At 42.6% G+C, this 94,955-nt stretch carries 80 protein-coding genes and 1 tRNA gene; 37 read left to right on the forward strand and 44 right to left on the reverse strand.

Annotation, left to right across the window (positions count from 1 at the left end):
• Positions 1-100 precede the first annotated feature (100 nt).
• The 5 genes from JMX89_RS07740 to JMX89_RS07760 form a co-directional block, all read right to left on the reverse strand.
• Positions 101-1,918 (reverse strand): aminopeptidase P family protein, encoded by a 1,818-nt coding sequence (locus JMX89_RS07740; protein ID WP_201531919.1) that lies wholly within the window; start codon positions 1,916-1,918, stop codon positions 101-103.
• Between the two features lie 360 nt (positions 1,919-2,278).
• Positions 2,279-3,841: a peptide MFS transporter gene (locus JMX89_RS07745; protein ID WP_201551331.1), complete on the reverse strand. Its 1,563-nt coding sequence runs from the start codon at positions 3,839-3,841 to the stop codon at positions 2,279-2,281.
• 278 nt (positions 3,842-4,119) lie between these two features.
• The gene (locus tag JMX89_RS07750; protein WP_201531917.1) at positions 4,120-4,545 is read right to left on the reverse strand and encodes a hypothetical protein; all 426 of its coding nucleotides are present in this window, start codon (positions 4,543-4,545) and stop codon (positions 4,120-4,122) included.
• A 136-nt stretch (positions 4,546-4,681) separates the two neighbouring features.
• On the reverse strand, positions 4,682-6,256 hold the full coding sequence (lnt, locus tag JMX89_RS07755) for an apolipoprotein N-acyltransferase (protein WP_201531916.1): 1,575 nt from the start codon (positions 6,254-6,256) through the stop codon (positions 4,682-4,684).
• A gap of 319 nt (positions 6,257-6,575) precedes the next feature.
• A complete protein-coding gene (locus tag JMX89_RS07760; RefSeq protein WP_011514586.1) occupies positions 6,576-7,475 on the reverse strand; it encodes an HlyC/CorC family transporter in 900 nt (299 codons plus the stop codon).
• A 276-nt stretch (positions 7,476-7,751) separates the two neighbouring features.
• Between JMX89_RS07760 and JMX89_RS07765 the strand changes: the two genes are divergently transcribed.
• Complete coding sequence (locus JMX89_RS07765; RefSeq protein ID WP_201531915.1) at positions 7,752-9,095, forward strand: DUF4105 domain-containing protein; 1,344 nt, start codon at positions 7,752-7,754, stop codon at positions 9,093-9,095.
• A gap of 52 nt (positions 9,096-9,147) precedes the next feature.
• On the opposite strand, the gene JMX89_RS07770 is transcribed toward JMX89_RS07765, so the two are convergent.
• Positions 9,148-9,711, reverse strand: a complete 564-nt coding sequence (locus JMX89_RS07770) for a YcgN family cysteine cluster protein (protein WP_201531914.1) — start codon at positions 9,709-9,711, stop codon at positions 9,148-9,150.
• 160 nt (positions 9,712-9,871) lie between these two features.
• Here JMX89_RS07770 and JMX89_RS07775 point away from each other — a divergent pair, with 160 nt between their 5' ends.
• From JMX89_RS07775 to mutY, 4 genes are all read left to right on the forward strand, one after another.
• Positions 9,872-10,609, forward strand: a complete 738-nt coding sequence (locus JMX89_RS07775) for a dienelactone hydrolase family protein (RefSeq protein ID WP_201531913.1) — start codon at positions 9,872-9,874, stop codon at positions 10,607-10,609.
• Between the two features lie 152 nt (positions 10,610-10,761).
• Positions 10,762-13,860 carry a DUF2339 domain-containing protein gene (locus JMX89_RS07780; RefSeq protein WP_201531912.1) on the forward strand — a complete coding sequence of 1,033 codons (3,099 nt, stop codon included), beginning with the start codon at positions 10,762-10,764 and terminating at the stop codon, positions 13,858-13,860.
• A 156-nt stretch (positions 13,861-14,016) separates the two neighbouring features.
• Positions 14,017-14,973: a ribosome biogenesis GTPase YlqF gene (gene ylqF, locus JMX89_RS07785; RefSeq protein ID WP_133104898.1), complete on the forward strand. Its 957-nt coding sequence runs from the start codon at positions 14,017-14,019 to the stop codon at positions 14,971-14,973.
• Between the two features lie 243 nt (positions 14,974-15,216).
• Entirely contained in the window at positions 15,217-16,485 is a 1,269-nt protein-coding gene (gene mutY, locus JMX89_RS07790; protein WP_201531911.1) for an A/G-specific adenine glycosylase, read from the forward strand.
• A gap of 219 nt (positions 16,486-16,704) precedes the next feature.
• On the opposite strand, the gene JMX89_RS07795 is transcribed toward mutY, so the two are convergent.
• Positions 16,705-17,607 (reverse strand): acyl-CoA thioesterase, encoded by a 903-nt coding sequence (locus tag JMX89_RS07795; RefSeq protein ID WP_020444398.1) that lies wholly within the window; start codon positions 17,605-17,607, stop codon positions 16,705-16,707.
• A gap of 244 nt (positions 17,608-17,851) precedes the next feature.
• Positions 17,852-20,740 (reverse strand): RNA polymerase-associated protein RapA, encoded by a 2,889-nt coding sequence (gene rapA / locus JMX89_RS07800; protein ID WP_201531910.1) that lies wholly within the window; start codon positions 20,738-20,740, stop codon positions 17,852-17,854.
• Positions 20,741-21,448: 708 nt separating this feature from the next.
• Here rapA and JMX89_RS07805 point away from each other — a divergent pair.
• From JMX89_RS07805 to JMX89_RS07815, 3 genes are all read left to right on the forward strand, one after another.
• The gene (locus JMX89_RS07805) at positions 21,449-23,761 is read left to right on the forward strand and encodes a sensor histidine kinase (protein ID WP_201551332.1); all 2,313 of its coding nucleotides are present in this window, start codon (positions 21,449-21,451) and stop codon (positions 23,759-23,761) included.
• 72 nt (positions 23,762-23,833) lie between these two features.
• Entirely contained in the window at positions 23,834-24,814 is a 981-nt protein-coding gene (locus JMX89_RS07810; protein ID WP_149493075.1) for a response regulator, read from the forward strand.
• 202 nt (positions 24,815-25,016) lie between these two features.
• On the forward strand, positions 25,017-25,955 hold the full coding sequence (locus tag JMX89_RS07815; protein WP_201531907.1) for a D-2-hydroxyacid dehydrogenase: 939 nt from the start codon (positions 25,017-25,019) through the stop codon (positions 25,953-25,955).
• A gap of 19 nt (positions 25,956-25,974) precedes the next feature.
• Here JMX89_RS07815 and JMX89_RS07820 read toward each other — a convergent pair whose 3' ends face one another.
• A complete protein-coding gene (locus JMX89_RS07820; protein WP_201531906.1) occupies positions 25,975-27,597 on the reverse strand; it encodes a flavin-containing monooxygenase in 1,623 nt (540 codons plus the stop codon).
• 135 nt (positions 27,598-27,732) lie between these two features.
• Positions 27,733-28,446: an RluA family pseudouridine synthase gene (locus tag JMX89_RS07825; protein ID WP_020444405.1), complete on the reverse strand. Its 714-nt coding sequence runs from the start codon at positions 28,444-28,446 to the stop codon at positions 27,733-27,735.
• Positions 28,447-28,799: 353 nt separating this feature from the next.
• On the opposite strand from JMX89_RS07825, the gene trxA reads away from it, so the two are divergent.
• The 3 genes from trxA to JMX89_RS07840 all read left to right on the forward strand — a co-directional run bounded on the left by trxA (position 28,800) and on the right by JMX89_RS07840 (position 31,501).
• Positions 28,800-29,126, forward strand: a complete 327-nt coding sequence (trxA, locus tag JMX89_RS07830; protein ID WP_133104906.1) for a thioredoxin — start codon at positions 28,800-28,802, stop codon at positions 29,124-29,126.
• A 525-nt stretch (positions 29,127-29,651) separates the two neighbouring features.
• Positions 29,652-30,920, forward strand: coding sequence for a transcription termination factor Rho (rho, locus tag JMX89_RS07835; RefSeq protein ID WP_020444407.1), 1,269 nt, complete (start codon positions 29,652-29,654; stop codon positions 30,918-30,920).
• Positions 30,921-31,261: 341 nt separating this feature from the next.
• A complete protein-coding gene (locus tag JMX89_RS07840) occupies positions 31,262-31,501 on the forward strand; it encodes a hypothetical protein (RefSeq protein WP_011514602.1) in 240 nt (79 codons plus the stop codon).
• Between the two features lie 286 nt (positions 31,502-31,787).
• On the opposite strand, the gene JMX89_RS07845 is transcribed toward JMX89_RS07840, so the two are convergent.
• Positions 31,788-32,672 (reverse strand): neutral zinc metallopeptidase, encoded by an 885-nt coding sequence (locus JMX89_RS07845; protein ID WP_201551333.1) that lies wholly within the window; start codon positions 32,670-32,672, stop codon positions 31,788-31,790.
• A gap of 541 nt (positions 32,673-33,213) precedes the next feature.
• On the opposite strand from JMX89_RS07845, the gene JMX89_RS07850 reads away from it, so the two are divergent.
• A complete protein-coding gene (locus tag JMX89_RS07850) occupies positions 33,214-33,570 on the forward strand; it encodes a hypothetical protein (RefSeq protein ID WP_020444409.1) in 357 nt (118 codons plus the stop codon).
• Positions 33,571-33,747: 177 nt separating this feature from the next.
• On the opposite strand, the gene JMX89_RS07855 is transcribed toward JMX89_RS07850, so the two are convergent.
• The 5 genes from JMX89_RS07855 to rpmI form a co-directional block, all read right to left on the reverse strand.
• Complete coding sequence (locus tag JMX89_RS07855; RefSeq protein WP_011514605.1) at positions 33,748-34,047, reverse strand: integration host factor subunit alpha; 300 nt, start codon at positions 34,045-34,047, stop codon at positions 33,748-33,750.
• A 247-nt stretch (positions 34,048-34,294) separates the two neighbouring features.
• On the reverse strand, positions 34,295-36,700 hold the full coding sequence (gene pheT, locus JMX89_RS07860) for a phenylalanine--tRNA ligase subunit beta (RefSeq protein ID WP_201551334.1): 2,406 nt from the start codon (positions 36,698-36,700) through the stop codon (positions 34,295-34,297).
• An 82-nt stretch (positions 36,701-36,782) separates the two neighbouring features.
• A complete protein-coding gene (gene pheS / locus JMX89_RS07865) occupies positions 36,783-37,838 on the reverse strand; it encodes a phenylalanine--tRNA ligase subunit alpha (RefSeq protein ID WP_201531903.1) in 1,056 nt (351 codons plus the stop codon).
• Between the two features lie 339 nt (positions 37,839-38,177).
• Entirely contained in the window at positions 38,178-38,534 is a 357-nt protein-coding gene (rplT, locus tag JMX89_RS07870; RefSeq protein ID WP_011281252.1) for a 50S ribosomal protein L20, read from the reverse strand.
• A gap of 150 nt (positions 38,535-38,684) precedes the next feature.
• Positions 38,685-38,882, reverse strand: coding sequence for a 50S ribosomal protein L35 (gene rpmI, locus JMX89_RS07875; protein WP_011514608.1), 198 nt, complete (start codon positions 38,880-38,882; stop codon positions 38,685-38,687).
• Between the two features lie 533 nt (positions 38,883-39,415).
• On the opposite strand from rpmI, the gene hisIE reads away from it, so the two are divergent.
• From hisIE to JMX89_RS07905, 6 genes are all read left to right on the forward strand, one after another.
• Entirely contained in the window at positions 39,416-40,264 is an 849-nt protein-coding gene (gene hisIE, locus JMX89_RS07880; protein WP_201531902.1) for a bifunctional phosphoribosyl-AMP cyclohydrolase/phosphoribosyl-ATP diphosphatase HisIE, read from the forward strand.
• Positions 40,265-40,453: 189 nt separating this feature from the next.
• Complete coding sequence (gene tatA / locus JMX89_RS07885) at positions 40,454-40,696, forward strand: Sec-independent protein translocase subunit TatA (protein WP_011514610.1); 243 nt, start codon at positions 40,454-40,456, stop codon at positions 40,694-40,696.
• A gap of 26 nt (positions 40,697-40,722) precedes the next feature.
• Positions 40,723-41,418, forward strand: coding sequence for a Sec-independent protein translocase protein TatB (gene tatB, locus JMX89_RS07890; protein WP_201531901.1), 696 nt, complete (start codon positions 40,723-40,725; stop codon positions 41,416-41,418).
• Positions 41,418-42,302, forward strand: a complete 885-nt coding sequence (tatC, locus tag JMX89_RS07895; protein WP_201531900.1) for a twin-arginine translocase subunit TatC — start codon at positions 41,418-41,420, stop codon at positions 42,300-42,302. Before tatB ends, tatC begins: the two co-directional genes overlap by 1 nt.
• Positions 42,303-42,520: 218 nt before the next feature.
• Positions 42,521-44,020 (forward strand): UvrD-helicase domain-containing protein, encoded by a 1,500-nt coding sequence (locus JMX89_RS07900; protein ID WP_133104913.1) that lies wholly within the window; start codon positions 42,521-42,523, stop codon positions 44,018-44,020.
• Positions 44,021-44,124: 104 nt separating this feature from the next.
• Positions 44,125-45,147: a tRNA dihydrouridine synthase gene (locus JMX89_RS07905; RefSeq protein ID WP_201531899.1), complete on the forward strand. Its 1,023-nt coding sequence runs from the start codon at positions 44,125-44,127 to the stop codon at positions 45,145-45,147.
• Positions 45,148-45,196: 49 nt separating this feature from the next.
• Here JMX89_RS07905 and JMX89_RS07910 read toward each other — a convergent pair whose 3' ends face one another.
• Positions 45,197-45,622: an MAPEG family protein gene (locus tag JMX89_RS07910; RefSeq protein ID WP_133104915.1), complete on the reverse strand. Its 426-nt coding sequence runs from the start codon at positions 45,620-45,622 to the stop codon at positions 45,197-45,199.
• Between the two features lie 14 nt (positions 45,623-45,636).
• Complete coding sequence (locus JMX89_RS07915) at positions 45,637-46,050, reverse strand: OsmC family protein (RefSeq protein WP_133104916.1); 414 nt, start codon at positions 46,048-46,050, stop codon at positions 45,637-45,639.
• A 489-nt stretch (positions 46,051-46,539) separates the two neighbouring features.
• Between JMX89_RS07915 and JMX89_RS07920 the strand changes: the two genes are divergently transcribed.
• Positions 46,540-47,061, forward strand: coding sequence for an RNA pyrophosphohydrolase (locus JMX89_RS07920; RefSeq protein WP_133104917.1), 522 nt, complete (start codon positions 46,540-46,542; stop codon positions 47,059-47,061).
• Between the two features lie 97 nt (positions 47,062-47,158).
• On the opposite strand, the gene JMX89_RS07925 is transcribed toward JMX89_RS07920, so the two are convergent.
• On the reverse strand, positions 47,159-47,983 hold the full coding sequence (locus JMX89_RS07925; protein ID WP_201531898.1) for an NRDE family protein: 825 nt from the start codon (positions 47,981-47,983) through the stop codon (positions 47,159-47,161).
• Positions 47,984-48,180: 197 nt separating this feature from the next.
• A complete protein-coding gene (locus tag JMX89_RS07930; RefSeq protein WP_201531897.1) occupies positions 48,181-49,848 on the reverse strand; it encodes a DUF4139 domain-containing protein in 1,668 nt (555 codons plus the stop codon).
• Positions 49,849-50,005: 157 nt separating this feature from the next.
• On the opposite strand from JMX89_RS07930, the gene lgt reads away from it, so the two are divergent.
• From lgt to JMX89_RS07945, 3 genes are all read left to right on the forward strand, one after another.
• On the forward strand, positions 50,006-50,890 hold the full coding sequence (lgt, locus tag JMX89_RS07935; RefSeq protein ID WP_201531896.1) for a prolipoprotein diacylglyceryl transferase: 885 nt from the start codon (positions 50,006-50,008) through the stop codon (positions 50,888-50,890).
• A 73-nt stretch (positions 50,891-50,963) separates the two neighbouring features.
• On the forward strand, positions 50,964-51,836 hold the full coding sequence (locus JMX89_RS07940; protein ID WP_227673049.1) for a thymidylate synthase: 873 nt from the start codon (positions 50,964-50,966) through the stop codon (positions 51,834-51,836).
• Between the two features lie 55 nt (positions 51,837-51,891).
• Positions 51,892-52,464: a dihydrofolate reductase gene (locus JMX89_RS07945; RefSeq protein WP_201531895.1), complete on the forward strand. Its 573-nt coding sequence runs from the start codon at positions 51,892-51,894 to the stop codon at positions 52,462-52,464.
• Positions 52,465-52,581: 117 nt separating this feature from the next.
• On the opposite strand, the gene uvrC is transcribed toward JMX89_RS07945, so the two are convergent.
• Positions 52,582-54,426 (reverse strand): excinuclease ABC subunit UvrC, encoded by a 1,845-nt coding sequence (gene uvrC / locus JMX89_RS07950; protein ID WP_201531894.1) that lies wholly within the window; start codon positions 54,424-54,426, stop codon positions 52,582-52,584.
• Positions 54,427-54,574: 148 nt separating this feature from the next.
• Complete coding sequence (locus tag JMX89_RS07955; protein ID WP_133104942.1) at positions 54,575-56,095, reverse strand: DUF3360 family protein; 1,521 nt, start codon at positions 56,093-56,095, stop codon at positions 54,575-54,577.
• 452 nt (positions 56,096-56,547) lie between these two features.
• On the opposite strand from JMX89_RS07955, the gene JMX89_RS07960 reads away from it, so the two are divergent.
• Positions 56,548-57,105, forward strand: a complete 558-nt coding sequence (locus JMX89_RS07960; protein ID WP_201531892.1) for a DUF4442 domain-containing protein — start codon at positions 56,548-56,550, stop codon at positions 57,103-57,105.
• 211 nt (positions 57,106-57,316) lie between these two features.
• On the opposite strand, the gene rplS is transcribed toward JMX89_RS07960, so the two are convergent.
• The 4 genes from rplS to rpsP all read right to left on the reverse strand — a co-directional run bounded on the left by rplS (position 57,317) and on the right by rpsP (position 59,776).
• A complete protein-coding gene (gene rplS, locus JMX89_RS07965; RefSeq protein ID WP_011514626.1) occupies positions 57,317-57,745 on the reverse strand; it encodes a 50S ribosomal protein L19 in 429 nt (142 codons plus the stop codon).
• Between the two features lie 181 nt (positions 57,746-57,926).
• Positions 57,927-58,691, reverse strand: coding sequence for a tRNA (guanosine(37)-N1)-methyltransferase TrmD (trmD, locus tag JMX89_RS07970; protein WP_011514627.1), 765 nt, complete (start codon positions 58,689-58,691; stop codon positions 57,927-57,929).
• A 102-nt stretch (positions 58,692-58,793) separates the two neighbouring features.
• Entirely contained in the window at positions 58,794-59,327 is a 534-nt protein-coding gene (gene rimM / locus JMX89_RS07975; RefSeq protein ID WP_133104946.1) for a ribosome maturation factor RimM, read from the reverse strand.
• A 179-nt stretch (positions 59,328-59,506) separates the two neighbouring features.
• Complete coding sequence (rpsP, locus tag JMX89_RS07980) at positions 59,507-59,776, reverse strand: 30S ribosomal protein S16 (RefSeq protein WP_011281274.1); 270 nt, start codon at positions 59,774-59,776, stop codon at positions 59,507-59,509.
• Positions 59,777-60,072: 296 nt separating this feature from the next.
• Here rpsP and JMX89_RS07985 point away from each other — a divergent pair, with 296 nt between their 5' ends.
• Positions 60,073-61,542 carry an ATP-binding protein gene (locus JMX89_RS07985; protein WP_133104947.1) on the forward strand — a complete coding sequence of 490 codons (1,470 nt, stop codon included), beginning with the start codon at positions 60,073-60,075 and terminating at the stop codon, positions 61,540-61,542.
• A 179-nt stretch (positions 61,543-61,721) separates the two neighbouring features.
• Here JMX89_RS07985 and JMX89_RS07990 read toward each other — a convergent pair whose 3' ends face one another.
• The 13 genes from JMX89_RS07990 to JMX89_RS08050 form a co-directional block, all read right to left on the reverse strand.
• Positions 61,722-61,898, reverse strand: a complete 177-nt coding sequence (locus tag JMX89_RS07990) for a hypothetical protein (protein WP_201531891.1) — start codon at positions 61,896-61,898, stop codon at positions 61,722-61,724.
• Positions 61,899-62,075: 177 nt separating this feature from the next.
• Entirely contained in the window at positions 62,076-63,761 is a 1,686-nt protein-coding gene (locus JMX89_RS07995) for an ATP-binding protein (RefSeq protein ID WP_020444431.1), read from the reverse strand.
• Between the two features lie 252 nt (positions 63,762-64,013).
• Positions 64,014-64,730 carry a response regulator gene (locus JMX89_RS08000; RefSeq protein ID WP_020444432.1) on the reverse strand — a complete coding sequence of 239 codons (717 nt, stop codon included), beginning with the start codon at positions 64,728-64,730 and terminating at the stop codon, positions 64,014-64,016.
• A 530-nt stretch (positions 64,731-65,260) separates the two neighbouring features.
• Positions 65,261-65,677, reverse strand: a complete 417-nt coding sequence (locus JMX89_RS08005; RefSeq protein WP_149493092.1) for a F0F1 ATP synthase subunit epsilon — start codon at positions 65,675-65,677, stop codon at positions 65,261-65,263.
• 104 nt (positions 65,678-65,781) lie between these two features.
• On the reverse strand, positions 65,782-67,215 hold the full coding sequence (gene atpD / locus JMX89_RS08010) for a F0F1 ATP synthase subunit beta (protein ID WP_011514633.1): 1,434 nt from the start codon (positions 67,213-67,215) through the stop codon (positions 65,782-65,784).
• 50 nt (positions 67,216-67,265) lie between these two features.
• Positions 67,266-68,147, reverse strand: a complete 882-nt coding sequence (atpG, locus tag JMX89_RS08015; RefSeq protein WP_011514634.1) for a F0F1 ATP synthase subunit gamma — start codon at positions 68,145-68,147, stop codon at positions 67,266-67,268.
• A gap of 261 nt (positions 68,148-68,408) precedes the next feature.
• A complete protein-coding gene (gene atpA, locus JMX89_RS08020; protein ID WP_011514635.1) occupies positions 68,409-69,953 on the reverse strand; it encodes a F0F1 ATP synthase subunit alpha in 1,545 nt (514 codons plus the stop codon).
• Positions 69,954-70,044: 91 nt separating this feature from the next.
• The gene (locus JMX89_RS08025) at positions 70,045-70,668 is read right to left on the reverse strand and encodes a F0F1 ATP synthase subunit delta (RefSeq protein ID WP_020444434.1); all 624 of its coding nucleotides are present in this window, start codon (positions 70,666-70,668) and stop codon (positions 70,045-70,047) included.
• A 13-nt stretch (positions 70,669-70,681) separates the two neighbouring features.
• Positions 70,682-71,152, reverse strand: a complete 471-nt coding sequence (locus tag JMX89_RS08030; protein ID WP_011514637.1) for a F0F1 ATP synthase subunit B — start codon at positions 71,150-71,152, stop codon at positions 70,682-70,684.
• A gap of 117 nt (positions 71,153-71,269) precedes the next feature.
• Positions 71,270-71,518, reverse strand: coding sequence for a F0F1 ATP synthase subunit C (gene atpE, locus JMX89_RS08035; RefSeq protein ID WP_010197960.1), 249 nt, complete (start codon positions 71,516-71,518; stop codon positions 71,270-71,272).
• 33 nt (positions 71,519-71,551) lie between these two features.
• A complete protein-coding gene (gene atpB / locus JMX89_RS08040; protein ID WP_011514638.1) occupies positions 71,552-72,418 on the reverse strand; it encodes a F0F1 ATP synthase subunit A in 867 nt (288 codons plus the stop codon).
• 682 nt (positions 72,419-73,100) lie between these two features.
• Positions 73,101-73,499 carry an ATP synthase subunit I gene (locus JMX89_RS08045; protein ID WP_149493094.1) on the reverse strand — a complete coding sequence of 133 codons (399 nt, stop codon included), beginning with the start codon at positions 73,497-73,499 and terminating at the stop codon, positions 73,101-73,103.
• 295 nt (positions 73,500-73,794) lie between these two features.
• Positions 73,795-74,742 (reverse strand): metal ABC transporter solute-binding protein, Zn/Mn family, encoded by a 948-nt coding sequence (locus tag JMX89_RS08050; RefSeq protein WP_201531889.1) that lies wholly within the window; start codon positions 74,740-74,742, stop codon positions 73,795-73,797.
• Positions 74,743-75,029: 287 nt separating this feature from the next.
• Between JMX89_RS08050 and JMX89_RS08055 the strand changes: the two genes are divergently transcribed.
• From JMX89_RS08055 to gluQRS, 6 genes are all read left to right on the forward strand, one after another.
• Complete coding sequence (locus JMX89_RS08055) at positions 75,030-75,551, forward strand: Fur family transcriptional regulator (RefSeq protein ID WP_149493096.1); 522 nt, start codon at positions 75,030-75,032, stop codon at positions 75,549-75,551.
• Positions 75,552-75,608: 57 nt separating this feature from the next.
• Positions 75,609-76,340 (forward strand): metal ABC transporter ATP-binding protein, encoded by a 732-nt coding sequence (locus JMX89_RS08060; RefSeq protein WP_227673050.1) that lies wholly within the window; start codon positions 75,609-75,611, stop codon positions 76,338-76,340.
• Positions 76,341-76,413: 73 nt separating this feature from the next.
• On the forward strand, positions 76,414-77,247 hold the full coding sequence (locus JMX89_RS08065; RefSeq protein WP_149409721.1) for a metal ABC transporter permease: 834 nt from the start codon (positions 76,414-76,416) through the stop codon (positions 77,245-77,247).
• A gap of 309 nt (positions 77,248-77,556) precedes the next feature.
• Positions 77,557-78,396: a metallophosphoesterase gene (locus JMX89_RS08070; RefSeq protein WP_149409720.1), complete on the forward strand. Its 840-nt coding sequence runs from the start codon at positions 77,557-77,559 to the stop codon at positions 78,394-78,396.
• A gap of 523 nt (positions 78,397-78,919) precedes the next feature.
• The gene (dksA, locus tag JMX89_RS08075) at positions 78,920-79,360 is read left to right on the forward strand and encodes an RNA polymerase-binding protein DksA (protein ID WP_011514645.1); all 441 of its coding nucleotides are present in this window, start codon (positions 78,920-78,922) and stop codon (positions 79,358-79,360) included.
• A 263-nt stretch (positions 79,361-79,623) separates the two neighbouring features.
• Positions 79,624-80,613 (forward strand): tRNA glutamyl-Q(34) synthetase GluQRS, encoded by a 990-nt coding sequence (gluQRS, locus tag JMX89_RS08080; protein ID WP_149409719.1) that lies wholly within the window; start codon positions 79,624-79,626, stop codon positions 80,611-80,613.
• Between the two features lie 48 nt (positions 80,614-80,661).
• Here the strand turns inward: gluQRS and JMX89_RS08085 are convergent, their stop codons facing one another.
• Together JMX89_RS08085 and murD are read right to left on the reverse strand one after the other, a co-directional pair.
• Positions 80,662-81,786 (reverse strand): FtsW/RodA/SpoVE family cell cycle protein, encoded by a 1,125-nt coding sequence (locus tag JMX89_RS08085; protein WP_149493099.1) that lies wholly within the window; start codon positions 81,784-81,786, stop codon positions 80,662-80,664.
• A 437-nt stretch (positions 81,787-82,223) separates the two neighbouring features.
• On the reverse strand, positions 82,224-83,639 hold the full coding sequence (gene murD, locus JMX89_RS08090; protein ID WP_201531887.1) for a UDP-N-acetylmuramoyl-L-alanine--D-glutamate ligase: 1,416 nt from the start codon (positions 83,637-83,639) through the stop codon (positions 82,224-82,226).
• Positions 83,640-84,161: 522 nt separating this feature from the next.
• Here murD and JMX89_RS08095 point away from each other — a divergent pair.
• From JMX89_RS08095 to JMX89_RS08110, 4 genes are all read left to right on the forward strand, one after another.
• Positions 84,162-85,661, forward strand: coding sequence for a SulP family inorganic anion transporter (locus JMX89_RS08095; protein ID WP_201531885.1), 1,500 nt, complete (start codon positions 84,162-84,164; stop codon positions 85,659-85,661).
• A gap of 145 nt (positions 85,662-85,806) precedes the next feature.
• Positions 85,807-86,661 carry a universal stress protein gene (locus JMX89_RS08100; RefSeq protein WP_011514650.1) on the forward strand — a complete coding sequence of 285 codons (855 nt, stop codon included), beginning with the start codon at positions 85,807-85,809 and terminating at the stop codon, positions 86,659-86,661.
• A 439-nt stretch (positions 86,662-87,100) separates the two neighbouring features.
• Positions 87,101-87,439, forward strand: coding sequence for a P-II family nitrogen regulator (locus tag JMX89_RS08105; protein WP_011514651.1), 339 nt, complete (start codon positions 87,101-87,103; stop codon positions 87,437-87,439).
• 77 nt (positions 87,440-87,516) lie between these two features.
• Positions 87,517-88,779 (forward strand): ammonium transporter, encoded by a 1,263-nt coding sequence (locus tag JMX89_RS08110; protein WP_201531883.1) that lies wholly within the window; start codon positions 87,517-87,519, stop codon positions 88,777-88,779.
• A 293-nt stretch (positions 88,780-89,072) separates the two neighbouring features.
• Here the strand turns inward: JMX89_RS08110 and JMX89_RS08115 are convergent, their stop codons facing one another.
• The 3 genes from JMX89_RS08115 to JMX89_RS08125 form a co-directional block, all read right to left on the reverse strand.
• Positions 89,073-89,456 (reverse strand): DUF2147 domain-containing protein, encoded by a 384-nt coding sequence (locus JMX89_RS08115; RefSeq protein WP_133104958.1) that lies wholly within the window; start codon positions 89,454-89,456, stop codon positions 89,073-89,075.
• Between the two features lie 271 nt (positions 89,457-89,727).
• A complete protein-coding gene (locus JMX89_RS08120; protein WP_149493103.1) occupies positions 89,728-89,991 on the reverse strand; it encodes a hypothetical protein in 264 nt (87 codons plus the stop codon).
• Between the two features lie 76 nt (positions 89,992-90,067).
• Entirely contained in the window at positions 90,068-90,961 is an 894-nt protein-coding gene (locus JMX89_RS08125; protein WP_227673051.1) for a DNA/RNA non-specific endonuclease, read from the reverse strand.
• A 223-nt stretch (positions 90,962-91,184) separates the two neighbouring features.
• Here JMX89_RS08125 and JMX89_RS08130 point away from each other — a divergent pair.
• The 3 genes from JMX89_RS08130 to JMX89_RS08140 all read left to right on the forward strand — a co-directional run bounded on the left by JMX89_RS08130 (position 91,185) and on the right by JMX89_RS08140 (position 94,403).
• A tRNA-Ser gene (locus JMX89_RS08130) sits at positions 91,185-91,275 on the forward strand.
• A 283-nt stretch (positions 91,276-91,558) separates the two neighbouring features.
• Complete coding sequence (locus tag JMX89_RS08135; RefSeq protein ID WP_201551335.1) at positions 91,559-92,914, forward strand: tyrosine-type recombinase/integrase; 1,356 nt, start codon at positions 91,559-91,561, stop codon at positions 92,912-92,914.
• Positions 92,915-93,239: 325 nt separating this feature from the next.
• Entirely contained in the window at positions 93,240-94,403 is a 1,164-nt protein-coding gene (locus tag JMX89_RS08140; RefSeq protein ID WP_201551336.1) for a zinc-dependent alcohol dehydrogenase, read from the forward strand.
• Positions 94,404-94,955 lie beyond the last annotated feature (552 nt).

Raw genomic sequence — 94,955 nt, forward strand, 5'->3', positions numbered from 1 at the left:
CTGCTTAATACAAAAAAGCCAGATACTCAGGGTATCTGGCTTAGCAAAAACTATCAATCTATTTTAGGACGAGACATACCTAAAAATAAGCTACTTCCTCTTATATTGATTGCGTACGCTCCGTTAGCCACTCAAGTGCCGCACCTTCAACACGGTCTTTTAGCTCTGCATAGACTTGGCGATGATAGTCATTCAGCCAATCGACCTCTATTTGACTTAATAATGACGGCTCAATCAAACGCGTATCAATTGGGCAATAAGTAACAGTCTCAAAATTAAGAAAATCACCAAATTCCGTCTCTACTGGATGAGAAACACGTTTATTAACCATCAAGTTTTCGATACGAATACCCCATTTGCCTTCGCGGTATAGACCCGGCTCATTACTGGATATCATGCCTTCTTTCATCGCGCGCTCTTTTGGCGTGCTGGCACTATAAGCAATGACTTGTGGACCTTCATGGACGTTGAGGAAATAACCAACGCCGTGACCTGTACCATGACCATAATCCATCTGCGCTTGCCATAGTGGCGCACGGCAAATCGCATCAATCAGTGGTGAGGCAATACCATCAGGAAAATGTGCTTTTGCTAAAGCAATATGTGCTTTAAGTACGGTGGTAAAGTCGCGTTTGTGTTCCGTGCTTACTTGACCGATGCCAACCACGCGCGTGATATCTGTGGTGCCGTTTTGATATTGAGCACCTGAATCAATCAGTAATAAGCCGCCTTCGCCTTCATTTACCTCTAAATAGCTGAATTTTTCTGGTGTTGCGCGGTAATGTGGCAAAGCACCATTTTCATTGAAACCTGCGATAGTCGGGAAGCTTGGTGATACATAGTGTGGCTGCTGACTACGAACATTGATGAGCATACTATCGACGTCCAGCTCACTCAAACGCTCACCGTCTGCTAAACGCTGCTCAAAGGTGGCAAAAAACTCACATAATGCTGCGCCATCTTGACGCATCGCTTCACGTACATGATCGATATCAGCGCCAGATTTAACCGATTTTAGCAAAGTACTTGGCGCCATTTGCTCAATAAAACCTACGCCATCGGCCATTTTAGATAGCGTACCCACTGCCACTTTACTTGGGTCTAATAGCAATAAGTCATCGGCTGTGAGCGTACCTAATGCGTCTTGCACTGCCTCATAATCAGCGATTGTGATACCACTATCTTTCAAGCTTTTTGCTATCTCGCTACTGACTTTATTATTATCAATAAACAAGGTCGCGTCGTTTTCGCTAATGAGCATATGTGCCAAAAACACAGGATTATAATCAACATCAGCGCCGCGTAAGTTGGTCAGCCAAGCAATATCATCCAAGCTCGAGAGCAAATGATGCGTCGCCCCTGCCTCTGCCATACCCACACGGACGGCGGCAAGTTTGTCGATAGCAGACTGCGCTAAAAACTGTGCATCATGTACATATAAACTGGCTGCTGGCAATGCTGGACGGTCAGTCCATACTTCCGTCAATAGATCACGCTCAGTAATTAAGGTAATATCATTGGCTTCAAAGGCATCAAGCAAGCGATCTTGCTCAGCGATAGACAGTACATTGCCATCGACTGCCACGCTATCACCTTCCGCCAAATGCGCAGCGAGCCAATCGATATGGTTTGGCTGACCCGGTGCTAGCTTCTCTAAAGTAATACCCGTGCCATCCAACTGCTCAGCTGCATGTACCCAGTAGCGACTGTCGGTCCACAGACCAGCAAAGTCAGCGGTAACGACCAATGTACCGACCGAACCGGTAAATCCTGACAACCAAAGCCTCGCCTGCCAATATTCTGGTAAATACTCAGACAGATGCGGATCAGCAGAAGGGACAATAATCGCTGTCAGGTCTTGTGCTGCTAGGGTTTGACGTAAGCTCTCGATACGATCATGAATGGCTTGTTTATTCATTAGGTAATTCCTTATGAGTGTTTAAAAATTAGTATTTAAAACAGTTTTTAAAAAATAACATGAGGCGACTATGAATAGCCGTCTTATTTGAGAAATTGCTTTGGTTCTTCATGTGAATTAAAAAATAACAAAGATTAGGCAAATGATATTAGGCAAAGTCATTTTGCATAGTAATGAGACAAGGTTGATGAAGCGTAAGAGTAAAAACAATACCCTTAGATGTTTGGGCAGACAGTCAGCTTTCAATAGCCTTAGGTAAATATCTTGCCAAGTTAAAAAATAAGACGTGCTACCTATAATGGTAACACGTCTTATCATCAGTCACTGATTGGACCACTTATCTAATCAATAACTGGTTATCTAGCTGGCTTGATCCGCATGCTCGCTTTGTTTGAGCATATTATTGATAGGTTTTGCCAATAATAGCAAGATAATTGCCGTTACTACCAAAAAGACAGTCATAGTGGTAAACAATCCGGGTAATCCTTCAATCTTATCTGCTGAGACATGACCACCAAAGAATGCCGCAACTAAATTGCCCAGTGCAACAGAAGCAAAGAACAGTCCCATCATCTGCCCTTGCATACCTTTTGGCGCAAGCTTCGTCATAGCAGACAACCCAACAGGGCTCAGTGCCAACTCACCAAGCGTCAGTAGTAATAAACTACCAACCAACCATAAAGGTGATGCCAAGCCACCATCAGCGGTTAAGATGCTTTTTGATGCAAATATCATCAAGGCAAAACCAGCAGCCGCAAGCAACATACCAAGCGCAAACTTCGTCATACTATTTGGCTCAAGACCTCGATTGCCAAGCTTGACCCATAAAATACTAGCTATAGGCGCTAATATTAAGATAAACAACGGATTCAATGATTGAAACCAGATACTGGGTACTTCAAACCCTAAGACATTTAGATCTGTATAGCGATCGGCGAACAAGTTAAAAGACGTTGGTTGCTGCTCAAAACTTGACCAAAATAGCGTCGAGCCAATAATCAAAATAAAGCAAATCAACAAACGCAGCTTATCTGTTTTATCCAGTCTCGGTGAAATAGCCATTATTGCAAAATATAAGATGACCACTGCAGCAATGACATAAGTCATATATTCTGCGACCATTTCAGGGCTAAATGGCATGATACCAGTGGATACTAAAACCACGATGGCAACTAGCAAAACTAAGAATCCTGCAACCCACTGACCGACGTTTTTAAACAGTCCTGTCGTTTGCTCCCATTCAGGGGTGATGTTTTTGGCACTGGCATAACGATTTAACGTCTTTTTAGCAGAAAAGCGGTAAATGATTAGCGAAGCCAACATACCAAGTCCACCAACGCCAAAACCTATATGCCACATCCCTTTTTCTTTAAATACACCCACAATCAGTGCTGCCAATAGCGCGCCAATGTTAATACCCATATAAAATAAAGTAAATCCACCATCGCGGCGCGAATCGCCCTTAGGGTATAAGGCACCAACCATCACTGAGATACAGGTTTTAAACAAGCCTGAACCCAAGACGATACAGATGAGACCCATAAAGAACAGCGTCATACCGAACATAGCAGAAAGCGCGATACACAAATGACCCAAGGCAATAATAATACTGCCCCACCATAGCGCACGCTCTTGACCGAGCCAATTATCAGCTAGCCAACCGCCCGGTACAGCTGCTAAATACAACGAACCGGCAAAAATACCATAAATGGCAGAGGCAGTCACTTCATCAAAGCCAAAACCCCCACTACCGACAGTCGCTACCATAAACAATACCAGTAGCGGACGGATACTATAATAAGAAAAACGCTCCCACATTTCAGTGAAAAATAACGGGCGTAGCGGCTTAGGATGTCCCATAAAGCCGTTTTCTAGTGATGCCAATTCGGCAGCACTCACCTCTGATTTTGATTCTATATTCATAAATCTATTCCCTTAAATTCCACTTAGATAATGCCCCAATTCCTAATTCTTTTAGTCAGTGGTTTTATAGGCGCAATATTGTTTCACCTGCTCGGAAGCAAGTAAAGAGAGAATTGGTCAATAATTACACAAACAACCATAAAAAAACCCCGCTCTCCATGATTGAGAACGGGGTTTTTATGGTTGTGCTGAGTAGAGACTGAACGCTACATTGAGAGACTTAATTATAGACAGCTTGCTCATCGCTATATTTATGCTAACACTCTAAAACAGCAAAATTACTGTGCAGCAGGCGCTTTTCCAGTAGTTTCCGCTGCTACTCCATCAGCAGGTTCTGCTGTTAAATCAGCATCGGCAACTGCCGCTTGACTTACTGTACCTTCAGCAGTAGCTGTACCTGCTTCTGCACTAACAACGGCACTATCAGCGTCAGTTGCTGGGGTCACTGTCGCATCTGCGGGAGTAGCAGTCGCCACTGCGGTATTATCTGCTGCTGGGGCAGTAGCAGTTGCTGCCTCTTCGGTTGCGGTTGCAGGTGCTTCTGCTTCAACTGCTGGCATAGTTTCAGCAGTGATATGCTCTCCCGCTGGGCGCAAGAAACCAGAAATACCGATCAATAAGACGATACCTAAAAATAAGGCGACACCGCCTAAAGTCAACAATAGCTCTTTTTTAGGGTTGTTTTCGACAATATGTTCTGACATACCTTATCCACCTTGCACAAAATATTTAAAATACTGGGCTATTATATCGCAATTTATGTCGATTTGTTAAAACCCTCAACTAATTAAAGATTTTATTATCGAAAAATATGATAGCCACCGTATATTTACGGTGTAATTACTCAATCGTACGTGTTTGAGGCGTCGATCGTTTGCCAAGATAGCTCAATAACAATAGCAGCGCAATCACGATTAAAATAGGATAATTACCAAAGCGCATAAAAGGGGTGTTACCGACACGCGCCTGAACATCGCCACGTAATACGGTACGCTCAAACTGCGGGGCACGTTTAACGATACGCCCTTTGTGGTCAATAATAGCGGTCACACCCGTATTGGTCGCACGCATAAACCAGCGCCCGTTCTCTAACGCGCGCATCTGTACCATTTGCAGATGTTGCAGCGGACCCGCTGAAGTGCCAAACCATGCATCGTTTGAGATGGTCAATAAAAAGTCAGTATCGATAGCATTTTTGCGCGTGGTATCAGGATAAGCAACTTCATAACATACTGCCGCGCCCAGATTATGCCCACGTACACGCAGCGGTGATTGGTTATCACTACCGCGGCTATAGCTCATGATATCTTGGCTACCAGCAAGATTTGGCAAGATATCTAGCATACCCTCAAAAGGAATATATTCACCAAATGGGACCAAACGCTGCTTTTTATACATCCCTTCCGCATCACTACCAAGCGCAATCACACTATTATAAAACGGCGGGTACTTATCCATTTTTGGATCAAAGTCTGCTTGATCTCGATAAGGAATACCTGTGACCCATGTGGTATCGGTTTCTTTTGCCATTTTTACCATTTCATTGATAAAACCAACCGCTTCATCTTGAAACATAGGAATAGAAGATTCCGGCCATACGACAATATCACGTTCCCATTCTGTACTGGTCAAAGTTGCATATATTTTTAGCGTCTCTACTTGGTATTCAGTCAGCCACTTTAAGTCTTGGGGGATATTGCCCTGAATTAACGACACCGACAAATCAGGTGTGCCCTTTGGCTTCGTCCATTGTGGATTGATGAGCCATAAAGAAGTACTAATGATTAATAGCGCAAACGTAGCAATCAGATAACCACCGCGACGGCGAAATTGCTCCACGATACTGGCTGCTAATAATACGGCCACAAACGATACAGCAAACACGCCAGCGACTGGTGCCAATGACGACAGCCAATACTGCTCAGTAAACGCATAACCGACAAACAGCCACGGAAAGCCTGTAAACAACCAAGTCTTCATCCACTCTTGCAATATCCATAGCGCGGCAAATGATAACGGCTGCTTGCCAACCAGCCGATTAAAAGTCAGCGCCAAAAAGCCATGGAATAACCCCATGCCTAGACCCATTAGCGCAATCATAATCAGCGCAAGCCATACTGGCGTATCACCATACACATGAATAGAAGTATATAACCAAAATGCCCCCACACACCAAAGCCCTGTGCCATAAGCCTGACCAATAAAGAATGCTCGCTTACCACTCATCTGTGGTAATAATAAAGCATATAAAATCGCCGGAGAGACCAGAGCTACAGGCCAAAAGCCATAAGGCGCGAGTGCAAAGATAAATATTGCGCCTGCCAGCCACGCAATCAATATCGTCAGCACCAGAGGTAAGCCCTTTGGCTTCTCAGGGTTTAGACGTTTTTGCAAATCAACAGTAGACAGACGCATAGCAGTTATCCAAAACTTTATTATTCAGTAATTTCAAATCTTGATGATTCAATCGACGTTTCATATAAAAACAGGCATATTATGCTCAATACAGCCGTCAAAAATCAAACTTGCTCATAATACCAGTCTGTCCAAAATAATGGGTAAATTTGCGTGTTTTATCGACCAATTTATCGACCAATTTATCGACCAAAGAGTGATTACAAATGCTAAAAAACAAAAAACACGATCGCAATCGTGTTTTTTGTATGGTTATGACCTTTATTAAGCGTATCTTTAATAGCTCTAATCAATAGGCTCAACTTATTCAACAAAGTGTTTAATGGCTGCCAATCAAGATTTGTTGTTCAGGATTAATTTTAGTCAGCTCAAGATTTTGAATAAAACGCCCTTCGACATCAGTAATAGTGATTTGCCAATCGTCTATGACCACGCTCTCACCTTCTAAATCTCCGACATGACCAAGGGTCTGCATGACCAAGCCACCCATGGTATCGACATCAGTATCATCAAAATGACAGCCAAGCTCATCGTTACAATCTTCAATCACGGTAGAAGCTTGCACACGCCAAGTGTTGGGTTTTTCGGGGTCAGCGACGATATTATTAATGTCACTGTCTTCATCAAAATCATCATGCTCATCGACGATGTCACCGACGATTTCCTCAAGCAAATCCTCCATCGTGACCACACCACCAAAATTGCCAAATTCATCAACGACAATCGCCATATGAACTTGGGTACGCTGTAATGAGCGCAACAAGGTATCAGAGCGTGCACTTTCACTGATATAGAGTGGCTGGCGCACCAAATCTCTTAAGCGCTTGCTACTGATTTTCTCTTCTTCATCGCGCACCATGTGCACCAACAGAGGAATCAAATCTTTTGCCAACAGAATACCAATGACCGCATCATCATCTTGGCTGTCAAAAACCGGATAGCGCGAATGGGTGGTTTCAAGGATGATGTCCATGACTTCAGCAAGGCTGGCGCTTTCGTGTAGCCCAACCACCTGCGGGCGCGGCGTCATGATTTCACGCACTTGTGTTGCAGGCAAATCAAGCACACCTTCTAACATATCCACGGTGTCAGGTTCTAGAAATTGGCGCGAGTCTTGCACCAAACGTATCAGTTCATCTCGGGTTTCGGGGGCGGTCGATAGCCAGCGTTTTAAGCCGCGCATCGACCAACTACTCGGGCTTGGAGCATCTTCAGACATGATGGTGTGAGTTAACCTCTTTAATTAATGTAATGGCAATTAGAATCATAAAAATGATAGATGGGGATAAAAAGGCTAAATAAAACAGTCAGCTTATCATTAAGAGGATATTAAAGCACAAATCATCCATCTTAATCAGGTTTACTTTATCGCAAGGCTTGGCGACATTCAACGTCAAATTCACTCAAATTGTATTGTCAGTGTGTTGCAATTTTTGCTATGGTCAAAGCCTGTTTCTTTCTTAATAAAAGCCAACACAAAGGCAAAATAAACCTTATGTCGCTACGTGCCTTTTTTTCTCGCCTATTTTCGTCGCACTCAACTGGTCATCGTTCAGACAATGGCTTAGGCAATCATCAGCTAAATAATGACAAGGCAAATAGCACATTGAATAAACCATCAAATCGTAAGCCACTAAAATCTAAGCCAACCAAACCCAAGTGGCGATATTATTTGCTGCAATTTTTTATTGCGCTAACGCTGTTACTGTCAGCGGTTTGGCTATTGCTAGCGATTTGGTATCAATTCGATGGTCAATCAGTTATCACGTGGTTCACAACCATTACTGTCATTGGGCTACTGGCAGCACTGCTTGCTATTCGATTGCGGATAAGCATGGCTGAGACACTGATAAACAGGCTCACTGGCATAAGGAAAGTGAATAGTAAACGTATTTCTGCAAAGACTGTCGCTAAAAGCCTTATAGCCGCTTATACGGCATTTTGGCTAATCGGTCTTGGCTGGTTTTTCTCTATTGAAGCAGAGCAATCACGTGACTGGATGCCAGAAGTCTCTGAAAGAGTTACTTATAGGCGCGATCCTAGCAATCCTAATCTGATTACACTCACCAATGTACGAAATTTTGATTGGCATACCGACACAGAAGCGACAGAGCGCTGGGAGACGCGCACGATTGATATGTCTAAACTATCGGGTATCGATGTGAGTAATTCGTATTGGATGGGACCACTGATTGCTCATACTTTGGTGAGCTTTCGGTTTGAAGATGAGCGCCCGCTTGCCTTTTCATTTGAGATTCGTAAAGAAAATGGCGAATCGTTTTCGGCATTGGCAGGATTTTTTAGACGTTTTGAATTGAGCCTGATTGCCGCTGAAGAGCGCGATATTATATACACACGTACTAACGCGCGCGGCGAGCAAGTCTATTTATTCCCCATTAGCCATCTACAGCAGCATGAAGTCAAAGCATTGTTTGAGTCATATTTGACAGCCGCTGATGAGCTTAATTCTAAGCCTGCGTGGTACAACACTTTAACCAGTAACTGTACCAATATTATCTTTTATATGGCGCGACTGGTCAGTGATGATCGTCTGCCATGGGACTACCGGATTTGGGTCTCTGGTTGGTTGCCCAATTATCTTTATGATGCCGGTATGCTAGATACCAATCCCGAAAATAGAGGACAACCTTGGTCGATGGATACCTGGTATGAGCGCACCCATATCAATCCAAAGGTTAAAGGATTTCAGAATAGTGGTGATATTCGTGGCAGCGAATTTTCACGACAAATTCGACAAAGCATTCCTATTCCGCCATTGGCTGATTCGCAAAATATTGCCGAAGCAAATGCTAAATCTGCCGCTCAGGCTTCACATTGATATCACTGCTACAAGAGATTAAAGCTTTCAACAATAAAAAGATCAGAGCTTATTAAGGCTTTACCCAATTTACCACGCGCGTTTCCATCTCTTCATCATCCATACCGATCTCAGTCACGCAGCGCCCTGCTACGCCGACATTGGCAGCGCGCATTTGTTGCTGAGTTGCCACTGCATCTTGAGTCAATAATAAATGCCAATTTGGCAAGCTTTGCCCTTTATATAAGCGTTTATAGGCACAGTGCGACGGTAGCCACATCATATTTGGCAGATTTTCAATCGTCAGCTGAATGCAATCTGGCACATGCTCTTGGCGTGTCGCATAATGCGTGCAATAGCCAGTCGCACAGTCCATTAGCTGGCAGGTTACATCAGTATATTCCACCAAATCTTCATCAACATTACCCTGCTCGTCCTCATCAATATATTTAATCAAGCAGCAACTGCCGCAACCATCACACAAGGCTTCCCATTCGCTAGGGTTTAATTCTGCTAGCGTATAGCGTGACCAAAACTGCGGGCGCAGTGATTCAGTCGAGCCGCCTTCAAATAATAAAGGCGTGTCCGTAGCAGCTCTTAAATGGGATTTATCGTTATTTAACAAATTTAGGGTCATAAAACTGCCGTATCATTTTGACAAAGAGCGTTACAGTATTATAGCTGTTTTTGACTAAGTTGGGCGTTATGGTAGTAAAGGTCAGCAAATAGATCACTCAAAAAATACAGATATCTGATACTTATAACGTAAATTTCATTACCTAAAAAAGGACAACACTATGTCAATTAAGACGTTTGAATTAATCAGTACCACTGAAAATGGTATTCAATTGATTAGCTATGTCGCATTACCAGAAAATGCGACAGATGATAATCCTGTCGCTGGCATTTTGGTCGCGCCCGAATGGTGGGGCGTAGTCGAGCATCCAAAGAATGTCACTGAACGCTTAGCAAAAGCAGGCTACGCCGCGGTCGCTATGGACGTATATGGTGAAGGCAAACTGACTTCTGATGCTGCACAAGCAAATATGTGGATGGAGCAAGTATTAGCCGATCAAGATATGCTAATGGCACGCTGCCGGTTGATTCTCAATGACTTTAGTGATCAGCTAGCCGTTGATAGCGACAACTTAGGTGCGATTGGCTATTGCTTTGGTGGCAAAATCGTCCTTGATATGGCGCGCGAAGGTATGCCATTAAAAGCAGTCGCTACCTTCCACGGCAACCCATCACCGAAGCAGCCTGCCGATGAGCAGTTCACTGCTAAAGTATTGGTTGCTCATGGTCGTGATGACTCTATGGTATCTATGGATGCGATAGAAGGTCTTAAGTCAGAGCTAGATGCCGCTAATGTTGATTACACTATTGATGTTTATGATGGTGCTAAGCATGGCTTTACCAACCCACATGCCGATGAGCGTGCAGCGAAAAATGATGTTGATCTTGGTTACAACGAGACGGCGGCTAAACAGAGCTGGGACAATATGCTAGAGTTTATGAAAGATAATTTGGCATAATAGCTTTTTATACTACTTTGACATTCAATAAGCTTATTTAAGCCCTTTAAATGTCTTTGAATAATCTCATTTGTGGCGTGTTGGGTGCGTCACTCTTGTGCTTACAATCAAATAGCGTCATTATCACTCAATGACAGACAGATTGAGTGGGAATGATGCTATATTTTTTGATGGGTTCTTTAGGTTGGCTGGTTGTAATTACTTTAATAGTAATTATGATTGCTCTTTATATTAGGCTACATCAGCAATTGGCACAACTGCGTCAAGACATGGCGCAGCTAAAGAGCGAGCTTGAGCAGAAAAAGAATAGTACCACTACTGCAAAAGGTACTGCTGTAAAAAGTATATTTGACATCGAATCACCTAGTGATGATGCATTGTCATCAACAGAAAAATCAATGCCGCCACCATTACCACTTAGTGCTTTATCTTCTAATCCTCTATCAAATAACTTTGTATCAACATCTGCAAAAAAATCATCAGTTTCCAATAGTCAGCCTTTGACCGATAAAGCTGCTAATGCGCCGATAGAACCTGACGAGCGCTCATTTCCTATTGTTACCTCACTTCTTCATTCGATTCAAAATTGGTTTTTGGGTGGCAATTTAGTGGTGCGAGTTGGGGTATTGGTTTTACTGGTCGGCGTGGTTTTACTGCTGCGCTTATTAAGCGACTATATCCAAGTACCTATTGGCGTCAAGCTGACAGGCATTATTATCGTAGGATTAGGATTAGCAGGATTAGGCTTAAAGCTAGCGGCAAAACGCTTTGCCTATGGTATTAGCTTACAAGGTACTGGCTTAGCCATTACTTATTTGACCACGTTTTTTGCCTATAGCGTCTATCAGGTGATTGGTAGTCTGCCAAGCTTCATAGCGCTTGGCATATTATCAGCAGTCACGGTTGCTTTAGCGGTACGCCAAAACGCTTTTCCTTTGGCATTATTAGCATTATCCGGTGGATTCTTTGCACCGATTTTGACCAGTAAAGATACTGGCAGCTTAACGGTATTATTTAGCTATTACTTGTTATTAAATATTACCATTGCAGTTATTGCTCATTATCGCCCATGGAAGGTGCTCAATTTATTTGGCGCGAGTGTAACATTTGGGCTGGCATACTACTTGGGATTGACTGAAAATTTAGCGGTAGTTATAGAAAATCAGCGTTGGACATTGGTATTACTCGTCGCGCTACATGTACTGCTGTATCTATTCGTCGTCATTCGCTATGCACAGCAAATCATTGCTTACAATGATGCTATTTCTTATGACAATAGTGACGCCACTACCGTTATTGCTACTGATACCGACCAGACTGTTGATATTAAGAGTCAGCATGCCAGCTATGTGTTTCCTATTGATATTGGGCTGCTGTTCTCTGTACCGCTAATGGCGTTTGGTTTATTTTCAGCGTTACTGTACGATATCAATCACGCTTTAACCCTAACTAGCGCAGTTTTAGCAGTTGTATACTTAGGGCTTGGCTGGACGTTTATTCAGCGCAGTCAGCGTTATGCATTGATTACGGAAGGGATGCTGGCATTAGGCTTTGGCTTTTTGGCATTAGTGATTCCGCTGGCATTAAATGCAGAATGGATTGCCTTCGGCTGGTCGGTGCAAGGCTTAGCGCTGGTATGGTTTGGCAGGCGTTCTCTTCGTGCATGGTCAGTATTATTGGGTTTAGTATTGCAGCTAATTAGCATTGGTATGTTATCAAATACCTTTGTCATTACCCTTGATTACTATCCAACACTCGCATTAACCATTTCTGCCATCAGTGCAATTGCCAGCGTCTTTATCTTACGTGCCAGCAATTCGCCTATTTCATTACCTATGACAGCGACACAAGGCTCAATGCCATCTGTCCACGATTCTAAAAATCAGCCTAATGCCAATAATACGCTGTCCGAATACGGCAAAGCGTTAGGCATTAGCGAGACAGCAACTCAGCAATGGTTTGAAAGTATCAACAACCAAAGTATCGCGTTTAAAATTATTTGGCAACGTCTTTCTTTGATACGGCTGTTAACGCTCACTGCGGTGGGTTGGCTGCTGTATGTGTTAGTCCTCGATTTTGACCAATGGCTTGCAAACTGGCAATTGGCAACATCGACGCTTATTGCCTTAGCAAGTGTCGTTAGCATGATTATTTATTATTTTATCAATCAATATCGTTCATGGCGAGAAATCAGACAATTTAGCCATGGTTTGCTACTGTTATTTTATGCGATGCTGATCTTACAACTGCCACAACAATATGAATTTGACTATCAATGGACAGCCTTTTATTGGTCGATATTTATGACGTTGTTCATCGGCTGGCTGATTCTTGGTCAATTATGGCTAAAGACGTGGCATAACAATGCTAATAACGACGACAATAACGGTACAGAATTAAAAGGTTACGATAGCGCAAGCTGGCTTGGTACTGGAATCATCATTTTGGTAGAAGCAGTACATTATGGATTGCCTGATTCAAAAGGCGTGATGACCATCCTTGTGCCGGTTGCGCTTATGCTAGTTGGACTCTGGTTGACGCATCGTCAGCAAAATAATAATCAGACGAAAAATTCATCTTCACCGCTCTCTCTATATTGGTTTGACTGGCAACGTGCACTATTAGGTTGCGCCAAAATATTTGTGCCATTAACACTGTGCTGGGTCATTTTTACCAATTTCACCTATGATGGGGTGATTTGGGGACTGCCCTATTTTCCACTACTTAACTTGTATGATGTGACGTTGTGGCTGGTGTTGTTTTATGGATTGGGCGTTTATTTATTGCGTCAACGTGGCGCGCACTCGCAAAGTCTATTTAGCGCCATTCGTAAGAGTGACACGTTGTTGATCGTACTAGCGCTGATTAGCTTTTGGATACTCTCTAGTATGCTGGTCAGAACGCTGCACGCCTTTATTCATACGCCGCTATGGATAGCTGACTCATACGATCATACTGGCGGCGCATGGCGTAGCGAGCAAGTACAGACAGGACTGACGATTTTATGGACGCTACTGGCATTGGTCGCCACCATTATTGCCAGTCGCTATTGGCAGCGCGCGCTATGGTTTATGGGCATTGGCTTATTGGGTATTGTGGTCTTAAAATTGGTCTTAGTTGACTTGTCACAGACTGAGGCAATTTGGCGAGTGATTTCTTTCCTTGGTGCGGGTAGTTTGATTTTATTGATTGGTTATTTGGCACCGTTGCCGCCGGCGCGTGATGGAACAGCAGAACAGGTCGAATCATAGTTTCTTATTAGAGTAAATTGAAATTATAGCGTGAGCACTATTAGCATTGTTACTTTTTAGCATCCGTACGTGGCTTATGTAGTAAACTGAACACCATGAAAAGTAAATGACGATCGTCTTACTTTGAGCATTTTTTATAAAAGGTTATGAAAGCAGATGGATAAGAGAGTAAGTATTCAGTGGTTCCCTGGGCATATGAACAAAGCCCGTAACGAAATCAAAGAAATCATGCCGCAGATGGATGTGGTTATCGAAGTGATTGATGCACGTATTCCTTATAGTAGTGAGAACCCGATGGTTGCAGCATTACGTGGCGAAAAACCGGTTATCAAAATCTTAAATAAAGCTGACCTTGCTGATCCTGAGCTGACCCAAGCATGGATGGATTATCTTGAGCAGCAAAACGGTGTTAAAGCCATTGCTTGCGATACTGATAAAGCCAATGATGTAAAACGTATCATTGCTATCTGTAAACAACTCGTTCCCAATAAAGTTGGTACCGGTCGCCAAATCAAAGCCATGATTATGGGGATTCCAAATGTCGGTAAATCGACTTTGATTAATACTTTGGCTGGACGCGCCGTGGCAAGAACTGGTGACGAGCCAGCGGTCACCAAGTCGCAGCAATTGATTAAACTTGACGATGACATCATGCTCTATGACACACCCGGTATGCTGTGGCCAAAAGTTGAAAACGAAAACTCTGGCTATCGCTTGGCAGCAACAGGCGGCATTCGTGATACGGCGTTTGATTTTGCGGATGTTGCCGGTTATACCGCTGAGTATTTATTAACCGCCTATCCTGAGCTGCTAAAAACCCGCTATAAAATTGAAGAACTGCCTAAGACCGATTGGGAGTTCTTTGAAATAGCTGGTCGCAATCGCGGCTGCGTGCGCGCGGGTAATAAAGTCGATACGTACCGGATGTCTGAAATCCTAGTGAATGAGCTGCGTAGCGGTAAGATTGGGCGTATCACTTTGGAGACGCCTGCTATGACTGAGGCTGAAGAAGTTGTCGTCGCTGAGCAACGCATCGCGTCAGAAGAAAAAAGAATCGCTAAAGAAGAAGAGAAACGCTTGCGTCGCCTTAAAACGCGGAAGAATCGGAAGTAGACGCTAATTAATATAGCTCGTAGGGTGCGCCTAGCGCACCTGTTTTATCTTTATAATTCACCTTTAACTTATCTGAAAATCCTCACAATCTCACTTGGCAAACAATACAGTTAATTGCCATTTTATCCAATGATCCTCACAACTAAGCTCACCTACTGTTGTCTTGTATCAATCGTATTACACCCCATAAATAACCTTAATCCCAAATTTTATATATCCCTGTTAAATTTACAAGGAATACTCTTGCATACTCAATTTTCTCACTCATTAACTTCTTTAGACGCATTCGCCCCGCGCCTACTCGATTGGTTCGCCGAAAACGGTCGCCATGACCTACCTTGGCAGCAGCACCAAACCGACGCGCCCAATCCTTATATCGTCTGGCTATCCGAAGTCATGCTCCAGCAAACGCAAGTAACGACGGTACTGCCCTACTTTGCCCGTTTTATGGCATCGTTTCCAACGGTACAAGATTTAGCAGCCGCAGAATGGGATACGGTTGCGGAGCATTGGGCAGGACTTGGTTATTATGCGCGCGCGCGTAATTTGCATAAAGGCGCGAAACAACTGGTCGAAGTCATTGATGAGACGGGCGACTTTCCGCAGACGCTAGCAGGGTGGGAAGCCATATCTGGCGTCGGGCCATCGACTGCTGGGGCGATTATGTCAATGGGCTTGCATCGTTATGGCGTCATCTGCGATGGCAACGTTAAACGTGTCTTGACACGCTGGGCAGCAATTGATGGTGACATCACTAAGTCCGCGACGACTAAAGATTTATGGGCATTGGCAGAGCGTTTAACGCCTAGAGAACAATCAGGATTGTTTGCGCAAGCGATGATGGATATGGGTGCAACTTTATGCACGCGTAGCAAGCCTGCTTGTCTACTATGTCCACTACAAGACGACTGTTTGGCACATGCGCAAGGTCGTGAAACGGACTATCCAGTGAAGGCTAAGAAACAGCCTAAACCGAGTAAATTTAGTAATGCACTGCTTATTGAAAACGAAAATGGCGAAATACTTTGGCTACAGCGCCCTGACAATGGTATTTGGGGCGGACTGTGGAGTTTGCCGCTAGCATTTATAGAAAAAATTAGCGGAAAAGTTGCTTTGAAGGATGCTGACAAGAATAAAAACAAGGAACCAATTGCAGCGAATGATAATCAGCTTTTAGAAGTAGCTAGTAATGAAAAAATATACGAGACAGAATTTACCACTGCTGAGCAAATTATTAATGAGTGGCTGAACAAAAATAAATTGAGCGCAAAATCAATCAGCAACACATTACTCGATGATTCGCCTATCAAACATTCATTGACCCATTTTCATTGGTATTTAACCCCGCAATCAGTAACTTTAAACGATAAACAGGTAACTGAGATAACCAAGGCATTACAAGCAGCTGAAATTAATATTAACTGGTTAAACGCTAATGATGCGCAGGAAACACTAGGATTGCCACGAGCAATGGTTAAAATTTTAGAACAAGCCTTTGCACATAGTCACTGAAAAAAACATCTATAGTCAGAGAAAAGTAATATCGATACATCAAGTACTGCTGATATTCATTTTTCTTGCTTGCTGTGCCTACGCAGACAGAGGCTGCAAAAAATTTATATCAGCAGCACTGTAGCGTTTTTGAGACTTTTTAACTATAAAATAAAGACTGTATATCATAAAAAGAGCGACTTAGAAGAATCTTGAGTCGCTCTTTTCTTTATCAAAAACTTAAGATTTCGGTACACGCAGACGCATTAAGCCTTCTTGTTGTACCGTCGCCACCAACTTCCCATCTTGCCAAAACTGACCATGATTGAGTCCCATCGCATTGGATGTCGTATCACTCCACATGTCGTATAACAGCCAATCATTTAAGTCAAAGTGACGATGAAAATGCATCGAATGGTCGATACTAGCAGCTTGCAAGCCGCTGGTCATAAAGCTAATACCATGTGACATCAGCCCCGTGCCAACCAAATAAAAATCAGAGGAAAATGCCAGTAATGCTTGCTGAATCGCGACGGGTTGATTGCCAAGCTCGCGGATACGCAGCCAGTTCGCTTGCTTAGGTTTCATTGGTTCCGGATGGATCGGGTCACGCGGTTTCACTGGTTTAATCTCGATATGACGACGGCGCATAAAACGAGATTTTAATGCCTCTGGAACTTTACCAACATAGTCTTCTTTTAGATCCTGCTCCGCAAGTAAGTCTTCAGGCGGTGGATAGACAGGCATATCTTCTTGATACTCTAAGCCCTCTTCCATCGGTGAAAAAGAAGCAATCATTGAAAATATCACTTGCTCAACCGGCGGCTTACCACGTACTTGCTTATACTGAATCGCTGTTACTTCGCGCGCGGACAAACTACGCCCATCACGTAAGCGGCGCACTTGATAAATCACCGGCTGGTTAATATCACCGCCGCGCAAAAAATACCCATGCAATGAATGACAAGGTTTATCCTCATCAAGCGTATGCGCTGCTGCCATGATCGCTTGGGCGAGCACTTGCCCACCAAAGATACGGGCACCGACATAGTCATGGCTTTTACCTTCAAATACATCAGGGCTGACTTCGATGAGCGCGACGGTAGCCAATAGCTCATCTATTAGTTGTGAATAATCAGACATGACGATTACTTTCCTTATTTTTATCAATAACGCCAAGCATCTAGATATAAGCGCCAAAGAATATCAAGACGATATGGCTTAAGCCGATATGGCGTTTTAATTTAAATAATATGAAATCAATAGCAGTAATATACAAGATAAATCTTTAGATGAGCAATAAATGGATTATCGAAAACTCATGATAAAAAGTCATAAATAAAAACGAGATGCTTAAATACACCTCGTTTTTACTATTGTATTAAATTTATGGTTTTACTGCCACCAATACACGGATAGAATCTGGCACCAATGACAAGCCCGCCAATGCTTGCTCGCCTTGCATTTTTAGCTGCTCTAAACGCTCAATCTCTGCTGGACGTACGTTTGGATTGATAGTTTGTAGATGCTTAAGACGTTTGATCTCACGCGACCACTGCTGGCTAAAGCGGGCACTTGCTTGTTCACCAATCTCAGCCAACTGCTGACGAGCAATATCTTCCGCTTCATAATAACGCTGCTCGATGACATCGCCGCGTACTTTAATCACTTGGCGGGCACGGTTTTTATCCAAACGCTCAATGTGTGGCATGATCATATCGGCACTGATACGCGCTGACAAATCGCTGCCCTGCTCACTGATAAAGACGCGGATATTTTGCGTGCTCAAGGTTGCAGGCAAGTTAAGCAGTTTCGGTGCAATGGCTTCTACACGGAAATTCACTTCTAACATCACCATGCCCTGTGGTACCGCAGCACTTTTTAGCATTGCAACCGTGGTATTACCAAAGGTGCTGGTACTTGCTAGCTCATAAATCGCCTGCATCAATGGATGTTCATGCGTAATAAAGGCAATATCTTCACGTTGTAGCGCTTGCTCACGCTCAAAAGTCAACGTCATACCGTCTTCATCACCGAGTGGCAGACCATCGATATAATCACTGATCTCAGTGCTGTCAATCGGTGAAATCACCCACGAGCCATCGCGTTGGATATTGTGCTCGATATTGGCTGAGGCAAAAAAGCGCTCGATAAACTGCGGTAATAGATTGTGCCCATCAAAATCGCGCATGGCATCAGCGATACGTCCAGCAACGCGCGGACGGCATGAGTTGTATTCTAATAAACGATCACGACCAGCTTGCAATTGTGTTTCAAGTCCCTGTCGTGTCTGTGCTGCTTCTGCGATAATATCTGCCAATATTGCACGATTGACGTCGTTATCGGCACCCTCAAGCATCGGTTTTAGCTCTTGGATATACTGCTCTTGTACGCTCTGCGCTGTTGGTGAAATCTGATTGAACATATTTAGCGCATTGTTATACCACTGATACAGACGCTCTTGCGCGGTACCTTGGACATAAGGTACATGTAGCATGATTTGCTGCGTCTGCCCGATACGATCTAGGCGACCGATACGTTGCTCCAAGGTATCTGGATTGGCAGGCAAATCCCATAATATCAGCTGGCTTGCAAACTGGAAGTTACGTCCTTCCGAGCCTATCTCTGAGCACAATAATATCTGTGCGCCTTCACTATCAGCAAAGAACGCCGCTGCTTGGTCACGCTCAAGCAAGGTCATCTGCTCGGTAAAGATAGCAGTCTTAATACCCGCATGTAAGCGTAATACCGCTTCCAAGCTTTCAACGGTTGCACCACTACGGGCAATTAACAGTACTTTTTTGTGCTTAAGCTCACCCTTTAAGATATCAATCAGCCAAGGCACACGTGGGTCGTCTTCCAACCAGCCACCATCAGGTTGATTTTCTTCGCCCCATAGCTGTTCACGCAATTTACCATTGGTTTGATAGCTGTCGACCCATGCTTCAGGTAATGGCAGTGGATAAGGCTGACTACTACGACCATAAAAACCTTTCACACTTTCACGGGTATTACGGAATAAAATACGTCCCGTACCATGGCGATCTAGCAATTCATTTAGGGCATAAGTACGGAGTTTTTCGTCTTCGTTAATCGTTGCTAATTCATCGATACTAATCGTCAGCAAACTACTCAGTGCGGCAATTTGACCATCACTTAAAGGTTTATCTTCTATTAATAGGCTGGCAACGGCTGCCGTTTCTGCAAAGGCATCTTGACCATCGATAAACTCATCTAAGTCATCAAAGCGATCTGGGTCTAATAGACGCAAACGAGCAAAGTGACTCTGCGCCCCAAGCTGCTCAGGTGTCGCCGTCAATAGCATGACTCCTGCCGTCTCTTCAGCAAAATCTGCAATGAGGTCGTACTTATCATTGCCGCCTTGCGCTTCATCCCAATGCAGGTGATGCGCTTCATCGACGACCAATAAATCAAACCCTGCTTCCATCGCCTGATCATACAAGTCAGGATGATCAAGGAGTAAGTCCATACCAGCGATGACACATTGCTCAGTCATAAAGACATTTTGCTCAGGGTCGTGCTCTTTAATCGCTGCGGTACGCACCAAATCAAACAAGGCAAAGTTGAGATTAAAGCGGCGGCGCAGCTCAATCATCCACTGGTATTGCAGACTGTCTGGTACAAGGATTAATACCCGCTCAGCTTTGCCAGTCAGTAGCTGCTGATGAATAATCAGACCTGCCTCAATGGTTTTACCCAAACCGACTTCATCAGCCAGCAAAACTCGCGGCGCAATACGTTTGCCGACTTCATGAGCGATATATAACTGATGCTCAATGATATCGACGCGCGCGCCCATTAAGCCCTTGAGCGGGTGACCTGCAAGCGCTGATTGCATACGCAAAATATCTTGACGCAAATCGTACCAATCACTGCGCTCAATACGACCTGCCAGCAGACGCTCAAGTGGTTTCGCCAAAGTAATATTAGCAGCCAGACGAGTTTCCATAATGGCTTTTTCATGCTCATCAACACTGTATTTGAGCACGCCCATTACTTCTTCAACAGCATTTACTGTATAGCTCTTACCTGCCTGATCAGAGATACTATCGCCGACTTTAAACACCACACGAGATAACGGCGCAGAGTTTTTTGCATAAACGCGCGTCTCTTCACTTTGCGGAAATAAAATGTGCACACATCGGTCGTCTACATCGATGACCACACCTAAGCCCAGCTCGGACTCCGTATCAGATAAATAGCGTTGACCAACGGCGAATTCGGTGCTGTGCAATGAAGCGATAGAGATAGTCATAGGGCGATGTCTTTTTGTACTCAGATGATAAGAAAATAGGTAGTTTACGATGCAAGCCATGCTTGCTGGCTCAGTCACATGGACGAACTGATAATTATTGGATATACGTTTATTCAATATACGGTCATTCAGTATATTGTCACGAGATATATCAGGCACATCAGCTTGTAAGCCAAATCCGTCGATAAAACAGATCATTATATAACGTTAGCGCTTAGATGAGTGCGTTAAGTTCACTTTTCAAGAGCAGATTTCTGCAAGATAAAGTTAAAGCTAAGCATAAGTTGGGCTTGTAAACCAGTAAGATAACGACTCGCAAGTAAACAAAAAATATTGTTATCGTAAAATTGTTACTGTATTGTTAAAAAATGCAATAGAACATCTCTCTTAATACCAAAGCTATTCAATTTAACTAAGTCATTAGACTTTTAGCTAACTACTACTTATATACAAAATAGCATAGACCTCTTAACCGTTATCCATGCTTTATCAGCGATTATGAGTATGCTATTGCCTGTGATAGTCCATTAAGTTATAAGTTGAGTTTATTATCATAATTTTAAGTTATGTTGATACTGTTTTTAGTTGACGTTTATGACTAGTGTTAACAAGCTATTTTGATGAAACTTAACCATATATTTCGTTATAGCCAATCCATCCCATTGGCAATTCTTTTTGTGCTCCCTACTCCCAAGGACAAATCCCGTCATGAGTGCCTCTAAAAAAGTTGGCTTTTTTAATCAAGTCAGTACCCAAGTTACCACTATTTTGTTCATTGCTTTTGCGGTCGTACTTGCGGTCGTTGTTTATGTGGTTGATAAAGAAGGCCATGATAAAATCCGTCTTGAGTCAGCAAAGCTGGTCGCTGAACGTGGTAATACCGCGGTTAATAGTATCTCAGCCGACATCAATCGTGTCATGCGTAGTGCCTTGCTGTTACAGCAAAGCGCGCAAACGCTGCCACCGCAAGAGAATATTTTGCAAGTCAGTACCGCCAATGCATTCGATAAACGCGACTATAACTTATTGGGTAGTGGTGGCATTTGGCCAGAAAAAGGCGCTCTTGGTGCCAATACGGCAACCCATCCGTTTTTGATGGTACGCCAAAACGGTGATTATCAAGCGGTACTAAGCGATCCAAACCCAACCAATCCTTATTATCAAGAAGATTGGTTTAGCGTCTTAAAACTACTCAAACCTGACAGCTGTATCTGGAACCATGTTCGCGCCAGCCAAACCAAAGGCGAGCTTGCCATGAGCTGCGGTGTCGCAATTGAGCGTGACAATCAGTTTTGGGGTGCCAGTACGGTCAACTTTACCCTAAACCAGTTGCAAGAGAACATCGTCAAGTTGAGTGAGAGCTCTGGTTCAGGCTACATTTTATTATTAGATAACAGTGATAAGGTAATCGCCTCATCTAACCCTGAACGCTTAAGCTATATCGATGAAGCAACCGGTACACCACTTGATATCAAACAAGTTATCAACTCTGACCCTGCTTGGAATCCGGTATTAAACTTCTTGGAAACTCAGCGTAACGAGATTATCGAGCAAGTTGCAGCTAGCGTGTCACCGCAAGTTCAGCAAGTATTGAATACAATTGATAAAGCAGAAACAGGTGATTCCAAAGGTTATTATTTGGTCAACTATGCTGCTTACCTAAATAACGGTGAAAACAAGCAAAATGCTATGGATAGCCGCTTGCTACAAAGCTTTGAGCTGACCAATGATAACTTTTATAACGGCAGTCAAGCCTATGTCTTTGAGATTCCTGAAACCTATTGGAAGCTGATTGTCGTACAGCCTGATGCTGAGATTAACGCCATTGCCGACAATCTAAGTGAAAACTTGATTAACTGGATTGCGTTAGCGCTCCTTATCACCGCTGGTATTATCTACTTTATGCTAACTTTCTTAGCATTCAAGCCATTGAAAGAGACCACTGATAAAATTTCTCTCGCAGAAAACATCATTAATAACAAGCAGTACAACAAGCTAAGCTCAGTTAAATTCAAGACAGGTCGCAACGAGATTGGACTGGTAAACGGCTCTATTAACGACCTATTAGATCGTATCCAATCTAACGAAGGTAAGCTTGCCAATATTAACCAACAGCTAGAGATTAAAGTAGAAGAACGTACTGCTGAGCTGCAAGACACACTAAAAGAGCTGAAAAGCTCGCAGCTACAATTGATCCGTTCAGAAAAAATGGCAACGTTGGGGCAAATGGTTGCTGGTGTTGCCCATGAAGTAAATACGCCATTATCTTATGTACAGAATAACCTCGAGATTATCGGTCAGTTGACTGAGCAATACGAAGAGCTGATTGAACTGGTACAAGGTTTAAAAGGCGTTAAAACTGACGCGGCTTCCGATGGCAAAATTGATAAGTTATTAGCAGATATCGTCCGTGCTTCCGATGAAATTCAAGAAGATGATTTGTCCGCTGAGCTAAAAGAGCTGATTAAAGACTCGCTATTTGGCGTCGAGCAAATCACTGAGATGGTATTAAACCTACGTAACTTTGCCCGTCTTGATGAGTCAAAAGTGAAGACCATTGATGTGCGCGAATGTATCGAAGCCTCGCTGAAAATCGCCGGTAACTCTATCAGACATCAAGAGATTGTCACTGATTTTGCGCCGACACCTGAAATTAAATGCTCACCGTCACAGATTAACCAAGTCTTGGTCAATCTGCTCAATAACGCTGCGCAAGCCATGGGCGAAAAATCTGATGGCAAAATCGAAGTGCGTACCCGTGCCGATGACAGCAATGTTTATGTTGATGTCATTGATAACGGTAAAGGCATGAGCTCAGAAGTGCTCAGTCAGATATTTGAGCCGTTCTTTACCACTAAAGGCGCAGGCGAAGGTACTGGTCTTGGTATGGCAATCAGTCAGCAGATTATGGAGCAGCATAATGGCGACATTAAAGCCGTATCGACTGTAGGCGTTGGCACCACCTTCACCTTAACGCTACCCATTAATAATGATCTGACAGAAAAAAGCCTAGCGGCATAATCGCTAGGTTCTGCTGTTATTTTAATGATTATATAAAGCTATATCACTGTTATTCATCATAAGGATACCATCATGAATGAATTAGAAAATGACACCAGTAATGACACCAACAATAACATAAGTACCGCCGAGTTAGGGGTTGAAGCTAAACCGAAGCTGGCTTTTATTGACGATGAACAACGCATTTTACGTTCTATGAAGCTGTTATTTCGTAAAACGCATGACGTTTTTATTACCACTGACCCGACTGAATATATTGACTATATCAAAAACAACCATGTACACGTTGCAGTCAGTGACCAACGTATGCCTGAGCGGGTTGGCGTTGATATCTTGCGCGAAGTAAAAGACGTATCACCTTCTACCATGCGTATATTATTAACTGGCTATGCCGATTTGAACGCGATTATTGGCTCTATTAATGATGGTGAAATTTACCGTTATTTAACCAAGCCATGTAAATCTGAAGAACTGCTCGCTGTCGTCGGACGCGCCACTGAAATCGCTTTGACTTATAACCCAGACGAAGACGCCGAGCAATTCGACAGTTCAGGCAATAAGCAGACTTTATTGGTCATTGATGAGACCAATGAGTTGATTGAGCAAATACGTAAGCAATTCTCTAATAACTATAAAGTGCTGCACGCCCAAGGTTTAGAGGAAGCTTACGATTATTTGGCGAACGAAGATATCGGTGTTTGTATTACCGACATCAATGTCAGCGGCGAGAATATTGCGCCGATTATCTTTACCCTAAAGCAAGATGCGCCGCATTTAGTCGTATTGGTACAGACCGAATTCCAAGATGCAGGACTGCTGATTGATTTGATTAATAAAGGTCAGGTCTATCGCTGCCTACCGAAGCCAATGCGCGCAAGCCTCCTTGAAATTAGTGTCAATCGTGCATTCCAGCACCATGCAAAACTAAAAGCCAGCCCTGAATTGGTCAAACGTTATGAAGTCGAGCACGATCCTGAAAACGATGTGCGCATTGACTTGAGCAGTCGTGTACGTAGTCTGATCGGTAAATTGCGTAAGCGTTTTTCTTTATAAGCGCAAAAAAATAAGTAAGCGCAAAAAAATAAGTAAGCGCAAGAAACGAGTGTCTCAATAAATAAAACCTCTATTTCAGCTTGAAGTAGAGGTTTTTGCTTTGCGCTTTTTGACATGTTTTTTGACTAAATGCAGCAACGTGCTACATTAAGCCGATAATAAACAAAACCTATTTACGATAACAACGAGATAAGGAATCATCATGCAAGCGGTTTTTTTAGATAAAGGCACTTTTTCTGATAACGTCGATTTGCCAGCACCCGCTGGCGTTACTGATTACATTACTTACGATGATACGCCTCAAGCACTGATCATTGAGCGCTGCAAAGACGCCGATATTATTTTTACTAATAAAGTGCAAATCAATGCCGAAGCGATTGCTAATTTGCCAAAGCTAAAACTTATTCAACTGACCGCTACGGGTATGAATAACGTTGACCAAGATGCTTGTGCTGAGCATAATATCGCGCTCTATAACGTCGCCGGTTACGCGGTGAAAAGCGTGCCTGAGCATACCTTTATGCTGATGCTAAATGCCATGCGTGCCGGTCTGCATTATCATAATAAAGTCACCGATGGCACGTGGGCAGATAATGGTAATTTTTGCCTACTTGATATCCCGCTTATAGATTTGGAAAATAAAACGCTGGGTATTATTGGCATTGGTACCATTGGCAAACGCGTCACTGATATTGCGCGTGCTTTTGGCATGACGGTATTGTGGGCGGAGCACCAAGGGCGTATGCCGCGTAATGATGATTATACCGCCTTTGATGAAGTGCTCGCTTGTGCTGATGTGATTAGCTTACATTGCCCGTTAAATGAGAAAACTCAGCACCTTATCAATGCAGACACCTTGGCCAAAATGACTAAAAAACCTCTACTTGTCAACGTCGCTCGTGGTGGTATTGTGGATAGCCAAGCGCTTGCTGATGCCATTAACAATGAGCAGATTTTAGGGTATGGCAGCGACGTTTTTGAGCAAGAACCCATAGCTGCCAATGATCCTTTACTGGCTCTTGGTGAGCATCCACGCGTGATATTTAGTCCGCACAATGCGTGGGGCAGCAAAAGCGCGCAAGAAACCTTGTGGCAGATGCTTAGTAAACAAGTCAGTGATTTTATCAATCAAGCGCAGTAAGATTAATAATTAGCAAATTCTAACGAGTAAACTGTAGCCAGTCATCTTTGATTTTACGGTATTTGAGCATGATGCGATCGGTGACATAGTTATTGTTCACCCGCCAAGGATAGCGATCACCTTGTTTTGGCAGCTCATCCTTGGCACGGCTGACATACCCTGCCGATAGTGCCCCAAGTACCGTATCTGCCTGCGTTTTTACTTTTTCGTGCTCAGTCTCAGCCTGCGCACATACTGTTTTGTATCCTTCTTTATTCATATAACTCAGTAAACGCAGAACATACTGACAGGCCAAATCAATCTTCAATGTCCAAGAAGCGTTGGTATAGCCAAACATGATTGCCATATTTGGTACATTCTCAAGCATCACTGCTTTGTAGGTCATTCGTGCGCCTACATCGATCGGCTCCCCATCGACATATAAAGCTGCACCGCCTAACATCTGTAATTTTAGACCCGTCGCAGTAACGATGATATCTGCGTCCAAATGCTTGCCTGATGCTAATGCAATACCCGTTGAGGTAAACTGGCTGATGCTATCGGTTACCACTTCAGCGCGCTTGCTATGCAAAGCTTGAAACAAATCGCTATCAGGTACCGCACACAAACGCTCTTCCCAAGGATTATAAGCCGGATTAAAATGGGCAACATCCACGCCACTACCTTTAAGCTCTTCTCTGACTTTATGGTTTAATAGGGCTTTCATCACCTTTGGCGCATAAATCGCCACCCGATAAACACCTTGTTGAAACATCACATTGCGCGTACGCAGCAAGGTGTACGCCTGTGCTTTTGATAAAGGTGAGAATTTACCTGATAGCCAGTCAAGCGCATGATCATCGCCTGGTACGCTTGCAACATACGTCGGTGAGCGTTGCAGCATGGTGACATGACGGGCACATTGTTTACTACTTTCATCGACCAATGCCGGTATCAGTGTCATCGCCGTCGCGCCACTACCAATGACGACGACCTTTTTATCGTCGTATTGTGTGTCTTGCCAATGCTGCGGGTGGACTATTTCACCTTTGAAATTTTCTTCATTTTTAAAATGTGGTCTATAACCAGTTTCATAGTCATAATAACCGGTCGCTCCAACGACAAAGTTTGCCGTTAAGCTCATTACTTCACCGGTAGCATGATTTTTAATCATCGCCGTCCATTGCTGACTGTCGCTTGACCATGATAACTGCTGTACTTCATGCTGATAGCGAATATGCTCTACCACCTTAAACTCGCGTGCTGTATCAGCAATATAGCTTTTAATATCTGCACCTTTTGCAAGCATCTTATGATCCAGCCACGGACGGAAACTATAGCCAAAAGTCAGCGCATCCGAGTCAGAACGAATACCGGGATAGGTAAACAAATCCCATGTACCGCCCAAATCCTCACGTTTTTCTACGATTAAAAATCGTTGGCTATTAAGTTTGAGGCGTTTTTTCTGCTTAACGCTTTTACTATCAAAAAGACTTCGATGACTTTTTTGCAAGCTCTGCTGCTGCAAATGGCAAGCCATGCTGATGCCTGCGATACCCGCACCAATAATCAGTACCTCATAATCTGCAGGAGCATCTGATGAATAAGGTTTAGCTTTAAAGCGCTTTTTAAGCGCCTGCTTGGCAGTAGTCATATTAAGCATAATACAATCCTTGTTTTGCAAGTTGGCTGACATATCAGAGCGCAGAATGCCTTACTAATTTTCCATAGCAGCTTTACCTAGCAACTTTATCTAGTAATTTGCAACAATGCTAGATTTTAGTTTATTTCAAAAACACTAAAAAGGTGTTGGACTTTCCCAGTCCATCCACGCTCCAAGCGTTGGATGTTTTAGGCGCAGTTGCTGCGCATGTAGATTTAGTCTTGGCGCAATATCCAATGCAATACCTTCTGCATAAATCGGGTCACCAATCATCACATGTCCGACATGTACCATATGGACGCGCAGCTGATGACTACGACCGGTGACTGGTTTTAATAGGACGCGAGTTACTATTTGACCATCACATTCTTCATGCGCCAATACTTCATATAAAGTCAGCGCATGTTTTGACCAGTTAGGATCGACGATATGACGCGGTTTGGTTGCAGGCTCATAACGTACTGGTACCGATATCTTGCCAGTAGCGCCAACGCTGTCCCATTGACCAAACACTCGTGCTTGATAACTTTTTTGCGGTAGTCGGTCGATGAACTGCTTACTAATATTGGTTTGTGCCGCTGCATTTTTGGCGAAAATAAGCAGGCCAGAGGTATCCATATCGAGGCGATGAATCAGTTTGACGGCAGGATTGGCACGTTCAAGGCGAGCTAGCAAGCTTACTTTTAAGCTCTTACCGTCGACACTCAATAGTCCTGCTGGCTTATCGACTACCCAGATATCTTCATCTTCATAGACGGTAACTTTTTTTGCAAATGTTTGAAAAAACTCAGGCGAACGGGTTTTTTCTTCAGCATTAAGGGCATCGATTTTTTCATCTGTAAAGGGCATAAATGTGGGCTACTTATATGAATGGACTTATATTAATCAGTTCGGATATAAAAATCAGAATCCGTTATAGAATCAAAATGCAAGTAATCTTAACGAGCAGTTAAAAGCAGAAATCAATACAGTAGGTAACAGATAAAAGCCAACCCTGTATCCTTATGTGTCGATTTATTGTGCTAATCGTAATTGTTAAACAATTTAACCAGTCTACGTCTGTCAACTTTAGGCAAACATGTTAATATAATGGCAGATTTATACACATTCTTAACATTCGTTAGCTGGTCATCATTTTGGTATGACATTTATTGTTTTATCGATAAATGGTGACACATATAATAAAACAAGAGAGAAAAATTATGTCAGACCTTATTGTTAATACCACTGATGCCAACTTTGACCAAGACGTTCTACAGTCTGACGTGCCAGTTTTAGTCGATTTTTGGGCAACATGGTGTGGTCCTTGTAAAGCCATCGCGCCTATTTTAGAAGATTTAGCGGCCGAGTACCAAGGTAAAGTTAAAATCGTTAAAGTTGACGTTGATAACAATCCACAAGCAGCCAGTCGTTTTGGTATCCGTAACATTCCAACTCTATTTGTTTTTAAAGCTGGCGAAAAAGTGGACTCTGTTATGGGCTTACAGCCAAAAGCTGAATTGGCAAAAGTACTAGATAAGCATTTGTAAATTAACACTTGCTTGCTTTGAGCACTCTTGGTAGGCATGTTGAAAATAGCACGAACGCTAAAGCCATTATCTGTACCAGATAATGGCTTTTTTGTTGATTTTATAAGCAAAAAATTGGATTACATCACTTTTTTAGCAAAAATTATTGACAATACTGTCTTCAAGCCCGTATAGTCTGCTGATAAGAGAAAACTAATGGTTTTCCTAAATATCTTGTCGCTATTCTCCTCGTGTTTATCAACAACACCATCGTCATTATTAAACATCGCTACTGACCGAATGACTAAACACAATGACTGATATTGAGTTTTTGACGCAGACTCTTATGTAGGCTTCTTTATCTTCACTTTTATGACTTATATGTCTCTATCTCAACAAGCGTATAAACTGACACATAAAACCAAACCTACATAAATCTTAACTCTGCATGTATACCCTCTATCGCCCTAATACCATTGTTTTAATCACTTTCGTGATTTGTGAATAATGGCATCTCTCATCTTATCAACTGCTAACGACCTATCTATGAATCTTACTGAATTAAAGAAAAAATCAATCGCTGAGCTACTCGCCATCGCTAAAGAGATGGGGCTTGATAATATGGCACGTAGCCGTAAACAAGACATTATCTTTGCTATTTTAAAAACCCATGCCCGTAATGGTGAGGCCATCTATGGTGATGGTGTACTTGAAGTGCTCCCCGATGGTTTTGGATTTTTGCGCTCATCTGAAGGCTCTTATTTAGCAGGTCCTGACGATATCTATGTCAGCCCAAGTCAGATTCGCCGCTTTAGTCTAAAAACCGGTGACAGTATCGCTGGCACGATTCGTCCACCAAAAGATTCTGAGCGTTATTTTGCGCTACTCAAAGTCGGTGAAATCAATTTTGATACCCCAGATCGCTCACGTCATAAGCTCATCTTTGAAAATTTAACGCCATTATTTCCAACTGAGCAGCTAAAGCTTGAGCTAGGTAACGGTACGACTGAAGATTTGACTGGTCGTATTATCGACCTGATTGCACCGATTGGTAAAGGTCAGCGCTCTATTATTGTGGCCCCGCCCAAAGCGGGTAAAACGATGCTGCTACAGTCGATAGCACAATCGATCACTCGTAATAATCCTGAGTGCTACCTCATTGTACTGCTGATTGATGAGCGTCCAGAAGAAGTCACCGAGATGGAACGTACCGTACGCGGTGAAGTGGTTGCCTCAACTTTCGATGAGCCGCCACAGCGCCATGTACAAGTGGCTGAAATGGTTATTGAAAAAGCCAAACGCTTGGTTGAGCATAAGCAAGACGTGGTCATTCTGCTTGACTCGATTACCCGTCTTGCCCGCGCTTATAACACTGTTATTCCTTCATCAGGTAAAGTGTTGACCGGTGGTTTGGATGCCAATGCATTAGAGCGCCCAAAACGCTTCTTTGGTGCTGCTCGTAATATTGAAGAAGGCGGCAGCTTGACTATTATCGCCAGTGCCCTTATTGATACTGGTAGTAAAATGGACAGCGTTATCTTTGAAGAATTCAAAGGTACCGGTAACCAAGAGATTACCCTTGAACGTGATTTGGCAGAAAAGCGTGTCTTCCCTGCCATTAATATCAAAAAATCGGGTACACGCCGTGAAGAACGTCTGCTTGATGAAGATAAGCTGCGTAAAGTTTGGATCCTGCGTAAATTGCTACAGCCGATGGATGGTGTACAAGCAACTGAGTTCTTATTGGACCGCTTAAAAGAAGCCAAAACCAATGATGAATTTTTTGAGCAAATGAAGCGTAAATCACAAAATTGATTTTAAATCTTTTACGACAATAAAGTTATATAAATAATTGACGTTTTACTCATAAAGGCTGCCTATAAGGCGGTCTTTTTGTTTTTATTACTATTGGCTCTATGATTAGGAATAATTCGCGTCGAGAACAGTTAGCTTACTATCAGGATAAATACAATAACCCTAAGCAAAGGCACTACCAATGACACAGTGAGGCAACATAATTTACAGCTTACTTGCAAAGCTTAGCGTTTTTACTACGACCAGATTTATATATAAGGGCTACTATAAGGGTTAAGAACATACTGAAATATATACTGTATACTTAGTATTTTAAACTTGACGATTTAATAGGTGATATTATGAAACTTGCTAAAACTATCGCAATGACGGCTCTAACTAGCTCTGCTCTTATCATGGGTGGCTGTGCTACTAACGGATATAGCACTGGTCTAAGTAATACAGCTAAAGCTGCCACTGCTGGCGCTGCTGCTGGTGCACTGATCAAAAGTAAAGGCGATAGCAAAGATATCGCTCGTGGTGCAATCGCTGGTGCTGCTATTGGCGGCGCTGGTGGTTATATCTATGATCAAACCAGATAATCAGTTTTAAGCAGCTCTTTTGGCACATATATTTTATGAAAGATATTACCTAGCCAACTAGCTGACAAAAAAAGCCTGCAATCAATTGCAGGCTTTTTTGTGTCTAATCATTACTATAGTCAGGGAAAAGTAATATCAATACATCAAGTGCTGCTGATATTAATTTTTCTTGCTTGCTGTGCCTATGCAGACAGAGGCTGCAAAAAATTTATACCAGCAGCACTGTAGCGTTTTTGAGATATTTTAACTATACCAATCAATATAACTGGTTTTATAATAGTCAGTGCTATAAAGCACCGCTAAACGTATCACAAGTTTGCACATTACCGCTCTCTAGACCGCGCGTAAACCACTCTACACGCTGTTGGCTAGTACCATGAGTAAAGTTATCAGGTACTACCGCCCCGCCTCCTGCACGTGCTAAGCGATCATCACCAATCTCACCAGCAGCATTGATAGCTTCATCAATATCACCTGCTTCTAAAAACTGTACGCGCTCTTGATTGCGCTGCGCCCAAACACCAGCAAAGCAATCAGCTTGTAGCTCTTGTAGGACAGACAATTTATTTGCTTGTGCACGAGTCACTTGACGGCTGGCTTCATTTACTTGTTGAGTAATACCAAGCAAAGTCTGTACATGGTGACCTACTTCATGCGAGATCACATAGGCTTGGGCAAAATCGCCCGCTTTATTCTGATTGTCACTATCCCCTGAGTTTTGAATATCACCAGAGATACCAAGCTTTTGACGCATCTCTACGAAAAACGACGTATCTAAATAGACCGTTTGATCACCTGGGCAATAAAAAGGACCAGTCGCTGAGCTGGCACTACCACAAGCAGAACTGACTTGTCCATTAAACAAAATCAGTGACGGCTCTTTATATGTACTACCACCCTCATTGAATATTTGATGCCAAACCTCTTCAGTGTCCGCCAAGACAACTTTGACAAACTGTGTATCCCGATCGTCACTGGTAGCTGGTTCAGTAGATGTATTACCACCGCCTGCGACCTCTTGACCTGTTTGCAATGCGGTCATGGGATTTACCCCAAACACTAGCCATAAAATACCAGCAATAATGATACCGCCGATACCGCCGCCCATTAGCTTACCGCCACCACTACTAGTACGCACATTAGTACTGCCACGTCTGCCTTGCCATTTCATAATCCTTCTCCCAAAAAATACGATATCTTATGCCACTCATATCGATCATGATTCATGTTATATAGTTTTTAGCTCAATCCTTTGATGTCATATCTTGATAACCTTTGCTAATTTAATCTGCCACAGACTACAAACTGCTTCAAAACACTTAGCGCTTTTTTATATTTACAGCCAGTTATTGCGACTACCATTTAGCATTACTTATGTATCCGCTATCTTCTTTATTATGCTGTCATAAATAGCGCAAACAGATACAAAGTACCAGACATAAGAAATTTCTCTGCAATAAGCAGATGTCGTTGATTATACGTCGATTAATTTGACTTTTTGTATGGATAATTATGTAAAATAAGTAAAATAAAACCCTATTTACAATTTTATTGTAACTTAATTGTACAACCTCTTTCTATGCAGAAAGAAATCATATAGAATGCGTGAAAGCTGAGTAGCTGTGACTAAGACTAGTTGAATATCTGAGACATCTCGGATGTTCAACCTTTTTTGCTGCTACTGCTCATTTAATTATCCCGGAGAAAACCTTATGAACTTAAAATTACTTGCTCTAGCTGGTATCATGACTGCAACTATGGGCTTAACTGCCTGTGATAGCAACAAAGAAAACGCTGCTGAAGATTTATCTGACGCTCAAGAAGAAGTAACTGATGCTTCTGAGCAATTAGACGAAGCTGCTGCTGCTGGCGAAGCTGTTCCTGCTGAAGCAGAAGCTGCTGTTGCTGGCGCTGAAGCTGATATCGCTGATGCACAACTTGCTACTGCTACTGACGAAATCGATGCTGAAGTACCTGTAGACGGTACTACTACTAGCGTTGACGTAGCTAGCGAAACTCCAGCTGTAGACGCAGCTGACGAAGTTGTAGTTGAGCAACCAGCTCAGTAATTTTTATTCTTATAAATAAAAATACTGTACTAAAAAAAGAGAGCCTATGCTCTCTTTTTTTATGCCTGCGATTTATGTTTTATATAACTGAGACAATGTCGCATAAAAAAATGATGGCTATAACAGTCGATTTAATAGACAACTGCGAACCATCACTTTTAGTCTTACTCACTACTATTATTGGTCAAATAGGCGCTCATCGACCTGTTGACGGAATTTTTGTCCTGTTTTAAAGGTCACAACGCGGCGCGCTGATACCGCGACAGGCTCCCCTGTCTTAGGGTTGCGTCCTGGGCGACTATTTTTGTCTTTAAGCTCAAAGTTGCCAAAGCCTGAAAGCTTGACCTCTTTGCCATCAATCAAACTCTCTGACAGTTCGTCAAAAAAATTCTCTACCAAACAGCGACCTTCTTGGCGCGTTAGGTTTAGATGATTCATCAAATGCTCGATCATGTCAGATTTGGTTAAGGTGCTCACAGTACGACTCCTATGCTATGTCGTGATGTCGAATATCATGGTTTAGCGGTATGAGAATTAGTGTTAGCTATTATAAAGGTTTTTGTGCGTCTTTTTAATAAAGTCTGCATTAAAATCCTTTATTAATAACTACTTAACTTACTCTATGAATAAAATCTTCTATCAGTTAATAATTTTTATAAATAGCAAAAATCCATAGCCTCATTTATATTGAGGCTATAGAGTATTTGTCTTTTTCGATTAGAGGCTAGCTGTCACGTAGCTGTGCTGAATGCTCAACCGTTAATGCTTGTACCACTTTATCAGTGGCCGTTTTTACAGCATCATCCGATAAGGTTTGCGTTTTATCTTGCCATATCAAGGCAAATGCTAATGAGCGTTGACCTGCTGGCACTTTTTCGCCTTGGTATACATCAAACAACCAAAGATCAGTCAACAGTGCACCTGATGCCTTACGTATAGTTGACTCTAGTGTTTGAAGGCTGATATCGCTGTCTACTAATATGGCAATATCGCGGCGTACTTGCGGGAACTTACTTGGAGTAGTAATGGCATGCTGTTCACGAGCAAGCGTTAGTAATGGTGCCAATGACAACTGCGCAACCCAAGTAGCTGGCAAATCTAACTGTTTGGCAGTATTCGGATGCAATTGCCCCAACCAACCGACATACTGATCATCGATATAAAGCTTGGCACTTTGACCCGGATGCAAGAAAGCTAGCTCACTACGCTCATAGCGGATACGCGCACTATCCACTTGCGCAGGTAATAACTGTTCAATATCATGCTTAAGATCATAAAAGTCTAACGCACGGTTTTGATACGCTTGCTCGTCCCAGACATCGCCAACTGCTACTAACGCAATACTTGGCGTTTGTACTAACTCACTAATACTTTGACCAACAAAGCTAAGCCCTGTTTCAAAGAAACGAACGCGTGGCTGCTGACGATTGAGATTGTACTGCACGCAAGGCAATAAGCTTGATAGCAAGGTACGGCGCATCACGGCTAAGTCACTAGAGATAGGATTGGCCAGTGCCAACACTTCTCCTAGGGCTTTATCATCGAGCAAGGCTTCTATTTTTGCGTCACTAAAGCTAAAGCTGATCGCTTCCATATAGCCATTATCGACCAGTGCCAGCTTCATCTCATGCGTCAAGTCTGCGGTATCGTCATAATCCATACTGACTTGCAGGTGTGGCAAGATGCTTGGGATATTGTCGTAGCCATAGATACGAGCAACCTCTTCGATCAAATCTTCTTTAATGCTCATATCAAAGCGATATGATGGCGGCGTACAAATTAGGCTATCTGCTTGCTGCTCTACCTTAAAGCCTAATTGGGTTAAGATACGCACCATGACTGCTGGCTCAATCTCAATACCGATAACATCACGGACTTTAGCAATTGGCAAGGTAATGGGCGCACGTGCCGGTAGGTGCTTGCTACTTTCGACTGTGATTATTTGCCCCGCTTGAGAATTCGTGATACTGGTAATCAAATCAACAGCACGCGCTAAAGCAAGCGCTGGTAATTCAAAGTCTACCCCTCGCTCAAAGCGTTGTGAGGCATCAGTATGCAGACCAAAACGGCGTGCGCGTGCAGCGATAGCCAATGGATTAAAGAAGGCGCTCTCTAAGACGATATTGGTGGTGCTATCAGTCACACTACTGCGTTGACCGCCCATGATTCCAGCAAGTGCAAGTGTGCCTTTATCATCAGCAATGACCAATTCATCACCGGTTAAGGTAATGGTTTGCTCATTTAGTAAGGTAATGGTTTCTTCAGGCTGTGCCAAACGCACAACGATATCGCCCTCGATAGTATCGGCATCAAAAGCATGTAGCGGCTGACCCAATTCCATCAAGACATAGTTGGTCACATCAACCAAAAAGTTGTGCGAGCGTAGTCCTGACTGAACCAGCGCATCTTGCATCCACTTTGGCGTATCGATACTACGATCGATATTGCTTATCGACTGTAAAAGGTAGCGTGGACAAGCTTCTACAGCACTGACTGTTACAGCTGGCATCACTTCGTTTTGAGTGAAATTGATATTATCAGGGATATTTGGCATTTGTAACGGCAAATCGTTAATGACGGATATCTCACGCGCAATACCACGTACGCTAAAACAATCACCGCGATTTGGCGTAATAGAGATATCGAATATTTGATTGTCTAAGCCTAGATATTCACGGATATCCATACCGATTGTTGCATCTGCTGGCAATTCGAGCAAACCATCAATGTCATCGACTAAATCAATTTCAGAAGCGCCGCAGAGCATACCGTTAGAATCGACACCGCGTAGGTTGCCATTTTTAATTTGGAAGCCCGCACCGTTATCAGAAGGTAAAACAGCACCGACGGTAGCAACAGGCACTTTCATACCAATAGTCACATTGGGTGCACCGCAAACGATTTGTAACGGCTCAGCTGCACCAATATTGACCTGTGTGACACGTAATTTATCGGCATCTGGATGCTGCTCAACGCTGATAACTTCACCAACGACCACACCACTAAAGGCACGAGCGACTGCAAAGCGATCATCAATCTCTAGCCCTGCCATCGTGAGTTGTTCAGCCAATTGCTCACTGCTATTGTTAGGGTTTACCCATTGACGTAGCCACTGTTCGCTAATTTTCATAAGTATCTCGGATCAGAATTTTATAATAAAGATTTTGAATTAAAGGTTGGCGTATTAACCTATTATATTAACAAAGGAAACTCTAGCCAAACTGCTTTAAGAAGCGTACGTCGTTTTGGAAAAACAGGCGCAAATCATCGATACCGTAGTACAGCATCGCAAAGCGCTCAATACCCATACCAAAGGCAAAACCAGTATACTTTTCGGCATCAATACCGCAGTTGGTCAGCACTTGTGGATGCACCATACCGCAGCCCATGACTTCAAGCCATTTACCATTATCATCTAGGATATCGACTTCAGCTGACGGCTCAGTAAATGGGAAAAATGACGGGCGGAAACGTACGGTTAGCTCTTTGGCAAAAAACGCTTCCAAGAACTCACTAATCAAGCCTTTTAGCTCAGCAAAAGTGCTCGACTCGGTAACCATTAAACCTTCTAGCTGATGGAACATCGGCGAATGGGTTTGGTCCGAGTCATTACGATAGACGCGACCGGGACAAATAATACGAATCGGCGGCTCATTCTTTTCCATGGTGCGAATTTGCACGGGGCTGGTATGCGTACGCAGTAAATAATGCGCATCAAAATAGAAGGTATCGTGCATCGCGCGTGCTGGATGATGCGACGGAATATTGAGCGCTTCAAAGTTATAGTAATCGCTCTCAACTTCAGGACCAGTAGCAACGTTGAAACCCGCTTGTATAAAATACTGCTGCATACGTTGGGTAATCATGGTCACGGGATGCAAATGACCTTTTTGACCACCGCGAGCAGGCAAGGTGATATCAATGCTCTCGCTTGCAAGCTTGGCATTTAGTGCAGCCACTTCTAGCTGCTGCTGCTGCTCTGTCAACGCATCTTGAATACGGCTACGGACTTGATGCAACCAGCCGCCGTAGGTTTTTTTATCGTCGCTGCTGAGTTTACCCATCTGCTTTGACCAGCCAGTTAAGGAACTCTTTTTACCGGTCAATTGCACCCGCAAATCTTGCAACGCACGCACATCAGTTACTTGTAGAATCAAGGCTTCAGCGGCACTGGCCAACTCATTTAGCTGAGCTTCATTAAGCTCGCTTAGCTCTGTGGACAAGGTCGGTAGCGCCGACAAATCGGTGGTAGCAGCAGGGGTAGTCATAAGACGCATTCTTCCTGATTTAAACGGACTATTAATAATAGTGATAGGTAATTGTAGGGATTTGACCAAATATTGCAAACCATTTACCCATTCATGTGACGATAATTTCAATGATATGAATGGCTTGAATATTTAGACGATGATAAACGCTATCCTATAACAGCGTATGTGATTCTGGTACTAAAAGTAGGCAGTCAGACAATGTGATATAAAAAAAGCCACCGACCAGCGGTAGCTTTTATTAATATCAACCTATTAATCAATATTATTCCTATCCATGTAGATAACTACTTATCAATAATGATTTAAAAAGCAGCCTACCTAAAGGAAGGTTAATATTTATGCTAGTTCCGCTTTAGCTTTTTCGACCAACGCTGTGAAAGTCGCTGCATCATGCATAGCGATGTCAGCAAGTACGCGACGATCGATTGCAATGTTAGCTTTTTTCATGCCATTGATAAAGCGGCTATAGCTTAAGCCGTTTAAGCGTGCACCAGCATTGATACGTGCAATCCAAAGACGACGGAAAGTACGTTTTTTGTTGCGACGGTCACGATAAGCATATTGACCAGCTTTGGTCACTGCCTGTACCGCTACGCGGTAAACACGTGAACGGGCACCGTAGTAGCCTTTTGCACGCTTTAAGATTTTTTTGTGACGACGATTCGCCTGTACACCACGTTTTACACGGGCCATAAATTACTCCAAGATATTTTTAATCATTATTAAACGAATCACGATGTCATCAGATAATAGACATCGTTATCAAATTGCAAAGTCATATACTTTTAATTCAGTCGCTATTCATTAAACAGCGCTTAACTAAAGATAAATGACGATAGCCTATTAAATGTATGGGCACATACGACGAACTGCTGCTTCGTCAGACTTGTGCACCAACTTAAGACCACGCAACTGGCGAATACGCTTAGGTGATTTCTTGGTCAAAATATGGCTTTTGAATGCTTGCTTACGCTTAAAGCCGTTCGCTGTTTTTTTGAAGCGTTTAGCTGCACCGCTTCTGGTTTTCATCTTATTTTTCATGATGATTTGCCTCTTTTTCTGTTTTAGAACCTGGTCGTCAAATAGTCAATAATGATTAGTGGCTGTAAAAACAGGCACCAAACCTCTATTTGCCTCGAGGTGGGAGGCGACATTTTAACAGATCGTGCGCTGTTTTGCCAAGGAAAGTTTTAACGCTGTTTAGCGTATGTTGTTCTTTCTAATCACAAATACCTTGCTGCTTATTTTCGTCTTCTAAAACTTGATTATTAGCCACTTAAAGCACACGCTTAGCAGCAAAAACTGAGCAGCCACAAGCGATAGCTAGCTGAAAACAAAATAGGCGAACTAAAACACTGTTAATTTGAAATTCTTGCTGTATCAAAATTCAGCTCGAGTATAATTGTGCTGTATTTACTGATTTAACATATTGAATGTCAGCTTAAGCTGTGTTTAAGTAGAGACTGCGTGTTGATAAAGCGCTCACATGAATGACAGATAGGCTGAATAACTATTATTTAGCGAATACTTAGCGACTTTTTATTATTTTCTACCTATAAGATGGCAACAAGATTATGACTTCACCTGCTTGGCTGGCTGCCATAAAATTTAATGATGATGGTTTGATTCCTGCAATTGCACAAGATTATGTGTCAGGGCGTATTTTGATGATGGCTTGGATGAATGCCGAATCCCTACAATTAACTTCACAAACGCAGACGGCGGTGTATTTTTCGCGTTCGCGTGGCAAGTTATGGCATAAGGGCGAATCCTCTGGACATACCCAACGCGTACATGATATTCGTCTAGATTGCGACGCCGATGTGATTGTCCTTAGCGTCACTCAAGCCGGTGGTATCGCTTGTCATACTGGCCGCGAGTCTTGTTTTTATCAGCGTTTGGATTTATCAGGGCAAACGCCTGAGTGGCAAACGGTTGATAAAGTATTAAAGGATCCTGCTGATATTTATCATTCAAATACAGCAACACAAGCCACGCCTGAAATTAATGAAGCGGCGGCGGAAAATATAGTCGATTCAGATACCAATCAGAATGACCACAGCCCCATCACTCGCTCCATCTTGCAGCAGCTTGATAAAGTATTAGCAGAACGCAAACAAGCGGATGCCGATAGCTCATATGTAGCAAGCTTATACGCCAAGGGTTTGAATAAAATATTAGAAAAAGTCGGTGAAGAAAGTACAGAGAGCATTATCGCTGCTAAAGACTTTGCTAATTGCAATGAAAATACGGATAAAGCCCAATATGACGAAGCGCGTCATGAGCTGATCTATGAAGTCGCTGATGTTTGGTTCCATACCTTAGTAGGTTTGGCTTGGTTCGATATCGAATCAGAGGCAGTATTAAATGAGCTAGGTCGACGCTTTGGTCTATCAGGTATTGATGAAAAGGCGGCTCGATAGCTTTTTATAAAATTAGCCATTACCCTGTTTGATTATTGTTGCTTTCACCTTTTTGTCATAACGGCAGGTTATAATAGTGTGACGTGTTACTTCGCATAAGCTGTCGATAGATTTTGTGTACGACAGCAATATTCTATACACTCAACGTATTCCTATAAAGACTGAAAACCAAGACATAAGGATAGCATTATGGGCAGTTTTTCCATTACGCATTGGCTGATTTTATTGGTGGTGGTGGTTGTCGTATTTGGCACCTCCAAACTAAGAAATGCCGGTAAAGATTTGGGCGGCGCGGTCAAAGGTTTTAAAGAAGCCGTCAAAGACGAAAATACTGAACATGCCAAAAAGCAAGTGGTGCTCGACCATGATGGCAACGCACACACTGAAGAGCGCCCAACAACCACTAAGGTTGATGACACCCATAATGTATAGCATCTAGACAGTGACATCGAAACATTATGTTTGATATTGGGTTTTCTGAATTATTGCTTTTTGGCGTCATTGCCTTAATCGTCTTGGGGCCAGAAAAGCTGCCCCAAGCGGCGCGTACCGCTGGGCAATGGTATGCCAAAATTCGCCGCACGGTTTCTACTTTGCAATCTGAAATCGAAGCGGAGCTTGACTTAGCTGAGACGCGCCAACAAATGCAAAAAGAGCTGGCCAAAATTCGCCAGACTGAAGCAGAAATGCGCCGTGAAATGGCAGAAATGCGCGGCAGTATGCAAGAGTTTGAATCCTCGAAAAACCAGCATTTAAAGGCATCGCGTGATCTAGTCGATGACGCTAAGCCCAGGCAAAGTAGCCAAGCCAGTAGTGAGAATGATGATAATCGACCAGTGAGTCCAAAATCCTTTGACTATGCCTACGATAGTAATAGACAGGCTGAGAAACCAGAAAGCTCTGAGCAGCCATCGGCACAAGGTGATAACGACAGTCTAAAAACTGACTTTAATGATAACGCCAATCCAGTGATTCAAACCATCACAACTAGACCATGGGAAAACATGTGGTTTCGTCTTGGTGCTTATGATAAAGCGCGTCGTTTGCCGCAACCGCCTTACTTACCAAACTATAAAGCCGATATCTTACTAAACAGCCATCTAGACAGCCCTTTACCCAAACAGACTTCTGTTAATAAGCAGGAGAGTAATTAGTGGGCTTATTTAAACGTAAAAAAAGCCGTCAAGAAAAAGTCGCGGATTCAGATATCGATACCTCAACAGCTACCATTAATGGTAATGTCGACAGCAATACTGACGACTCTGGCGATATCCTAAGCTCACTTGGCGATATGCCGATTACCGAGCATTTGATTGAGCTGCGTCGTCATTTGATTAAGATATGTGTTGCCGTACTGGTAATATTCTTAGCCCTGGTCGGATTTTCCCGCGAGCTCTATGATTTTTTGTCCGACCCATTGGTTGCCCAGTTGCCTGCCAACTCAACGATGATCGCGACGGATATCACTTCCAACTTTATGGCACCGATACGCCTGACTGTTTTTGTCGCTGCCTTCTTTGCAATGCCCTACATTTTGTATCAAATCTGGTCGTTTGTCGCACCCGGTTTATATAAAAAAGAGAAAAAAATCGCCATTCCCGTTTTAATGTCCTCTATATTTTTATTTTATGCGGGTGTGGCTTTCTCTTATTTTATTGTCCTTAAAGGGGTTCTAAAATTCTTTATTATGTTCGCGCCGCAGAACGTCTTGCCGATGACCGACATCGACAGTTATTTAAGTTTTGCACTCAAACTCTTTATGGTATTTGGTTTAACCTTTGAGATTCCAGTCGTCACCTTGCTATTGATATTGACTGGTGTCGTCTCCATTCAAAGCTTAGAAGATAAACGCCGTTATATTATTGTCGGCTGTTTCGCCGTTGCTGCGGTCGTGACACCGCCTGATGGGGTGTCGATGTTGATGCTCGCCATTCCGATGTGGCTACTATTTGAGCTAGGATTATTTTTAGCGAAAATATTAATTAAAGAAGAACACAGTCCTACCTTAGCAAGCGATACAGGGTTAAATAAAGAATAACATCACTTGTCAGACACTTATTCCAAAAACAGCCAACGCGCTAATCTGTTACTATAACCTGCTTATTTCCACCTTTATTTTCTATCAGTTTTTTTATTATTGTCATGTGCACTTGCAAATATTTTGCAAGTGCACATGATGAGTCAGCCATTGTCTATGCAGTGGCTTTTTTTACCCCCGTCATTTTTGATCCGTTTTACTCTTTTAGGTAATTTTTTATGTCCGCATCTATGCCAGCTTATATGAGCGATCCCACTGATGAGCAGCTGAGCGCGCTTAACATGGCGATGGATCACAAGTCATTTAAAGTGGTGGCTTATGCGGGTGCTGGTAAGACGACGACCTTAAAACTGATTGGTGAGCGTTTGCGTGGACGCGGCTTATACTTAGCCTTTAACAAAACGATTGCCAATGATGCTCGCTCAAAGTTTCCACCGCATGTGGAATGTCGCACCTTTCATTCGCTTGCTTATCGGCATGTCGCCCGTGATATCACTGCTAAGCTGTCGTTGCCGCGTTTTTCACCCAAACGTCTGGGTGATGATTTGGGTTTGCAGCCCGTCCAAGTCCGTCGGCAAATGGATGGCATTAATAAATACATTACGCTCACGCCTGCGAGATTAGCCCGATTCGTTAGTGATGCTGTCAGTAACTTTTGTAGTACGCATGCCAGTTATCCTGCACCAAGGCATATTGAATTTCCAAGCTGGCTCGATGAGTCAGATGCCGAACAGTTGCGTGAGATGCTCTACCCTGCCGTCGAGCAACGCTGGCTACAGTCAATTGATGCGCGCCATCCAGCTGGTATCGGGCATGATATTTATCTTAAATTGTGGGCATTATCGAAGCCCAGTATTCCTGCGGATTTTATCTTATTTGACGAAGCGCAAGATGCCGATCCCTTGATGATGGGGATTTTGACCCAGCAGCCACGGCAAGTGATTTATGTAGGCGACGCCCATCAGCAGATTTATGAATGGCGCGGTGCGGTCAATGCGATGAAAAAACTGCCATTGCCGCAGACTTTATTAACCCAGTCGTTTCGTTTTGGCGAACCGATTGCTGAGATTGCCAATACCTTACTCAAAGCCTTACAAGAAGATGTGCCATTAAAAGGCAATCCGAATAAGCAATCCTCCACCGACAAAGGCATGGTACACAGTAAAAAAGACGCTATTCTATGTCGCACCAATGCTGCTGCGATGTCGCAACTATTGACTGGACTCAAGCTCGGTCACCGCGTGGCGCTACAAGCCGATACCGATCGTATGCTTAAATTTTGTCAGGCAGCCGAAAACTTAAAAAATGGCAAGTCTGCTTATGGCGTGCCTGAACTGGCATACTTTTATAATTGGGGCGATGTACAAGAGTACTCTGAAACCAATGAAGGCAGCGATCTAAAAACACTGGTGAAATTGGTCGATGATCATGGCACCAATGTCCTGAGCCAAGCAGTCAATAGTTTGACCAGTATTGAAAATGCTGACTATGTTATCTCCACTGCCCATAAGGCCAAAGGGCTCGAATGGGGAAAGGTACAGCTGGACGATGATTTCTATTATGATGTGACCACCAATGCGGTCAAAATAAGCCCTGAAGAGTTGCGTTTGCTCTACGTCGCTTGCACACGTGCCCAGAGCAATTTGGACATCCATAATATTAAAGACTTGATATCTGGTTTGCAGACAGGCAAAAAAGTGATTTTTGGTAATACTTAATTTTTCTCAGTTAGTCACTCTCTGTATTTGCCACTCTAAACCTCTAGCCTACCTGTCTTTATGGCAATCCTTTAATAGCACCTTTTTAGTAGTGAACAACAAGCATGAATACTAATCAGCAACTTCAAATACGTCAAAATACCATCCGTCAGTTATTCGCCAATCCCGTCCGCCTGCTCGCTCCAATGGAAGGCTTGACCGATCCATTAATGCGACAAATTCTCACGCAAATTGCATCAGACTTGGGTCGCCCTTATGATTGGTCGGTTAGCGAATTTATCCGTGTGACTCAGCATGTCTTGCCCGCGCATGTATTTTATAAATACGTTCCAGAATTGCGTCATGAGGCCAAGACTACCTGTGGCACGCCTATTCATATCCAGTTGCTTGGCAGTGAAGCGCAACTCATGGCAGACAACGCGGCATATGCCTGTGCGCTTGGTGCACCGGCGATTGACATCAATTTTGGTTGTCCTGCCAAGACTGTCAATAGCCATCGTGGTGGTTCGGTATTACTGGATGAACCCGAAACCATGTATCAGATTATCAGCGCGGTGCGTCAAGCTGTTCCCGCTCATATTCCAGTCTCAGCCAAAATTCGTTTAGGTTATACCGATACCAGTCGCATGGATGATATCAAAGCTGCGATTAACGACAGTGGCGCTGATTGGCTAACCATTCATGCACGAACCAAAACCCAAGGCTATAAGCCACCCGCCTATTGGGACAAGATTCAAAGCTTTAATGCGCTCGATATTCCAGTCATTGCCAATGGCGAAATATGGAATGCAGAGCACGCACAAAATTGTATGGTACAAGCAGGTACAGAGCATTTGATGTTGGGTCGCGGCGCGGTCACCCGTCCCGATTTGATTGCGCAGGTTGATAGAGAACTTAGTCAGACTTTAAATAATGAAACAATATTGTTATGGCAAGACCTGATTGCGCATCAGATTAAATTTCTGCAAGGCACAGCAAAAAGCGATATTGTATTGGTCGGTCGTTATAAACAATGGTTAGCGATGCTCACCAAAGGCTATAGCGAGGCGAAGATATTATGGGACAGTATTAAAAGAGAGAAAAATAAAGCAGCTATCATTAGCGCACTACAGATGAGTGCACAGTAACGTTAGCTGCTTTTATCTTATAAGCATTAGTATTTTCAATTAGCTGCTACTATACACTGACTCGAATAGCTAAATAAAAGAGCATGAGACAGCAGGCAATAGAAAGCCCCCAGAGGATAGAGCGGAACATCGCCAGATTAGTGATGTAAGCGACGCAAAAACCAATGCGAATGAGCACGTATAGCCAAGCCAATGTATTTACAATCAGCTGTGGCACAAAAAACAGCATCGCTGCCAAGACTGCAGCTAAGAATACTGGTAAAGTCTCATAGCTATTCTGCTGCGCGGCATTAGCACGTGCAGCAGCGCCCGTCGTACCTTGTAAAAAATCTCGTGGATGGGCATTGTCAGCCAAATTAAAGCCGCCGAGCATTTTTGCAGTCAATGCCATTGTTAATGGCAGCAAACTGGCTACCACCATTGCCCAAATGGCTGACGATGCGGTATCAGAGACCAACCCTAAGAATAAATTCATCAATATACTCGCCTTTATCCTGCGATAACTTCAAAGTCATGCGTCACATTGACCCCGCCTTGTACCAACATACGACTGGCTGAGCAGTATTTTTCTGCGGATAATTTAATGGCTTTTTCTACTTGGCTTTCTTTGACATCTTGACCGGTCACCACAAAATGCATATGAATATCAGTATAGACAGCTGGTACAGTTTCAGCACGCTGAGCAGTCAGCTCACAACGTACGTCAGTCACATTTTGACGCGATTTCTGCAAAATCGCCACCACATCATAGCTAGCACAACCACCAAGCCCTAGTAGAATCAGCTCCATTGGACTGGCGCCTTTTTCTTTATCAGCATCGATTTGTACATTATGCCCTGATGGCGATATACCCATAAAGGCTTTGTTCTCTTGCCATGTAACGCTTGCTTTAGATTCTGACATTTTTAATATTCCTAGTTTTATTTAATAATAGGTTCTTATTTGTTCGATATTATTGGTTCAATATATAAGAACAGCTTTATCGATTTAATACTTTATCGTTGATTAAGATAAGCAAAATATGACTAGTGTAGCATAAGCTAAAACCCGCATTAATGAATCAAAAACCCGTATTATTACTTATATTATTAAGTAAGCACTTATAACGATAAGACACTAAAGCAAAAACTTTAACAACAAAATAACTTAGCTAAAAAATATACAAAAGTCTGCTTAAATATCTTTATATAACCTCTTGATTTTAAATCATTAAAGCTGTGAAACATTTTATAGCAAAATACTGTTACACATTTTGCTCTTTTCTTGGTTTAATGATGGTAATGAATCTTATTTTGCCAAAGTATCGATAGCAATCACCCTATAATAATTATGATTGCTGTCACTGTGCTTTGTTGAAATAAGCTATTTTTAAACATTTTAAAAGGTTACGTCATGATAGATGCAGACGGCTTTCGCGCCAATGTCGGCATCATCTTGGCAAATACACAAGGGCAAGTTCTGTGGGCAAAACGTATTGGTCACAACGCTTGGCAGTTCCCTCAAGGCGGTATCGACCGTGGGGAGACGCCGATGGATGCGATGTATCGCGAGCTCTGGGAAGAGGTCGGTCTACATCCGCGTCATGTCGATTTGCTAGCGGTTACGCAAGATTGGTTGCGTTATCGTCTGCCAAAACGTTATGTGCGTCATGGGCAGTACCCTTTATGTATTGGGCAAAAACAGAAATGGTTTTTGCTACGCTTAGATGAGCCAAATACCCAACACATCCGCTTTGATGAGGGAAAACCAGAGTTTGATAACTGGCAATGGGTCAGCTACTGGTATCCACTTGGACAAGTGATTCACTTTAAACGCAGCGTATATCGTCGCGCCTTGCAAGAATTGGTGCCCGAGCTACCGCTTCACCAAGGGCTTATTATTCCGGAACAAAACAACCATTTGTTGGTGGAATAAAGTCACTAATTTTTAATGCAATTAGCACAATAACAAATACCGTTAGTGATATCTAATATCATTAGCGGTATTTTTTTCACTGGATTTTTATAAAAAGCTAATGAGTACATTCACGGCTGACGATTTCAGCTTGAATGCCTGAATCTTTAATAGTATTTCGCCGTAACGTTAAAATACTTTGTGTCCTTGTACCGTAGCTTGGCACGGCATTATTGGCAGCCTCCTTACTAGCAATGCCAGTAAGATTGGCGCCTTCAATATAAATCGAAGACAGCGCTTGCTCTATTTTGATATCGATACCAGTATTTGGTAACTCTTCTTCTGGTGCTTGAGTATTATCGGACAATACCTTAAAAGCAGCGTCTTGCCAGTATTCAAAATCACTATTTTCGCTAATTAATGGCAATATTTCTTGACGTAACCTGCCGCGCAAACGCTCTGTCTTAAACCAACCCTCTTCTGGCTGACCATTAGAGAATACGTGCAAGCCTCCATATAAGGGTGTTGGTGCATGACCACGGTTATTAACGACAACCGCTTGTTTGCTATCGCCGATAATCAGATTAAACCCAGCATATTCTTGCAGACTGATTTTCCGTGCAAATTCCATCGGGCTTAAGCAACTGGTCAAAAAATCAGCGACCAATTCACCACGTGAGCGCTCATCATTACTTGCCTGCACACCATCGCGAAAGTTCAATACTGCCGCCCAGCGACCATTTTGCTTATAAAAGTCAGCATGCTGCTCTTGGTGAATTCCTAACCACGTACCGCCACTTTGCGCATCACGCCCTGCAAAAATAGGCTTATCTTCCCATTGATGTAGTGGCTCTGTCGGACGCTGTAGAAACTCATCGCGATTAGATAATAAAACCAAAGGCAGCTCATCAAATAACTGCCAAGCAATGGCGACAATACACATAGAATTCCTTTTATATGATTGTTATATAGTCACTTCAATATAAAATAGAGTCGTTCAAAATAGGGTTATGCTGGGATAAATTTTCCTCGCTTGCTGTGCGCTTCGCGCTCCAGAGGCTTCATAAAATTTATCCCAGCAGCATTCCCATCAGGATTGTATTTTTTAAATTGAATCGATTATATGGTTCTGATTTAACATTAATTCGTGCTTAATTTTTTATCCGCAGGATAGCTAATTTGATAGATCGACTGCACAACTTGAGATTGTTGACTCGGTAAATCGAACTCCCACGCTACCATTCCTTTGTTATCATTCCAATCTTTTTTGCTAATCGCTGGTGTATGCGTCGCGGTTACTTTAATGCTGTCATCGCTACTCAAGGGTTCTGCGCCTAACACTTGCATGCGCACACTACGATTGTGCTGATTGGTCAATTGATAAGCCTGAATGATAGTTTTGGTTTGTTGACGATTAAACACCCCTTTATCACCTTTTTTGTCTTCATCAGTTAGCTGTTTCACAAGCAAGCCCGGATCAACACCAAAACCAATACCCTGCTCTTTTAGACTCTGATAATCATAGCGCGACTGACCAACATAGTTATCGTCGCGATACAGTTGCAATGATCCATCCGCCCAAGCTGGTGTCAAAAATGGAGCAGATGCATACCAGTAAGCGGCAGCTTCTACGCTCGGTGTACTCCGTAGCCATAACTTACTGGTGCCAGACTGCTCATCAATAATAGTGCGTACACGCCTGCCATCACTCGGAATACTGACGCGCTGCGGTAAGCGATACTCGGTAATACCATTTTTATTTTGACTACTAACCGTAAAGCTCGGTAGCGGCGCCATACTACCTGCACCGCCATAACTGTCGCTGGCAGAAACAACAACCACTGGAGCAGCTTCCATCATTGGTTGTGCATAACGGCTCAACTTAGCTTGCTCTTCTTCATATAATGACAAACGTTCAACTCTTGGTAACTGGCTGGTCGTCGTTTGATTGGGATTAACGGTACTTAAAGTAACCGGCACATTATTCCAATTCTCGCCTGTTTGTTGGGCGATGATGGCAGAGGCGGTGATATTGAGTTGTTTATTATCGGTATTTAAACGCGCTTGATAAGTCGGCTCCCAGCTGGCACCGCGTACTTGATAATGTAATTTAACACTACTAGCAGAACGGCTAGCGGTACGTACACTGACTTGGGTGACATTACTTTGTACTGAAGAAGTACTGTCAGCGACCAGCTGATTTAAGTTGTCTTTAGCACGAGCTTCTCGTTTTTGTAGCTCTACTATTTTTTTGTTAATACTGGCGGCTTGCGTTTCTAAGTCGCGTGCATTATTGGCAAGGGTACCAGCAGTAGTGATTTGCGTGACTTTGGTTAGGTTTTGCAAATAGGCTTTGGTCAGGCGTGCCGCTTCCAATTCGGCACTGATGTCCGCTAGATTATTCTGCTGAGTCTGTACATTAGCTGCCTCTTGATACTGGCACTGCGCTGCTTGCTCGCCACTCAAGGTTTGAATACTGACTTCACCGATATTGACATTGCCCAGTGCTTGTACACTAATACTGTCAGGTTCAATCGCAGGCGAAAGACAGGAAAAAACCAGTGTCTGCTCACCTGTGCCACTGATGGGTAATGCACGAGTGACACTGGCTAAGCCTTGATAAATGGTAATTTGTTCGATACTACTGGTTGCTGCTTGCGCCGTCACTGGCACAAAAAAACTGAAGCCTGATGCGGCTATACACAATAAAGATAATCTGGTTCGCTTAAGGTTTGGCGATTGCACATCAACTGCGGTAGTTAACCGTTTATCGTGCAAAAATGATCGTGATGATACGGTAGCAGACATGATAATTCCTTAGAAGTTGATGCGCTTTTTTTCATCTTATCGGTTTTTTTAGCGCTTTGCTATTCATTCAATAAACCATACATTTATCATAGTGTTCGCAAGGGATGAATTTTGCTATTATAGACAGCATTTAATTACCAATAATGATGATGCCCTTATGATAATTCATTCTCAGTATAATCCTGTAGCGCTGTCCTTGGGTCCAGTAGAAGTACACTGGTATGGCTTGATGTATTTGCTCGCATTTGCTGCAGCTTTTGGTCTGGCTTGGTATCGCAGCAGCAAACGTGACAATTGGACCACCGATATGGTGTCCGATTTGATCTTTTATGGTGCGCTTGGTGTCATTTTGGGCGGTCGTATCGGCTATGTGCTGTTTTATCAGTTTGGCGAGCTATTACAAAACCCTGCTTATCTATTAAAAGTTTGGGAAGGCGGTATGTCTTTCCACGGCGGTTTTATTGGTGTCATGGTAGGCATGTGGTTTTTTGCTCGTAAATATAAAAAAACAGCCTTCCAAGTATTCGATTTTATCGTGCCTTGTGTACCAACCGGCTTGCTATTTGGTCGCATCGGTAACTATATCAATGGTGAGCTGTGGGGGCGCGTCTCAGACGGTGGCTACAACTGGCTGACTTATTTTCCGCAAGCCGCTGCCTTTGATATGGAGCAATTACAGAGTAATCCACAATTGCAAGAGCTAATGATTGAGGTTAATGGTCAGTATGTGCTGCCGCGTCACCCATCGCAGCTATATGAAGCCTTTGCCGAAGGTCTGCTGCTATTTATCTTCTTATGGTGGTATTCATCAAAGCCGCGTCCACGTATGGCTGCCTCTGCTGTGTTCTTACTGGGTTATGGTATCAGCCGATTTATCATCGAATTCTTCCGCCAGCCTGATGTTGACCAAGGATTTATTTTATTAGGTTGGATGACCAAAGGACAGCTATTGAGTGCACCGATGATTATCGCTGGTTTGATTATGCTGATTTATGCTTATAAGCGCGGTATTTATGACTGGGGTAAGCAAGCCGCTTATTAAGCTTTATCTTCTTTACGCACCACGTTAAGAACTATATTAAAGATGCGTTTTAATAGCGCAGAAGAGTAATTTTATGACCATGAACAGCTCTATCATTAAAAACGAGCAAGCCTATTTAGACCTGCTACGCCTTGTCCTTAACGAAGGCAGGGAAAAAGGTGATCGTACTGGTACTGGTACGCTAAGCCATTTTGGCGCGCAGTTACGTTTTAATTTAGCCGATGGCTTTCCATTGTTAACCACCAAAAAAGTTCATCTTAAGTCTATCACTTATGAGCTCCTATGGTTTTTAAGTGGCAGTACCCACGTTGATTATTTGCAACAAAACGGCGTACGCATTTGGAATGAATGGGCAACTACAGAGCAAACTGCGCGTTTTAATCGACCTGCAGGCGATTTAGGTCCTATTTATGGTCACCAATGGCGTAATTATGGCGCGACCACAACTGCAGATGGGCAGTATAACTCTGACGGTGTCGATCAAATCGCACAAGTGGTTGAACAAATAAAGACTAATCCTAACTCGCGGCGCTTGATTGTCTCTGGCTGGAATCCGGGTGAAGCAGATCAAGTTGCGCTGCCACCTTGTCATACGTTATTCCAGTTTTTTGTTGCGGATAATAAACTCTCCTGCCAACTCTATCAGCGCTCAGCAGATTTATTTTTGGGCGTACCTTTTAATATCGCAAGTTATGCCATGTTGACTCATATGGTGGCACAAGTTTGTAATTTAGAAGTTGGTGAATTTATTTGGACCGGTGGCGATTGCCATATTTATCAAAACCACCGTGAGCAAGTGGAGCTGCAGCTGACCCGCTCGCTTTATACGCTGCCGACATTAGCGCTTAACCCTAATATAAAAGATATTTTTGCTTTTAATTATGATGATATCAGCGTTGATGGGTATGAGTCGCATCCAGCGATTAAGGCGCAAGTGGCGGTATAGCGCCTGTTTATTCGATTGTATTTAAATATATTTAAACATTAGCAAAGGATAATTTATGAGTTATGCCAACACCGAAGTTGCCCAAATCGCGGCTATCAGTAGCAATCGCTGTATTGGTAAAGACAATGAGCTACCGTGGCATATCTCAGCCGATTTGCAGCATTTTAAAAATATGACGACTAAACCAAATGACGGTGCGATACAGGGTATCGTGATTATGGGTCGCAAGACCTTTGAGTCAATGGGCAGCAAGCCGTTACCTAAACGTGTGAGCTTTATTATCAGTAGCCAGATAGATTATGCTGAGCAAAAGGGCTTGGTAGGTAGTGAAAAAGCTTATGTAATGCATAATTTAGACGATGCCTTAACCCAAGCAGCTAGCCTTGCGCATGGTGCGCATCTTGATACGATTTGGGTAATTGGTGGCGAGCGCGTGTTTAGCGATGCATTGCTGTACACCGACCGTATCGAACTAACTCACGTTGACACTGAAATCGTTGATGGCGATGCCTTTTATCCTGAGCTGCCAAGTGAGTTTGAAGTTGCGGAAGAATCTGAGCAGATGCATGATGAAAAAAGCGCGTTAGATTTTAAATTTGTGACTTATAAAATAAAAAACGCTGAATAATAGTAAAATTTTAAACAAAACGTAAAAAGAGGCTATCCTAAATAACTCTAGGACAGCCTCTTTTTTCATGTTCAAATTTTATGAACATAAACCTAAATTTGACGAACATTACCTAGACTACTCATGCAGCACTTTATAAACGGTTTTCGCTAATACCGGACCAATTCCCTGCACACCTGCTAATTCTTGCTGCGAGGCACCGAGCAATTGCTGCATGCCGCCAAAGTGATTGAGCAAATCGCGGCGACGCTTTTCACCCAGCCCCGGAATCACTTCTAGCACCGACGATGAACGACGCTTATCGCGCTTCTTACGGTGCGCTGTAATCGCAAACCGATGCGCCTCATCGCGGATATGCATTAATAAATGCAGCGCCTTGCTATCCATAGGCAAGTCAAGTGGCTTATGGTCAATAAAGTGCAGAACTTCAAGTCCAGCCTTACGTCCTTCACCTTTTGCCACACTGATAAGCAAAGTATCACCAAGGATACCCAACTCAGTCAGCACTTCTTTAGCGATACCGAGCTGCCCTTTACCCCCATCGATAAGCAATAAATCCGGCAATGGCTGCTTCTTATAACGCCTTGTCAGCACTTGCTTCATCGCTGCATAGTCATCACCGCCGACAATGTCATGGATAGCATACTGACGATAATCACGACGACGCGAGCCACCTTGGTCGAACACCACACAGCTACCAATCGTCGCCTCGCCCATCGTATGCGAGATATCAAAACACTCGATACGGTCAATGGTACGATCCGTGACTTCAGTCAATACGTCTTTCAATGCACCAAAGCGTGCATGTAACTCTAAATAATCACCAAGTTTGGTTTTTAGTGCATTATTAGTATTAAGTTTTGCTAAGTCTAACCATTCAGCACGGTGCTCACGTACGCTGGTTTTGATAACGACCTTACTACCAAAGTGTGTTGCCAACGCTTCACTCACTGCTAGCTGATCTGGTAATTCATCGCTCAATATAATCTCTGCTGGCAAATCATCTGTCACCTGAAAATAAAATGAGGTAATAAACGCTGATAAATTGTCTGCAAGAGGCTCACTGCTATCGACATCAGGGAAATAGTTCTTACCGCCAAGCACGCGCCCACCACGTACCGTCAATACGTTGACACAGGTCATGCCTGCTTGACTGGCAATAGCAATCACATCTGCCTCACCCTGCACTGTATAAACGGCTTGCTTGGCTTGTACTTCACGGAGCATAGACAGCTGATCGCGATAAAAAACTGCCTTTTCAAAGTCTAGCTCTTCAGCAGAAGCTTCCATTTTTTCAATCAAAGCAGTATGGATATCACTAGAGTCACCTTTTAAGAAACGAATAGTATTATTCACATCTTCAGTATACTCTTCAGGTGATACCAAACCGACACATGGCGCACGGCAACGCTTAATCTGATACTCAAGACAAGGACGCTTACGTTGCTTAAAAAAGGTATTGGTACATTGGCGCATTTGAAACATTTTTTGCATGAGCACCAGTGTTTCTTTTGCCGCATGCGCGGAAGGAAAAGGACCGAAAAATCGCCCTTTCTGGTGATTACCTTTACCGCGCCCATAAGCCAATCTTGGATAAGGCTTATCTGCTGAAATAAACACATAAAGATAAGATTTATCGTCACGCAGTAGCACGTTATAAGGCGGACGATATTCTTTAATCAGATTTTGCTCAAGTAACAGCGCTTCCGTCTCACTGCGGGTAATGATGGTTTCAATATTATGTATCCGTGCCACCAGTGCTCGTGTCTTAGGATGATCAATGGTTTTCGCAAAGTAGCTGTTCACACGGCTCTTGAGTGATTTAGCTTTGCCGACATATAAAATATCACCATTTTTACCAAGCATTTTATATACCCCTGGCAAATTTGGCAGGCGCTGAATCAAATGCTTAAGACGGGCTTTTTTATCGTCGACGGGACTCGATGCTGAGACATTAACCATAGAATTTACTGCTCTCAAGATACTGATATATAGCTATTTATGGGGCGATGGCATGGGTTTTACAAGAACCCTTATCAGCTTAGCAATAACCATAAAAAAAGCCAGCACCAAGGCTGACTTTTTGCAGAAAAACAACCCTACAGTGCGACTAGTGACGGAAATTTGGTAATAGTGCTGGAATACCTGGCAACATACCGACGATTGCCATGACTCCAGTCAGTATCACAAAGGTGATCACAGGAATAATCCAGCGGCTCATTTTGGTCAGACTGGCACTGCGCTCTTTAGAGCCAATTAAGCCTAAATTATCAAGCACCAAAGTAATAGACCAACCGAAGGCGGGATTCACCAACGCAGATGCAAAGACAACAATGGCGGCAGATTGGGTGGTTTTACCCTCACGCGTCATCTCCATACCAGCTTCAAGTAGCGGTATAAAGACGCCAACGATGAGTGCCACACACATCACTGGCTCCCAGATTGCCAAGTCCATAGGGTAACCCCAAACACCTGCGATAAGGCAGAATAGTCCTGTCAAAATCGCACCAGCTGGAATTGGACGTTTGGCAATTGCTGCAGGTACGATATACGTACCCCATGACGACGCAAAGTTCGCCCCACCGAGCACAGAACCTACGACCTGACGAAACGATGCACTGGTCATCGTATCATCAATATCCATCAGTACACGTTCAGTACGTTTGGGATAGCTGATTTTCTGAAAGACCTGATGACCTAAAAAATCTGGCGACCACATAGCAACTGCTAACACCGCAAAAGGTAATACCACGATAAAGCTCTCAACCGTCGGTAATCCTAACATCCAACCAGTATTTTCGCCCCACCAATACATAGGGCTCATATGCGGTAGACCGGGTGCGGTTTTAAAGGCAAAAGGTGCCCCCATAGCGAAAGCCACGCCACCACCTAACAAACAGCTCAGCGGCACAGCCAGCCAGCGCTTTTGAAAATTTTCTAACACAGCATATAAGACAATCGTCAGCAAAATCACCACAAAAGCAATATGCGCCATGCCAATGCCCTCTGCCCATGCAAACAAGTTTTTAACTTGTGATATCGTACCAATAAAGCCCAAGTAGAGCAGCAAACCACCGCACACGCCTTTACTGGTCAAATTTGCTAGTAAACTGCCCCCTTTACTGATTGCCAATAATAATCCAAAGGCACCGATGAGCAGACCAAAGGCCATCGGGTGACCACCAGCTGCGACAACAATAGGAATAAGCGGAATTAAAGGCCCATGAGTACCCGCAAGGTTGGCGGTCGGTAGTAGAAAACCTGAGAATAAAATGACAAAAAACGAAACAATCAATAACTCATAACGGACGTTTTCTAAGATAAAAGCATCACCCAAACCGAGTGGCCCTGCAAAAGTCGCCGCAATAGCACCCACCATCACGACTTTACCAATGGTCGCAGCCATTGCTGGAATGGTATCTTCGTACTCAAAACGATAATCACGGAACGGTAAGTTGGCGCGCCAGCGTTTCGGCTGCATGATTTGTAATTCATGATTGAGGTAGGCATCACGATTTTTAAAACTTGAATAGGGCTTATGTAATTCTACATAACTACTTTGAACATCATTATCAGAAGAGGTTGGCTGCTGCGGATTGGCATCTAAAGGGGGAAGCTGCGTGTTACTCATCACATTTCCTTGTGTCGACCGACGTTTTAGTGACTGGTTATCCACTTACTACTCTGGCGATAAGTGTTAAGCCACTGAAGAAAAAATGCAGTCATTGTATGTCATGAGACTTTAGAATGCGAATGTATAACGATTCGAATATACTATAAATATAGCAGCCATTAATAACATAAAGTTTCCTTTTAAAATAAATGCAAACTTATTAACTACTTAGTTGCTAATAAAATAGTAAATTGTAGTCATTATGATGATGGTTCTTATAATTAATAATGCGTTATGGTACATAAACCATCGACAATCACGCATAGACAAAAACAAAGCGCTAAGATGTGAATGAAGTTACGCTTTAGCTCTAGCGCCTTTATAAGTTTTTCACTATGATAAATACCTTTTTACCCATAACGATTGAATAATAGCAGTCTAAAAATCAAGAAGTTCCCTAGGATAAGTTTATGAGTTTACTACCCAAAAATCTTGAGACGCTAAAACGTAACGCTAAAAAAAATATTATGCCATTGCTCACACCTTATCTGCTCAAGCTACGTATCAACACTTATGCACCTTATATCGGTGCCGGCATCAAGATTGAGCACATAAACCTTGACCAAGGTTTATGTGTGGTCAATATGGGATTAAATAGTCTAAATAAGAACATTGTAGGGACACAGTTTGGCGGCAGCTTATATTCAATGGTTGATCCATTTTATATGCTCATGCTCATGCATCAACTGGGCAGCAGTTACGTCGTTTGGGATAAAAGCTCACATATTGAATTTATCGCGCCAGGCAATAGCAAAGTCACTGCCCGCATGAAAATCCCTAGCAGTGAAATTAAAGCCATTCAAGCGTTAGCAAAAGACGGTGAGCCCGTCTTTCGTGAATACCAAGTAGATATCGTGGACGATCAGCAAAAGACCATCGCTATCGTCACCAAGACGCTATACATACGCTTGCGTAAGTACAGCAAATCTAAAGACCAAAACAGCCGTATTGAAAATCTCGATGATTAAAGGCAACGTTTAAGGCCTTAATTTAAGTTTGTGATTTAAAGCGACAGAAACAAAAACCCCAATCTGGCATTCGCACAGATTGGGGTTTTGTCTTTTTTGGTATGACCCGCTTATTTATATGATAAACCTATGAATAAGGGTTTGTATCTACTATCGCCTTACTCTAGTCAACTGTATACCATACAGCTCACTAAAGATGGCAAACTTTTGCTTAAATACCAGGTGCAGTTTCAACTGCATCAGGAACGCGAGCATCAGTTTTTGCCTTAACAACTTTAGGCGCACGCGGAGCAAGCTTCTCGCGGATACGTGCTGATTTACCAGAGCGTTCACGTAAGTAGTATAGTTTCGCACGGCGAACAGCGCCACGGCGTTTCACTTCAATGCTATCGATGATTGGTGAATGCAATTGGAATGCACGCTCAACACCAACGCCACTTGAGATTTTACGTACGGTAAACGCTGAGTTTAAACCGCGGTTACGCTTAGCAATTACAACGCCTTCAAAAGCCTGTAAACGCTCACGCTCACCTTCACGTACTTTTACTTGAACCACAACGGTATCGCCGGGTGCAAAGCTTGGGCGCTCAATCAATTGAGCATTTTCGATGACCTGAACCAATGGATGCTTGTTGCTCATGAGAGTTATCTCCTCACATTAGATAATAGAGGCTTGACGCATATCACCTGTTTGTAATAATTAATTATATCTCTTTTTAATAAGACACAACGTAAGTAGGTTATGACAAACGGCCATTATGCTATGACTCGTTTTGTTATTGCTCAAAATTTTATTACTTAACTGCTTATCTTTTTAACCGCTATTTTTTATCAGCTTTTGCTAATGCCTTTAACCACTTTGCTTGCTCTACCGTTGGCGTAAACGCCTGCCATAAGTCTGGACGACGCGCTTGCGTACGTTCGACTTGCTGACTAAAGCGCCACTTCGCGATATTGGCATGGTGACCTGAAAGTAACACTTCAGGCACTGCCATACCCGCAAACTCATGCGGCTTAGTATAATGTGGACAATCAAGCAAGCCATCGACGAACGAGTCTTGCTCAGCTGACTTATCATCACCCATAATATCCGGTAGACGACGTATCACACTATCCATTAGCACCATTGCCGGTAGCTCACCACCAGTAAGCACATAATCACCAAGTGATATTTCCATATCAACATACTGCGACAGTAAGCGCTCATCAATGCCTTCGTAACGACCGCATAATATAATCATGCCGTCGTACTCGGTCATATCGACCACACTACTCTCACTCAGCGTCTGCCCTTGTGGTGACATATAAATCACCGGACAATGCGCTTTGTCGACACGGCAGCCATGCTGACTTGCTCGTAGGCGCGCATCCTCAATCGCTTGGGATAATGGCTCAGCCATCATCACCATGCCAGGACCGCCACCATACGGACGTTCATCAATACGGCGATAATTATCACTGGTAAAATCACGCGGGTTGATGCATTCAATCGTTACTTGCTTCTGAGTGACTGCCCGACCTGTGATTCCAAACTCACGAATCGTGGCAAACATTTCAGGAAAAATACTAATAACGGCAAAATACATCAGATGTCTACTTGCGCAGTGGCTAATATTAGCTAAATAAATCGGTATTACTATTAACAATCTTAAGCGATAAAGTTAAAGCTTATACCACTAAAGCTTGTATTAATAGTCACTTGGCCATGCCACTAGCACTGTCTTTTCAGTCAGATCGACTTTCACTACAGTTTGCTTGTGCCATGGAATTAGGCGCTCATCGGCATCTAAGCTGTCTGTCGTTGCCGCAACCCGCATGATAGCGTGGGCGCCAGTTTCAAACATTTCAGTAATATCGCCTAGATATTCATCCTGCTCGTTCATCACGCGCAGGCTGACCAAATCCGACCAATAGTATTCATCCTCAGCAGGTTCTGGCAAGATGTCTTGCTCGACCCAAAGAGTTACCCCATTCATGGTCTCAGCAACATTGCGATCAGGAATCTGCTCAAACTGAGCCACAATTCCTGTGCCTTGCTCACGCCAAGCCTTTACTGTCAAAGGTTTCATACCGGTAGCGGTTTTCATCCACCAAGGCTTGATGTCAAATATCGCCGTACGATCGTCTGTTTCACTAAATACCCAAAGCCAACCTTTGATGCCATAAGGCTTTTTGAGCTGACCAATTTTCATAAGGGCACTAGCGTTTGGAGCAGACGACATAACGGCTAACCTAACAATGATAAAAACAGCGATGATAAATAAAAAGCCATTAAAAACGATAAACGTCGTCAAAAGCGATAAACAGTTAATGGCGTACCCTGGTTAGACCAGTTACGCTAGGTATTCTTAAGCCAACTGATGAATGCATAAATGCACTATCAGTCTATTGCAGCCAAAACTTAAGCAGTAGCTTCAGTTTGAGCAGCAGACTTATTATAAGCTTTTGCTAATGAAGCAACGCGATCAGAAGGTTGTGCACCTTTTGCGACCCACGCATTATACGCTTCCATGTTCAAGCGCACTGCTTCTTCAGAATCTTTAGCGAGTGGGTTAAAAAAGCCTATGTTTTCAATATAGCGACCGTCACGCGCGCGGCGTTGATCAGCAACAACTACTTGATAAAATGGGCGTTTCTTGGCACCGCCCCGTGCTAAACGAATAACAACCATGTGAATTCTCTCTTTCGCAGGTATACCAAAAAGGGCATAATTATACCACAGTCTTATTTTATTGAAAACATAAACTGTGCTTATTTAATTATTTATTAACAATAGCTTAAATCGTTATGACTGTAAATAAGATTCATCATTCACGCTGCTAATATGATGGATACTCCTCTATCATATGCCTTTATCTTAAGCGGATGATATTGCCAGCGTTGTCGATGAAAGCTGGCAGCGTTATTAATGGGTTATGCTATCCTAGCAATAGCATCTGTCACTGCCTCATTATAATTTGGATTCCTATGACCACGCCAAACCCACCATTGCCTCATAAAAGCTGGTTACCCCGCTCTTACTCTAATAGTCTGCTAACCACTCTAATGGTGGCTTTTATTGTTCTCATTAGCGTCGGGGTATCAATTTTGTTTTTTTGGCGTAGTCTATATTTACCCGAGCTCAAAAGCCATGCGCGCTATTTGACCAGCGAGCTTCGGCTGATGAACAGCGCCAATCGAGACTGGCGGGACAATCCTGAAGTCCGTCAGTGGATTTATCAGCATTCACATGTAGTAGTGGTAGATAATCCAAGTGACTTTCCAGAGGTTGCGGACAAAGCTTTTGTCAGTGTTTTTACGGATGTCTTACAGCGAGAAATCAGTGCACAATTGGGGCGACCAGTTGAAGTATATTTTAAATTTAAACCAACCCCTCAGCTTTGGGTACAAGACAGTCGTGATAGCAGTTTTTGGATACGCGAACCTGTGGTCTATTATTCGCAGTACAGCCCTACTTTATTGATCTTGTTTTTGTTTGGACTACCCATTTTGACACTGTTGACGATTATTTTATTAGCCCGTCAATTAAATCGTCCTCTACGTTATCTTCAACGTGCTGCTACCAACTATATTCAGTTGGGTCATGCAACAACGCTACCGACCCGTCATGGTCCTACCGAGATTCGCCAAGTAAATATGGCTTTTAACCGCCTGTTTACTACTCTTAACCAGGCGCAAAAAGAGCGTACGATTATGTTAGCTGGCATCTCACACGATTTGCGTACCCCGCTGACTCGTATGCGCTTAACTGCTGAAATGCTGCCCGATGATTTTTTTCGTGAAGGGTTGATTTACGATATCGAAGATATGGATGCTATTTTAGAGCAATTTATCTCGTTTATGAAAGATGGCTCCGATGAGCCTGTACGCCTTACCAATTTAGATACCATATTTAATGAGATTATGGTGCAATTTGCGCCACTAGAGTTTATTTATCAGTCAGAATGCAGCAAGCTTGTGCCCGTACGTCCTATGTCGATTAAGCGCCTGATTATCAATCTGGTGAATAATGCCAAGCGTTATGGTGAGCCGCCTATTTATCTGTCTGCTGTTGTCATGCCAACCTTTGTAGAAAAAGAGGTGATAGAATACAGCGATGTCGTGACCGAAAATACAGTCAATAAAGAAGCAAAAGAGCAGTTGATTATATGTGTGCGAGACTGCGGCGATGGGGTGGCAGAAGACCAACTCGAGCGTGTCATGCAGCCGTTTGAGCGTGGCGAATCAGCGCGTACCACTCAGGGTAGTGGACTCGGCTTGGCGATTGTTGACCGTATCGCCCGCTTGCATCATGGAACAGTTGAGGCTATTAATCATCCAGATGGTGGTCTGCAAGTCTGTATTCGCATCCCTCTCATTTCAGAAGTTGCCGGAGAACAACCTTTGAATGTCAATCCCGCTACAAAGCCATTTATTGAGACAGTTGATATTAAATAAAATAGATACGTAATTTTATAGGGCGAGACTGGGACGAATTTTTCTCGCTTAATCACTTTTATATTGAACTGATCATAATAGTGCCAATCAATAATACTAAAAAAGCAACGACTGGCTATCGTTGCTTTTTTAGTATTATTTTTCTTTAGATATAAAAACTTCAACGGTTATAAAACTTATTACTTGTTGCCAATAGCCGGCGGAATATACTCAGCACTGTTAATAAACGCTAAAGGCTGGGTAATCTCATCCTGCGCTACCTTTAGCGTCTGAGTAGTACTTGGCTGCTGTAAGAATAAATAATATCCTAGTGTCACAGCATTTAATACCACCAAACCTCCAAATAAATACGGCATCCGTTGCCCTCCTCCATTAAAGACTAAATAACAGCAATAAATAACTTGTTAGCGTCATTTATGATCAGTTAGAAATAACATAGCTACAAGTGAAATAGTATTTCGATAGGCGTTTTGATACCTTTATAAAAGTCATCTTAACAGCACTGTTTTATTTCAAAAGTATATTGATGATGCTTATGCATCAAACTCACGCTCACTCTTATCTTGGGTTAATTCATCGGCCGCTAAAATTTGTGTCAGTGGCTTGATAGGCCATGTCATCACAAACCGCGCGCCACCAAGATCTCGGCTCTCATCAACCTTCATACGACCATTAAACCAAAAAGCAATGCGTGATACGATAGACAAGCCCAAACCGTAGCCACCTGAGGCACGCGTCCGACTGTCATCTAAGCGGGAGAATGGAATAAAGACCTTTTCGCGATCTGCTTCTGGAATACCGTGACCATCATCTTCAACGCTGACAAAGGCATTGCCCTTTTTGACCCCAGCACTAATGATAATCGTAGTCTCTGCATAACGCAGAGCATTACCAGCCAAATTTTGAATCACGCGATGTAAGTAGCGTCTATCTGCTATTGCTTCTACTTTAGCATTTGGCAGTTTAGTGACAATTTTAATCGGTTTACCCAAGGCATTGGTTTCACGCTCAATCTGCTCAAGCAGCTCTCGAAGATTGACTGGTTCCAAATCTAGTTTGGGCGAGCCTTCTTCAAGTTTCGCATAGGTGAGAATTTCATCAATCAAGCCATTAAGCGCTTCGATATCTTCATCAATAAAGTCACGCTGCATAAAACGCGAATCTTCATCATCAGTATCTGCCAGCATATCAACAGCAAAGCGAATACGTGCAACGGGCGTACGTAACTCATGTGACACCGCTCGCGTTAGCTCTCGCTGCGACTCAATCAAACGCTTAATATGAGAAGTCATGGCATTAAAGGTTGCAGCTAAACGGGCGATTTCATCTTGACCAATCACCTGTACTTGACTTTCAAGATTGCCTTTACTGACCTCATTTACCCCGACCTGTATTAGTTGTAACTTGCGCTCAAGCGGGAAAATCAGTGCATACACACCCAAACTAATTAAAAACATACTGATCAAAATCATACTGACGATCAAGTTTAATGGGAACCAATTAAACAAAGGTACTGGACCGATCAAAATTGCCATATCACTAATTTCAGACGGCACAATGACTTTGATAGACGAGTTACTTTTACTGGTATTGGTATCTTGCAATAAGATAACCACCTCATCACGGCGCAAGCGTGCCATCTGATCAGGATCCAAATTGAGCGCCGCTACTGCTTTAAATGCTAAAGGAAATGAAAACTTTTCTTCTAACTGTGCCAAACGTGCGCGTTTATCAGACAAAGTAATATAATAGGACAAATCATCTAGCAAAAATACGGCGATAGCTCTGACTTGCTGTTCAGTCACTTGTGAGATACGCGCAGTCAAAACACCTTGATTGTCTGGTAGGCGATAATAGACATCGGCAGTGGTCAGTTGACTGATATAGCGTACGACCGTGTTTTCTTTCTCAAAACGGCGCAGCTCGCTGGCATTAAAATCCACTTCATCGATAGACACGATCTTAAATTCTGAGCCAAACAAACTACTGGCATCAGACAACCAATAATCACGTTGCGCCTCGTTTTCTTGGTGAGCCAAACCCTCACTCACGATATGAAACGCCCCTGTCGCCATATTTTCACGATAAGATTGGACCCGCTCTTTATTAATGGTATCCATCAATAGCTGGGCAAATAGTGCCACACACAAGCAGACTATCAATAGCCCTGCATAAATACGAACAAAAATACTGTGTTTAAGAGAAGAGACTAATGACATACGTGCCGTGACCAACCTGATGAATAAGCGTTATCAATAGAATAATACCTATTATAACCATAATAGGATAATATTCGCTGTGATATATATTTAATGATAATTAAACTGGTACATAAAATTATCGCTTAATTAAACCACATAACGCAGCAATTAAGGTTAAAAACTTAATATTTAAACCCTAAAAAACCAGCTTTACGCTGGTTTTTTAGGGTTTAACGAGGAACAATCAAGACTTATAGCAAAAGTCGGCGATTAGTTGCCTTCTTTTACGAATAGATAGCCTTTACTACGTACGGTTTTGATACGTTTTGGGTTTTCTGGATCATCACCGATTTTTGGACGAATGCGTGAGATACGGACGTCAATAGAGCGATCTTGACCATCATACTCAATACCACGTAGACGCTCAAAGATATCTTCGCGAGATAGAATACGACCAGCATTAGAAGCAAGCAACCATAGTAGGTCATATTCTGCACTGGTGAAATCTACTAACTCATCACCTAGATTCACTGAACGACCACCATTATCGATAACCAATTCACCAAACTCTAGACGCTGCGGCACATCTTCTGACGGGGCGTTTTCTGAACGGCGTAATAATGCACGAATACGCGCTAATAAAACACGTGGCTGAGCAGGCTTTGCGACATAATCGTCGGCGCCCATCTCAAGACCCAATACTTGATCCATATCTTCTGTGCGTGCAGTCAGCATCAAGATAGGGTTTTGGTAATGTGGACGTACTTCACGGCAGACTGTCAAGCCATCGCTACCTGGAAGCATGACATCAAGTACAACCAAATCTGGCTGCTCATTGACAATACGACGAATGGCGCGATTACCATCCGTTTCAATCGCCACTTCTAGACCGTTTTTGACCAAATAATCTTGGGTCAACATGGCCAGACGCTCATCGTCCTCAACAATCAAAATTCGGGGGGTGTTGTCATCATCATTCGTTGTCATTGTTATATCCTCTAGTACATCTCATTTAAAAGTAGTCAAAATAAGAGCAGTAAAATGAATAGCACTACAAAATAGTGCAACTGCTGTTTATATAGCTGTTACAAACTTGGCAGCACAGTATACTATTAATCCTGCAGCTTCCTATACTATAGCTTATAGTCGTTAACAAAACCTATAAACTACGACCATTAAAACTTTATTTTACGTGCAAAAATCATACCGTTTATCGTATTCAAAAAGCGTCAAATAACTTTATTTGCTCATAACCGTTTCGCTATGTCTAAAGCTTTCGATCATAAGCCTGATCATTAAGTAAAGCGCATAAAACAGCTCAACTCTATAAGTTAGCAAACTATTTTTCAACCCTTAATATAACCATATATTGCCATTGTTGCTAGTAGCTTTTTGGCTAAAAGCTAAAAACCATCACTATCCAATAAAACCAACAGCCATAAAAAAACAGCCCATAAAGGACTGTTTTTTTATTATTGCTTACAAGAGTAAATATTTACTCTTACAAACAAAAAATATTAAGCACGGTTTTTGTACTTACGGATGGTCTGTAGCTGGGCAACAGATTCCGCCAATGACGCCAAGGCAGCATTAGTTTGTACGGTATCAGACTGGTTGACCAGCATTTGCTCCGCTTTCTTACGTGCTTCAACGATTTTACTTTCGTCAAGGTTATGTGCACGCATGGCAGTATCAGCAAGTACGGTAACCATTTTTGGCTGTACTTCTAGTACGCCACCTGAGACGTAAATCACTTCTTCTTCGCCATTTGGCGTTTGTACGCGCATTGCACCTGGCTTTAGCAAAGTAATAAGCGGAGTGTGACCTGGCAATATACCAATCTCGCCTTCGGTACCACTAGCTATTAACATGCTAATTTCGCCTGAATACAACTCTTCACGAGCACTTACGACGCGACATTGTAACGTTGCCATACTTAATTCCTTACTATCAAAGCGCGATCAAAAACGCAACACGTTACTAAAGAGTAGATATAAAGTTTATATTACACCTACTTTTTAGCGAATACTAATACCACTTACGCAGCAGAAGACTTCATTTTTTCAGCTTTAGCAACGACTTCATCGATGCCGCCAGCCATGTAGAAGGCTTGCTCTGGTAAGCTGTCATACTCACCTGCGATGATTGCTTTGAAGCTCGCAATGGTATCGCGTAGTGGGACATATTTACCAGGTGCGCCAGTGAAGACTTCAGCGACATGGAATGGCTGTGATAAGAAGCGCTGAATTTTACGAGCGCGATAAACAACCAGTTTATCTTCTTCTGATAACTCATCCATACCCAAAATTGCGATGATGTCTTTCAGTTCTTTATAGCGCTGTAGAACTTCCTGAACACCACGAGCAACGTTGTAATGCTCTTCACCGATAACCAATGGATCAAGCTGACGTGAGGTTGAATCTAGTGGATCAACCGCAGGATAAATACCTTGTGAAGCGATATCACGGCTTAGTACCACTGTTGCATCCAAGTGAGCAAACGTCGTTGCTGGTGATGGATCCGTCAAATCATCCGCAGGTACATATACCGCTTGTACAGAAGTAATAGAGCCTGATTGCGTAGAAGTAATACGCTCTTGCAGCATACCCATCTCTTCAGCAAGTGTTGGCTGATAACCAACCGCTGATGGCATACGACCAAGCAATGCTGATACTTCAGTACCGGCTAGAGTATAACGGTAGATGTTATCAACAAACAACAATACGTCACGACCTTTGCCAGTAGCAGGATCTTTCGTATCACGGAAATACTCAGCCATGGTCAAACCAGACAGTGCCACACGTAAACGGTTACCCGGTGGCTCATTCATCTGACCGTATACCATTGCTACTTTAGATTTGCTAAAGTCTTCAGTGTTTACAACGCCAGCTTCTTGCATTTCGTGATAGAAGTCATTACCTTCACGCGTACGCTCACCAACACCCGCAAATACTGACAAACCTTCATGCTTAAGCGCGATGTTGTTGATCAATTCCATCATGTTGACGGTTTTACCAACACCAGCACCACCAAACAGACCAACTTTACCACCTTTAGCAAACGGGCAAAGTAAATCGATTACTTTAATACCAGTCTCTAACAGCTCAGTACTGTTTGATTGTTCTGCATAGCTTGGCGCTTCACGGTGAATTGACCAGCGCTCATCTGCTTGTACTGGACCTTCTTCATCGATAGGACGACCAAGAACATCCATGATGCGACCTAGCGTACCGATACCAACTGGCACAGAAATTGGGCCACCAGTATTGGTAACTGGAAGGTTACGCTTGAGTCCTTCAGTAGAACCCATAGCAATCGTACGTACGATGCCATCACCCAGCTGTTGCTGTACTTCTAAAGTAGTTTCGGTGCCATCAACTAGCAAAGCATCAAAAATCTTAGGTACTTCATTACGGTTGAACTCAACGTCAAGAACCGCGCCAATAATCTGTACAATACGACCGCTACTCATTGCGTTCTCCTGGAAATTCTGTATATATTGGGTTTTATAAAGGGTTTCAATTATGAAACAGCAGCAGCACCACCAACGATTTCCGATATTTCTCGGGTAATCGCCGCTTGACGCAGCTTGTTATAAACCAACTGTAAATCGTTAATTAGGTCGCCAGCATTATCTGTCGCCGCTTTCATCGCAACCATACGTGAGGACTGCTCAGAGGCAATGTTTTCCATCACCGCTTGATAGACGATAGACTCAATGTAACGTCCAAGCAATTCATCAATCAATGTTTTGATATCAGGCTCGTAGATATAATCCCAGCTAAGTTCAGTCTGAATACCGCTCTCTTCTTCACCAAACGCACTCTCTGGTAAAGGCACCAACTGATTGACCGTTGGCTTTTGGGTCATTGCATTGACAAACTTATTATAAACCACATAAATGCGGTCTATTTTACCGTTAGTATAATCGTCAAGCATCGCTTGAACTGGTGCATTTATCTGCTCAAAAGTAGGTTTATCACCATAATCAGTTACGGCTGAGGTGACTTTACCACCAAAGCTTTTAAAGAAGCTGACACCTTTAGCGCCAATGACAGCAAATTCAGCTTGTACAGACTGCTCTTGGTATTTCTGGATATTTTTAGATAGGGCTTTGAATAAGTTGATATTCAAACCACCCGCTAGACCACGGTCAGATGTGATGACAATATAGCCAACTCTATTGACTGGGCGGCTTACCATATACGGATGTTTATAATCGGATGAGGCATGCACCAAATGCGAAATAACCCGGCGCATACTATCAGCATACGGGCGACCCACTTCCATGCGCTCTTGGGCACGGCGCATTTTACTGGCGGCTACCATTTGCATAGCGCGAGTAATTTTCTGGGTGCTTTGAATACTGGTGACTTTGGCACGTATTTCTTTTAAGTTTGCCATAATGATTCCAATATAAGAGGGTTAAAAAAGCATTGGCGCATGCAACAATATTTCAATATAAAACGGTATTCTCGTTAACAATGTACCATTTAGCATTGCATCATTGTTTAAATGTTTTAATATCTTGTGGCATGACGCAACCATATACCATGAGTTGTGACTAAAGTGGCGCTGCTGTCTTAATAAAAAGCTTATCAGACAACGCGCCACTCCATAAGCTCTAACACTAAAGCCACAACAAAACTGGCTTAACCCGTTAAATTAATAACTGTGATTTTGTTTAAAAGTCTCTAAAGACGATTTTAAACGACCTGCGATATCATCGTTATAATTCGCAGTGTCATCAATCTCTTTCATTAAGTCAGCTTGCTCATCATGCATGTAGCGTAAGTAAGCTTCTTCAAAAGAACCGATTTTTTCAACTGGTACGTCTGCTAAGAAACCTTCGTTTGACGCATAGATAACAGCGGCTTGCTCAGAGATTGACATTGGCTGATACTGTTTTTGCTTCATCAATTCAGTCACACGCTCACCGTGGTCAAGCTGTTCACGAGTCACATCATCAAGATCTGATGCAAACTGAGCGAATGCTGCAAGTTCACGATACTGAGCCAGTGCGGTACGGATACCACCAGACAGTTTCTTAATAATCTTAGTCTGAGCCGCACCACCAACACGTGATACCGAAATACCAGCGTTCACAGCCGGACGGATACCTGAGTTAAATAGGCTGGACTCTAAGAAAATCTGACCATCAGTGATTGAAATCACGTTAGTCGGTACAAATGCAGATACGTCACCTGCTTGGGTTTCAATGATAGGTAGCGCAGTTAGAGAACCCGTTTTACCAACCACTTCACCATTGGTGAATTTTTCTACATACGCCGCGTTTACGCGTGATGCACGCTCAAGTAAACGTGAGTGTAAATAGAATACATCACCAGGATACGCTTCACGACCTGGCGGACGACGTAATAGTAGTGAGATTTGACGATACGCTACTGCTTGCTTTGATAAGTCATCAAATACAATCAGTGCATCTTCGCCACGGTCACGGAAGTATTCACCCATCGTGCAACCTGAGTACGGTGCGATATATTGTAGTGCTGCTGGCTCTGATGCTGACGCTACTACAACCGTCGTATATTCAAGGGCACCAGTTTGCTCGAGTTTACGCACCACGTTAGCAATGGTAGAACGCTTCTGACCGATTGCAACATAGACACACTTAATGCCAGATGATTTCTGTGCAATAATCGCATCGATAGCCATCGCGGTTTTACCCGTCTGACGATCACCAATGATAAGCTCACGCTGACCACGACCGATTGGAATCATGGTATCAACAGACTTATAACCTGTCATGACTGGCTGATCAACTGACTGACGATCGATAACGCCTGGGGCGATCTTCTCAACTTTGTCAGTCATTTTGGCATTAATAGGACCTTTGCCATCAATAGGGTTACCTAAAGCATCAACAACACGGCCTAGCAACTCAGGACCTACCGGAACTTCAAGGATACGACCAGTACAATAGGCTTTTTGACCTTCTTGTAGTTTTAGGAAGTCACCCAGTACTACTGCGCCAACAGAATCACGCTCTAAGTTGAGCGCCATTCCATAGACTTCACCTTCAAACTCAATCATTTCGCCGTACATGGCATCTTCAAGACCATGAATCTGCACGATACCGTCAGATACTTTGACAATCGTGCCTTCATTCTTTGCAGTTGCACCCGCATCAAGGTCTTGAATGCGCTGCTTAATCAGGTTACTGATTTCCGCTGGATTCAATTGTTGCATTGCCTTGTTTCCTTTAATTTATGATAACCCGCCACTGACGTAAATGCTCTTATATCACGCATGCTTGATTAAGCTACGTTAATGATTGGCATTAGGCCGTTAGCTGTGTTTTTAACTGTTGTAACTTGCCGCGCATCGAATCATCGATAACTTTGTCACCGACTTTGATCGTAACGCCTGCCAAAAGACTGGCATCCACCGATTCATGAATCACTACGCTAGCATTTAGCGAAGCAGCAAGACGTGCTTGTAGCATATCACGCTGATCATCGGTTAATGGATAAGCAGAGGTCACATAAGCGTCAAGCTGCTTTAAGCTTACTGCCTTGTGACGGCGATAATGCTCATAAACTTCAGGAAGCAGCGCCAGACGCTCTTGTTCTGATAACTGTTTAACGAAGTTACTAAATGCTACTGATACTTTTGGATAGCTGGCGTTGCTGTCAGGGCGAACCCCTTTATTTGCATCTAATAACTGCTTAAAAGCAGAATCATTAGCGCTAGCTACTTGCGTATCATAAAGATCGACCAAAGCAGCTGACTTATGCTCAGCAGAAACAGCTGGATTGTCTAGCCAAGTACTGAACGACTTGTCATTGACAACGGTGGCGGCAACAAATAAGAAGTCTTCCCACTCATTTACTGCCCCGTTTTCATTGGCATAGTCAAACGCGGCTTTAGCGTACGGTCGTGCTAAGGTTGATAAGTCAGCCATTATATCCTCACAATTACAGCTTCGCCGCCAGTTGGTCTAACATGCTGGCATGTTTTTGCACATCGACTTTGTCTTGCAAAATCTTTTCTGCACCAAGTACCGCCAATTCAGCAACTTGGGCACGTAATGATTCACGTGCTTGATTGATTTCTTGGTCGATAGAGGCTTGCGCTTGTTGACGAATGCGCTCGCCTTCCACTTGGGCTTGCGATTTTGCATCTTCAACAAGTTGATTGGCGCTTTTATTTGCTTGCTCGATCAGAGCAGCAGCTTTAGTCTTTGCAAGATCAAGCTCCTGCTGTACATCTCGCTCCGCGGTCGCCAAATCTGCTTTTGCTTTTTCTGCGGCATTTAAGCCTTCAGCAATTTTACGCTGACGGTCATTAATTGCGCCGATAAGTGGTGGCCACACGAATTTCATGCAGAACATCACAAAGATTGCAAAAGCAATGGCTTGACCGATGAGGGTAGAATTGATATTCACGTGATCACCTCTTTGTTAATGAAAAATCAGTTTCATTGATCATATTTGATAGCCAAACTTTGGCTATGGTTAAGATACAAACTTTGACTACCAAACATTTACAACTGAGCTTTCTGATTAACCTGCTAGAGGGTTAGCGAACAACAATAGCATAGCAATACCAACACCGATCATCGGAATAGCATCAAGAAGACCTGCTACGATGAACATACGAGTTTGCAACTGTGAACCAAGTTCTGGCTGACGCGCAACGCCTTCTAGGAATTTACCACCTAGAATAGCAAAACCAATACCTGTACCTAGTGCACCTAAACCGATAAGTAGTGCTACTGCGATAACTGTGTAACCACCTAATACTGGATCCATGGATGTATCCTCATTTACCTATTGAATGTCTAATTAATGTTCAGTTGATGATGCAAGTGACATATAAACTATCGTCAGCATCATAAATACGAACGCTTGAAGTGTAATAATTAAGATGTGGAAAATAGCCCACGGTACTGATAACGCCCATTGAATCCAAAACGGCATTAAGGCAATCAGTATGAAAATCAACTCACCAGCATACATGTTACCGAATAGTCGTAAACCTAAAGAGATAGGTTTCGCTATCAAAGTAACAAACTCTAAGATAAAGTTGATGGGTATTAAAATAATTTGTACGATAGGGTTTTTGGCACTAAACGGATGCAGTGTTAGCTCGCCTACAAAGCCGCCCAAACCTTTTTCTTTGATACTATAAAACAGAATCAGTATAAAGACAGAAAAAGACATGCCAAGCGTGATATTAGGATCCGTGGTTGGAACAATCTTAAAGTACACATGATGTGGATCATGTCCCATCAGTGCGCCGATTTGGCCAGCAATCATAGGGATAAAGTCGACGGGTAGTAAATCCATCAAGTTCATTAAGAATATCCATACAAAGATAGTCAACGCCAAAGGCGCAATCAGCTTTGAGGTACCACTATACGAATCACGAACGTTGTTATCAACGAACTCAACGATCATCTCAACCGCAGCCTGAGTTTTACCCGGCACGCCTGAAGTGACTTTCCTAGCGACCATCCAAAAGATGGCGCAGAAAACAATGCCTAGACCAATTGACCAAAGCATAGAATCAAGGTGGATAGCTTTAAAGCCCATTGCACTAGCTTCTTCAGCATTATAGGCAACTTTCCAACCTTCGCCCGGCAGATAGCCGTACGTCCAGTTCGTTAAGTGGTGAGAGATATATTCTGTTGTTGTTTGCTCGCCTGCCATAATGTCAGCTTCTTATTAATCAACGATTTAATCAACTACCAAAAATATGGTTGTCATCTGATGAGATTTTAGTATGTTTATCTGCCTTACAACAAAGCAAGCAAATGACTCATGCTAACACGCTCATGTAACCAATAACATCCAACCCATAGTTCAATGACTCATGCTGATTTGATAGCGTAAGATAAATTTTAGCTATCAAAAAAGGGCTTATGATAGTTCAGTAATAGCCCTTTACATGTGTACGCAAAATTCTTATGTATATGTTTACTTATTATCACTGTGTTTTGACAGTCGACGCTTAATACAGCGCTGTTAAGTAAAATATTTAGCTGCATATATTAATGCAGGGTTGTATTCGTGTAAAGTCAATTGTGACTTTTTTATCCGCTGTATGAATAAGTTAGCTGCTAGGGGCGTTTAACACCGTTGCTTCGCATCTATAATTAAATTGTAAGAATTTAATTATAAATAGTAGTAAACGCTCATTTCGCGTTCCCCTACCCGCACATTACTGCACGCTACCTTATATCAAACGCTCATATCACGATAGTTGGTACTGTCCTAAGACAATTATTATGCTTCGACTTTCTAAAATCAGTCATAGAGAAGCTGGACGGCAGGGTGACTTGCTAAGCGCAATGAATACTGTAACTATGTATATAGTTATCATTTATTAACACTAGCGTATATGCCACAACATCCAACTGTGACTAATTTGCATTACCATAAAACCGATAAACAGCGCTGGCGCAGATAGGGGTTGTACGGTAATAAAAATTAGTGCGAAACCAAACACAGTCAATAGCCATTTGGCCATCTGACCCCGATAAAGCTGGCTAACAATATGTAAGCGCGCGCGATAACCGGTATACCAAAAGATAAAAAAGGCAAAGACAGCTTGTGTGGCAAAACTTAGCAAGGCACCAATAGCGGTACTTTTTGCAACGGTTAGCGAACTGTGCAGCCATATCGTATCTACAAGCCAAGCAATAATAATAAGGATAAACAGTATCCATGCTTGACGTTTGATATAAATACCAATTTTATCTTTTTGTGTGCGTTTGGCAGGCTTGGTCATCGGTATTCCTATAGCCTTAAACATTTGGATTATATCGCTATCTAATATCATCGCGACACTATTATCCGTGAATGGCTCACTCTACAGATGTTACCTTTTAACCAAAATTAAACGCCACTTATTATAGGGAGCGAGCCCCTTTTAAGCAAGTAAAATATACCTTTTATCAGTCACCTAGCTCAATCATCAAGAATTCAGATACTTAAGCGTAGATAACCAGTCTTTGACCGGCACTATATCACAGTCTTTAGAGATTCTTAATTAACAGTTTCAATCACTTATTCTAATAAGTCCATTATGATATACATTGGCGAATTTGCTGTGCCATCGTTTGCCACCCACTGACAAAGTCTTTACTATTACTCATATCTTCTGCCTGAACGGTTTCTTGAACAGGCTGTAACTTGGCAAGTAAACCTTTGGCAGGCGCACTTGGACTGACCAGACACATCTGATTAGCTGGGCGCTGCTCGTTAAGCCAGCGTAATTGACTGGCTTTTGGTGCTAAATGATCATCAGTACTTAAGCTGCCAATGAGCTGTAGGTTGATGCTGTTTTCCATATATTGATAAGCATCATGATAAGCCCAATACGGCAAAGGTTTTTGTTTAGCACTACTGTTTGACCCTGCTACTGCTGCATCCATACGCTGGGCAAATTTTTGTGCATTGGCATGATAAAGTTTTTTATATTGCGGATTGGCATGACTATGTATGACGGCAAGCGCACGGGTAATGGCTTTGGCGTTGTTAGGATCCAACCAAATATGTGGATCAAGCGTGCCAGCGATAGGCTTGCCTTTGATATCACGCAAAGGATGGCGATTAAAAGCATCAAACTTAAATAAAGCGATAGAGTTAGGCGCGTCGTTTAAATTTGCTGCCAAGTTATTTTCTAACGGCTCACCAAACCAAACCACAAAGGTGCTGTCTTGAATTGCCTTAATATCGCCGGGGCTGATACTACCATGATGCCCAACCTCTCCCGCTTGTAGCAACTGCTTGGCAGGGGGTGCGCCTTCAGTAACTGCTTGGCTTAACAAAAATAATGGATAATTACTCACACTCACACTCACACTCACCGTTGCCGCTTGAGCTGGTAACGCCAAAAACCCTAACATCAACAAGCTAGCTATTAAGAAGTACTGCTGTGTTAATTGCTGCACTTTATGCAAAAGGTTCTTTTCTTGAACGTTTAAGCTGTTATCTACAATCGGCGTGGCTTTATGAGCATTGGCAATCATGCGTTATTGATCCTATTAAGTCATTGAACTGCGATATCTTTAATATATTAAGTTTCCAATCATTATGTTATACTATAACATAATGAAATCCCACTTTTATTTTGCATTTCAGCTATTCTGTTTTTGCTAACCGCGGTCCAACCTACAAAAGCGATGTTGATTAAAAGTAATAGTAAGGTTTGGCAAATCTACGTATTGATATAGCCATTTACCGTTATACTGTGCGGAATTTAATTAAAACCGAATGCTTTCTGCATTTATTGAAAATGCTTTTGGGAGTTTATGCTATGCCGACCACTTCATCGAACTGTGAGCATGCTCATGACGTGCAAGATTTTACGCCACAGGATGTGACCGAGCGTCTAGAAGCAGCAAAAGAGCAGTCTCGTATGCGAGGTGTGCGTTTTACCCCCTTACGGCAGCAAATATATATGCTGGTATTGCAAGCCAATAAACCAGTAGGCGCTTATGATTTAATCACTCAGTTACAGCAAATGCGACTCTTAGATAATGACAGTGAGCTTGAGGGCACGAAAAATGTCGCACCGCCAACTGTATATCGCAGTTTAGAGTTTTTATTGAGCGAAGGTTTGATTCATCAGCTGACCTCTATCAATGCTTATGTACCTTGCTGTCATCCACGCGCTCATCATACGGCAGCCTTTTTAATTTGTGAGCAGTGTCAACGCGTACAAGAGTGTAGCAGCTTACCTGTGCAAGAGATGATGAGCTTTGCTGAAGAAGATATCGGCTTTACCGTTGCTCGTAGTGTGATTGAGCTGAGCGGTCGTTGCCAAGCCTGTCAGTAAAAATTTAGATTACTGTTATATTTAAACCTATTCCCTATCCATATGCGCGGTCATCTGATGAATAATACAAGTAAGCTGCTGAACTTAAGCAATGTCAGCTACTATATTGGTCAACAACGTTTACTGTCTAATATTAATATTGACATTGCTGTCAATGAGACGGTAAGCGTTATTGGTCCCAATGGTGCGGGCAAGTCGACGCTGGTTAAGCTTATTTTGGGACTGATTGTACCAACATCTGGACAGGTCACACCTTCTGAGCCTTTACAGATAGGCTATGTGCCGCAGCGATTTTCTGTGCCACCAATACTGCCATTACGTGTCAGCGACCTTTTAGCGCAAGCCCGTAAAAAACGCCTTACGGCAGAGCAGCGGCAGTTTATATTTGATAAATTATCATTGACCCATTTACTCTCGCGGCAGATGCTGCACCTCTCTGGAGGTGAAACTCAACGGGTATTATTGGCACGGGCGTTATTAGATAAGCCCAACTTATTGATTTTAGATGAGCCGATGCAAGGTCTTGATCCTGAAACGGAAGTTTGGTTGTATCAATTTATTGATGAACTACCGGAATTTTTACGCTGTGCTATGTTAGTAGTCTCGCATGATTTGCACTGGGTCATGAAAGGCAGTCGACGAGTGATTTGCTTGAATAAGCATATTTGCTGTGAAGGTCAACCGAGCGAGCTTGCCATCAGCAGTGAGTTTCAAAAGCTATTCGGTCATCATTACGAGCAACCGTATGTCCATCAGCCGCATGCCTGCGAGCATCACGCACCAAGCTAGATATAATAAAAATCAAATGACTTAAATCAAAAATGCCTGACACCTTTTTTATAAAAATTTACGGATATGTATTATGAGTGCTTGGTTAGCCATTATTGCGCCTGCTTGGATTGCCGGTAGTATTTTAGCATTGCTTTCAGCACCTTTAGGATGCTTGGTGTTGTGGCGACGTATGGCTTTTTTCGCTGATGCATTAGCACATGGGACATTACTAGGTGTGGCACTGGCGGTATGGTGGCAGATGCCAATGGGTATCGGTATTGCATTGGTCAGCGTGCTGGTGGTATTGGGACTGGTATTTATGGATGATGAACGCTTACCAGCCGATGCTGTACTAGCAGTGGTTGCCGTATCCTTACTGTGTCTGGGATTATTAACTTTAACCCAACTAACCGATCAGCAAGCAAACGTCTTAGGGTTCTTGTTTGGTAACTTGCTTGAGCTTGATTGGGCAGACTTGCCCTTAATTGCTGGCAGCGTATTGGTCGGTTTGGCATTACTCATTTATATATGGCCTGCCCAAATTAAATTGGCAACCCATGAAGCTTTGGCACGTATACAAGGCGTTAACCCTACTCGCCAACGTCTGTTTTTTATGGGCGTATTAGCAGGGTTCTGTGCCATCGCTTTGCAAGCTGTTGGCAGCTTATTGATCAGCGGCTTATTGGTATTACCAGCTCTTACTGCTCGCCTGTGGTCAGCGTCACCAAAACAGATGGTGATTCTCGCCCTATTTACAGCACAACTTGGTGTGACACTCGGTGTATGGGGTAGTATTTGGCTTGATATCCAAACTGGACTCTCTATCGTCTTGGTCTTAGCCAGTTTGTTCTTTACCGCTTTAATCATCTCAAAACTGACCACATCAAAATCTATATTGGCAAAGTTTTGGTCGCCACGCCGTTAGAAGGTAGGCCATTTGCCATAACACACTATAGCCATAGGTAATGCTCTCAAATATCTCTTTCCCTTGCACAACTTTATTTCATTAAAATTGCTAAAGCTTTCATACGTTTAATGTTGTAAAATTTCACGAATGCTATCAATATGATAGTTAATAGCGCTTTACGCAAGAGGGAACACCCTTCTTATCAGCAGTCTAAAATGCGCTCTATAAAAACGACATTGAGAAATCAGGTGAGCTGCCATGGTGCATTTAATTATCTGAATATCCTAAAAGTGTTCATTGTTAGTCTTCGATAAGGGACAAAATTTAATGCCAAGCTATCCTGTGAGTGCCGTCAGCACGCCAGACGGACAGGTGAATGTATTGCAAATCACTGATTTGCATCTATCATCACACGTGCCGGCTTCTGCTGATGAAACCAGTAGTGAAGTCGCTGTTTGCCAATATAGTTTTGAGGCAATTATCAAGCAAGCATTGAGCAAAGAGATACGGTGTGATTTAATTATTGTAACAGGCGATTTGGTCAATAAAGTAGAGCCTGCTATTTATGACCATATTTTTACAGTATTGAAGGAGACGGGTATTCCCTTTGCCTGTATTGCTGGCAATCATGACGTGACTGATGAGATGGGTGAGGATTTACCTTTTTACCAACGGACGCTGATTGCGAGGGCTTCTGACCCACGTCTGCTTAGCCGTCATTTGATTGAATCTGAGCATTGGCAGCTGCTTTTACTAGACTCATCGATTACTGGCAAAGTAGAAGGCGAGATTACATCAACCGACATTGATTGGGTACGTGAGCAGCTAGCATTTTGTGCTAAGCCCGCTCTCATCGCGCTCCATCATCATGTATTGCCCGTAGATTCCGAATGGATTGATAGCCATATGGCAGAGAATGCAGAGGAGTTCTGGCAGCATATAACCCCCTTTGAAAATCTTAGCGTTATTATCAATGGACATACCCATCAAGAGCAAACACGCCATCATCAAGGTGTCACTGTATATAGCACTCCTTCTACCTGCTATCAATTTAAGCCGTTTGAAGACAATTTTGCCTACGATAAAAATATGCGCCCAGGGTATCGTTGGTTGCAATTAGCCAACAATGGAAAGGTTGCAAGCTGGGTTGAAAGACTAGATACTTGACGACCAGTTTTATTGACTAGAATTGATTACTTGTCTGGCTATAATGGTGCTTTGAGGCTGTCGGCTATATTGCTCGCTGATTTTGCTTGATTCGTTATAGAATGGCTGGCACAGTATAGGTTGATATAAATATAACTAATCGCATTTTTGTCTTGAGAGCTATATTTTGAAGACAGCATTACAAACGATAAATAGTGATAAAAATCACAACAGTTTAATATATCATTAGGCAATATTATAATAGCTAGGATGGCTACATCGACCACAATTTAAGTGTTCACAGTCAGTGACTTATTATTTTATTTAGGCATAACCATTTAAATATAAATATTTATGACAATATACTTGACCATTGATACGTCATTATCAGCATATTGAGACAAACATTTTAATCAGATCAGCTGTGTTACTAAGTGGTAAAACGTTTTATAAAGGGAAAATTTATAGCGTTTGGTAAATTGATAACGTCTGGTCTTTTGACAGCACGTTTTATTGAATTAATTTGAAAAAGTAGGATACCCATATGAGCACCCTGACCACGAATCCAAGTGATGTTAAGTTTACGCCTTATGCACCTGCCAAAGACGAAGAGTATATGTCTGATGAGCAGTTGGCACATTTTAAGGCAATGTTATTAGACTGGAAGCATCAGCTTATCGGTGAAGCGGATCGCACTAAGACTTATATTCAAGATGAGTCGAGCGCCATGCCAGACATCAATGATCGCGCCACTCAAGAAGAAGAGTTTGCGCTGACTTTGCGTACGCGTGACCGCGAACGTAAGCTTATTCGCAAAATTGACAAGTCTATCTCAGAAATTGAAAATGATGATTATGGTTTTTGTGAAACCTGTGGCGTAGAGATTGGTTTGCGTCGTCTTGAAGCACGTCCAACAGCAACTCAGTGTATTGATTGCAAAACATTGTCTGAGATTAAAGAACGCCAAAACCAAGGTCATACCTAAAAGCGCTTAGGTTTGCTAAATACAAGATATAGTGAACTGAAGCCATTTTGATTAAGCATGACAATAACGACGAGCGACCATTGATTGGTCGCTCGTTGCGTTTTATAAATAGGCTTTACGCAGGTTGACGAGTCACCAACAAAATAAGCGTATTTGTTAAATATCTTTTTATAATGGGATTGTTTATTCTATTTATCTCTCCAGTCATTTTACAATAACTGTCTATGTTGAAAACCTCTACCCCGTCTAAGTCAGAAAAAACTATGCCAACCAATATTGAATTGACGCAGCCTATCGGCCGTTTTGCGCCTTCACCCACAGGTGAGCTGCATCTAGGTTCGTTAACGACCGCGCTTGCAAGCTTTTGTCATATCAAATCACTCGGTGGCAAATGGTTATTACGTATCGAAGATACGGACACCGAACGTTGTGACAGACAGTTTACCGAGCAAATTTTGATAGATTTAGAGGCGCTTGGGCTCAACTGGGATGACGATGTTATTTTTCAGTCTGAGCGCATTGATATTTATAATGATTATGTCTCTTCAGTATTAAGTCCTCTGACTTATGGCTGTCAGTGCTCACGTAAGCGTTTAGAGCATTATTGGACACAGCAAGAACAACAAATAGCGCTTAATGATGTAAAATTATCCACTGACTTGTCTATTAACGATAATAGACAAGTAGATAGCGATCTACAGCCTAATAGACAACGCTATCCACGTTTTTGTATTGAGGAGGATTTAAGTCCTACACAACATAAACTGCGTATACAGCTGCCAGATTACTGTATTGGATTTAATGATGGTATCCAGGGCATACAGTGGGATAATCCGCAGCAAACTTTAGGGGACATGGTGGCTCGACGTCAAGATGGCATGATTAATTATATTTTGGCGGCAAGTCTTGATGACGGACTACAGCAAGTCACTCATATCATGCGTGGTTTGGACATCTTACCGATGACGACTGCTCAAATCAGTATCATGCAAGCAGCACGCTTACCGACGATCAGTCATTGGTATCATCTGCCCTTGATATGCAATTCAGATGGTCAAAAACTTTCCAAGCAAAATCTTGCGCAGCCTATCGATACCCGTCATCCAAGTAAATTACTTGCGTATGCGTTAAAGCTATTAGGGCAGTTACCAGTCGAGCATGACTCGCCAGAGCGTATGTTAAATCAAGCGATTACTCAATGGGATAGCACGCCATTACAAGGTAGGCAGTCTTTAAATATGCCCACTATTTAACAAAAAAACGCCGCTATAAGCGACGCTTCTCTAAATCAAAAACACCAATTAGTAATAGCGACATTGGCTTTTTTCAATCTCAGGACTTTCTTTATAAATCTTTAGTAGCACTGCCACCATCACTAGGCTAATCAACATTGATGAGCCACCATAACTAAAGAAAGGCATTGTCAAACCTTTAGTCGGAATTGCACCCATATTCATTGCAGCATTGATAATAGTCTGTGCAATAAATACCACTGCAATCCCAAAAGCAGTATAGCTCATGCGCATCTGCCGACGCTTTAGAGCGGTATAACTGATACGCATGGCACTACCGATAATCAGCGCTTCAAGTATTAGAATCATAGTCACCCCAACGAAACCCAATTCTTCACCCGTAATGGCTAATAAAAAATCGGTATGCGCTTCTGGCAAATGCGACAGTTTTTGCACACTTTCACCATAACCAACGCCGGTAAACTGTCCACGACCAAAGGCAATTAAACTGCGTGCCAACTGATAATCAGTATCTTGCACATCATCAAATGGGTCTAGAAAAGACATCACTCGTACCAATCGGTACTGTACCGTCGCAACCATTAATACTGCGCCGCCGACAGCGACCGCACCCAAGGCGATAAACTGTTTGTAAGGAGCACCAGCGATATAAAAAATCGCAAAGACCATACCAATGATAACCACAAAGGAGCCAAAATCTGGCTGCGCTAATAATAGGAAAGTTATCATCCCAACCACCAAAGCAATCCTTAAAAAGCCATCCCAACCGTTACGAACTTCGAATGAGCGCCGTACGACAAAATCTGAGACAAATATAATCATTACAAGCTTTGCAAGCTCTGCTACCTGGAAGTTGAATCCTGCTAAGGTTAACCAGCGCTTCGAGCCATTAATGGGTGTGCTAAATAAGGTTGCAAATAGCAAGGCTCCCGTAATGGCTAAGAGTATAAATTGAGTTTCGGTCTTATATAAGGTCTTTAAGGATACAACCCGATAAGAAACCGCTGCAATAGCCAGTCCAATGCCCATGTATAGAAGCTGATTGTAGAAAAACTTTAGCTCTGTCATGCCGCGACTGAGCGCAAAAGGAATAGACGCCGAAGCCACCATTAATAGGCTCAGAACCAACATACAGCCAACGCTAGATAATAAAATCGCACGCGCAGATGGCATAGATAAAACGCCATCTGAACCGTTAGGTTGTCGAGATTGAAAAGAAGAACGAAAGAGAGAAGAGAGCGCCATAATTTTATATACACTAGCAAACGAAAAAACACGGCGTTTATGCAACGCCACCGTTTAAAAATTAAAAAGAGATATTGTTAAATAGACTTGACTAAAAAGTTGCGCATAAGCAAGTGTCGATTAGAAAACCTTCAATGAATACTCATCAAAGTATTCATTGTCTCTGCTACAGCCTGTAATTCCTGACCGTAATGCTTTTCTTTGACAGTAGCAGCAATTTATAAGCAAAACAATCATTTATCCAGAAAATGCTTGTCGTGTTTACGATTATAAAGCGCAGGTCACATAATATTGTAACAAGGCGCTTTATAAGACTAAATACGACGATATAGATGCTTAGGTTTTGCCGTTCATGATAGAAGCCTTTAAGACACAATATCCAATTGTTTAACGAGCTGGCTAAAGTGCTCGCCGCGGGCGACAAACCCATCAAACTGATCGAAGCTTGCACAAGCAGGTGACAATAATACAGCCTGTACTTGCGACAAACTACTTGCTGTTACTTGCTCAATCGTCGCAAAAGCATTTTCTAATGTCTGACATTGATGCAGGCTGACCTCATCGCTGAGACCCGCTGCACGTAAATGCTGCTCAATCTGCTTACCGTCTTCACCAATAAACAGCACTTGACTCACATATTGATTGATAAAGGGCGAAAGTTCACCGAACTGCTGACCTTTACCTTGACCGCCCAATATTAATAGCAGCTTACCGTCTTTTGGCGCATAAACTGCACCTAAACCTTCAACAGCCGCCATAGTTGAGCCAATATTAGTGCCTTTAGAGTCATTAAAATAATCAATACCAGCGACTGTAGAGACATATTGGCAGCGATGCTCAAGCCCTGCAAACTGCTGCAAAGTAATGAGCATACTTTCAAGCGGCAAACCAGCAAGCTCGCCCAATGCCAACGCTGCTTGGGCATTGAGCAGGTTATGACGCCCTTTTATCTTAAGTTTGTCTGCCGATATTAGACGCTCTGTGCCGCGTGCCAAATAAGTTTGTCCGGCGGTATCCGTAATAAGTCCATAATGTCCTTTATTAGGCGCATGGATACCAGTACTCAATCTTGGCAAACTGTCTGATACCAGTGGCCGCGTCAAGGCATCTTCTCGATTAATCACTACTGATTTGGCGCCTTGAAAGATACGATGTTTGGCTTGGTGATAGCCGAGCATATCGCCATGACGATCTAAGTGATCAGGCGACATATTGAGGACTGTCGCGACCTGCGCTCTTAAGTTGGTGACCGTTTCTAACTGAAAGCTGGATAACTCTATAACCGCCAGCTCCATCTCTTCATCACTCAGTAGGCTCAGCGCTGGCACACCAATGTTACCGCCTACGCCAACATTGATACCTGCATCTGCCGCCATTTGTCCGACCAGTGTCGTAACGGTGCTCTTGGCATTTGAACCTGTAATCGCAACGATTGGTACCGTACAAGCCTCACAAAATAGCTGAATATCACTGACCACTGGAATATTTGCAGCTCGTGCCGCGGCAATGGCGACATTATCTAAAGAGATACCGGGGCTGATAATAATCCGTGCCGCTTGTTGTAATAATTCGGCATCGATCGCACCAAACTGCCTGATATCAATAGTAGCAGGCAACTTATCTGCTAACGCAGGATTTTCCTGATTGTCAGTGACGGCAACTTGGTAGCCTTGCTCGGCCAAATAATGCGCGACCGATAACCCCGACTGCCCCAAACCGACCACGACTTGTAAACCACTGCCTTTATGAAGTAAGGTTTCTGTTGCGGTGCTAGCGGTCATGGCTTTTCCTTTTATGAAACGAACAAATAAATGAACAAAATGATATCAAGAAAACAGACAATCAATGTACTGCACATATCGCCTGAACCATTTGCTTAAAATGAATAGCATGATAACGGTATCAACCATATTTCGGTACTGATTTTTCAATACTTTATACAATGAGACGGCGGTTTTTATATTGAGTGGCTAATGCTATAATAGCGACCTCAGTAAGAGCGACTATATTGACGACAACTTCAGCATAGCATTTTTAGTTTAGCATGTTGTCACGACTATCGTGCGACTGTCGCCTCTTATTAGCAATGTTTCATATTACACTAATAGTATGATAGGCATGTTCTCCCTTATTTTTCATCATATGTGTTTTTATAATTTTTCTGACGGTTTGTCTGTCTTCTTCTACCGCAGACCATGATTGCGGACACAGTTTTATCATTCTAGAAATGCTCATCACAATGCAATCATTCTGTCACTGAGTAATGATTGCTTTTTTTGTCCCCAACTATATGCAGTTTACTTATGACATCTTTTTTTGGTAATTTACGTGAAGAGTGGTTTTCCAATATTCGTGGCGATACCTTATCGGGTTTAGTCGTTGCTCTGGCACTGATTCCAGAGGCCATTGCCTTTTCTATCATTGCCGGTGTCGACCCAAAAGTTGGTTTATATGCCTCATTTTGCATCGCAGTAGTCATCAGTTTCGTTGGTGGACGTCCGGGTATGATTTCGGCAGCTACAGGAGCTATGGCACTGGTCATGGTTGACTTGGTTGCCGACCACGGTCTGCAATATCTACTTGCTGCAACCTTGTTGTGCGGTGGTATTCAAGTCGTTATGGGCATCTTAAAGCTGGGTAATCTGATGCGTTTTGTATCGCGCTCAGTCGTTATCGGTTTTGTGAATGCGCTGGCAATTTTGATATTTGCCGCGCAGTTGCCTGAGCTCAACCCTGCCACTGAACGCGTTGGTCTGACGGTTTATATAATGACTGCTGCAGGTTTGGCGATTATTTATTTATTTCCCCTCATTCCTAAAATTGGTCGCGTTATTCCATCGCCACTGATTTGCATTGTAGGTTTGACAGCTGTTGCCATGTATATGAATCTTGATATTCGTAACGTTGGTAGTATGGGCGACTTGCCAGATTCATTACCAATGTTTTTGCTTCCTGATATTCCCCTAAACTTGACTACCTTACTTATTATCGCGCCTTATTCTATCGCACTTGCCATCGTAGGTTTGTTGGAATCTATGATGACAGCAACCATTGTCGATGAGCTGACCGATACGCCAAGCGATAAAAACCGCGAATGCCGTGGTCAAGGTATCGCTAACGTCGTATCAGGATTCTTTGGCGGTATGGCTGGCTGTGCAATGATTGGGCAGTCAATGATTAACGTAAAATCTGGTGGGCGTACCCGTTTATCATCGCTCATCGCTGGTGTCGTACTACTGATTATGGTGGTGTTTTTAAATGATTGGGTCAGCTTGATACCGATGGCGGCGCTGGTAGCTGTGATGATTATGGTATCTATTGGTACCTTTAACTGGCAGTCTATTCGTGAATTTAAGACCCATCCTATGTCATTTAATATTGTCATGCTAGCGACAGTTTTGACCACCGTCTTTACTCACAACTTAGCATACGGCGTCGGTGTTGGCGTACTATTATCTGCTTTAGCTTTTGCTAACAAAATTGGTCAATTCTTAACCGTATTTAGCGAATATGATGACAATAGCAATACGCGTTATTATTACGTTCAAGGGCAAGTGTTCTTTGCATCTACCACGCAGTTTTTGCAAAGCTTTGATACCAAAGAGGCATTAGATAATGTTCACATCGATGTGAGCCAAGCGCATTTTTGGGATATCAGCGCAGTAGATACCTTGGACAAGCTGGTGATACGCTTGCAGCGCGAAGGTATTGAGGTAAAAGTCGTTGGATTGAACAGTGCCAGCCGTACGCTTATCGATCGTTTTTCGATTCATGATCGCCGAGATATTGGCTTATTAGATTAGAACTGTATGTGTGTTATCAAGCTGATATAAACGAGTGGTTTATTGATCAGTAATTATATTGGTATATAAATCAAGTTGGGCAGTTGAGCGCCATATCTCGACTGCCCAGCTTGCATTTAAGTTATTGAAATGATGTGATGCCTTTATGAGTAATTTGAAGCCAGATAGCGTGATTGCCTGCTTAGACTGCCCAAACCATGTGCAAGCTGTATTGGAAGCAAGCATGTGGGCGTCTATCCGCTTGCAAGCCCCGATTGGACTGCTGTATTCAGTGCCAAGCTTACAGCAGAAGGCAGCCGTTGATTATTCGGGCTGCCTCAATATTGATGATGAAAATACCTTACTAGATCAATTCACTATAAAAGAGCACTTGAGTAATTGCGAGTTAAAAGCGCAAGGTAAGCTTCTTTTACATCAAGCAAGCAGCTATTGTGAGCAGCAACGTCACAAAATCAAGACTTATACGCTGCATCGGCATGAAAAGCTCGATGACAGTATTAATTATGTCGATGACCAAGCCCAACTTATCGTGATTGGTCATCATGTCACTTGTAAATCGACTCTAAGCCAGCTTATCCGCTCAAGTCACTGCCCCATTTTGGTGACTCATGCACCATTTCTGCCCCCTACCAGTGCTTTATTTGCGTTTGATAATAGTCCTACTTCGCACAAAATGCTGAATTGGCTATGTAAAACACCTTTAGTGCGCGCCTTGCTGATCCATATCGTCATGGTCGGCAAAGAGAACTCTGAAAACTGCGATGCATTACGTGAAGCCTACGCGCGCCTAAAACAAGCTGGTATTAAATGCAAAAAAACCTTGCTCGACTGCCGTGATGTCACTGCAGCGCTAACCTACTATCAACGTGACAACGATATTGGTCTACTGATGACAGGTGCTTTTGCCCAGCCGCGTTTGATTGAGCTGCTCAAAGGCAGTGACACCAAAAAGCTATTAGGTAGCACCACTACTCCGTACTTATTGTTCCCCAAAGCCTAAAGACAGCCTCTTAGCTTATTCTTTTTGACACTCAGGCTACTTATTTATCGATATAGAGACTACTCTTTATATCGATAAACAGGTAGCCTTTGTCTTTTCTAGCTGTTTTTATATCCTACAATCATTTAGCCAATCATCACAGGAAATAAAGCCATATCCTCCCCCAAGTGATTAAAAAGTTAGTTATAATAAAGTTTGTATTCATGTAACGTTACAGGTTAATTGTCTATTTATACACAGTAAAATGAGGATTATATTTGCTGTATAGACGCCATTTTTGTCATTGTGCTAATGATTTTGAGTAAATGCGCCTTATTTTACCTTCCCCCTTGAGTAAGTTTGGCACAATTCTTGAATCATTTAATATAAGCATGATCATAATATGTTGCATCAAATGGCATCTATTGACCTGCGACATCACCCATATAAGGATTTTTTTATGAAGCTAATCACTGCGATCTTAAAACCGTTTAAGCTCGATGATGTGCGTGAAGCGCTTTCTGACATTGGTGTAAAAGGCGTTACCGTCACTGAAGTCAAAGGTTTCGGTCGTCAAAAAGGTCATACTGAGCTCTATCGCGGCGCCGAGTACGTGGTGGATTTTTTGCCTAAAGTAAAAGTGGAAGTGGCGGTGATGGATGAGATGGTTGAGCCAGCTATTGAAGCTATCACGCGTATCGCTAGTACCGGTAAAATCGGAGACGGTAAGATATTTGTGACCAATCTCGAGCAAGTCATTCGTATTCGTACGGGTGAGACAGGTCCTGACGCTATCTAAGCGCAAGACTTACCTATAAATATCTCTTTATAGGTCATACCGATCTCTGTATTGCATATATTCAAGGGGGAATTAACATGCAAAATCAAATCTTTGAGCTCCAGTACGCGCTAGATACGTTTTACTTTTTAATGTGTGGCGCGCTTGTCATGTGGATGGCTGCGGGCTTCACAATGTTAGAGGCAGGGCTGGTTCGCTCAAAAAATACCGTCGAAATCCTAACAAAAAATATCGCGCTTTTTGCGACTGCCTGTACCATGTATATGATATGCGGTTATGCCATCATGTATGACGGCAATCTGTTTTTGAGTGGTATTGCAGGCACCGAAAGTTTGGTCACTGATGCATTAGCTACCTCAGCTGAAAACGGCTTTAATGGCGATGCCGTTTACTCCAGCGCGTCCGACTTTTTCTTTCAAGTGGTCTTTGTAGCCACCTGTATGTCTATCGTCTCAGGCGCGGTCGCTGAACGTATGAAACTATGGGCATTCTTACTGTTTGCCGTGGTGATGACTGGTGTCATTTATCCATTAGAAGGCAGCTGGACATGGGGTGGCAAGGAAGTCTTTGGCTTATATAGTCTAGGCGACTTGGGTTTCTCTGATTTTGCAGGCTCTGGTATCGTACATATGGCAGGTGCGGCGGCGGCGTTATCAGGTGTACTACTCTTAGGAGCGCGCCTCGGTAAATACGGCATTAAAGGCGAGATACGCGCTATTCCTGGTGCAAACTTACCACTGGCAGCGCTTGGTACCTTAATCTTATGGATGGGCTGGTTTGGCTTTAACGGTGGTTCAGTATTAAAACTGGGTGATATCGCTAGCGCCAATTCTGTCGCTGTCGTGTTTTTGAATACCAATGCCGCCGCTGCTGGTGGAGCGATTGGTGCGTTGCTCATCGCACGCCTTATATTTGGTAAAGCCGATTTAACCATGCTCTTAAACGGTGCATTGGCAGGTTTGGTTGCCATCACTGCAGAACCTTTAACGCCGTCAGCACTACAAGCTACCTTATTTGGTATGACTGCTGGTGTCATCGTTGTCTTATCGATTTTACTACTAGACAAAATAAAAATTGACGATCCGGTAGGCGCTATTTCTGTCCATGGTGTGGTGGGTTTATTTGGTCTGCTTATTGTACCGCTGACCAATACGGCAGCGTCATTACTTGGTCAAGTAGTCGGTGCTGCGACTATTTTTGCATGGGTCTTTATAAGCAGCTTAATCGTCTGGAGCATTATTAAGTTTGTCATCGGTCTGCGTATCTCTGAAGAAGAAGAATATCAAGGTGCTGATATTGCCGAATGTGGTATGGAAGCCTATCCAGAATTTATAAGATAGTGGATATATTAATAACTCTGCTTTAAGAATGCTGTAGTGCTGCTAGCAGGGATTTCAAAATCTCTGCCACGCATTGCTCACAGTTTACGATGAACATCTATCCTAGCAAAGCTGTAGTTATCTTATACTGCTTTTGTTTTGAGATGAATATCTAATCAGGATCTTAATTTTACTTTAAACAGAAATATAACAACAGACACTACTAAAAATCCCGCAAAACCTTTCGGCAATGCGGGATTTTTTTATCCTTTATTAAGACTTAGCTTAATAAAGGGAGTTACAGTAACTCAGAATTATTTCTTTTTCCACGTTTGACTACGTGAGAATGGCCCTAAATGACCTTTTAGATCAAGATTGCTACCATTCAAGTTAGCAGTCAATTTATAAGTCTTGTTCTTTTCAGGGTCAGTAATCTTACCACCACTGTATTTACCATTACCATCAGCTTTTAGTCCAGAGATAATCGTCATACCAACGTGCTTCTGACCTTTCTCTGACACGGTGCTGATAAGCTTACCAGTCAACACGCCATTTGACTCGGTGATTTTAACCACGCCTTTTGGCTTGCCTTCGTCATAAGTCTGCCAAGTAGTATTGGCTAATGGATCAGCAGCGAATGCCATGCTTGCTAAACTGATACCAGCAATTGCTAATGTAGTTTTTGCGAATAGTTTCATAAATAGACTCCCTTCATTCAATGATTATTAGAAACGATATGTTTCTATGTCCTTAGCTCATCCTTTGCCAACAATTTTTTATTACAGCTCAGTGGTACTATATTCAGTTTTCACTCATTAGTACAGCAAATACCAAATGACCAATTTACTCTTAATAAAAAATCTGGACAGCATAAGCGTTGTCTTGACCCATTATAAGCAATTTTAAGAATTTGCCTAGTAATTTTTTTATAGTTTATTATTTCTATAAAATCAAAACTATATCAATAAGTTACAAGAAAGGATTGTCTATAATTTTGCCCGATTGGTCATCTTTTTCTTTTGACTTAGCCTCATCATTAATATAAAGACTTTTACTTTCGAAGGCGCTTAAAATTTTACCGCTAAGCTCATGCAGCTGCTTTGCCTGCTCATATCCAGTGTCATTTAAGACCAGATTAATGTCCCCATAAATAATAATTTTATCTTCTTGATTTTCAATTACCAGCTCACCAATTTGCATGCTTTGGTGGTTATTAGCAAATGGGTCAATCATTTAATCCCCCTTTTTTCATGAGTAGCATATTACAAGATGTATCAGAATCACACAGGTTTAGCAATATTTAAACGATCTATGTTTGCAATTGTGCCATGAGCCATTCAAAAATTGCTACTACGAATAGTATCCAAGCAGGCTCTTCTACCTCTGTGGTTGGTAGATCTATCGCTTCACCAGCCTTTAGCGGTAAATCCAGAGCTTGTACTTTAGTTTTTGCATCAAGTACCGGCAAGACGTCAATACCAATTTTAGACGTCAATTCGTCAATACTAATGATTTCTATACGCTCAGATTCGTCGTTTGGCGCATAGTAAACACCTGCTTGATTGATCGCTGGTATATAAACGGCTTTAAAGAAATGACTGGGCACCAGTACCCGCCCTGCTAGTTGCTTAGCTTTTTTATCAGTAAATGCAACCCCTGTGACAGTATAGACTTCACCATATTGCTGCGTTAAATAGCGAGTCGCCGATTCAATATTGCGCCAGATATAGCGATTATTACGTGGTGATTGCGGGGCTATATTAGCAAGGCTAAAGCTATCATACTGCTGACTTCGATTGGCCATGTCACCATTAGGCGCTAAATGTCCGCGGTCATAACCTGAGCCTGAATAGTCAGAGAGTTTGGCACGCATGGACTGTGGCAATCGGCTTTCTTCATGAAAGCTGTCTTCACGGTCGATTTGTTTGGCCTGCTGTAAACGCTTACGATCCAGATATTCTGCTGACCATAATGGTGTACGTGATATACCAGAATACATGACAGCGAAACCGTCCATACATAGTGCTTGGGTATTATTACTGAGCTTCGTATTGCTGAATTCAGGATAGACACCGCCATAAAATGATTGGCTGCATTGTGTGAAATCATTAGCATGTGCCGTTGATACGCTTAAAACGGTAGCGATTATTACCGTTATCGTGCTGTTTTTTAGATTAAATCTTCGCTTAAAAACACTTCTCATGCAACTTTCAACCATTTATGCTTACTATTACGTATGCTCTATCCTAGCAGGCGTCTACCAATAAAGAAAGATACTGCGCACACCGTGACATTTTAAATGCTATCCGCTATACTAGGTCCTGCAAAAATCAGTGCCTGTATATCATATACAGTATCTAAAAGCTTGAAGTCCGAATCAGATTGTCAATGGTCTGTGCAGTATTTAAGTGAGTATGACTCAAAACGGTGAAGTGGGTGAGTGGCTGAAACCGCACGCCTGGAAAGTGTGTATACGTTAATAGCGTATCGAGGGTTCGAATCCCTCCTTCACCGCCAATCTTATAAAATACTAGTTTTCCTACCTATTCCCATACACTCCCATATACCTCTGCAACCCTCTATAAATAACGCGTCTAGCGTTTTTTTTATGCCTAGCGTTTTCCTAAGCTGTCCGAGAATAACCCACCTATCCCGTGGCTTGTGTTGGTCTATTTGTTGGTTTATGATTCTATTAGACCTCAAAAAGACCATCATTTAAGTTTTATGATTTAGCATTAGACCAACGTATTTGTTACATCTATTGATTTATATAGCTTACAGCCATAGGGAATAGACCAACATGTTAAGCGATAGTAAGATCCGCAAGCTTAAACCTAGTGAGAAATGCACACCTTCGCGTCCTGACAAATATAGTGATCAGCAAGGGCTACAGCTTTTGGTACGTAATACAGGCACAAAGACATGGATAAGGGCCTATCGCTTCGATGGCAAGCAGACTCGCCTCACACTTGGCACCTACCCCATCATGTCACTTGCTGAAGCTAGACAAGCCAATACTGAGATTAAGGCGCTATTAGCAGATGGTATCGATCCAAAAAATAAAAAGCGTCAAGACAAGCTTGCTAATATCCACGCGCATAAATTCAAAGACTACGCCTTAGATTGGCTCGCTGAGCGTCAGCGTAACGTCAAGCCGCGTACCTATCAGCAAGACTTTAACCGTATGCATAAAGACGTGCTGCCACACTTTGAAGGCATTGCACTAAAAGATGTGAGCTTTGAAGATTGCCGAGCAATGGCAGATGAGATCGAAAAGCGTCTGAACAAGAACGGTGAGCCGCCACGTGAAGTGACTAGACGCACGATTGACCTGATTTCTAATGTTTTAAGACGTGCCAAACGCGAACGTATCATTGAGCAAAACCCAATCGATGATTTAAAGGCGCTCTATCCTAAAGCCAAAAGTCAGCACATGAAGCATGTAGATATCAATGAGCTGCCTGCCCTACTCCAAGCTATCGAAGGCTATCATGGTCACGACCAAACCCGATTAGGTATGAAATTCTTAGCCTATTCATTCTGTCGTACCATCGAGCTGCGTATGATGAAGTGGAGTCATATCGATTTTGCCAATCGCTTATGGCGTGTTGATATTGATAACCTTAAAATTGCGCGTAAGCATGTCGTACCACTGTCAGATCAAATGCTCAAAGTGCTAGAGGAAATGAAAGCCATCACGGGGCAATATGAGTACGTGTTTTATCATACAGGCATGCATCAGCCATATAGTGAAGAGTTCATCAATAATGCGCTTGATATCTTAGGTTATGCTGGCAAACAAACAGGTCACGGCTTTCGTCACATCGCCTCTACCAATCTAAACGAGCTTGGCTATATGGGCGACGCGATTGAAAAGCAGATGGCGCATGATAAAAAAAGCAGCATTCGCGCGGTTTATAACCACGCGCAGCATTTAGAGGAGCGCCGAAAGATCATGCAGGTCTGGGCTGATTTTTTAGACTTACTTAGAGACAAAGGTGAGGTCGTTGACTTTCAGACAGCAAGGCAGCAAATTGAGAGGTCGTTAGATAGTTATCAAGCTGATGGCCTTGAAGCAATTGATAAACAACACCTTATTCAAGCGCTTATTAATAAGGGTATGACGAAAGTAGAGTTGCAGGAGCTATTAGAATAATTGGTGGTGTTCTAAAAAGTATGCTGGCGATAGAAGCCAATAAAAAATCTATGCTAAGTTCTCTGATTCTATAGGGCTTTCAAGGCTTCAAAAACTGTTCAAGTTTTAATCAGCATACTTTTTGACACACCACCCAACTTTTCACTTACAACACGCAACCTTTTTAACACACGTTGATTATAAATCTCGATTTTCAAGGTGCTAATATAATTGAGTAATACTTAACTTAGATAACATAAACCACTGATTCTAATAACTTTCATCTTGTATTATCACAGATTATTGTTTATCGAGATTCTGCAAGCTTTACTTAACTGGAGAAATTATGCGTGCTTTAACTTATCATGGTGCTAAAGATGTGCGAGTGGACAATGTCCCAGAGCCTAAACTGCAAGAAAAAGATGATGTTATTTTACGTGTGACTGCAACTGCAATTTGTGGTTCAGATTTACACTTATATCGTGGCAAAATACCTAAAACCGAGGAAGGCGATATCCTCGGCCATGAGTTTATGGGTGTGGTTGAAGAAGTAGGCTCTGAAGTCACAGCTGTTAAAAAAGGCGACAGAGTTGTTATTCCTTTTGTTATTGCATGTGGTAACTGCTTTTTCTGTCAGCATGACCTAATGTCCGCTTGTGAGACTACAAATACAGGCCCAGGCGCTGCTATTAATAAAAAAATAATTCCGCCACCGGCTGCTTTATTTGGTTTTAGCCATTTATATGGTGGGATTCCTGGTGGACAAGCAGATTTTGTACGGGTTCCTAAAGGTAATTTTAATCCGTTCAAAGTAAATGGCTCACTGTCAGATGAGAAGGTTTTATTTTTATCAGATATTTTACCAACTGCTTGGCAGGCCGTGACTAATGCCAATATTACTAAAGGTTCAACCGTAGCTATTTATGGAGCGGGTCCTGTGGGGTTGTTATCAGCCGCTTGTGCCAAAATGTTAGGCGCTGAGCAGATCTTCGTGGTAGATCATAATGACTACCGTTTGCAGTATGCCAAAGATACGTACGGGGCTATTCCGGTTAATTTCGATAAGGTAGATGCTGCTGAATTCATCATTGAACAGACCAAAGGACATCGCGGCGTTGACGGTGTTATTGATGCGGTTGGCTTTGAAGCCAAAGGCAGCATGCTAGAAACAATAATGACCAATTTAAAAATTGAAGGGTCAAGTGGTGCAGCTTTACGTCAATGTATTGCAGCTGTGCGTCGTGGCGGGGTCGTTAGTGTTCCTGGTGTGTATGCAGGACCCATTCATGGTTTCTTATTTGGTGACGCTTTTGATAAAGGACTTACTTTCAAAATGGGCCAAACCCATGTACACAAGTATTTACCACAATTATTAGAGTATATTGAAAATGGTGATTTATCACCTGAAGCTATTATTACTCACCGTATGAATTTGTCTGACGCTGCTAAAGGTTATGAAATTTTCGAAAAGCGTGAAGAAGAATGTCGTAAAGTCATTTTAACTCCTTAATTTTTCAAATTTACCCTTTACTTTTAACATTTAAAGGTTAGGTCATAGCTGCTTTAACGAGATTGTCTTAAATAATGGTTATCGCTAAAGCAGCTAATAAAAAAATCTTTGACTTGCTTTTCTCTGCACACGACAAAAAAATCACCCCCCAACCGATTTTCATGGGTTTAGGGATTAAAAAACCAACTAACTGTCTTAGATGGTCTTAAAGCTTAGAAGTGTAAAGCACAATAAACTTTCTCATATTTATCAGGATCATCTTTATTAGCTACAAACCCTTTGCTAACCAACTTTACCGAGTTAAATGTTTCACCTTCATCATTAGTTATCATAACAATCAAGTTTTGATCCTCAAAACTTTGGAGTTCTTTAATCAGCTCTTTAATTGTCTTAGTTCTATCTTCCCATTGCACTATAATCTATTGTAAGTATGCCTATGACAAACCAATTTCACTGGTTCGGTTCCCTAGTGAGGACTAGGGCGTGTCATCAATTAAGCCAAACGACACAAGAAACTAAGTGAATGGCACTAAGGAAATGACTGGCTAACTT

The organism is Psychrobacter sp. DD43 (assembly GCF_904846555.1).
In the GTDB taxonomy this organism is placed as follows: domain Bacteria; phylum Pseudomonadota; class Gammaproteobacteria; order Pseudomonadales; family Moraxellaceae; genus Psychrobacter; species Psychrobacter cryohalolentis.

Bases quoted from the DNA above. Each gene is read 5' to 3' on its own strand.
- JMX89_RS07740 (WP_201531919.1), bottom strand. From the start codon at position 1,918: ATGAATAAACAAGCCATTCATGATCGTATCGAGAGCTTACGTCAAACC.
- JMX89_RS07745 (WP_201551331.1), bottom strand. From the start codon at position 3,841: ATGAATATAGAATCAAAATCAGAGGTGAGTGCTGCCGAATTGGCATCA.
- JMX89_RS07750 (WP_201531917.1), bottom strand. From the start codon at position 4,545: ATGTCAGAACATATTGTCGAAAACAACCCTAAAAAAGAGCTATTGTTG.
- lnt (WP_201531916.1), bottom strand. From the start codon at position 6,256: ATGCGTCTGTCTACTGTTGATTTGCAAAAACGTCTAAACCCTGAGAAG.
- JMX89_RS07760 (WP_011514586.1), bottom strand. From the start codon at position 7,475: ATGTCTGAAGATGCTCCAAGCCCGAGTAGTTGGTCGATGCGCGGCTTA.
- JMX89_RS07765 (WP_201531915.1), top strand. From the start codon at position 7,752: ATGTCGCTACGTGCCTTTTTTTCTCGCCTATTTTCGTCGCACTCAACT.
- JMX89_RS07770 (WP_201531914.1), bottom strand. From the start codon at position 9,711: ATGACCCTAAATTTGTTAAATAACGATAAATCCCATTTAAGAGCTGCT.
- JMX89_RS07775 (WP_201531913.1), top strand. From the start codon at position 9,872: ATGTCAATTAAGACGTTTGAATTAATCAGTACCACTGAAAATGGTATT.
- JMX89_RS07780 (WP_201531912.1), top strand. From the start codon at position 10,762: ATGATGCTATATTTTTTGATGGGTTCTTTAGGTTGGCTGGTTGTAATT.
- ylqF (WP_133104898.1), top strand. From the start codon at position 14,017: ATGGATAAGAGAGTAAGTATTCAGTGGTTCCCTGGGCATATGAACAAA.
- JMX89_RS07795 (WP_020444398.1), bottom strand. From the start codon at position 17,607: ATGTCTGATTATTCACAACTAATAGATGAGCTATTGGCTACCGTCGCG.
- rapA (WP_201531910.1), bottom strand. From the start codon at position 20,740: ATGACTATCTCTATCGCTTCATTGCACAGCACCGAATTCGCCGTTGGT.
- JMX89_RS07805 (WP_201551332.1), top strand. From the start codon at position 21,449: ATGAGTGCCTCTAAAAAAGTTGGCTTTTTTAATCAAGTCAGTACCCAA.
- JMX89_RS07810 (WP_149493075.1), top strand. From the start codon at position 23,834: ATGAATGAATTAGAAAATGACACCAGTAATGACACCAACAATAACATA.
- JMX89_RS07815 (WP_201531907.1), top strand. From the start codon at position 25,017: ATGCAAGCGGTTTTTTTAGATAAAGGCACTTTTTCTGATAACGTCGAT.
- JMX89_RS07820 (WP_201531906.1), bottom strand. From the start codon at position 27,597: ATGCTTAATATGACTACTGCCAAGCAGGCGCTTAAAAAGCGCTTTAAA.
- JMX89_RS07825 (WP_020444405.1), bottom strand. From the start codon at position 28,446: ATGCCCTTTACAGATGAAAAAATCGATGCCCTTAATGCTGAAGAAAAA.
- trxA (WP_133104906.1), top strand. From the start codon at position 28,800: ATGTCAGACCTTATTGTTAATACCACTGATGCCAACTTTGACCAAGAC.
- rho (WP_020444407.1), top strand. From the start codon at position 29,652: ATGAATCTTACTGAATTAAAGAAAAAATCAATCGCTGAGCTACTCGCC.
- JMX89_RS07840 (WP_011514602.1), top strand. From the start codon at position 31,262: ATGAAACTTGCTAAAACTATCGCAATGACGGCTCTAACTAGCTCTGCT.
- JMX89_RS07845 (WP_201551333.1), bottom strand. From the start codon at position 32,672: ATGAAATGGCAAGGCAGACGTGGCAGTACTAATGTGCGTACTAGTAGT.
- JMX89_RS07850 (WP_020444409.1), top strand. From the start codon at position 33,214: ATGAACTTAAAATTACTTGCTCTAGCTGGTATCATGACTGCAACTATG.
- pheT (WP_201551334.1), bottom strand. From the start codon at position 36,700: ATGAAAATTAGCGAACAGTGGCTACGTCAATGGGTAAACCCTAACAAT.
- pheS (WP_201531903.1), bottom strand. From the start codon at position 37,838: ATGACTACCCCTGCTGCTACCACCGATTTGTCGGCGCTACCGACCTTG.
- rplT (WP_011281252.1), bottom strand. From the start codon at position 38,534: ATGGCCCGTGTAAAACGTGGTGTACAGGCGAATCGTCGTCACAAAAAA.
- rpmI (WP_011514608.1), bottom strand. From the start codon at position 38,882: ATGAAAAATAAGATGAAAACCAGAAGCGGTGCAGCTAAACGCTTCAAA.
- hisIE (WP_201531902.1), top strand. From the start codon at position 39,416: ATGACTTCACCTGCTTGGCTGGCTGCCATAAAATTTAATGATGATGGT.
- tatA (WP_011514610.1), top strand. From the start codon at position 40,454: ATGGGCAGTTTTTCCATTACGCATTGGCTGATTTTATTGGTGGTGGTG.
- tatB (WP_201531901.1), top strand. From the start codon at position 40,723: ATGTTTGATATTGGGTTTTCTGAATTATTGCTTTTTGGCGTCATTGCC.
- JMX89_RS07900 (WP_133104913.1), top strand. From the start codon at position 42,521: ATGTCCGCATCTATGCCAGCTTATATGAGCGATCCCACTGATGAGCAG.
- JMX89_RS07905 (WP_201531899.1), top strand. From the start codon at position 44,125: ATGAATACTAATCAGCAACTTCAAATACGTCAAAATACCATCCGTCAG.
- JMX89_RS07910 (WP_133104915.1), bottom strand. From the start codon at position 45,622: ATGAATTTATTCTTAGGGTTGGTCTCTGATACCGCATCGTCAGCCATT.
- JMX89_RS07915 (WP_133104916.1), bottom strand. From the start codon at position 46,050: ATGTCAGAATCTAAAGCAAGCGTTACATGGCAAGAGAACAAAGCCTTT.
- JMX89_RS07920 (WP_133104917.1), top strand. From the start codon at position 46,540: ATGATAGATGCAGACGGCTTTCGCGCCAATGTCGGCATCATCTTGGCA.
- JMX89_RS07925 (WP_201531898.1), bottom strand. From the start codon at position 47,983: ATGTGTATTGTCGCCATTGCTTGGCAGTTATTTGATGAGCTGCCTTTG.
- JMX89_RS07930 (WP_201531897.1), bottom strand. From the start codon at position 49,848: ATGTCTGCTACCGTATCATCACGATCATTTTTGCACGATAAACGGTTA.
- lgt (WP_201531896.1), top strand. From the start codon at position 50,006: ATGATAATTCATTCTCAGTATAATCCTGTAGCGCTGTCCTTGGGTCCA.
- JMX89_RS07940 (WP_227673049.1), top strand. From the start codon at position 50,964: ATGACCATGAACAGCTCTATCATTAAAAACGAGCAAGCCTATTTAGAC.
- JMX89_RS07945 (WP_201531895.1), top strand. From the start codon at position 51,892: ATGAGTTATGCCAACACCGAAGTTGCCCAAATCGCGGCTATCAGTAGC.
- uvrC (WP_201531894.1), bottom strand. From the start codon at position 54,426: ATGGTTAATGTCTCAGCATCGAGTCCCGTCGACGATAAAAAAGCCCGT.
- JMX89_RS07955 (WP_133104942.1), bottom strand. From the start codon at position 56,095: ATGAGTAACACGCAGCTTCCCCCTTTAGATGCCAATCCGCAGCAGCCA.
- JMX89_RS07960 (WP_201531892.1), top strand. From the start codon at position 56,548: ATGAGTTTACTACCCAAAAATCTTGAGACGCTAAAACGTAACGCTAAA.
- rplS (WP_011514626.1), bottom strand. From the start codon at position 57,745: ATGAGCAACAAGCATCCATTGGTTCAGGTCATCGAAAATGCTCAATTG.
- trmD (WP_011514627.1), bottom strand. From the start codon at position 58,691: ATGTATTTTGCCGTTATTAGTATTTTTCCTGAAATGTTTGCCACGATT.
- rimM (WP_133104946.1), bottom strand. From the start codon at position 59,327: ATGTCGTCTGCTCCAAACGCTAGTGCCCTTATGAAAATTGGTCAGCTC.
- rpsP (WP_011281274.1), bottom strand. From the start codon at position 59,776: ATGGTTGTTATTCGTTTAGCACGGGGCGGTGCCAAGAAACGCCCATTT.
- JMX89_RS07985 (WP_133104947.1), top strand. From the start codon at position 60,073: ATGACCACGCCAAACCCACCATTGCCTCATAAAAGCTGGTTACCCCGC.
- JMX89_RS07990 (WP_201531891.1), bottom strand. From the start codon at position 61,898: ATGCCGTATTTATTTGGAGGTTTGGTGGTATTAAATGCTGTGACACTA.
- JMX89_RS07995 (WP_020444431.1), bottom strand. From the start codon at position 63,761: ATGTCATTAGTCTCTTCTCTTAAACACAGTATTTTTGTTCGTATTTAT.
- JMX89_RS08000 (WP_020444432.1), bottom strand. From the start codon at position 64,730: ATGACAACGAATGATGATGACAACACCCCCCGAATTTTGATTGTTGAG.
- JMX89_RS08005 (WP_149493092.1), bottom strand. From the start codon at position 65,677: ATGGCAACGTTACAATGTCGCGTCGTAAGTGCTCGTGAAGAGTTGTAT.
- atpD (WP_011514633.1), bottom strand. From the start codon at position 67,215: ATGAGTAGCGGTCGTATTGTACAGATTATTGGCGCGGTTCTTGACGTT.
- atpG (WP_011514634.1), bottom strand. From the start codon at position 68,147: ATGGCAAACTTAAAAGAAATACGTGCCAAAGTCACCAGTATTCAAAGC.
- atpA (WP_011514635.1), bottom strand. From the start codon at position 69,953: ATGCAACAATTGAATCCAGCGGAAATCAGTAACCTGATTAAGCAGCGC.
- JMX89_RS08025 (WP_020444434.1), bottom strand. From the start codon at position 70,668: ATGGCTGACTTATCAACCTTAGCACGACCGTACGCTAAAGCCGCGTTT.
- atpE (WP_010197960.1), bottom strand. From the start codon at position 71,518: ATGGATCCAGTATTAGGTGGTTACACAGTTATCGCAGTAGCACTACTT.
- atpB (WP_011514638.1), bottom strand. From the start codon at position 72,418: ATGGCAGGCGAGCAAACAACAACAGAATATATCTCTCACCACTTAACG.
- JMX89_RS08045 (WP_149493094.1), bottom strand. From the start codon at position 73,499: ATGACCAAGCCTGCCAAACGCACACAAAAAGATAAAATTGGTATTTAT.
- JMX89_RS08050 (WP_201531889.1), bottom strand. From the start codon at position 74,742: ATGATTGCCAATGCTCATAAAGCCACGCCGATTGTAGATAACAGCTTA.
- JMX89_RS08055 (WP_149493096.1), top strand. From the start codon at position 75,030: ATGCCGACCACTTCATCGAACTGTGAGCATGCTCATGACGTGCAAGAT.
- JMX89_RS08060 (WP_227673050.1), top strand. From the start codon at position 75,609: ATGAATAATACAAGTAAGCTGCTGAACTTAAGCAATGTCAGCTACTAT.
- JMX89_RS08065 (WP_149409721.1), top strand. From the start codon at position 76,414: ATGAGTGCTTGGTTAGCCATTATTGCGCCTGCTTGGATTGCCGGTAGT.
- JMX89_RS08070 (WP_149409720.1), top strand. From the start codon at position 77,557: ATGCCAAGCTATCCTGTGAGTGCCGTCAGCACGCCAGACGGACAGGTG.
- dksA (WP_011514645.1), top strand. From the start codon at position 78,920: ATGAGCACCCTGACCACGAATCCAAGTGATGTTAAGTTTACGCCTTAT.
- gluQRS (WP_149409719.1), top strand. From the start codon at position 79,624: ATGCCAACCAATATTGAATTGACGCAGCCTATCGGCCGTTTTGCGCCT.
- JMX89_RS08085 (WP_149493099.1), bottom strand. From the start codon at position 81,786: ATGCCATCTGCGCGTGCGATTTTATTATCTAGCGTTGGCTGTATGTTG.
- murD (WP_201531887.1), bottom strand. From the start codon at position 83,639: ATGACCGCTAGCACCGCAACAGAAACCTTACTTCATAAAGGCAGTGGT.
- JMX89_RS08095 (WP_201531885.1), top strand. From the start codon at position 84,162: ATGACATCTTTTTTTGGTAATTTACGTGAAGAGTGGTTTTCCAATATT.
- JMX89_RS08100 (WP_011514650.1), top strand. From the start codon at position 85,807: ATGAGTAATTTGAAGCCAGATAGCGTGATTGCCTGCTTAGACTGCCCA.
- JMX89_RS08105 (WP_011514651.1), top strand. From the start codon at position 87,101: ATGAAGCTAATCACTGCGATCTTAAAACCGTTTAAGCTCGATGATGTG.
- JMX89_RS08110 (WP_201531883.1), top strand. From the start codon at position 87,517: ATGCAAAATCAAATCTTTGAGCTCCAGTACGCGCTAGATACGTTTTAC.
- JMX89_RS08115 (WP_133104958.1), bottom strand. From the start codon at position 89,456: ATGAAACTATTCGCAAAAACTACATTAGCAATTGCTGGTATCAGTTTA.
- JMX89_RS08120 (WP_149493103.1), bottom strand. From the start codon at position 89,991: ATGATTGACCCATTTGCTAATAACCACCAAAGCATGCAAATTGGTGAG.
- JMX89_RS08125 (WP_227673051.1), bottom strand. From the start codon at position 90,961: ATGAGAAGTGTTTTTAAGCGAAGATTTAATCTAAAAAACAGCACGATA.
- JMX89_RS08135 (WP_201551335.1), top strand. From the start codon at position 91,559: ATGTTAAGCGATAGTAAGATCCGCAAGCTTAAACCTAGTGAGAAATGC.
- JMX89_RS08140 (WP_201551336.1), top strand. From the start codon at position 93,240: ATGCGTGCTTTAACTTATCATGGTGCTAAAGATGTGCGAGTGGACAAT.